This is a genomic window from Asaia astilbis JCM 15831 (genome assembly GCF_000613845.1).
Taxonomy (GTDB): domain Bacteria; phylum Pseudomonadota; class Alphaproteobacteria; order Acetobacterales; family Acetobacteraceae; genus Asaia; species Asaia astilbis.
The window spans coordinates 1-115343 of sequence record NZ_BAJT01000011.1; the positions used below are offsets into that span (position 1 = coordinate 1).

Consider the following 115343-nt stretch of genomic DNA (forward strand, 5'->3'; position numbering starts at 1 on the left):
ACAGAAGGATGTCTTTTTTCACTCAGCAGGATCAGGCCTGCAAAGAAGTGTCATAAATCGTGTGTTGTCGGCGTGCACTGGAAGTGACCAATTCAGGCATCGCCTGCGCGTGTCACGGAGCCGTGACCACATTAATGCCTGAATGTTCCGTGAAAGTGGCGGCAGTCATCATTGTAGAACACTGCAGAAGTGGATTCGATTGCAAAAAATTTAGCCCACCATTCATCACGTTTCCGACGCGCTCCCTTGTATCTTCAAGGATAAAGCACAAAAAACGGCGCCAGGATTCGAGATTACTCAATTGCGTTGATCGCCCTACATAGTTCGATTGGGTGACACTGAGAGAGACGAGGCAAAGGACGTGAACACATTCCTGGTGACGCATTCCGTTACCACGCAGCAGACGGATGGCTGATCCTAGATCATGATGAAGATAGCTTTTCCTTACATCGCGCAGCCGCATCAGACCCTGCATTCATTGCCTATCGCCATGGAAATTGCTTCGCGTCACACCGATACGGAGGTTCATGTCGCCTGCACGACTGAAGCCCATCTCGATTACGCAAAGACTCTGAGCGCCCTCTACCCTCAGGCCAGAGCACGCTTCGATCTGCTCAAAATGCCAGAGATTCTACGTCGTCGTATCGAGCACTCGGGGCCGGGCGTTCTTGGTAAACTGGCAAGCCTGTTCTTCAATCGCGATTATTTCTCGCGCTTTGAAGCGATCGTCGTTCCGGAAAGAACGTCTCTTTATTTACGCCGCATGGGTATCCACAAGCCAAGACTGATCTGGACGCGCCATGGCGCAGGGGATCGTGCGATCGGCTTTGCTCGCGACGTCAAGGAATTCGATTTCGTCCTCCTCTCGGGCAAAAAGATCGAAGAGCGTCTTCTCTCTCAAGGGGCGATCAGTCCCGGCCGTTATTACCGGGGCTCCTATGCTAAATTCGACATTGTCAGGCGTATGACGCGTACACGGTCCGCACTCTTCGACAACGACCGACCCATCGTCCTCTATAATCCCCATTTTTCGTCCAAACTGTCATCCTGGCCTTTGATGGGCGAACAGGTTCTTCAGTATTTTGCTAATCAGGACAGATACAACCTCATCTTCGCTCCACATTATCGGCTCTTCGACAAGCACCGCGTTGAGGGCGAGCAACTTGTCAGGCGCTTTGCTCATCTCGACCACATCCTGATCGATCCGGGCAGCCCTCGCAGCATAGACATGACTTACACCATGGCTGCGGATCTCTATCTGGGAGATGTCAGCTCTCAGGTTGCCGAGTTCCTCGTGCGCCCCCGGCCTTGCGTGTTCCTCAATGCGCACCATGTTACGTGGGAATCAGACCGGAATTACCACTTCTGGAACCTCGGTCAGGTGATCGACAATCCCGACGCCTTGACGCAGGTGCTCGAGACCGCCGTAACAAAACATGACGATTTTCTTGAGGCGCAGCGCCAATATATACTAGAGACCTTCGAATTCAGCGATGACGGCCCGACTGCACCAGGAGCAGCCGATGCGATCGTCGATTATCTTCGTAGCGCCGCCTAAACCCATACGCAGGGATCAGCTCGGGATTGCTCCGGTTTCCCCACCCTGCCAGATCGAAAAGCAGAGCAGACTCATCACTATGACGCCTCACGAAACGCCTGTTCCAACAGCATCGAACCAGAAGCGCCGCCATGGCGACTTCCCGACGTTCAGTGCTGCCCTCGATTATGCGGCTGAGGGAACGGCGGGGTTCAACATCTATAACGGCCGCGGACAGCTTCTCGAGGCTCTTCCTTACGCCGTTCTGCGTACGCAGGCACTGGACACCGCACATCGCCTCCTCTCCGCCGGACTTAAAGTGGGGGATCGCGTTGCAATCGTCGCCGAAAGCGACGGAGACTTTGCGCGCATCTTTTTTGGATGCCAGTACGCGGGTCTAGTCCCAGCTCCCCTGCCCCTCCCGATCGCGTTCGGCGGACGTGAAGCTTACACCGGGACACTTCGCGGCATGATTGAGGCGTCTGGCGCCCGCGCCGTGATCGTTCCTGAGCTGATCGGTTCCTGGACGGCTGAAATCGTCGAAGGGCTGGATCTCGCATTCGGCGGCTCTCCAGCCGAGCTTCTGGCGATCTCCCCAGGCGATCAGACGCTTCCGGTTATCAGTCCTGACGATCTTTCCTATCTTCAGTTCTCGTCCGGAAGCACACGTTTCCCGATGGGTGTTGCCGTTACACAGGCGGCTGGCATGGCCAATGCCCGCGCGATCGCGCGAGATGGACTGAAGGTCAGAGAAACGGGAGATCGTTGTGTCTCCTGGCTGCCGCTCTATCATGACATGGGGCTTGTCGGGTTCTTCCTGACGCCGTTGACCTGCCAGTTGACGGTCGATCTGCTGCCGACCCGAGAATTTGCGCGACGTCCTCATGTCTGGCTTGACCTGATCAGCCGAAACCGCGGAACAATCGCTTACAGCCCCTCTTTCGGCTATGAGCTCTGCGCACGCCGTCCGATCGCTGGCGACCTCGACCTCTCTCATTGGCGCATCGCTGGTATCGGCGGAGATATGATCCGCCACCATATTCTCGAAGCCTTTTCTGAGCGCTTCGCGGCCAATGGGTTTGACCGACGCGCTTTTGTCGCGAGTTACGGCATGGCTGAAGCCACACTCGCCATCAGCTTTGCCCCTCTCGACACGGGAATCGTGACGGACACGATCGATCTACGGGCCCTCGAGAAGGAGGGGGTTGCCCACCCCTCCAACGATCCCTCGCAGGCTCTGCGCACATTCGTCCTCTGCGGCGTGGCCCTGCCAGAACACGACGTGCAGGTACGGGACGCCGAAGGCGCTTTGAAAGCCAACCGCCATGTCGGCATGGTTTATGTCCGCGGCCCCAGCCTGATGCGCGGGTATTTTGGGCGCGATAGCGAGACAGCAGAGGTACTCGACGAGCAGGGTTGGCTGAATACCGGCGACCTTGGCTACATGCTTGACGGTCAGGTCGTCATCACGGGCCGCGCGAAAGACCTCATCATCATCAACGGTCGCAACATCTGGCCCCAGGATCTCGAATGGTCCGCTGAGCACGAAATTGCCTCGCTTCGTTCACGTGACGTGGCTGTGTTTGCCGTTGAGGAAGAAGCGGGCGAACGCGTTGTGGCTCTGGTCCAGTGCCGTGCGACGAATGAGGACGACCGAGCCACGCTGCGCGACGAGACCATGGGTCTTTTCCGCCGTCAGCATGGCGTTGACGTCGATGTCATTCTGGTGCCGCCTCACACCTTGCCACAAACCTCTTCTGGCAAACTGACACGCGCGAGGGCGAAGGCCATGCTTCTTGCGGGTCAGTTTGAAGCTTCATCGGATCACAGGGCGGCCTGACCCGCTCCTGAAAAAGGAGTTGCCGGTTCGGAAAACCCCCGACAGCGCGGTCTGGTCATAAGGAACGCGCTGTCGCATAAGTCCCTATCAGATGGCGTTCTGCGCCTGAATACATTGTCTCGGAGACCCAGCAATGACCGATACGGTCGCCTCCATCACCTCGATGATTATCGAAAAGCTGCTCGCCAATCCGAAAGTCCCCCGCGACATCACGGGCGATAGCAAGATTGTGGAAGATCTGGCTTTCGACTCCCTGGCAGTCATGAATTTCGTGATGGAGATTGAAGACGAACTCGACGTCTCCGTGCCTCTCGACAGACTCGCCGATATCCGGACGATCAGTGACCTTGCTGTTTGTCTTGCCGCACTCAAGGCGGATGGTCACACCTCGTGACCGATATCTTTGCTAAATATGCGGGGCTCAAGACAGCGGCTGCTGGTCTGACCGCCCACTCGCCTCGCAACCCTTTCGGGGTCGTGATCGATTACCCCGTTTCGGCAACGGTCGGTCTTATCGAGGGACGCGAGACCCTGCTCTTCGGCACCAACAACTATCTCGGGTTGAGCCAGTCGACAGCCGCTGCTGAGGCTGCCATCGAGACCGTGCGTCGCGAGGGTGTCGGCACGACCGGTTCGCGTATCGCCAATGGCACCTATTCGCTTCATCGCCGTCTGGAAGCGCGCCTGGCTGAAGTCTTCCGCCGCCGCCACTGCATGATCTTCTCGACCGGGTATCAGGCCAATCTCGGCGCCATTTCTGCGCTAGCGGGCAAGGATGACGTCCTCCTTCTCGATGCAGACAGTCATGCCAGCATCTATGACGCGAGCCGTCTGGGCTACGCTCAGGTCATCCGCTTTCGTCATAACGACCCTGCCGATCTCGATCGCCGTCTTTCGCGGCTGAAGGATCATCAGGGTGCCAAGCTGGTTGTCGTCGAGGGGATCTATTCCATGACCGGCAACGTCGCTCCCATGCGCGAATTTGCTGAAGTCAAAAAAAAGCACGGCGCCTATCTCCTTGCGGACGAAGCACATTCCTTCGGTGTCCTCGGCGAGAATGGCCGCGGCGTTGCCGAGCGTGACGGCTGTGAAGAAGACGTCGATTTTGTCGTCGGCACGTTCTCGAAGAGCCTGGGGACAGTCGGCGGTTACTGCGTCTCCAATCTCGACGGGCTCGAACTGATCCGCCTGTGCTCGCGGCCCTATATGTTCACCGCCTCACTGCCGCCCGAGATTATCGCATCGACCCTTGCGGCGCTCGATGAGATGCAGGCCCGCCCTGAACTGCGCAAGCAGCTCTACGCCAATGCCGAGCAGCTCAATCGTGGACTCCATGCCCTCGGCCTGAACACCAGTGCTCATGTGAGCCCTGTCGTGGCCGTCACGCTCGAAACCATCGAGCAGGCCCTCGCATTTTGGAACCGACTGCTCGATCTCGGGGTCTATGTAAACCTGTCTCTGCCCCCGGCGACGCCGGACCAGCGCCCCCTTTTGCGCTGCTCTGTAATGGCTGTGCATACATCAGAAGAAATAGACAAAACACTTGCAGTCTTCGCTCAGGCCAAACAGGAAATCCTCGGCTAAAGTCACCGAGGCAATCCAATAAAAAAGGCGACAGGTCTGCAAACCTGTCGCCTTTTTTGTTTCGTACCCTCTGATCCGTGACCCGTTAGCGTCGCATGCCGCGCAGGAAAATGACCCGTGCCCGCCAGAGGAGAACGGGCAGGCATATAAGCGGGTGACGCGCCTCAAAGGCGGAAAGATGGAGAGAAAAACCGCTATGACGCTCGATTTTCCAGGCAAGGTAGCGCGCGCCGTCGCGGAAGGTGAACGAGGCCTTGATGAGACGGGCAATATTACGCCACCGCCCCTGTCGCGCCATGCGATCCCAGCGTTTCTGCGCCCTTGAACGCTGTCTCTCGCTCAATCGCGGCGCAAGCAGTCCCTCGGTCTCGGTAAAGACAAGACCGGCACTCAGCCAGGCATCCGCCGTCAAGGCGGCATAGCGCGCCTCCTGACCTTGCATAATCACAGAACCACGCCCCGATCGCTCGACACGCAATTCGGCGCGATAGGTCCGCCGAAACAACGCCTGCCACCACTCGTCAGGCGTGTGGGCTCCGTTTTCCAGACGTGCAGCCCAGCCCGCTGCGGTCACGACACAACGCCGGATGACTTCCAGACAGGAATCAGCTGCGCCTGGGTCACGCACCCAGACAAGTCGCACCGGCTGGCAAAATCTTGCCCACAACGTTGTATCGTTCGAGCGAGGGGATGCAGCCGCTCTGAATTGCGCAAGTGTCAGCACGGCGATTTTGGCGCGCAGAGTTTGCCCTTCGACCTCTTCCTCAACGTAGTAAACATTCGGGGGAAGAAGACGATTGCCCAGCCTCAGCAAGGCCGGGCCGCGCCAGTCTGAGAGCGTGTCGAGAACAATGTAGAAATCGAAGAGACCTTCAGGGTCGAACTGCCGCAGCCCGGAACCGTAGAACAGCACCGCGAGAGGCTTTCCCCCCTCAATGATCTTCGCAACCAGCACATGGAGGCGATGATCGATCGGTGTGGTCAGTTCCGAGATCAGCAGGCCATCGAGCCGTTGCTCCGCCTCAATCATGAATGAACCCAAATTCCGGCCCTTCCGAAAGAAGAACACGATGGCTCGAACCAGGTGAAAAACACTCACCATCGAGTACGAAGTCGCCCTTGCATGTAAGCAAAATACTCTGCGCACGGCCACTCGTGTAAGTGGTGCTCTCTCGTATCCAGGCTGGAGCACGGCCACGGAGCAACGCCCATGTCGCCTGCAACAGACGCTCCGGATGATCGGCAACATGCAGATAATGCAATCCGACGTCTTTTGCCTTGCCCGTGTTCCAGAACGGCCAGCTACCAAGATTGAGCTTCAGCAAGGCCGTCGAGAGGAACATAAAGCTGCGGCCATCGACCACGGTTACGCCATCGGTCTCCAGCGTGAGTTCGTCGCCTGCCAGCCAGGTCTCTCGCTGACGACGCCAGAGCAGGCTCCCGAAAGCGCCGATCAATGTTGCCGCCACGGCAAGATTATGGGGTGCATAGCGCAAGACATGAGGAGAATGCGCTATGGCAATTGCCCGCGCATAGCCTGAGCTGCCTTGAAACATGCCCAGACGCGTCTCATGCCCACCATCTGGCCAGCTGACTTTCAGCGGCCGTCGGCGCGTACGTGGCAGGATCTCGCTATTACGCGCCAATTGCTGCAAAGCCTCGGTTCCACGGCGCGAGAAACCGAGATCCTGAGCAATCAGATTGGTATTTCCAGACGGGAAAATGGCGATATCGGGAAGCGCATCTGCCGGATAAGTACGGGCGATTGCCGTCATCACGTCACTTACCGTGCCATCCCCGCCATTGACGGCAATGACTCGCACGTCACGTCGCGCAAGCTCGGCCACCATCTCCTGCATTTCGTCATGCGACGAAGGGACCAGAAACCCGTCACCAAGCAGTTGGCTCGCCTGACGTGCGAATTTTTTACCATCCCGTCGGTTTCTGCGACTACGCGGGTTATGGATCAAGGCTAGGCGCACGGCAGTATCATTTATGTTACGGTTATCCCTTAAGCCCGACGGAACATCCGGGGTCCGCCTTGCGCGGCGCCATAGCATGACTTAGGCAGCGGGACCAGAAACCGATTGGTCATTTTTGGATTTTGCCCATGAGGTCTCCGAGTTTGCCGTAAGGAAGAGAGAGGTAAATGACCCTGACCGACACCGCGCCGGTGGTTCTCGCCCATCTTTCCGACGTGCATCTTGCTCTCCCTTCGCCCTTACCTTCGTGGCGGCATTTCCTGAACAAGCGAGCCTCAGCGTCGCTTCCTGGAAGCGTCACCGCGTTCATCATCATCTCCCTGCGCTTGCCGATGCGGTACGGGAGGATATTGCTCAGGACGGGCCGGATCTGATCCTCAATACCGGCGATCTCACCAATTTCGGTCTGCCCGCAGAATTTGCAAATGCAAAATCCTGGCTCGCAACCCTGACCCGCCCCTGTCTGGTCGTTCCGGGCAACCACGATGCCATGGTCCGCGAGTCCTGGGCTGAGACCGGTGCCCACTGGGCGCACTGGATGGAGGGCCGGAGAGACACGTCGTTCCCTTACTGTCGGACAGAGCGCGGTCTCGCATTTATCGGAGTCAACAGCGCCATCCCGACGCCGCCCTTCATGGCCTGTGGCCGCGTGGGGAAAGCCCAACGAGACTGTCTGGAAGAAATTCTCGACGCAACCCGCGACCACGCGCGGGTGATCATGATCCATCACCCTCCCCGGTCAGGACTCGTTCCCTGGCGAAAATCCCTCCTCGACCTGAAAGAAGTCGCCGCGATTATCGTTCGGCATGGCGCCGCATGGTGCTACACGGACACTCTCATGATGCCACGCTCTCGACTGTGCCGGGCAGTTCCATCCCGCTTATTGGCGTGCCATCAGCTTCCTTGCAGTCTTCCCGACCCTGGCGCCAGAGTGGCTGGAACCGGATCGCGATCACTCGTGAGAACTCGGGATGGGAGATCGACCTGAAAACGCGGCAGTTTACACAGGAACAGGGGTGGCGTTGCAGCCGCCATCGGCGTTGGCTTGTGCGCGACGGACAAAGCTGATGCGTCTTCCGCATTTTCCGACCCTCGATCGCTATCTACTCGCCCAGTTGCTTCCCCCGTTCTTCGTCTCTCTCGGCGCCGTGCTCGCCGCCCTGTTGCTGGAGCGCCTGCTCGTCCTGTTCGACGACCTTGCCGCGGAAGGCAGCTCGATTGCGACGCTCGTCTCCCTGTTGACGGATTTGCTGCCTCATTATCTCGGCCTTGCTCTACCCGCAGCCCTATGCGTCAGCGTGTTCCTGATCATCCGAAGAATGAGCGATAACAACGAAATCGACGCTCTCATGGCGAGCGGTGTCTCGCTCATGCGAATAGCACGGCCTTATATGTGGTCCGGCGTGCTCCTAGGCTTTGGCAGTATCCTCCTCTACGGCTACATCCAGCCCGTCGCGCGGTACGATTTCCGCTCCGGGTTCTATTATGCAGCGCATTCCGGCTGGGCTCCGCATCTTCAGGCGGGCATGTTCGCCACAACATCCGGAGACTCGATGCTTACCGCCGATCGGGTCAGCCGCAACGGCACGGTGCTCCATGAAGTTTTCATTCGGCAGCGCGAACCCAATGGGGCGGTCAGGATCATCACCGCACATCGCGGACTCGTCACATCCGTTCCCTCTCTGAAGCAGACGCGGCTCGATCTGTGGGACGGACTGATCGTGTATGATCCGCGTGACGACAGTCACAAGGCGACCCAGACGCGCTTTTCCCACAGCATGAGATCTTTCGATCAGAGCCACGACACTGCCGCCTTTCGAACGAGAGGGATCGATGAGCGCGAGCTGACCCTCGTCGAACTGGCGACCCGGCTCGATGCATCGCATCAGTCAGATACGGAGCATAACGACCATATGATCACCCGATCGAGTCTCAGGGCAGAGCTCGATTTTCGCCTGGCGCGCGCACTGGCCATCCCGTTTATCCCACCCCTGGCCGTTGCGCTCGCAATTGGTGCCAAGAGACGGCGGCCGATCATCGGACTGATCGCCCTCGCCATCATTCTGATCGGCTTCGATCACACACTTCAATTCGGCCATGGTCTCATCGCAACAGGACGCATGAAGGGATTTTACGCCATCTGGCTGCCTGAAATCCTCTTCTGCTCTCTCTGCCTCGGGTCAATTTTCAGACGCTCGCGTGGTTCCTGGCGGCGTCGCAAAGCGATCCCCCTCAACAGACCGGCACAAGCGTCATGACACAAGCCATGACGAGGCAGTCGGTCCTGCGAGGCTATCTCACACGATCCTTTCTGAGCCGTGCCCTGATATGCGGCGCAATACTTGTATCGATGCTCGAGATCCTCGGACTTCTGGAAATGACGACCCCGATCCTGGAGCGTCATCTTGGCGCTCTGGGTATCGTGCGATACGCGTGTCTGCGTCTTCCCAGCCTGATTGTTCAGACTCTTCCGCTCAGCACACTGATCGGCGCCCTCTTCCTGCTGATGCAGATGACACTCAGCAGCGAGATCGCCAGTCTGCGCGCAGCAGGTCTTTCAACACGGCGTCTGCTGGTCCTGTTGCTGCCCTCTATCGGGTTCATCAGTCTCGCCGGCATCGCGACCCAAGAGTTTGTGGCGCCACGCACCGAGCTCGCCCTGGCCAGATGGTGGAACGCCACCGATCCGCACTCGGCGGAAAAGGGTGACGGGTTCTGGTTCCATGCCGCTGGCAATGTCGTGCATATCGACAGCTTCAGCGATGGGGGACGACGCATTTCGAAATTGTCCCTGTATCATCGTGTTCCCGGAGGCGATCTCGTCGCAGCTGATACCGCACCCGAGCTGATCTACGACCCTGCGAAAGGATGGCAGGCTAAAGAAGTCCGTAGCCTCGCCCTCAAAAGCAACCGGGTCGAGATCGAGCATCTGGCAACGTCACGCTGCTCCCTGCAAGTGTGACGCCCGATACGCTCATTCAGCTCTCTCAAAGCTATCCCATGCTGTCATTTTGGTCTCTTCGGGCCATTTTGCATCACGGCGCCGCATCGAGCCTGCCAAAAGCGACTTATCGCATGGCGCTCTTTGCCCCGTTCACGCTTCCCATCTCGCTTTGTGCGATGCTGTTCCTTGCGCTGCCCGTCATCTATATTCCCCCCCGCACGGGTGCACGCAGTCTGCTACCTGTCGCGACGCTGGCTGCCGGTTTTGGTTTCATCATACTCCAAGGCCTGATACAGGCTCTGGGCAATGCTGGAACCTTGCCCGCATTAATTGCCGTCATGGCGCCCCCCGCTCTGGCATTCCTCCTCGGAGGGGCGTGGATAGTAAAAATGGAAGAGAGATGAGCGTGCCAGATTCTGATCAATCCGAAGGCTTCTGGAAAGCCTTCCGGAATGCCTGGAAGAACCAGGGCTCCCTCCGTACAGGTAGAAGCTTCGACCTCGGCAAGATGAGTCTTCCCCAACTCTGGATGGCTTTTCTTACCTACCCGACGATCCTGCTCTACTTTGCCCTGCTCATGATCGCCACCGGCTTTGCAATTGCCCTGAAGCCGGCCGTCGTCCCGACACTCATCACCATCGGCTCGTGGTCTTCGTCTACCCCTTCGCCTGGTACGCCATACACCGCTTCATTCTTCACGGACGCTGGCTGTACCGAAATCCGCTTACGGCTTCTCTCTGGAAGCGCGTCCATTTCGACCACCATCAGGACCCGCATCTCCTTGATGTGCTGTTCGGCTCCCCGCTCAATACGCTCCCGACGATCGCGATCATCGTCATGCCCATCGGCTGGGCGATCGGGGGCGCCAGCGCAGCCTTCACGGCGCTCTCGACCGGACTGGTCATGACGTGCATCTACGAGTTCTTTCACTGCATCCAGCATCTGGCCTACAAGCCGCGCTGGGCCTGGGTTGCCAAGATCAAGCAGCTGCATGTTCTGCATCACTTCCACGATGAAGACGGCAATTACGGCATCACCAACTACGCTGCCGACCGTCTTTTTGGCAGCTTCTACAAGGATGCGCGGGCACGCGTGCGAAGCGCGCATGTGTTCGATCTGGGTTACGATCTTGAAGAAGCAAAGCGCTATCCCTGGGTCATGAAATGCACGGGTGCGCCTCCGAAGCAGCGCCCTGATGGCGCAAGACCTGGCAGCCGCGCACGGTGAACCTTCCCGCTCTGGTTCTTGCCGGGTCGCGCGACGGCGCGCAGGATCCGCTTGCTGTGCTCGGTGGGGTCGCTCACAAGGCTCTACTTCCTGTCGCGGGACGCCCGATGATCGACCGCGTCCTCGAGACGCTCGCTCAGACATCCGGTATCGGTCCGGTCTATATCAGTATCGAAACTCCTGAAGCGCTCGATACTCTCGACCGGTCTTTCTCCTGCCTGCCAACAGCAAAAGGACCAAGTGGCAGCGTCGCCCTTGCTCTCGAGGCAGTTGGCACGCCTCTTCTGATCACAACCGCCGATCATCCGTTGCTGCAATCAGACTGGATCATCGACTTCGTGCGTGACGCCGAGGCAGCCGGTTGTGATCTTGCCGTCGGAATCGCCTCGCGCAGCGTGATCGAGCGCGACGTACCCGGCACAAAACGCACTTACATCCCGCTTGCCGATCTCGCTTTCTCGGGCTGCAATCTTTTCCTGCTTCGCTCACCCAGGGCGAAAGCAATCGTTACCCTTTGGCAGAACCTCGAGCGCGACCGCAAACACCCTCTCAGGATGGCGCGCACGCTGGGCTTTGGTATTCTTTTACGCGCGCTCTTCAAACGTCTGTCGAGCGAGGCCCTGACAGCTCGCATCCATAAATTGACCGGTGCCACCGTCAAACTGGTAGAGATCGAAAACGGACGTGCCGCCGTTGATGTGGACAAGCCAGCGGATCTGACCCTGGTAGAGACCCTTCTGGCGCAGCATCCATGAAAATTGCCTACGTCATCAACTCGGTGGAAGGTGGAGGGGCTGCCCTTCCTGTTCCTGCCATCACTCAGGTGATGCGGGAGAACGGTCATGAGGTGATCGTGCTCGCCCTCGCCCGACGCGACGGCCGGGCGATCAAGCCGATGATTCAGGCGGGGCTGACAGTGCATGTGCGCGAGGGAAACCGCAAAGATCATCTCTCGGCTCTCGCCTGGCTCAATCGCGAGATCGCCGAACAGAAACCGGACCTCATCTGGACGTCTCTGACGCGGGCCACGCTACTCGGACAGCTCGTCGGCCTTCGTCAGCGTCTTCCTGTCGTCAGCTGGCAACATTCCGCACGCCTCAAGCCAGCCAATGCCCGCCTGCTGCGTCTGATGCGGGGGAGGTCATGCCTCTGGATTGCTGACTCCAGCTGCGTCGAACTCGAAACGGAGCGCAAGCTCGGCCTGACACCGAAAAAACTGACCTGCTGGCCCATCTTTCGCGCCAGCGACAGCTTTCCTGTGGCCCTCCCCTGGTCAGAGGCCAGACCGATCCGCATCGGCAGCCTCGGCCGGCTTCACCCGGTCAAGGGCTATGACGTGCTTTGCGATGCCGTGCGTTTTCTGGGAAAAATTGACGGACTCCCGGAATACGAAATCCACATTGCTGGCGAGGGTGAGGAACGCGACCGCCTCGCAGCCATGATCACAAGGGATTCGCTACCGATCGTCCTTGATGGCTATAACGCCGACCCCAAGGAGTTTCTCTCCACTCTGCAGATCTATGTGCAGCCCTCGCATTGGGAGGGGCTCTGCCTTGCCGCCCATGAAGCGCTGCTTTGCGGGGTCCCCGTCATTGCGTCCGAGGCTGGAGAACTGCCCCATACGATCACGGATGCCTGTGGGAGGATTGTGCCCCCCAAGGACCCGGAAGCGCTGGCTCTGGCCCTGGCCGATCTGCTGCGCCAGCCTGAGCGTCTCGCTGCCATGGGAAATGTCGGGCGGGAACGGGTGCTGTCACGTTTCGACGCCGCGTCTTTCGATCGACGCGGCGCCGAGATTCTAGCGCGCCTCGAACGCATTCTCCGACCGCGCCTGCGTAAGATGGCCCGAAAGGCGAAAATCCATCTGGGCCAGAAAGACTGAGGCGACAAGCAGCAGGATCCAGACCATACGCGGCGCCGCATGTCGCTCAAGCAAGGCTGCTGCGCCAAAAGCAGCCAGCGTCAGAACATCGAGCCCGAACCGAAAACGTTCATCGAGATGACCGCAGATCACGCCCAGAATGAACAGTATTGCGCCCATTCCGGCGCAACTCAGGGCCTTCTCACGGCGCATCCAGATGAGGACACGCGTAACCCGGTCCGATGTATTGCGTTGAGCAGGCAAAAGGTTCTCCCGAATACAGAGGATAGTGTTTTGGCGATGAGTAACGGCAAGTGAGTGACCCGCAAAGTCCCGAACCGGTAAATCCTGACCTGGACACCGCAAAAACCGCCCTTTTAGGCCTTCCGGAAACGCAATTTGCCATCAGACGAGCCGTGCTCGGACTGGCCCGCAGCCTGAACTGGGCCTGTCTCAATGAGTTCTCCCTGCCTGCGGCAAGCCGGCGCGCGACATTATGGCTCTGACACCGGATGGACTGCTCCATTGCATCGAGATCAAGTCGGGCGTGCGCGATTTTCTGACTGACCGAAAATGGCCGGACTATCGCGCGTGGTGTGACCGCCTGTATTTTGCCGTCGATCAGAACTTTCCCCGAGACCTGATCCCCGAAGAATGCGGGCTCTTCATCGCACATGTGACAGAGGGACCCTCAACTATTGTGCCTGAATGTGCCATGATCCGTGAAAGCCCGCTTGCCAAACTGGCGGCGGCTCGTCGGAAGACCCTGGTGCAGCTTTTCGGGCATACTGCCGCTCTGCGCCTGATGGCACTCGAAGATCCCGCCATGACCGCATCCCTCCGAGCGGCTCGACGCGTCGAATAAGGAAGATCTCCATGACCGATCAACGCCTCATCGCCCAGCGCCTTGAAGTTGCCCGTGCCGTCGTCGCCGACGCTGCCGCCTTGGCCATGACCATGAGACCGCCGCCGGGGGGGCCTGTAGGAACCACCAAGGGCCTACAGGATTATGTGACCGAAGCGGACATGGCGGTTGAGACACTTGTCTCGAAACGCATCGAAGCCCTCTTTCCTGAAGATGGCTTCATGGGAGAGGAAGGCGGGCGTCAACGTGAGGGAGGCCTGACCTGGGTGATCGATCCAATCGATGGCACATCCAACTACGCGCGCGGCCGCGAACGCTGGTGCGTCTCCCTCGGATTGATGGATGGGGACGTCCCGGTTGCCGGCGTCATCAATGCCCCTGCCCTCGGTGAAATCTACACAGCTCAACGAGGCGTCGGTGCCTGGATGAACGGCAAAAAACTTACGGCCTCCCCCGTATCCGACCCGAAAAGTGCCATGGTCGAGATGGGCTGGAGTGCGAAGGTCTCGCCAGCTACCTATGCTCATTACGTCAAAGCCTTTCTGGAGCTCGGCATCGCTCCGCGCACAGGCGCTTGTGGTGCTCTAGCACTGGCTGATGTCGCGTCAGGACGCTCCGACGGGTATCTTGAGATCGCCATCAATCTCTGGGACGTTGCGGCCGCCCTGGTGATGATCGAAGAGAGCGGTGCCCGCGTCTCGCCCTTCCTCAAAGATGGGGGGCTCACTGGCGGTATCCGCATTCTGGCAGCAGCGCCCGGCGTGGCCGAGCAGATTGCCGAGGCATCCGGCATGTCTCTCACCTGACTTCGGCGACCAGCCTCTGTGAGGTAACGCCCTCATAACCATTGTCACGCCATAATCATCCATCAGAAGCGGAACGTCTTCCCTCCTGATGGTTCCAGCTACGAGGCCCTTAATCCATGGTTTCACTTTCGCGCCGACTTGCTGCCTCGACGCTCATCTCGACACTCTGTCTTGCGTCTGCACTGACGGTCTCCCCGGCTCAGGCTGGTTCAAAGCAGCAGACCCTCGTCGATAGGGCGACGCTCGCCGTGCAGGATATTTTTCAGGGCACAACACCGAGTTCCCGCGCGCAGCGCTATCTTGCCAACACGCGCGGTCATGGTCTGCCCCTCGGTCTTTCGCATGTCGATCGTCTTCGGCGGCGCTGGCGGAGGGTGTCTTCTTCTCTCGCGTGACGCCCGGGGATCGTGGTCCGATCCAGCATTCTACACGCTGAGCTCCGCCTCAATGGGATTGCAGCTCGGTGTCGAGAGCTCCGAACTGATGTTTTTCGTGATGTCGGATCGTGGCCTTCAGGCTCTGCTGGATAGCCAGTTCAAATTCGCTGCCGGCGCCTCTGCCTCGTTCGCCAATATGGGAAGCGGGATCGAAAGCGGTTCGGCAGGGGCGTCGAACACGGATATTCTTGCCCTGCAAAAATCCTCTGGTCTTTTTGCCGGAGCGGCTCTGGGCGGCTCCAAGCTCACAGTCGACAGCTCGGGCAATCGTGCTTTCTACAACCAGCCCGTCGGCCCAGAAGATATCGTCATCGCGATGCGGGTCAATAATACGGGCGCAGATCCACTTCGCCGCGTCCTGATGCAGGTCGTGCAGCAGCAGGGGAGCCCTTCGCAAGGCGTGACAACGGGAAGCACTGTCGGTGCGACATCAGGAGCTGCCGCACAAGGCGCCGATACTTCTGTCGGCAACAGCCCCTATCCCTCGAATTACGACAGCAGCAAGTCGTTCACAGGTCAGTCTCATGGCGCTGTGACAAGCGAGTCGCTCTCCGCACCCAGATAACCTCAGGCGCCGAATAGGGAGGCGACAGGTTTCCCTCTCTCTTAAGCGTATCAGTGGTTATGGTAGGCCGGGCCGCTTTTCTCTGAGCCAATAGGGGCGGCCTGAGCGGAATGAGAAGAGCGGAGAGCTCTGAGCGCAGCTACACTTCGATTATGCTCTCGAAGATCCTGCGTGAATTTGTGTCTGCCGGCGCCGTCAGCCACAAAATAGAGCATGTTCCCCGCAGCAGGATGGGCGACAGCCTTGAGCGAAGCCAGACCGGGCGAGCAGATCGGTCCCGGCGGCAAACCGTCAATCTCATAGGTATTATGCGGGCTGGACCTGTGCAGCTCGTCATGCGTCAGACTGTGATCCAGTATCCCCACCCCGTCGCTTAGATCGTAAATTGCTGTCGGATCGGATTGCAGCTTCATGCCTTGAGCGAGGCGATTGAGGAAGACACGAGCACTTCGGGCCGCTCCACATCATTGCCGGTTTCGCGCTCGACGATCGAAGCAAGGATCAGCATCTCTTTCGGGGATTTCAGAACTGAGTCCGGCTCCCGCTCTCCCCAAACCCTCGCAAGCGTCTCGTCCATGAGATGTTCAAGACGATGAACGATCTGGGCTCGAGGTGCTCCCCGTTCGAAAGAGAGGGTCTGAGGCAGCATGGCCCCCTCCTCTATTTTCGGTGTCGGGCCAGTCAGCAAAGGGTTCTGATTGAGGATCTCCGTCATCTGACGGGCGGTGAGACCCTCGGCAAGGGTCAAATGATGGCTGACGGGCACTCCATGACGCAGGATCGCCAGAACATCGAGAGGCGAACACTCCGCCGGAAAATGCAATTCCGCCGCATGGAGGAGGCCCTGAGAAGCCGTCAGTCTCGTTAGGAGCTGAAACTGCTTTTCTGCGAGAATTCCCTGAGGGAGGATCTTTGCAATGCCCAGATCATGCGAGATCCGAGCGGTACTGCCACGTGGCACGACATAATCGATGGAGGCGGCCAGCGGGCCGGGCCGGTGGGCAAACTGCCAGAAAGAGATACCGGCCCCAGCTGCAGCGAAGGCGCAAAGCAGAATCAGGGCAAGAATAAAGCGCTTCATGCCCCGATCCTGTCGATCAGATTCCCTTGACGATCAGGCTGGCATTAGTGCCACCGAAACCGAAGCTGTTCGACAGGGCGATATTGATCTTGCGCTGCTGGGCTTCATGAGCCACGCGATCGATAACGCTTTCGCGCGCGGGATTATCGAGATTGAGCGTCGGCGGGGCGACGTTATCGCGAATGGCAAGCATCGAGAACATTGCCTCGACCGAACCTGCGGCGCCGAGCAGATGACCCGTCGCCGATTTGGTGGACGACATCGCCACGCGTTTCGCGTCGTTCCCGAAGAAGCGCTCAACCGCATCGAGTTCGAGGTCATCGGCCATGGTCGACGTGCCATGCGCGTTGACGTAATCGATATCGGCGGGCGTGATCCCGGCTGAACGCAGGGCAGCGGTCATGGCCCGGAACGCACCTTCATGCCCCTCTGCAGGAGCCGTGATGTGATGCGCGTCTCCCGAAAGGCCATACCCGATGATTTCGCCGTAGATCTTGGCACCACGAGCCTTCGCATGCTCGTATTCCTCAAGAACGACAATGCCGGAGCCTTCGCCCATAACGAAGCCGTCACGGTCGCGATCCCAAGGCCGCGAGGCTTTCTCGGGTGTGTCGTTGAAGCTGGTGGAGAGCGCACGAGCCGAGGAGAACCCTGCGATACCCAGCGAGCAGACCGCTGCTTCGGCACCACCGGCAACCATCACATCGGCATCGCCGAGCATGATCAGGCGTGTCGCGTCACCGATCGCGTGCACACCGGTCGCACACGCCGTCACCGCAGAGTGGTTCGGGCCCTTGAAGCCGTAGCGAATGGAAACATGACCTGAGATCAGGTTGATCAGAGCCGAAGGAATGAAGAAGGGCGACAGGCGACGGGCCTTGCCGCTCGCAACCGTCAATGACGCTTCATAAATGGTCTGAAGACCGCCGATCCCGGATCCGATCATCACGCCGGTGGCGCAACGCTCTTCTTCGGTTTCAGGCTTCCAGCCCGAATCCTCGACGGCCTGAATGGCAGCCGCCATGCCGAGATGGATGAAACGATCCATCTTCTTCTGGTCCTTCGTCGGGACCCAGTCTGCAAGCGTCAGGCCGCCTTCTGCCGTCGGACCTTCCGGAACCTCACCCGCCACCTGGGCAGGGAGATCACTCGGATCGAAGCAGGAAATGCGACCGATGCCGGTCTGACCGGCGATCAAACGCTGCCAGGACTGTTCCACGCCCACCGCCAGTGGCGTGACAAGCCCCATACCGGTGACGACGACGCGTCTTTCTTTCATTGCCGATAGGTTTGCCATCATGGGCGGACGAAGCTCCAGTCATAAGGGCCAGCTCCCGGCGGGCTGCCATGAGGGAGCGGCTGTAAATCTCGTCGTAACTCCCGGCTCCGCCAACAGGGGAGCCGGAGAAAGATCAATGCATCGGGCCAGATTGCCCGATGCAGCCGGATCAGGCGGCCTTCTGCTTTTCGATGTAGTCGATAGCATCCTTGACGGTTGCGATCTTCTCAGCGGCGTCTTCAGGAATTTCAACGCTGAAAGCTTCTTCGAACGCCATGACCAGCTCAACGGTGTCGAGGCTGTCTGCGCCGAGGTCGTCGATGAAGGAAGCGTCAGGGGTTACCTTGCTCTCTTCAACGCCGAGATGCTCAACAACGATTTTCTTAACCTTATCGGCGATTTCGCTCATCTGTTCTGGCTTCCTGTCTGCCCGATATTCGGGCTGTTCGAATCTGTTTACCATCCGTCTGGTCGCCCATACGGTCCCCGTCTTTACTCCAGAGTCGACGATTGCCGCCAGATCTCTGAATCGCGGACCGAAGTTCGGGCCCCGGCGGGCCTAGACGCCCACGCTTCGGACGAAGCAGCGGGCGCTTAACATGATTTTACCCCACACGCCAAGCTTTGCGTTTTTCAGGGCAAAGCGCCCTTAGGGCATTGCCATGCCGCCATTGACGTTCATGGTCATCCCGGTCACCCATCCAGCCTCTTCAGAGGCAAGATAAACAACCGCTGAAGCGATGTCTTCCGGCTTGCCCATACGACCGAGCGGAATGGAGCCGAGAAGCTTTTCGCGCTGCGCGTCGGGCAGGACAGCGTCATGGCCGTCTCCACGAAACCGGGCGCAATGACGTTGACCGTCACACCGCGTGAGCCGACTTCCTGAGCGAGGGATTTGGTCATTCCGATCATTCCGGCCTTGGCGGCGGAGTAATTGGCCTGACCGCCATTTCCCGTCACACCGACGATCGAGGCGATATTGATCACGCGTCCGCTACGGCGGCGCAGCATGCCCTTCAGCGCGGCACGACAGAGACGGAAAGGCGATTCCAGATCCACCGTCATGACCTGTGACCAATCCTCATCCTTCATGCGGATAATCAGACCGTCGCGTGTCAGACCGGCGTTATTGACGAGAATATCCAGCGGCTTGCCCAGCAGGGCCTCGGCCTTGCCAACAAGAGCATCCGCTTCTTCAGCGCTCGACAGATTGGCGGCACAGACATGCACTCGTTCTCCAAGGGTCGCCGCCACCTCGACCAAAGCCGCTTCACGCGTGCCGGACAGAACGAGCTCGGCGCCCTGCGCATGGAGCGCGCGTGCAATCGCTGCCCCCAATCCGCCGGAAGCACCCGTTACCAGTGCCGTTTTGCCTTCAAGACTGAACATCGTTGTTTTCTCCACGCTTTCAGAGGTCACGCAGCAGCGCCTCAATTTCTTCGGGTGTGCCAGCATTGCGCGCCGTCATGTCAGGCACGATACGCCGCGCCAGCCCGGTCAGAACCTTGCCGGCACCCAGTTCGATCTGGGAGGTCACGCCCATGGCGGCCATGGCCTGCACACTCTCCCGCCAGCGGACCGACCCCGTCACCTGACGGACCAGCAAATCGGGAATACGCGTCGCGTCGGTATTCTTGGCTGCCGTGACATTGGCAATGACGGGGATCGCCGGTGTCGCGATCTCGGCCTTTGCAAGCGCTTCGGCCATGCGATCGGCTGCGGCCCCCATCAGAGACGAATGAAACGGTGCGGAAACGGGCAGCAGCACCGCGCGCTTGACGCCTTTTGTCTTGGCAAGAGCAATGGCGCGCTCAATCGCGGACAGGCGACCCGAAATCACGATCTGACCGCCACCGTTGTCATTGGCCAGCTCGATCGTCTCCTGGCGCTCGGCCTCACCCTCGATCGCGACGCGTGCCGCTTCGGTGCAGATTTCCTGAGCCAGATCGGCGTCGACACCCAAAAGCGCCGCCATGCCCCCCTCGCCTGCCGGGACAGCTTCCTGCATGGCAAGGCCGCGCAAACGCAACAGACGAGCCGTCTGAGCGATCCCAAGCGCACCCGCCGCCGCAAGTGCCGAATATTCGCCGAGCGAATGTCCCGCAACAACGGTCGCCTTGTCAGCGAGCTTGAACCCGCCTTCAGCTTCGAGCACACGCACCGTCGCCAGAGAGACGGCCATCAGCGCAGGCTGGGCGTTTTCGGTACGGGTCAGCTCTGCCGTGTCGCCGGTAAAGATCAGTTTCGACAGATGCTCTTCAAGCGCATCGTCGACCTCCTGAAACACCTCCCGCGCCACTGAAAACGCCTCGTAAAGGCCCAACCCCATGCCGACAGACTGGCTGCCCTGCCCTGGGAACACGAATGCATGCACTGACATCAGTTCTTTTCTCACCCCAACCTTGCGCAGATATGGGACGGGTGATGGCGGAGGCAACGCGCCGCTGTCAAATTGTTACTTGCGCCTGAGTGCCCCATGAAGCGGGAAAGGCAGATGCATCACGATCCGGACGAAAGGGGCACTGGCCCTGAAGACGGCATCCCGCCTGTAATCCTGAGGGCGAAACACAAAGCGGTATGGCGCTGTTCCCTGGTTATCGACCAGAAGATGCGACGCTCCATCCTGTACCACCTCGAAACGGCTACCCGGTGCGATATCCACAGCAAGCTTGTGCGTGTCTGGTAAAAGCAGGGCAATCAAATACCCGCCTTCATCCTCGATGCACCGGTCCAGCAACCCGAGCCAGTGACGCGCCTGCGCCTGCGTAAAAACCGCCTTGTCCTGAGGCGTCACCGAAAAGAAGAACCCGATACGGAGCGTTTCATCCGATTTCAGCCGCGCATAGAGCGTCGGATTTTCCATCCAGAGCCCCGCATCTCTCGGAAAAACGATATCGCTGCCCGGCTCCGGGATCAGACGGATGGTCTCATTCCCTCGCCGCATCATGAGCCCCGATCCAAAACCGGGGCGGTCGCCAGGCTCGATCTTTGCCGCCATGTGCAAAGTCAGCCCTTCCCGATCAGGGGCCGGGAACGAGTCAAAACGCCTAAAAACTCTCTCCAGCTGTTGATAACGGGCCGAGAGAGGCATCATCGCCTGACCCGCAACATCGATGGTTTCTGTCCTGGCCGTAAGAGAGGCTGAGCCCCAGCGCTGTCAGGCACGCCACTGACGAAGAACAGTAAAAGGCCAATCAGGTAACAGCTGCGCATCATCAATCCAGTTTTTGCAGAACGATGAAAACCTGCGGGACCCGCGATGGATCATCGAGAAATTCGATCATTCTGAAAAGATGCCCCCATTTCTGGGCGATATAGGCGCGCGGGATGATGGCTTCTCCGTAATGCGCCCCAGGATGAGGCCTTTTAACCGGCGTCGCATGCAGGAAACGCCCGGCATCGTAGCGGGCGTTGGCCCGAGCCTCATCGACAAAACTATCCGCGCAGATCTCGTGCCATCCATGATCGAGCCGGATGCCAGAAGCGCGACGCAGTCGCTGCTCGGCGCAAAAAGCAATAAAGCGACGACTTTGCGTCGTGATGATCGCCAATCCGCCCGGACGCAGCAGGCGATGAAACTCATGGATCCACAACCCGGCAATGAACTCATCGAGATGCGAGAAGACCGAAAAGGCGACAATCAGATCGAAATAGCCGGAGCCAACCACGACAGGAGGGGCCAGCCCGCCTGACAGAAACGTCAAGGCCGGATTACACCGCCGCGCCTCCATCAAAAAGCGGGACGTGGAATCGATGCCGAAAAGATGTTCGGGGCGAACGTCTTTCATGAAGAACCGCAGAATACGTCCCCAGCCGCATCCGAAATCCAGCACCTTCGTTTCGGCTGTGACGGGCCTGCCTGCATATCGGCAATAAGCCTTGATTTCACGAAAGAACATGAAGGCTTCGTGCAGCGAGACTTCACCAGAATGGCCGTGAATTTCGCTCTGGAGCGCAGGGTCAGGAAAACTCGGCATCCTGACCCGCTCGATCTCCGGCATCCGAAGGGACGCGACCAGTAACTGTAGCCACGCCTCGTCATCGAAGAGCTTGAACCTCTCATGGAGGTCAGAGGCATCTGGAAGAGAGGACATCACCCGCCTAATTCGAAACCGAAAAGGCGGTCTTTATAATATAGATGTCCTTATTTTGGAAATTTATAGACCTATACCAGAAATCCTTCAGAACTCATTCAGTCTATTCGAGAATCGAGTCGGTTTTTACATGATCTGAAGAGCAATTTCCGCATCATGCCCAAGCTGCGCTCAGCGAGAGACGAGACGCCCGCGCTGCCACGCTTCTGCGGCCTCCTCCGGATCCATGCCATCAACCTGAATGGCGTAGTCCAGTGCGCTCATCACCTTGTTGCCCAAAGTCATTTCGGACAGCTCATCGAGCATGTCCTGATCGGCACAGGCGGCGACCGCTTCACGGACCAGAAGAGAGGCTTCCATCTCTTCTGACAGACGCGGATCGATGACCGCCTGAAACGCGTCGTCATTAAAGAGCGCATGGGGCTGCGCCAGAAAAACAAGCGCGCGCTTTCCCACAGAACGGGCAGTCTGAACGGTTTCATAGAGCGCATCATCGTCGCACACGGTCTGGGCAAGACCAGAGATGCCCGGCAGATCGGCAAGCAAGGACTGTGCCTGCGCCGCATCGGAACGCCCGACAATCACTGTTTCAAGCCCATCGGCAGCCGAGATTTCCGCCAGAGGGGGAAGCGCGTCAAAACTCGCCCAGCCGTAGACGGGGCGATAAAGTGTACCCAGCACGCGCATGCCATGCTGCAGCAACTCTGCATCACGCGGAAGCCAGGCGGAAACCAGAAGGTCGATTGCGCCCTCTTCGAGCAGCCCGGTCACTTCGTCCGCATCGGCATCGACGAACTCTACCTCGACCTCATGCGCGTCAAGAACGCGGGCTACCGCGCTGGCACAGCCAGCATGCAGGGCGTTACGCAAATGGCCCAGAGAGATCGTGGTCATGGAGCATCCTTCAGAATACGAAGATCAGGCGAATGGCCTGTGTTCGATCACTTCAGCACCGGATTGGCAAGAGGATAGTCCGGGTTTCGCCGTTTCACCCTGCCAGACGGATCGGCCTGTCCGGCGATCAGTTATCCCGCGCCTGCTGCAAAGGAAGCGTAAAGACGGCATCACATCCCGTCTCGGGATAGCAGAGCGTGGCCGATCCCTGATGACCGAACCCGGCCTTGAGAAGACGCGTCCCAAATCCTGACTGATGCGGCGGTCCAATGACCGGCCCTCCCTTCTCCAGCCAGTGCAGGGAGAGCGTCTCACCCGCTCCATTGTCCACAATCCTCCAGACAAGACTGACCTCGCCGCCTTCGACGCTAAGCGCTCCATATTTGACCGCATTCGTGCCGAGCTCATGCAACATCAGACTCAGTGTCGTCGACGTGTTGGGCCCCAACGACACGCGAGGTCCCTCGAGACGACAGCGCCCGATCGGAGCGACACGCATCAGGACTTCCTGAGCCAGCGTCTCAAGGTCGCCACGTTGCCATTCCTGACGCATGAGCAGGTCATGAGCCGAAGCCAGCGCGATAAGTCGCTTTTCAAAAGCTTTTACGGCGTCACGGTTCTCGACCCCGCGCAAACTCTGATTGGCCAGAGCCTGAACAAGAGCCAATGTATTCTTGAGCCGATGGGCCAGCTCCTGATGCATCGTCTCCTGATGCGCCCGCGCCTCCAGCGACGCAGCGGCCGCCTGAGCGCGATCGGTTACGGCACGCAGAAATGCCAGTTCCTGGTCGGACCAGTCACGAGGCTTGCAGCACTGCACAAAAAGACAATGTGTCAGACGTCCCTGATGCAGGATCGGCATCAGGAGCTGTGCCCTGATCGCATCTGCCTCCGCACCCTCGTCCCTGACGCAATCGAGCCAGATGTTATCGCGCGCTGCACGCACAGCCAGCAATAACCCCTGCTCGAGTCCATTCAGCGCCGTCTTGTACTCTGCACGGTCATAAACACCCACCGAACTCGGCGTGACCGCTCCGTGCCAATCCTGCGAGACCCTGAATTGCGCCTCATCATTGCCTTCGAACTCGGCACGCCTGCACGATCAGCCCCCAGCGCGTCGCCCAAGGCACTCGCCGCTGCACGATAGGCGTCGAGTGGCGTTCCGACCTCACGCAGGGCGTCGCCGAGCATGACCATGGCTGACAGGCGGTTGGTGGCAATCCGATCCCGCGTCATGTCCTCCAATGTGCCGATCATCCGCCAGGCGTTACCCTGCTCATCAACCTCGACTTCCGCACGGCGCCGCACCCAGCGTCTCGTCCGGTCGGCAAGGTTTTCGACCGCGAAATCGGCCTCCTGCAATCGGATCTCGCTACTTGTACCTGCTGCGAAACGCATGAGGTCGGCGTCGGGCACGGGCATGCAGCGAAGAAAGGCGTCGATCGAGCACAGCTTACCCGAGGGTACGCCAGTCAGACGCACAAGCTCGGAGGAGAGGGAAATAAGATGACTGCCGTACCTGATCTCGAAAGTCCCGATACCGGCAGGTCATCGATCGACGGCAGAGCATCGGTGCCCGAAGCGCGTGACGGGGCCGCGCTATGTCTGGACGTCCCGGAACGCTCCAAAACCTGCCCGATCTGCCGGGTCAGCGCGTCCAGACCGTTTCTGAGAGACGGTGATCTCGGATCGAGACAATGGCAGGTCAGAATACAGAGCGTGCCGCGCTCTTCTTGTCCGGTCAGACTCAGGGGCAGGCGTATCTGAAAAGCGTAGCGCCAGGGTGCCTGCGCCAGCTCCCCCAGAGGAGGCAGCACCTCCATGAGGAACGGACGATCAGGCGGCGGCGCGGGAATAGCAAGGCGGTCTGGCAGCGGGCCGAAACGCGCCACTACTTCCAGCTCACCCCGATTGGGCCGGGCGATATAGGCAGCAGGGGCTCGCGCCATCGCCGCAGCAATGGACAGGAGGTCGGAGAGATCGCGCTGACGCATCATGATGCGCCAACACGGTCGGATGGAAGCGGATCGGTCGTCTCTTCTGCCGGAGACAATTCCCTTTCCGTTTTGTGAGCAACCATCGGGGAGTTATCACCTTCCCAAACTTCAACGCGCCACACCCCTCTCCTTTCACGAGATGAGAAGAAGAGGAGGCGACGCGACAGGATCACGATCTGGAAATCGTTTATTACCAGATCTTAACCCGATCCTGCGGGGAGAGATAGAGTTTCTCACCCGACTTCACACCGAAGGCCTCATACCATGCATCGATATTATGCATCGGGATGTTGACCCGAGCCTCCGGAGCCGAGTGAGGATCCGTTACGGCCCGGTTGCGGATCGAATCGTCGCGCAGCTTCTGACGCCAGACCTGCGCCCAGCCCAGAAACACGCGCTGATCACCTGTGAGACCATGGACGACCGGCGCCGGCTTGCCATGCAACGAGGCATGATAGGCGTCGAGTGCCAGAGTCAGACCGCCGAGATCGGCAATGTTCTCACCCATGGTCAGCTTGCCGTTGAGATGCACGCCAGGCAGCACTTCGAATGCGTCGTACTGTTTGCCGTATTTATCAGCCAGCGCCTGGAAGCGCTTGACGTCATCAGGCGTCCACCACTGATGGAGACGTCCATGCTCGTCATATTGGCGCCCTTCGTCATCGAAGGAATGGGTCATTTCATGACCGATCACCCCACCAATCGCACCATAATTGACCGCGGCATCACCTGTGGGATCGAAGAAGGGCGGTTGCAGAATGGCGGCCGGGAAAACGATCTCGACCTGGTTCGGGTCATTATAGGCATTGACCGTCTGCGGGGTCATGAACCACTCGTCGCGATCGACCTTCTTGTCGAGATGGCCGAGATTATACGCCCAGTCGAACGCAACTGCACGGGCCGCATTGCCGTATAGATCGCCCGGCTTGACGACCAGACCGGCATAATCGCGCCATTTATTGGGATAGCCGACCTGGATCTCGAAATTCTGCAGCTTGCGCCCTGCAGCCTCACGGGTCGCTGGTGCCATCCAGGCGTTATGCGCCAGACGATTGGCGAAAGCCGCCTTCACGTCACGCGTCAACTCGGTGATCCGCGCTTGGCAGCAGGCGGGAAATAGCGGGCGACATAAACCTTGCCGATTGCCCAGCCCATTGCATCTTCAGTATGGCTCACGGCCTGCTTCCAGCGGACGGGGAGCTGGGGCGAGCCTTCGAGTTCATGATCGTTGAAATCGAAAGAGGCCTGAACGAAAGGCTGGCTGAGATAGGGCGATGCGTTGCTGGCCAGATGGAAAGCAAGCCAGGACCGGATCGTCCCGTAATCGGTCGTCGTGAGAATCTTGGCCATCCCTGCGAGCGCCGTCGTCTCACCGACAACAAGACGACGCGCGTCCAGACCCTCAGCCGGGATTCCCGCCGACGTCAGAAACGCAGCCCAGTCGATCCCTGGCGCTTTTTTCGTCAGCTCGGCCACCGTCATGGGGTTGTACACCTTGACCGGATCGCGCTGCTCGATACGGGACCACTCAACCTTGGCCAGCTCTGTTTCAAGGGCCACGATCTTCGCTGCAGATCCCTGCGCCTCAGGCCAGTCGATCAGGCTCAGTGTCTTGGCAATATAAGCCTGATAAGCCTTCTTCTTCGAGGCGAAGTCGGACTTCAGATAATAGTCGCGATCAGGCAGACCCAGCCTGCCCTGACGCAGCAGCAGCGCATATTGGCCCGGGTCATTGTCATCCGCGTTGATCATAAGCCCGAACGGCGCGTACTGAAATCCGGATGCCGATTTGCCAAAGAGCACTGCGAGCGATTGAGGATCTTTGACAGCACGCACCGCGTCCAGATCCGCCTTTAGCGGGGTCGCTCCAAGCTTATCGACCTGAGCAGTGTCGAGAACAGCCGCGTAGAACGCGCCCAGTTTTTCTTCGGTCGTCTTGGGGTCAGCGGCCGGATGCTTGCCCGCCTCAGCCAGGATGGACTGAACACGCTCGCGCGCCGTGTCTGCAAGAATGACAAACGGCCCGAAAGACGAGCGATCCGCCGGGATCACGATATGCTTGAGGTAGGTCCCGTTCGCATATTGGAAGAAATTATCCCCGGGCCTGACGGCCTTGTCCATGCCGGACATATTGAAGCCCCAGCTCGGGTCATAGGGCTTGGCTTTGACAGGTTCAGAGGCGGCCTTGGACGCAGCCGTCTGTGCCTGAGCCGAAGAGAGGGTCGCAGAAGACACTGTCAGAGCAAGCATGCTGACAGCACCGAGCCAGAGCGAAGATGCGCGTTTCAATTTTCCGGTCACAAGTCAGCCTTTTCAACAAAACATCGTCATGTCCCTTCCCTCACGGGTCGGGACATCCTCAGCAACGTTATGACAGTTTTTGTTTAGCGGCGAGTCCGTGCAGCCGAGCTGTGCTGACAGAGCTTCTCCGCCGAACGATTGAGATCCGCCGAGGCCAGTACCCTGAAGTCGAACACAACAACCTTGTCGATCGCAGGCGCTGCAAAGCTCTTGAAAGCCTCATGCGCTGGATCGAACCAGGCGGGGTCTGTAATCACGGGCTTGCCCACATAAAAGTTGCGGTCGCCCTCGGAAGCGAAGGTCACGATGAAGGCCTGCTGCAAACCAGCATCGACCCCCTCACCACTATTTTGTAGACCCGTTTCGATCGTTTTTACGGGATGCGTTCCGTCAGGCCGACGTGAATCCTGTGCCAGTCTGAGGAAACGTGCCGTGATTTCGGCGCGCATCGCCGCGGTCACACCCGGCTTGTAGCGAAACATGACGACATGGCGCAGCAGACCAGGACGCCAGCTAGGCGACGTAAACGCAGGCAGACCGATTTGTGCGGCAAGCTGGCGGGCTGCAACTGTCCCGCTATCGACCACAGGAAGTGTGGCCATTGGCCCTGAAGAGGCAATCGGCAGGGAATAAGGGTCGGCTTTGGCTGGTGCTGCGGCGAGCATCAGAGCCGTGCCAGAGATAAAAACTCCCAGAAGGGAGAGGCGTCCAGAATGAAACATGACGGCTAACGCACTCCACGGTGATAGTCCTGTCTGATCCTAGAACAGGTTCTCACCGGGAGAGGGCTTAAATTCGCCGTAGGACAAAAAACGCTTTTGTTATGACGCCGTCAAAGACCGTCTGAAGCGTCGGGCCTTGATCTGGATGAGTTGGTACATCGCCTTTGCGACCAGAACCTGAATCCTCGAATGCGGCGTAAAGCCGATCGTCTTGAAAATCATGCTGGTGACACGATTGATGTGCTTGGGCTGATAGCAGTCCATCGCCCGGGCCATATAGGCAGCGATGCATTTCTTGTGGTCGTAAGGCGTGCTGGTCGACATGTTTGTCGTATAATAGGCCGTTGCAAGCTCATCGTCCTCGCTCTCGGTGACCCGCCCGAGAGCAATCTTCGTGCGTTGCCAGACACTCAGCTTCTCACGCTTGAGATAACGATTCATGTGATCGTAGAAGAGTTTGAAGTGACGATATTCATCTGCAGCGATCTGCTTGCAGATGGCCTTGAGCACCGGCTCTTCCGTTGCATCGGCCATCGCCGTGTAGAAAGACGACGTTCCCGTCTCGACCATACAGCGCGCAATCAGTTCGCCTGTGCGCGATCCGCGGATCGACGCATCGACATCCTGCTCGATATGATAGGTCGCGCGATAGCGCTCGAACGCCTTCATGTAATCCCAGCTCGGGTCCGCAAGCATCGCCCATTTACCGAGCGCATCGCCATGCTGAACCTCCTCGATGGCCCAGTTATCCGCCGCCTGACGGAAGTCCGGGTCGCCAACGAAGACGTTGCCGAGATAGACTGCGTAATCGAGCCCGTTGCGCTCGACGACCGCCGCAGCCTTGATGACCGGAATGATTTCCGGGTCCACACGGGATGCATCAAAAGCATCCCAGTCCATCTGATCGATGCGCCAATGTTTCATGACGCCCTGATGACATGCCCGGATCGTTTTGGGTAGACACTTCGCACAGGTGCGTGACAAGCGCACCCATACTGTGGCATCGCTGCCGGAAATTTCCGTTTTCAAATGCTTTGGAGCCATGCCCCGCATGTCCCTCGACACCCTGACCCGCGATCCGGTCCTTCCCCGCGAAACCCGAACCCAGGCGGTTGGCAGCCCGAGATCAGACATGACTGGACACGCGATGAAGTGGCGGCCCTCATCGACCTGCCCTTCCCCGAACTGATCTTCCGCGCCCAGCTGGCTCACCGCGCCTATTTCGACCCGACGCGCGTGCAGATCTCCACGCTGCTTTCGATCAAGACGGGCGGTTGCCCGGAAGATTGCGCCTATTGCCCGCAGAGCGCGCTGCACGAGAAGAGCGTCAAGGCCGAACGTCTGATGGCGCTCGAAAAGGTGCTGACCGAAGCGCGCGCCGCCAAGGCTGCCGGAGCCGGTCGTTTCTGCATGGGTGCCGCCTGGCGTTCGCCCAAGGAACGCGATCTCGATACCGTCTGCGCCATGATCAAAGGCGTGAAATCGCTCGGTCTTGAAACCTGCGTCACGCTCGGCATGCTCGATGGCGATCAGTCACGCCGCCTCAAGGAAGCGGGGCTCGACTATTACAATCACAATCTCGACACCTCACCTGAGTATTACGACAAGATCATCACCACCCGCACCTATCAGGACCGTCTCGACACGCTCTCGAACGTGCGCGATGCCGGGATCAATGTCTGCTGTGGCGGCATCGTCGGCATGGGTGAGGATGAGAGCGATCGAGCAGGGCTGATCGCGTCTCTGGCTTCCCTCCCCCAGCATCCCGAGAGCGTGCCGATCAACCTGCTCGTCCGCGTGGAAGGCACACCACTGGCAGAAGCCGAAGCGGTCGATCCGATCACCTTCGCGCGCGTCGTGGCCGCTGCACGGATCACCATGCCTGCCAGCCATGTGCGTCTCGCCGCCGGTCGTGAGCTCATGAGCGACGAAGCCCATGCTCTGGTCTTCCTTGCCGGTGCAAACTCGATTTTCTGCGGCGACAAACTATTGACCACGCCCAATCCTGCCGAACATCGTGACCGCAAGCTTTTGGCAAACCTCGGTATGAAGCCGATGACCGAAGGTCACTGAGGTTCAGCTCTCCTCGGGAGGGTTTCTGAAAACAAAAAGGCCAGTCCCTGTTACGGGGACTGGCCTTTTTGTTTGAACGGTTACCGGGGCTCTGCCCCACGCCCCGGAAAGGGGCAGAAGCCCCTTTCATCCCTGGATTTAGAAATCTGCTGTGATTGAGAACTTGAACGTACGCGGCAGACCCTGAAGCAAGTATCCCCCGAAGGCACTCTCCCAGTAACGGGAATTCGCAATGTTATCGACACCCAGACGGGTTGTGATCGCCTTGTGCTCGACCACAAAGCTATAGCGCGCCCCCAGATCGAAACGCGTCCAGTTCGGCACACGCAGCGTGTTAAGATTATCGACGTACTGATGTCCTGTGTGGATCACACGGCCTGTCACTGTCGCCCCACGGAGGAAAGGCAGATCGTATTCAAGGTTACCATTGATCGTATAGCCCGGCACCCCGATTGCACGATTGCCATTATAGAGACCACCCGACGTGCGACGCTGGTCTGCGTCGATAATCGACGTACCGCCATTGAAACGCAGCCCCTTGATGATTTCCCCGTTTACGGTGAATTCGATTCCACGGTTACGCTGCTGGCCATTCACCGCGTAGAGGAACTGTCCTGTATTGCCCAAAGGAACAGCGTACGCATTGGGTTTGTCGATCTGGAAAAGCGAGACCGTCGTGGAGAAACGGCCGATATCGTATTTCGCCCCGACCTCATACTGAACAGACTGATAGGGCGGGAACACCTGTCCAAGATTGACGACATTGCCACTCGCCGCCGGAACCTGAGAAAGCCCCTCGATCCGGTTGAAATAAATCGATGTCTGACGCGTCGGATGCACAACCAGCCCGACAACAGGGGTGAAAGCTCCCTTGTCATAGGACGTCGGATCGCCAACGCCGTAATTATATCCGACTGCCTTAATCGACTGATAGCGGAAGCCTGCAGTCAGTGCCACGCGATCATGGAACGCCGATACCGTGTCTGAGAAAAACAGGCTCCAGAGCCGGGTACGGCTGTTCAGTTTCGGATTATCGATGTTTCCGCCGATCCAGGTCTCTGGCTGCGCGGACCGGTAATAGGTCGGATGATACAGGTTCGTGCTCTGATTGGTCAGGGCAAAAGCATACGCCGTCGCCGCATCCTCCCACAGCCCCGATCCACCGGCATTGATCTCATGCTTCAGACCGACCGTATGGAAGTGGGCGCGCAGGCCTGCCTGCGTGCTCTTGTTTGTCTGGACGTAAGGGACGTACATCGCGCCATTATAGGCGGCGCCCGTCTGGCTGTTTGTAACGGTGACGCTTCCGTAATCGCCCTTTTCATTGCCTCCAAGACCACCGAATTGGGCGTAGCTTGTCAGGTAATCGGTAAAGTCATGCTCGATTTTGAGCTTACCGTAGATGTAGTTCAGCTCGGTATAGGTCCAGGGCTGCCCATAATTTGCGCCAGCACCCGGCACCTTGGGAACGCTTGTCACACCGCTCAGAAAGACGCCGCCACGTCCGCCGTTCACGCCCTGATTTTCATAGGCCATGTCGATCGTGACGCGTGTCCGCTTCGAACTGTCATGCCAATCGAACCCTCCACCAACTGCGACTTGGTGGCGCTTCTCGCGATCGATCGCGCTGACGCCACTGCGTCCGGCGACATTGATACGCACGCCGAACTGCTTGTCCCGTCCGAAGCGGCGTCCGACATCGATTGCCCCACCGCCCATTGAGGAGCTGGTGTAATCACCTGTGACACGCGTCAGCGGCGTGTCACCCGCATGCTTGAATTCGAGATTGACGTTACCGCCCTGAGCAGTACCGCCGGGAGCCGCGCCGTTCAGAAAGGCACTCGCGCCGTTCAGCACCTGCACCTGATCGTAGAGTTGGGGAGAGACGAGCTGGCGCGGCGTAATGCCATAAAGGCCATCGATGGAGACGTCATCGCCATAGACCGGAAAGCCGCGAATGACGAACTGCTCGGAGAAATTACCGTAGCCGTATGTGGTGCGCACGGTCGGGTCGTTCATCAGAACTTCACCCAGCGTCTGGGACTGCTGGTTCAGAATGAGGGCAGACGTATAACTGCGCACATTAAAGGGCACGTCGAGGCCCTTCTTGTTGCCCAATGCGCCGAGATTGCCGCCTGACTTGACCTCCATACGGTTCTGGCGCTGTGCCTTGACCTCGATCTGCTCATCATTCGTGAGGGCTTGCGCCTTCTCACTGCCACTCATGCGCGTGCCGGAGGCCGGAGCATCTTTACCTGATTTTGACTGAGGATGTGCTTGAACCTGCGTTTGAGCATGTCCCTGACCGTGACAAAGCACAGAGGTAGACAGCATGAGCAGGCTGGAGAGCGCGACATAACGTGAGCGCTGCCCAAGGAAATTGAGGTTAAGCAGGGTCTGGCTGTTCAACAGGGTGGTCTCATTGACAAGGGGTAAATGACGCGGTCAAATAGACGCGATTAAGAAACGCTCGCAACTAAACTTTGGCCCGGCTGGCGGTATGCTCGTCAGGATACAGGAGCCCTGTTGCACAGGAACCACATGAAAAAGAGTAGCACCAAGAAGGATGCGAGATGGCTTACTCGCGCCAGGACGCTCAGGCTCGTCTTTGGGCTCGCAGTTGTTTATCTTTCAGCCGTCGGCGCGATCTGGCTGTCTCGACATTTCGGTGGCGAATCGATGTTGATCATCGGGTTTCTCGGTGCTTTCATCCTGATGCCCGCACTGCTTTTGTTGATCTTCACGATCCCTATGCGCCGTCGCCGTGACGTCGTCCGGTGTCTCGCCTTTCTTACGCCCTGCCTCGGATGGTGCTTCTAATGCGTGATACACTTCGCGCCCGTATGGTCTGGCTCCACGGATGGGTCGGTTTTCTCGGCGGCCTGGTCTTGGTTGTTGTCTTTACCGGTGGATCTCTGGCTCTCTTCGACACCGAGCTGACACACTGGATGCAGCCGGAGCTCTCACGCAGTCTCGAACACCCTCTGAGCGATGACGCGCTCAATACGGTCGGCAAACTGGCGCAGGAGATGCGTCAACAGGGCGAAAATGCCTTCATCACCCTCCCCAGCGAACGTGATCCGATGCTTCGTATCTTGCATTTCACCGGCCACGCCTTTGTTGGCTCGGTCTATAACGCAGCAGATGGCTATCCCATTCTCACCCGCGAGACCGCAGGTGGGCAGCTTTTTTACGACCTGCATCACTCGCTCTATTACGGCCCTTTCTGGGGGAATATGGTCACCGAGATCGCCGCCGTGGGACTTCTGGTGGCTGTCGCCACAGGCATCATCATCCATTTCCGCAGCATTTTTGCCGATCTGCTGCTCTTTCGTCCTTTCGCCACCAAGGCGAGGGCCTGGATGGATGCGCATATCCTTGCTGGGCTGCTGTTTCTGCCTTTCATGGCCATGATGGCCTACACAGGCGCGGTCATTCATGCCCCGAGGCTTTTTCCCATGTTCGGTGGCGCCCATCATGGTCATGAGCGCCCGGCAAGACAGCATGCTGGTCAAGGCCAGGCCCTGACTCCTCCTTCGCTCGCCCCCCTGGCCCCGATGCTCCATAGGGCAGAAGACATCTTTGGCCCTGGCTCGATCGTTGATCCTTTTCGAGCGGGGCACAGTGTCAATGACAATGGCCGATTCAGCGACACTCGCCATGACGCGGGATCATGTGACGTTTTCCGAGCGCGACGGTAAGCAGATCAGCATCACACGCACACCGGACACACTGCACCGCATCACCGGAATCCTGCGTGGACTTCATTTCATCCGGTGGGCGCTCTCCCCTTGCGATGGCTCTATTTCATTTCAGGCCTTGTTGGCAGCGTCATGATGTCCGGTGGGCTGATTCTGTTTCTGATGAAGCACCGGGCCAAAAAGAGAAGAACATTCCTTTTTCGTCTGGCCGAAACGCTCACCATCGCCGTCACAACGGGACTGCCCCTCGCCTGCCTTGCCTATCTCTGGGCAAACCGGCTTTTCTGGTCCGACCTGCCTGATCGCAGTCTCTTCGAGATCAGATCCTTTTTCATCATCTGGGCTCTCTCGCTCATCCACGCGGCCGTCAGAAACTTCACGGGACGCCCGCAGAAGGGGTGGAACGAGCAATGCTGTGTCTTTGCGGCTTTTGCCCTCGCTCTCTGCCCGCTTGATTTCATCACCCGAAACGTCAACAGCTTTCTGAGCGGCTTTGATGTTTACAAAACGGTGGACCTCACCGCCTTGTGCCTCGGTGCAATCGCCCTCTTCATCCATCGCAGGCTTATCGCCTTATGATCATTATCGTTATTGCGATCTCATTCTGGTCCGTCGCCCTCTTCGCCCATGCCATGCTTCAGCCCAAGATGCTGCGCGTGCTGACGCTCACGCCGCCTCCCCGGCTGCCTCTGCAACTGAGCCGCATCGTCTTGCCTGTTCTGGCCGTGTTTCTATGTTGGCAGCTCCCGTTTCCTTACGGGGTTCTCGCATGGTTCGGGACAGCCTCTGTCGGAGGCATCCTTGCGAGCGGATTTCTGACCTATCTGTCGGCACGCAACATGAAGCGCCTTGGGCTTCTGGACAAACCCTCCCCCACCCCCTGAACGACAGTCATGCCGCGCACATGATGAAACCCACGGCTCAGGACTTGCTGTCAGCCTGAGCTCTGCTCTCCGAGGCCCGCCGGGCATATCCTGCCGCCCGTTCTGCCTGTCCCGCTCCTCGGGCGGCGCGAGCCGCGCAATCCAGCCCACGTGCCATTCCCCGATAATCGAGACTGTCACGCCGTGCCGTAACAGCCCTAAGTGCATCCGTTTCGGCTTTACCAAAAGCCCCCTGACTCATGGCCAAGCGTGAGTCGATTTCGGCACGATCCGCCTGTTCCAGCAAGGGCGGCTTTGCAGAATGCGGGAAGGCTTTCGCCACTGCCGCAAGGGTCGCAACATCCTTCAAACCATCGGCAGCCAGGCCCGTCAGAAAAAGATGTCGCTCTTTCAGCGCAGGATCGCTGGTCGTGATCTTACGGCCCGTTTCCAAGGCTTGCTGATACGCCTCAAGGCGACAATACGACGCCATGGCGACGAGCTCCAGCTCCACGCCCGGTTGATCGCCCCGCAGTGCCAGATCCCCTCGCACGCGGGCCACCGTTGCGAGGCTGCACGCGCATCGTTCATCCCGAGCTGGGCAACGCCTAGATTATACCTGCGTCACTGAGGGCTTTGGCATCGTCACGCAAGAGCGCCCGTCCATAGGCAGCCTCGAATTGCGTTTTCGCCTGACTGGCACGTGTCATGTCGAACGCTTCACGCCCGACATCCATGGCATTGGCATAATCCTGATCGGGACGCGCTGCATTCTGGTCGACAGCACCGGAACAAGCCGTCAGCGCCAATGCGAACATTGCACTCGAAGAGAGAAGCCTCTTCATGGCTTGATATCTCCTGCACGCAGTTTCTTCGGCGTGTCCTTGCTGCCACTCCCCCCCAAAATCCAGAGGCTGCGCAACTGATCGGTCAGTTGCTTGAGGCTGTTTGCTGTCGCCTGAGCCTGGGTCAGCAGAGCGGGCAGTTGAGCACTCGTTTCATCCAGATGGGACATCGTTTCCTTGAGCTGAGGCGTCGCCTTTTTAACATCAGCGCTGCTCGACCTCAGATTACTCATCGTCCCTTCGGTCTGTTTGAGAACGCCCGACACCTGTGCCTCGATCGGTTTCAGACGCTCGATCGAGTCCTGAAGTGACTTCACAACAGCATCCGCATGGCTGAGCAGCCCGTCATCCATGACCAGCCCGCCGATCGAGCCTTTTCCGGAGCGAATGGCTGCTGTCACCGCAGCAAGATCGGCCATGATCTTGTCCGCATTCTGCAGGCTCGGCATGATGCCAGCACGAATATCGCTGATGGTCTTGGTGATCATGTCAGCGGGGTTGGGTTCGACTGTCGCTTCGAGCTCGGCGAAGCCCCAATCCATTTCCGGCCCCTTACTCCGCTCAAGCTCGATATAGCTCGCGCCAGCGACGACAAAGCGGTGCCGAATGATCGCGCGGCTATCCTTGCGGATATAGGGTTCGAACTGGGGGTCGATATCCGCAATCGCATACATATTGCCATGGGGGTTGATCTTCACGGCGCGGATCGACCCGATACGGATGCCCATGAGCTCGATGTCATTACCGACGGCAAGACCTGCAATGCCGCTCTCTGGCAGATTGAAATGCAGCTTGCCCGAGGGGGTCAGCCAGTCACGCAGAACGCCCGCCTCGATGATCGCAAAAATGAAGAGGCCAAAGGTCGCGACCACGAGAATACCAACCCACTCATCGGCATAACGAACGCGCATGAGCGGGCGGGAAGATCCTGCGTTGCCTGAATTGGAGCGAACTCGAAACATCACATCACCTTCTTCATCGGGAGCAGCCCCTCGTCGAGCAGCCTGAATCGCTGCGTCCCTTCCGCATTATATCCGCGCCACATATCCGGCTCGCGCGAGAACCAGATCACACCACAGCCTCGCTCACGCGCTGCCGTAAGCTCAGCAAGAAAAGCGGTCATCATATCGGCGGTATCCTGTTCCACAGGGTCCTCGAGCAGGAGCAAGCGGGGCTCTCCCATGAAAGCGCGTACACAGGCAGCCTTGGCCCGATCGGCTGTGCTGAGCCGGCTCGGAGGCAGGCTCGGGAGCCCCGGCAACCCGAAACGACGCGACAGGGCAATGGCTTCGTCGACAAGGTCCTGAGTCGGCGTGCGGGTATGGTGCAGCTGCTGCAGGAGAATATTGAGATCGGCTCCGAAGAGATCGATCCAGGCTCCTTGCTGCATCACCCGTCCGATCCTGCCCCGTAACGCCCAGGCCCGTCTTTCGGCGAGAGCCTGCCAATCGAGCCCGAGACAGAGAGCCTGCCCTGAAGCCAAGGGCGTCAGGCCGGAGCAGAGATCAGCAAAGCGCGAAGCGCGTCGTGGATCCCGACAGGCAATCAACATGCAATCGCCCGGCATCAGACGCAGCGAATAAGGAATGGCTGTCAGGCCGCTTTCACCGAAAAACGGTTGGGCCTCGCGGAGTTCCAGAACGGCAGAGAGATCGTCGTTCATGCGACAGTCACCCCGAGAATAACATTGACGACCATGATGACGAGAATGCCGCGCGCAAACCCGCGTGGAAGCAGCGTCGCCAAGGTGTCCGACCGCGTGGCGTCGAGCGCTGTGAGCTGGGTCGCAAGGCTGAGAAGGAAACCGCTGATAATCAGTTTGAGAGGAATACCGAGATAATCGATCGGGCGCATGGCACCGACGATATTATAGAGGAAAGTCCAGAGCGGCATCGTCAGGATGGAGTTGAAACGACACACGCCATAACCGACTGACAGCGCGATCACGCTGAACACGACGCCGAGCGTGAACGAACTCAGCATCATGGCGAGCGTCCGCGGCACGACGAGGGTCATGAAGGGGTCGATCCCCTGAGCCTGAAGCGCCCGCAATTCTCCCCCAATGGTGAGCTGCCCGATCTGTGTCAGGCTCAACATCGCGCTTCTGCCCAGCAAAATAACGCCCACCAGCACAGGCGCAATCTCGCGCACCAGAACGGTCGCGAGCAGCGAGTCAGTGGTGTCCGCCATCCCCGCAATGCCAAGCCAGTAAATTGCCTGAGCCACGATTCCGAACCCTGTCAGGGCCGCGGTGAACAGGGTGCTGAACAATCCCCCACCGGCAGCCTGACGAAGGGTCGTCTTGAACTCGTGCAAAACGGTCCGCCGCCAGGATGTCGGACGACACGCCTCGCTGACGACGCCCCAGCTTGCGCCGATCAGCATCAAAGGAAAGCGGACCTGCCGTCTCGTTAGCCCGCCCAGACCACCGAGGAAGCGCCGGTATAAAGGAAGATCGTCGCTCACCGCCGGGCCGCCAGCACATAGGTGTTCGTGATCCCAAGAGCCGGGAGGAAGAACATTCCGCGCGGTCTGAAGAGATAATAGTCGCGCAACAGGGCCCAGGCGGACTCAGACACCTGTATCGTGCCGGAATCCGGTGCGCTGATCGCGAGCAGTTCGGACGTCTGCGCCGCCTCACCCCAGACATTGAACACGCCAGGATCATCACCCAGAACCGCCCCGAAGGCACGGCCGACATCGAGACCAATTCTGAAGCTCGGCGTCAGATCCGCATCGGCGAGCGTAATCAGCGCGAGCTCACGCAAGGCCAGCACGGCATCGGCCACATGGCGCGCGGCCTCGCGATCCGGCCGCTGGGAGCAGCCTCCAATCAGCACAAGTCTGTTCCCCAGGATCTGCGCGGAAAAAAGCGTTTCGCGCTGAATGACTTCCTGAAATTTCTGCATCAGATCCTGCACCACAGGAATCAGATCCACTTCAGAATGAGACGTGGTGTCCTGAAAAAGGATCGTGGCAATCGGCACCATGCCATATTCGCCTGCAACAAGCGCATTGGTGGCGTCCTGTCCCGGAGCCGCGATAAATCCTTCGCTGAGCCTCGTTGCAATGGCCGAGGCTTCGTCTCGGAACGCCTCTTGCGGTTTTTTCGACCTTGTCTCGTCCGTGCGCATTGCCGCAAAGCGGATGGCGGCAATTTCAGCGACGATAGCGATGATATGCGACACAGCATGAGGTCTCACCGCGTCTTCGAGCACCACCATCCCGATCACCACGCCTCGCGCGAGGATCGGTTGGATATAGACGGATTTCGATCCGATTTGCGTCATGACCATACGCTGGAAGGTCCTGAGTCCTTCCTGAGAGGCGGCGTGATCGCTTTCGATCACATCACCTTCCATCAGCAACGCGAAGAAATTTCTCAGATCGTCATGGGATAATTCCATCCCGGCACTGTGTGCATCGCTAGAGCGGTCATAACTGTCCTCGCAGAGAAGCCGTTCGTCTTCACCGACCGAACGCCACAAGCCGACACGTCTTGCCTTGGCAAGCTCAGCGAGACGTTGCGTGAGCAAAGGCGCGTCCTGCGCAGGGTTGAGCAGATTGGGAGTACCAGCCAGCGCATTGAGAGCCTGACTTTCGGCCTTGACCTGTGCCCGCTCGAATCCGATCTGCCTCTGTAACCGCTCTGTCCTGCGATTCTGGCGCACCAAAAAGCCCGCAAGCAAGGCGGCGAGCACAACGATCACCAGAGAGAAAAGCAGGCCCTGGCGCCCGGCAGCCGCCGCAAATGCGGCGAAATCGTCTTCGGGCGCATTAAGCATCAAAATCCAGCCGGGGCGCGTGCGGTTCAGCGAGGCTGTGATGGCGACATATTTCTTGTCACGTGCGTCGATGAGACGAACACCGGCACCGTAGATGTGAAACAGCGAAAGCGCTCTGGTGAAAACCGGCTGCGTCTTCGGGTCCAGAAGCATCTTGTCGAACTGCCAGTCGGCCTTTCTCGCAACGTCGAGCAGATGACTACCCGCCACCAGCCGACCCTGCTTATCGACCACAACAGCCAACCCGCTTTTGCCGATTTTGATGGCCTGCAAAAAATCGGTGAGGCGATTGAGCGAGATATTGATCGCAAACACCGCCTGATGTCCGTCCGATGTGTGGAGCATGCTCGCCGCTGTCACGATCAGCTGCTCGGTGGTGGCGGTCGGATAGGGGTCGGACCAGTTCAGATCCGGATGCTCGAACGCGCCCTTGTACCAGGCACGCTTTCTGGGATCGTAGTTTTTTGCAGGGGTATCGGTTGTACGAACGAGCTTGCCGCTTTTGTCGTAATACCAATGACGAAAGACATTCTGGTCGCGCTGCAAATGGACCCATTCCATCCCGTCCGAGATGTTTTCGGGCGCGCGGTCAATGAACCAGAAAGATCCCCGATCGTCAGCGAGATAGAAACTCTCGACCTGCGTCACGTTACGCAGCATTGATGCCCCATAGGCCAAGAAGACTTCAGGAGGCGCATCGGTCACGGGATCGGCCAGAAGATCGCGCGCGACGACCGCCGTGGCTGAAGCCGGCGCAAGATAGTCTGTCACCTGCTGCGTCAGGTTTTTCTGTTGTTCCCGCAGAAGATCCTGAGAAAGCGCGATCACACCGCTACGTGTGGTCCGGTAGGAGTGCAGCGTGATGATGACGATGACAATGATGACAAGCACGACACCAAGAATGGGGCCGAAAAGCTCGATCAACCGACGCTTTCTCGTCTCTGCTTCAGGGTCCGCCGGATCGATAATCTCGGAAACAGACAAAAATCACGCCCCCCAGGATGTCCCCTCCCGAGGGGAATAACTTGTGTTGACCAGATAACGCGCCAAAATCGTTCACGTCGCTCGAATATATTCTCTCTTGTTTCCCGAGCCCGCAACCCGCATCTCCTTTCAATACTGTCCGAATTGGAGAACGATAATGGCAAGAGCGTGGCTCACAGACCGCACGGTCCTCCGTGCAAGCGGGCAGGACAGGGTCACTTTCTTACAGGGTCTTGTATCCAACGATGTCGCCGCAGCATCACCCGACAGGCTGGTCTGGGCGGGTTTTCTGACGCCGCAGGGACGCTATCTGTCGGATTTCTTTATCCGGCATGACGCTGACAGCCTTCTTCTGGATGTGCCCGCAGAGCATGCCGATTTTCTTCGGACCCGGCTCTCCCGGTTCCGTCTGAGGGCGGATGTACAGATCGAAGCGACAGATCTCACGGTGGAAGCGCTTTGGGACGGTGAGACAGTGCCGGACGCCCTCCCCGACCCTCGGCTCGAAGAAGCGGGACTACGCCGCCTCGTGCCGCGCCCTTCCGTCACGCCTGAACCCTCGATCGAGTCCTATCACGCTCATCGCATCGGGCTGGGTCTGCCCGACCCCAGCGACTGCGAAAGCGAAAAGACGTTGTTGATCGAAGCCAATTTCGACTGGCTGAACGGCATTTCTTTTCAGAAGGGCTGCTATATGGGGCAGGAACTGACAGCCCGCACCCATTATCGTGGGCTGGTCAAAAAACGCCTCGTGCCCGTTCGTGGCGATGCTGGATTACCACCCTCGGGGACGATCCTGAAAATAGACGGGCGCGACATCGGACAGATGTGCAGCAGCGCGGGCACCCGGGGGCTCGCCTTTCTTCGCCGCGAGGTCTGGTCAACGACAATCTCTCACGAAGAGCTGACCCTCACTCCCCTTCTCCCCGACTGGTTCAGAGACGAGACATCATGAGCTACCTTCCCCCCGATCGCGAGACCATCGAAAAGCTTCTCGATACGGTCCATTTCAATGAGAGCGGCCTGATCACAGCCATGGCACAGGCTGCCGAAGCGCCTCATGACCTGCTGATGCTGGCCTGGATGAATCGCGAGGCACTCGCAGAAACCCTGACAACCGGTCGGGTCTGCTATTTTTCACGCAGCCGCAATCAGCTGTGGCGCAAGGGGGAGAGCTCAGGTCAGACGCAGGCTCTCGTTTCCGCTCGGCTGGACTGTGACCGCGACGCCGTGCTGCTGCTCGTCCATCAGGAGGGCGTTGCCTGCCATACGGGACGCCGCAGCTGCTTCTATCATGAGATAACCCCACAGGGATTGCGCGACACGACAGCCCCGGAGATCCCGGCTGACCAGCTTTATGGCACCCAACCCTGAACGGGCGTCCTTTTCTGCCTGAATCAGGTTTGGGTTTTCGGGCCTGACGTTTTCTCGTCGAGAATACGCAGCACGGCCTCTGCTGCGGCGTCAGAAGGCGTGCCGTTATGGGCGTCTGACGCTGCGGGCTTCAGCTGCGCCATGATGAGATCGAACTCAGCCCTCTGGGCCTGACAAAGATCAGAATCCGTCAACAAGGCATAGGCAGACTGGGCAAGCTGCTCGGGCGTGCATCGTTCCTGAAGTAATTCAGGCACGACTTCGCGCCCGGCGAGCAGATTGACCATGGCGACGTATTTCACCTTGATCATCCGACGCGCCATGAACGCCGTGACCGGATTGACCCGATAGGCAACCGCCATCGGAACCCGCGCCAGAGCCAGTTCGAGAGTCGATGTTCCCGACTTGGTCAAAGCCGCCCCAGCTGCGGCAAAGGCATCATGCTTGTCATGAAGCTCTGTCACAATGATCGGCTTGACCGGCCATTTTGCGACCGCAGCCCGCACGGTCTGCGCGACCAGCGGCGACAGAGGGAGAACCGGACAGATATCGGGCAAACGTTTTTTGAGGAGGCTCAGCATCTTGCCATAGACCGGCAACAGGCGGGGCACCTCGGATCGACGGCTCCCGGGCATCAGGATCAGGATCGGAGCCTCGTCACTCAGCCCATGACGCAGGCGAAAACGCTTTGCGTCACCTTGATCGGCACCCGACTGCAAAACCGGATGGCCGACGAAATCGACTGCCACCCCCCGCTTGGCAAACCACTCAACCTCAAAAGGCAACAAGCAAAGCAGTCTGTCCCACAGTTCGGGAAACGTATGAACGCGCTTCTCGTGCCAGGCCCAGACTTGAGGGCCGACATAATGGATTTTCGGGACGTTCTGGTCGCGCAGTCGCTTGAGAAAACGCAACGCAAAGCCCGGAGAGTCGATTGTCACAATCAGATCCGGCTGGCGCAGAACCACATCATTGATCGCTTCATTGAGCCGTTGGGAAAGCTGACGGATGCGTGGAAGCACCTCGACCAGCCCCATCACGGCAAGGTCGCTCATCGGAAACAGGCTGGTCAGGCCCAGCGCCTCCATGCGTGGTCCGCCAATTCCGACAAAAATCAGATGCGGATCGCGCGCATAGAGCGCCTGCATGAGATGCGCACCGAGCACATCACCGCTGGCCTCACCTGCGAGAAGCCAGATGACACGAGGGGTGATGGCTGAGTGGGGCATGAAAACTCAGCGTCTCAGCGTCGCGCCGGTTGCTTGCAACTGCCGCAATGATCTTTTCGGAGACGGCGTCGATCTCCTCATCGGTCAGGCTGGCCTTGATCGGCTGAAGCGTGACCTCGATCCCGAGAGAACGATGCCCGGCTTCGAGCGATGCCCCTTCATAGACGTCGAACAACCGGACATCGCTGATCAGTGCCCGTTCCGCACCCCGAGCTGCCTTGAGCACAGCCTGGGCCTCGACTTGCGGCGCGACGATGAACGCAAAATCGCGACTGACCGGCTGGAAGGCGGAGAGCGTCGGCACCTGACGGCGCTTGACCTTGGGCAGAGGCACTGCGTCGAGACAGATTTCAAAAACGACCAGCGTGCCATCGATCCCCATGGCGCGGGTCACTTTCGGATGCAGCTCCCCAAAATAGCCGAGCACTGTCTTGGGTCCCTGACGGACGACACCAGATCGACCAGGATGGTAGTGACCCGGCGCATCCGCAGTGACGCTCAGTGCCTCAGCGGGCAGCTTCAGCACATCGAGAGCCGCCACAAGATCGGCCTTGGCATCCCAGAGCGACATCGCGCGTGCGCGCTCGCCCGGACGTCGAGGCGTCTCGCCCCCTCGCAGCCCTGCCAGAACGAGCTTCTGACCGTCTGCATGGAAGGATGGCCCGATCTCAAACAATGCCGCGTCGGAAAGACCACGGGCGGCATTACGCTGCCAGGCACGTACCAGATTGATGAGCGGCGTCGGGCGCATCTGGTTCAGGTCGGACGCAATCGGATTCAACAAGCGCAGAGCTTCCGGCGCACCACCAAAGAGCGAGGCATCTTCATGCGAGACGAAGGAAAACCCGACTGTCTCGACGAGACCACGCAGCGCACAGAGGCGTCGCAGCTCCCCAAGTCTTTTTTGGGCCGGAGTCAACGCCGGGGCCGCAATAGCGGTCTTCTGAGGCAGCGCGACAGAAGGAATGGAGTCGAGCCCGTGGATGCGGAGTACTTCCTCGATCAGATCATTTTCATCTTCGATGGCCTGAACCGAAGCTGCCGCTTTCTGCGCCTGATCGGCATCGAGATGAGCGGCCTGATCGAGCAAAACCCCGGTCGCAATATCGTTGCGCCATGACGGCACTGCGAAACAGGCGCGGGTTTCGTCGGCTTCCTTCACCGCAAAGCCCAGATGCTCCAGGATACGGGTCGCCTCTTCCGAAGCGATCTGCGCGCCTCCAAGGCTGGAGAGACGCTCAAAGCGCAGCCAGGCATCCCGCTGCCAGGAAGGAATGGCACCCGCGCTCGTCACATCACTGGCCTCACCCCCACAAAGGGACAAAATGAGGCGGGTCGCCGCTTCGAGGCCCGACAGCACCAGCGCCGGATCGACACCGCGCTCGAAGCGCTGGCGCGCATCGGTATGGACGGCCAGACGACGCCCCGTCAGTGCGAGGCGTACCGGATCGAAAAGGGCCGCTTCGATAAAGACATCGCATGTCTCATCGGACACCCCGGTAGCCTCGCCGCCGATCAACCCGGCAAGAGACTGCACCCCAGCCTTATCGACGATGACAAGGTCATCGGTTCCGAGAATAAGATCGCGCCCATCGAGCGCCCGAAACGTCTCACGCGCTGCACGGGTCAGCGAAAGCGTCGAACCGCTAATCTTTTCTGCGTCGAAGACATGGAGAGGGCGACCAAGATCGAAAGTCAGGAAATTGGTGATATCGACCAGCGCACTGATTGGCTTGAGGCCGATCGACTCCAGACGCTGACGCAGCCACTCAGGACTTGGTCCGTTCTTGACGCCCCGAACAAGACGCCCGGCAACGAACGGGCATGCCGCCTCGTACTGGATATCCCATGAAATCGGTGACGGGAATTTTCCCTCAACCGTATCGACCAGCCAAGGCTTCAGATGGCCGATTCCGGCTGCTGCCAGATCACGGGCGATGCCACGGACGCTCAGCGCATCTCCGCGGTTGGGCGTGATCGAAATGTCGATGACCGGATCGTCGAGATGCGCATAATCGCTATAGGCCTGACCGAGCACGACCGTCTCGGGCAGCTCTGCAATTCCGTCGGATTCGGCGCCGAGTCCCAGTTCGCGCAGGGAGCACAGCATGCCGCCGCTCTCCTGCCCTCTGATCTTTCCGGCCTTGATGGTAATATCGCTACCGGGAACATAGGTGCCGGGCGGCGCGAAAATGACATAGAGACCAGCGCGGGCGTTGGGCGCCCCGCAAACCACCTGCACTTTTTCATACCCGCCACCCGCAGCCACGACACAGACCTGCAAACGATCCGCATCAGGGTGGCGGTGTGCCTCGACGATTTTCGCAACGCGGAACCCCCGCAGTGTCCGCAGGATTTTCGACGCTCTCGACCTCAAGACCAATCGTATTGAGCGTGCTCACAATCTCATCGAGTGACACCGTGAAATCGAGATGCTCGCGCAGCCAGGACAGAGTGAATTTCATGGTCTCAGACTCCTTCTGCGAGGCTGGCGGAGGAGAGGGCGGAGAAGCCGTAATGGCGCAACCATCTCAGATCGCTCTCATAGAAGGACCGTAGATCGGGAATGCCGTTCTTGAGCATCGTCAGACGCTCGACCCCCATGCCGAAAGCAAATCCCTGCCAGACGGCAGGATCGAGGCCGCAATTGGCGAGGACGCGCGGGTGAACCATCCCCGAGCCGAGCACTTCCAGCCAGTCCGTACCGCCACCGATTTCACCTGTCTGGCGCGACCAGCCGATATCGACCTCCATCGAAGGCTCGGTGAACGGGAAATAGGAGGCGCGAAACCGCACGGGCAGATCAGGCTTGTCGAAGAACACCCGCAGGAATTCAATCAGACAGCCTTTGAGATGCCCGAGTGTAATGCCCTTATCGATGACCAGCCTTCGCATTGATGAAACATCGGCGAATGGGTGGCATCATGATCGGCGCGATAGGTCCGACCCGGAGCGATCACGCGGATGGGAGGCTCTTCATTCAGCATGGTGCGAATCTGCACACCCGATGTCTGGGTGCGAAGCACACGTGCAGGCGAGTCTTCTTCCGCTGACGGCAGATAGAATGTGTCGTGTTCGGTACGGGCCGGGTGATGGTCGGGCGTGTTGAGCGCCGAGAAATTATGCCATTGCGACTCGATATCAGGGCCTTCGGCAACGCTGAAACCCATGGCACCGAAAATCGCCGTCATCTCTTCGATCGTCCGGCTGATCGGATGCACAAGACCGAACGAGGTCGCTGGTGCCGGCATAGTCACATCGACCTGCTCAGACTTCAGACGCGCTTCCAGAGCGGCTTCTGCAATTTCCTGACCGCGTGTCTCGACGGCGCTGTTCAACGCATCGCGCAGACGATTCAGAGCCTGACCACGCTCCTTGCGCTCTTCCGGGCTCATCTTGCCCAGCTCCTTGAGCAGGCGCGTGAGACGACCGGACTTGCCCAGCACGCCAACACGGATGGCGTCCCATGCAGCGTGATCCTGCGCTTGCGCCAACGCTTCGAGAGTTTCGCTTCTCAGCGTTTCAAGATCATCGCCCATTATCGCCTGTCCCATCGTTCGTCCGGTACCGTTAAAAAAGAAAACGGGCCGTCCTGATACAGGACGACCCGTTTTCTATCAAATCCGAAAAGGGACAGATCAGGCCTGAGCCGTCTGCTCCTGAGCGGGCAGATCGAGAGCCATCTGCGCCAGCTTCACGATTTCGGCGAAGGTGGCTGCGTCATCGAATGCGATGGCGGCCAGAACCTTACGATCGATTTCGATACCAGCCTTGGCAAGTCCGTTGATGAACTTGCTGTAGGTCAGACCCTGCTCACGAACCGCAGCGTTGATACGCTGGATCCAGAGTGCGCGGAAATCGCGCTTCTTGTTGCGACGGTCGCGATAGGCATAACGAAGAGCCTTCTCGACGCGCTCAAGAGCAATACGGTAGTTCGTGGAAGACCGGCCGCGGTAACCCTTGGCAAGATCCAGAACCTTCTTATGACGGGCGTGCGTCGTTACGCCGCGCTTAACACGTGCCATTTATCTTGCTCCTCAAGCCAGTCCGTAGGGGGCCCACTGCTTCACGGTCTTCGCATCCATGTCCGTCATGGTCTGCGGGCCGCGATTCGTGCGCTTCATTTTCTGCGGACGGTTGATGAGGCCGTGGCGCTTGTTGCCGGGACCGCACATCACCTTGCCGGTCGCGGTGATCTTGAACCGCTTCTTGACCGACGATTTGGTCTTCATCTTGGGCATTTCGTTCTCCTCTCGACTTATAAGATGGCACATCGCAAAGACTTGCGATCACCATCAAGCGGCCAGGCATGCCCTACCATCGCCTGGACGCGCGTTCGATTGGGGGCACCTATAGGATATCTTTGCCCTGCACAACCTGTTTTAACGCGCCAAAGCATTTAGTTTGGGTTAGACAAGACCCGGATCAACATGTGGGACGTTCTTGACGCAGGCCCACATTTGCGCCTTTTTTCACGCGGTCTCTTTCGATAACGTTTTCGACCACGAACATCATATAGGACGACGCATGAACACGGTTTCCCGGCCGCGGTTCTGGGCTGCCCTCACCGCCGTCATATTCGCCCTTTGTGGCTTATATCTGACAATCGGCGGTGTCTGGCTCCTGAGCTACGGCGACACCCCTTATTATGCAGTCTGCGGTATTGCGCTTCTCGCCACCGCTTTCCTCGCCTGGAAAGGCGCCCGGCGGCTTTCTGGCTCTACACTCTGGTCATTCTGGGCTCGCTGGCCTGGGCGATTGGCGAAGTCGGTATCGATTTCTGGTCGCTTGTCCCTCGCGGTGACGTTGTCGTTATCCTGGGCATCTGGCTGCTTCTTCCTTTCGTCAGCCGTCAGATCACCACGAGCCGCATCGCGAAGCTCCCCCTCGTTGGCAGCGTTGCGCTCGCTCTCATCGTTGTGGTTGTGGCTTTCGTGCAGGATCCGGGCGATCAGGCTGGCAATCTGCCAACCGCCAAGATTGCCGCTGCCGGCAGCGACGCCGGGCAGATGCCTGACGGTGACTGGCAGGCCTATGGCCGCACGCAGTATGGCGACCGCTTCTCCCCGCTCACGCAGATCACTTCTGACAATGTCAGCAAGCTGAAGGTCGCGTGGACGATGCGCACAGGTGATTTCCAGGGACCGAACGATCCCGGTGAAGCCACCAACGAAGCCACCCCGCTTGCAGTCGACGGCACGCTTTATTTCTGCTCGCTGCATCAGAAGCTCTGGGCTGTCGATGGTGCAACCGGCAAGACGAAGTGGGTGTTCGACCCCCATCTTTACGTCAATCCGGGCTATCAGCATCTTACCTGCCGTGGCGTGACCTATCACAAGTCGGATGCCAGCGCCGTGACCTCCGATGGCACGCCTGCGCCAGACGAGTGCCATGAACGTCTGTTCCTGCCCGTCAATGACGGCCGTCTGTTCGCCGTTGACGCCAAGACCGGCAAGGCCTGCCCGAGCTTTGGCAAGAATGGTGAAATCGACCTGCGTACGCCGTTCATGCCGTACGATCATGCAGGTGGGTATGAGCCGACCTCACCGCCGGTTGTGACCGACAAGGTCGTGATCATTTCTGGCGCCGTGACCGACAACAACTCCACCAAGGAGCCGTCGGGCGTCACGCGTGCCTTCGATCTGTTCACGGGCAAGCTGGTCTGGGTGTTCGACCCGTCCAACCCTGATCCGAACGAAATGCCGGGTCCTGACCATAAATACGTCGCGAACTCGCCCAACTCGTGGATTACCGCGTCTTACGACGCCAATCTTGGCCTGATCTACATCCCGACGGGCGTTCAGACACCTGACCAGTGGGGTGGAAACCGCACGGCAGATGCAGAGCGTTATGCTTCGGCAGTTCTCGCCCTGCACGCCGATACCGGCAAGCTGGCCTGGAGCTATCAGACCGTTCACCACGATCTGTGGGACATGGATCTGCCGGCACAGATGAGCCTGATCGATATCACGCAGAAGGACGGAACCGTCGTTCCTGCCATCTACGCACCGGCCAAGACGGGCAATGTGTTCGTTCTCGACCGTCGTGACGGCAAGCTGATCGTTCCTGCACCGGAGCTTCCGGTTCCCCAGGAGGTGGTCAAGGGCGATCACGTCACACCGACACAGCCTTTCTCCGACCTGACGCTGCGCCCCAAGGCGTTGCTCACCGGTAAGGATATGTGGGGTGGCTCGGTCTTCGATCAGCTGATCTGCCGCGTGGCGTTCCATCAGCTCGACTACAAGGGCACGTTCACAGCGCCGTCCGAGCGTGGTTCGCTGATCTTCCCGGGCAATCTCGGTGTCTTCGAATGGGGCGGCCTCGCCGTCGATCCGCAGCGCCAGATCGCAATCTCGAACCCGATCGGCCTGCCTTTCGTGTCGAGACTGGTTCCCCGTGGTCCCGGCAACCCGCTCTGGCCTGAAGAAGGCGCCCGTCGCGGTTCGGGGGGTGAGACCGGCCTGCAGCACAACTATGGCGCTCCTTACGCCATCATGCTCAGCCCGTTCCTGAACCCGATCACGACCAAGCTCGGTCTGCCGATCCCCTGCAAAAGCCCGCCCTGGGGCTACATGGCCGGTATCGATCTGCGGACGAACAAGGTTATCTGGAAGCATCGCAACGGTACCCTGCGCGACAGCCTCTATAACAGCTCGCTGCCGATCCAGCTTCCGCCGCTCAAGATCGGTGTCCCGAGCCTTGGTGGCCCTCTGACGACGGCTGGTAATGTCGCGTTCCTGACCTCGACGCTGGATTTCTACATCCGCGCCTATGACGTCACGACCGGCAAGACACTGTGGCAGGATCGCCTTCCTGCTGGTGGCCAGTCCACCCCGATGACCTACTCTGCCAATGGCAAGCAGTACATCGTGACCTATGCGGGCGGTCATGGTTCCTTCGGGACCAAGATGGGCGATTACGTCATCGCCTACGCCCTGCCGAACTGATCCCGATCAGCTCTGCAACGGAAAAACCCGCCTTACGGCGGGTTTTTTTGTGTCTATGCCCGTTGTCGGAATGCAACCCTTAGGCATTCCGGCGGTTTTCTGAAAGCCGGAGTCCGGCACGGTATAGACCTTACGCTCCTGCACAATTGCCAGGGCGTTTTCATCTCTTCATCTCTGAGGAATAAGAGCCATGCTCCGCGGTTTTCTTGCCCTGACCCTTCTTCTTGGTGCCACGGCGGCGCCAGCCGCTTACGCCAAGTCCTGTCGCGATACGACAACCGGCAAGTTCACAAAATGTGAGAAGCCCAAGCCTGTGAGATGCCGCGACGAAAAAGGCAAGTTCACGAAGTGCAAGGCTGATGTCGCTGCAAAAGCAGAGAACAAGACAGCTCCAGCCGCAACACCGTCAGACGGCGCTCCCGGCAAGAACTGAGTGATAGATATGATCTGACCCGGTAAAGTCGGGTCAGATCACACCATCTCAGGCGCGCGCGCGGGCACGGATAGCCTGCGCCATCGCCTCGACACCGTTGCCGCGATTGGTCGACAGCGCCTTGACCAGACCGAGTTCGTGCAAAAACCCCGGATCTGTGTTCTCGATCTCTGCCTTGCTTCGCCCTGAATAGACCCGCATCAAAAGAGCGACGAGGCCGTTGACGATCGTGGCATCCGACGCGCCCGCAAAGAAGAGGTTACCCTCTTCCTCATGGGCTTCCAGCCAGACCTGGCTCTGACATCCCGGCACACGATGGGCGTCGTTTTGCCATTTGGCGGGAAAGGATGGCAGGCTTCGTCCCATCTCGATGATGTACTCGTACCGATCCATCCAGTCATCGAACATGGCCAGCTCGTCACTGATCGCTGCAATCGCCTCTGAGGCCGATGCGTCGACCGGCTGTACCCACGGGCCGCTCACAGGATGAACCTGCTGAGGTCGCCCTTGTTGGCCAGGGGCGCGACACGCTCCTGGACATCCTGAGCGGTCACCGTGATCGTCTCCCCCCCTCGGTCGGACGCACGGAACGAGATTTCCTCAAGCAGACGCTCCAGAACCGTTGCCAGCCGGCGGGCGCCGATATTCTCCACCCGTTCGTTGATGTCCGATGCCAGCTCTGCCAGCGCGTCGACCGCACTATCCTCGAAAATGAGCGTGACGTTTTCGGTGCCGAGCAACGAGACATATTGCTTCAGCAGGGAGTGCTCAGGCTCGAGCAGAATGCGCTTGAGATCGTCCCGGTTCAAACCGGCAAGTTCGACACGGATCGGCAAACGTCCCTGCAGTTCGGGCAGCAGATCCGATGGCTTGGCCAGATGAAACGCGCCAGAGGCGATAAAGAGGATATGATCCGTCTTGATCGGTCCATATTTTGTCGTGACCGTCGTGCCCTCGATCAGGGGCAGCAGGTCGCGCTGAACGCCTTCACGGGATATGTCTCCCCCGCGGCTCCCGCCCTCACCGGAACGCGCGCAAACCTTGTCGATTTCGTCGAGAAAGACGATTCCGTGATCCTGCGTGTGACGCACCGCGTCCTGAGTCAGGGCATCGTTATCGACGAGCCGGTCGGCCTCCTCCCGGATCAGCAACTGACGCGCCGTCGCGATGCTGAGACGACGACGCTGCGGCGACTTGTTCATGAGATTCTTCATCAGATCGCCGAAAGCTGCCGCATTCATCACGGTGCCCCCTGCGAGATCGGGCATCTCGCCCTGTGGACCGCCTTCACGCCCCACCTGAATCTCGATTTCCTTTTCTTCGAGCTCGCCATTGCGAAGCATCTGGCGAAATTTGGTCTTGGTATCGGCAGAGGCTGACTCACCGACCAGCGCGTCCACCAGACGGGCTTCGGCGGCGAGTTCAGCCTTGGCATTCACGTCCTTGCGACGGGCCTCGCGCAGCATCGTCAGCGAGACCTCCACGAGATCGCGCACGATCGATTCCACATCGCGGCCGACATAACCAACTTCGGTGAACTTCGTCGCCTCGACCTTAAGGAAGGGAGATTGAGCCAGACGGGCCAGCCGACGCGCGATTTCGGTCTTGCCGCACCCTGTCGGGCCGATCATGAGAATGTTCTTGGGCACCACTTCCTCACGCAGCCCCTCTGGGAGCTGCGCGCGGCGCCAACGATTACGCATGGCGATCGCCACGGCACGCTTGGCTTCGTTCTGACCGATGATGAAGCGATCGAGTTCGGAGACGATCTCACGCGGAGAATAATTGGGAATTTCCATCAGAGTGCCTCCCCTCCGAGCACTTCGACCCGGACAGAATGGTTCGTGTAAACGCAGATATCACCGGCAATCTTCATCGCTTTGCGGGCCACATCTTCCGCCGTCATGCCGTCAACATCGATCAGGGCCCGCGCCGCTGAGAGCGCATAATTGCCTCCCGATCCGATCGCGATGATCCCGTCTTCGGGCTCCAGCACATCGCCATTGCCCGTAAGGGTGAAGGAGCGCTGGCCATCCGCCACTGCCATCATCGCCTCGAGCGACGCAGATAGCGATCCGTCCGCCAGTCCTTGGCAAGATCGACGCAGGCGCGCTCCAGCTGATCCGGATAGCGCTCCAGCTTGGCCTCAAGCCGTTCGAGCAGCGTAAACGCATCGGCGGTCGCGCCCGCAAATCCAGCGAGGATGGAGTTCTTGGGGCCGATACGACGCACCTTGCGCGCATTACCTTTGATGACCGTCTGGCCAAGTGTCACCTGCCCATCACCGGCCATGGCCACCTGACCATCGCGACGAACGCAAAGGATGGTAGTGCCATGCCAGCCGACAGGATCATGGGGGGAAGAAGAACTTATCTGCATAGCTGTTCACATAAGCGGTGCGCGCAGGCTGACAAGTCCGGATCGGGCGCTTCGCATCGCTTTGATGTCCTCGACCACACTCCTCGCCTTCCCTCGTTGCCGACTGCGCCATCGCTCCGGACAAAGGCCCAATCAGTCTTTCGACGCATGGTGCGGGTAATTGCGTCACGCAGATCCTGCGGCGTGAACGGCTTACCGAGCACAAAAGCCTGGGCTGGAAGGTTTTCCGGGTCCGCATAACCACTGACATAGAGTACCGGCAGTGCCGGATAGCGCTCAGCGAGAATCTGCCCGCATTCGCGTCCCCCCATCACCGGCATCAGCAGATCGAGGACCACAAGATCGAACTGCTCCCCCTTATCGAGATGGATAATCACATCCGAGCCATCCGGGACACTGGAGACCTGATGCCCGTCCTGAGTCAGAAACTGCTCTGTGACCAGTCGAACCCCAGCTTCGTCATCAGCCAGCAGAATGCGTAGCGGCCTGAAACTGCCCTCTCCGGACAGGTCGGATGTCTCTTCTTCCTCAGGCTCAGCCGCGCAAAGAGGCAGAATGACAGTCATGTTCGTGCCCTGGCCCGGCACGGATTTGACGCGAATATCGCCGCCACTCCGCTGAAGAAATCCATAGATCGTCGACAGGCCCAGCCCGGTCCCGCTTCCAAGACCCTTGGTCGTGAAAAAAGGTTCGAAGATACGCCTGATGATTTCCGGCGGCATACCGCAGCCCTGATCCTCGACCGTCAGGCTCACACAGGGGGCTCCGGTAGCATCTTGATCATTTGCCAGGCGGATACTGATAATCCCACCATCAGGCATCGCATCACGCGCATTGATGCAAAGATTGAGCAGAGCCATTTCAAGCTGACCCGGATCGCTCAGCACGCAAGGGACGACCAGATCCTGAGGTACGGCAGAGAGGTCCAGCGCACATCGCCCTGTCTCTCCACGCAGATCGCTGGCTCTGCTGAGACTTTGCACGATCAGATCCCGCATGCTCCAAACCAGATCGACCAGGTTCACGGAGCGTAACGCCACAGGCTTGGGCCTGCCGAATTCGAGCAGCCGCCGGGTGAGCACCGTGCCTCTCCGCGCGGAATCCAGCGCGTTGTCGAACAGTTTGGTCACCATCGGAGCATCTGAAGGACTCAGATCCTGCAGCAGCTCGAGAGAGCCCAGCATGGCCGTTAACAGATTATTGAAATCGTGAGCAATGCCGCCAGCCAGTGTGCCAAGCGCATGCATCTTGTCGTCCTGACGCAGACGCTCTTCCATGGCGAGACGCTCGGTGACATCCCGGCCAAGGTTGAATTGCCATCTCTCCTCGCTCGGACAGGGCACACCCGCTGCGTTCCGTGGCCAAGGGAGGGTCTGACGTGTGATCTCGTACCAGCGCACGCCGCGATCCGTCACTTCAGAGACGAGCCTTACGAGATTACCGCGCTCCCTTGTCTCCTCGCGCATCGCCGTGATTTCAGGACGCAGAGACTCACTGAACAGCATCTCCTCCGTGAGATCCTCTTTTGCATCGAGAGCAGGATCCACATCGAAATTGTGCCGCAATACCGTGCCGTCCGCTGTGGTGAAGACACCATCCATCGGCACCGATTCCATGGCACCATGCAACAGAACGCGCTCTGTCATCAGCGCGCGCTCGAGCCGATGATGAGCAGACACCTCGCGCACCATGGCCCGCAGCGTCCGACTCCCAAGGCTTGTGGGCGTAAAACTGAATACGGCCCTGGTTGAGGGCAGCCACGACCGCAGCGAGATCGGCGTAACCTGTCAGAAGAATACCGCGCGCATCGGAAAACTCGCGTGCTTTGCTGAGAAGCACGTCGCCTGTCATGTTCGGCATACGCTGGTCAGAGACGATCACCGCGATATCGGGAGATTTTTTCAGATACGCCAACGCTTCGAGCGGGTCGGTGCAGGAGAGGATATCGAACTCGTCTTCAAGCAGGTCGGTCAAGGCAACGAGAATTTCTGCCTCATCGTCAACAAGCAAGATACGGCTACGACCGTAAGGAACAGACATTTCGGTTCGTCTCATGCGCTGCGTCCTATCGTAACCGGTCCTGTCGGCGTCAAGCGGACAGGCACTGAAAGCGTGAAGCACGCCCCCACTCCATGACCGCCACTGAGATTGGCATCTTCGATATCGATCGAGCCACCATGAGCTTCGATCACGCCATAAGCGATGGCAAGTCCCAAGCCTGTGCCTGTTCCTACCGGCTTGGTCGTAAAGAAAGGCTCAAAAACGCGAGCTCGCAATGCGGGAGGCACTCCGGGGCCGTCATCAGAAACGCTGATGACATATTGCGCGCCTTGCTCGTTCTGCTCCAGGACAGTCTCGATGACGATCTTCCCATCATAGATCCCGGGCTCACCTCCCTCGGCAGCCGCACGCGAGCGAATGGCATCAGCCGCATTGCTGACAATGTTCATGACCACCTGATGCAGCAAGGCCGGCTGACAGACGAGCATTCGCGGCGCGGCCAGACGGCGCTCGACCTCAATCTCACGGCCGAATTTATGGGCCAGAAGCGCCAGGGCGGTATCGATTGCCTCGATCACATCCGTGTCCTGAAAGGCACTCTCATCGAGGCGTGAGAACCTGCGCAGGCTCAGAACGAGATTTTGTATGCGCTGCAATCCCAGACGCATGGCGCCGATCCGGTTCGAGCATTTCTCGAGCAGAGTGAGTTGCTCGGGCTTCAAAGAACTGTCGCAGTCGACCAGCTTTTGCAGCGCACGCGCAATCGTCTCCTCATGCGCCAGTGTGAAAGCCAGAGGATTATTGATCTCATGGGCGATGCCAGCAACCAGCTCACCGAGAGAGGCCATTTTGGCGGTTTGCACGAGCTTCGCCTGCGTTTCGATCAGGCGGGCATTCGCATCGGCGAGTTCCGCATTGGCATGAGCGAGAGCTTCCGCCATCGCGGCTTTGGCAGCAATGGCTCGGGCTTCGCTCTGCGCCGTCTGCAGGGCGACTTCACGCACCTGCCGCTTGATTTCCAGCTGCCGGATCTCATCCTGCGCCAGCTTGCGGCGCACCAGAACACGGATTCGCAGGGCGAGCACATCCGGAGCAATATCGCTCGGTACCAGATCGTCCAGCCCGGCATCGAACAGATCGGCAGCGGAATGCCGGCGAAACCGATCGGCCGCGACGATTCCGAGAATACGAAACGACGTGCCTCCCGCCTCGAGCACATCCTGTCGCCGCGCATCGAGACGACGGCAGAAATTGACACCGTCGAGCAGACGAGAGGTCAGATCGAGGACGAGGCAGTCAGGCCCCTCTTCCCCGCCAAGCCAGGCGCCGTTCACCAGCTCGCTCGAGGCTGTCACCGTGGTTACGGTATGCCCGTCACGCCAGAGCAGCTCGCCTAATGAGGCACCCGACGCATCGCGCTCCCAACTGGCGTTTTCTCCTCCTGCGGCCTCGTGCTCTTCCGTCCTGGGAGAGGTCACGATCACAATGCGTGCCCGCCTGAAGCGACCGGCCTCTTCTGCCTGCAGAAAATCCGAGCCCTCCCGCAAAAGCGCCCTGATCCTCAGAACGAGTAGATCGGGATGGGCAGATTTCGAGATATAGGCGTCTGCCCCGCTTTCCAGCCCCTCGCGTTCCAGACCGGGACCGATATCCTCGGTCAACATCAGGATCGGAATCGAGCGGGTCTGGGCATTCATGCGGAATTGCCGGGCCATCTGCCCACCATTCATGCCCGGCAGGTGATAATCGGACACGACGAGATCGGGCAGGTTATCATCGAGGCAGGAGAGGGCCTCCTCACCGCTAGCGACACGGCGCACTGTAAAACCGGCCGTATCCAGGAGCGCGACGAGCGCCTTGGCCTGGGTGTCGGATTCCTCAACGACGAGGATGAAGGGAAGCGGAGTGTCGGCAATAGTCATGGGGTGTAGGGGTCCATAATGCACGCGTCGTCTGGGGACGATAAAAACTGACGGTCTCAAATGGATGAATATCAAGGCGGCAACGCGGCAATCATTGCATTTCGTCGCGCCCGCAGCTACCTCAACCACAGACAATGTGGCCAGTCTGGACTGGACGCCTATTCATACGTACCCGTTACGACAAGCTGAAAGCGCCCCATGGAAGCTCCCTCCCGCCCTTCCCTGTCACGTATGGCTCAGGCGAGCGAAGACCGTGCTCCGCGGCGTCATTCATCAGGACTCGGCTTCATCCGGACAACGTTCTGGGCAGTCTGCTACTTCGCTTTCTATTTTGCGCAGCAGGTTGCCGAGGTGCTTGCCCCGCTTTGCCTCGTCATCGGCATCGGCTGGATGGCCCTGCCGCACGCGCTCTCCTCCATCACCACCAGCAATGCCTCAGCAGATATCCAGGCGCAGGATGTCATGAACCATGTCGTGGGCAGCATCCCGACGCATCTGACCATCGGTCACCAGGTCATGACCCCGGGCGTGCTGATCTTTGACGGCTTTCTGCTGATGGCCATCGCAGCGCTCGGCGCGACAATTTCTGCGGTAGCTGCCCGCAATATGTGATCCCCGTCTGGGCATCCATGATCCGGTTTCGCAAGGTCAGTCATCGTCATAGCAGGAACCGCAAGGCTCTCGAACGCCCGGTTCTAGATAAGATCGACCTGACGATCCCCCAGGGCGCCTTCTACTGGCTGACAGGACCTTCGGGGGCGGGGAAATCGACCTCTTGAGCCTGATGCATCTGGAAGTGCTGCCGGATGAGGGACAGGTCGAGATCCTGGGCGTCGATGTCGCCTCGGCAAAACGCCGCCAGCGGTCGCTGCTCAGACAAAGAATCGGGTTCATCCCCCAGGATCTGCGCCTTTTATCCGAACTGGATGTCTTCGATAACATTGCGCTGCCTCCCCGCCTCTCAGGCACGGGAGCAGAGACGATCGATCTTGAAATCAGGTCCATTCTTGAATGGCTGGGCCTCAGCCACAAGAAACACGCGCGTCCCGAAGAGCTGTCTGGAGGGGAGCGACAGCGCGTGGCAATCGCACGGGCACTCGTGATGCGACCTGCCCTTCTCCTCGCCGACGAGCCCACTAATGCCCTGGCTGAACGGCAGGGCTGGCAGCTCGTCGACGCCTTGCAGGCGCTCAGCCGCGCAGGAACGACCGTGATCGTTGCCACCCATAATGAGGCTCTGATGAGAGCGGCGCCCTACCCCGCGATTGCCCTCGAAAACGGGCGCCTAACGGTCGTTGCTCCCGCCGCGCAGGGAGAAGGAGAGACGCAATGAGCCGCTCCCTGTCTGATGGCCTGCATCTCGGGAGGCGCGATCATGGCCTCGTACCGGTCATTGCTGCGGTCGCCGCAATCGCCGCTCTGGCCCTCGGTGGCTGGAGCGCGGCTCACAGCCTGTCTCGAGAATGGGAAAATGGCGCGGCCCAGCGCGTCACACTTGAAATTCCCGACGTCGACGGGAACGCCAGAGAGACAGCAGGCCGCCTCAAAGCCGTGCTGCAAAGCGATCCGGGAATCGCATCGATCGAGATCATGCCCGAAGAGCGATTACGGGAACTCCTCCAACCCTGGCTCGGCTCAGCAGGTAAAACACTCACGGATCTTCCAGTCGTTCTGACGCTTGCGCGGAAATCCAACGCACCGACAACAGATCTCCCGCTCATTCTCGATACGGTTGCTCCATCGACCATCGTGGAGGAAAACGCGCGCTGGGGGGCACAACTCCTGCTCCTGGGGCGGAGTCTGCAGGCATGTGCCTGGCTGGCCTTGCTTCTCGCAGGTTTTGCCACTGCGGGGGTCACGACGCTCTCCGTCAGAATGACGCTCCATGCGAGACGACGGACAATTGAAATTCTGCATGGCTTTGGTGCCACTGACAGCCTCGTCGCCCAGCGCATCGCCTGGCGAAGCGCGACTTTAGGACTTTCAGGCGGGATTATCGGCACGCTATTGGGGGGCGCTACGCTGGCGATCGTGCATCGGCTCATCCAGCCTTTCCTGGATCATCAGGAAGCCTCACTCCCACTCTGGCCTCATAACATGTCCGGATGGCTCTCCGTCTTGACCGCGCTCCCGTCAGGCTTTTTCGAATCGCTCTTCTGCGTTCCACTGCTGGTCGCGGCTCTTAGTTTTGTCGTCGCCCTGACCACGGTGCATTTGTGGCTGCGGAGGCTGGCTTGAAGCTCCTGTCTGCCACGACAACCCTGCTCCTCATTCTCGCACTAAGCTGGTGCGTGGGCTTTGTGTGGTTCTGTGCCGATGCCCTGCGCCCGGTGCCCGATCCAGCGCATTGCGACGGAATCGTTGCCCTGACAGGCGGTCGGGACAGGGTCGAGGCCTCGCTCCTGCTCCTGAGCAAGGGAGTCGGCAAAAAACTTCTAATCTCAGGCGTCGGACCGCATGCAACACTCTCCCAGCTCAGTGAACGTGCACCGGTCAGGCTGAGCCCCGAACTGGCAAACCGCATCACCCTTGGCCGACGAGCCGTCTCAACCATCGGTAACGGCACCGAGACTGCCGAGTGGGCGGCAAAACAGGGAATCCACTCGCTTCTGGTCGTCACCGCAGGATACCACATACGCCGGGCCATGCTCGAACTGCATCGCGCCGCCCCTGACCTGAGTCTCTCCCCTTATCCGATCCGCCCGCCAGCTCTCCGCCATCGCCCCGATCGTGCCACCCTGGCTCTGCTTTTGCGCGAATATACAAAATTGATCGGTTCTCATCTGGGGCTGTCACGCGGAGTAAATCTGACGCCGCGAGCGTAATCTCCCCTGAACACGAGGCGGACTCGCCCTTTCTACGGCACACAGGACTGGTTTGCTTTCGCATCTTTCTCGCGACGGATAATTCCATCGTAACACTTGATGCTCTAGAGGATCATCCGGTCGGCTGACTCCAGCTGGCCCAAAAAGAGGCTCTCATAGCGCGCCGAGAGAGAGCCGGACCTGGGGGAGTGCATGAACCGGATACGCGCCTGTGTCTTCATCATCTATTTCGTCGTCCTGACCCTGTTCATGGGTCTGGGAGCTTTGCCGATCCGCGTGCTCAAGCGCCGCAGCATGGCGTTGAGCTACGCTCAACTCTGGTCATCGCTGACGCTCTGGGGGCTGAAAACGCTTTGCCGCATCCGTATCCGCGTGACCGGAGCGGAAAATCTTCCCGACGGGGCCTGCCTGATCGCTTCCCAGCATCAGGCCTATTTCGATGGTTTCATCTGGATGACACTGGCGCCGAAGCCTGCCTATGTCATCAAGCAGGAACTCACCCGTATCCCCTTCGTCGGGCCGATGCTCCTGCTCTCGGGAATGGTCCCAGTCGAGCGTGCTGCAGGAGCAAAAGCGTTGCGCATGCTCATGAAGGAAACGCAGGAGCGCTTCGACGAGGGCAGACAGATCATCATCTTCCCCGAAGGCACACGCACCGCGCCCGGCGAGCGCGTCCCCCTTCAGCCCGGCGTAATCGCTCTGGCGAAACAGGCTGCCGCGCCCATTATCCCTGTTGCCACAAATTCCGGTCTGCACTGGCCCCGACGCGGCTGGATGATGACCCCAGGCGAGATCGTCATTGCAATCGGCGAGCCGCTTCCTGCCAAAGCCGACCGCCGTTCGCTGATCGACTCCATCTACACTTCATGGAACGCGCTATGCGATGCGAACGCCATGCCACGCCCTGTGGACAACTCTGTGGACTCACCCAAGTGACCGGGGGATGACCTGTGCAAAATTGTCGTGTCGTTCGGCAGGCGAGCAGGTCTACGCTTGGGAGTGCTGAGCAAAAGCACAAAGGGAGCGAGTCAAGTGACAATCGCCTTGAATGCTACGTTTTCTCGGAAAACAAACCCCGAAGACACGGCGGTCGCGGCGTCTAACACAGGCGTTCACGGTTTCATAGCCCTAGCGGCCACACTCTTTTCTCCTTCGGGAAAAACGGGTTCCCAGCTCTGGGGATAATTTGTGCTGTTTCCCTTTGCTCATGTGAAATCGAACTGCGGAGACGACCCCTTGCCCAACCCCAAAGGTGAGTTTTCCCCCGTAAAGAAGGGGGTTCTTGGCCTCCTGCTCGGTGTGATATTCCTGTTAATCATCTCCTGGAGCTTCTCGGCGACACGCCTCTATCGGCTGGAGCGAGAGATCCCGCGACTGACCACGCAGCTTTCTGCTCAGGGCTGGCATCTCACCTGGCAGAAAAAAACGCCTACCTTATATCCCTGGGCAGGGTCTCTCCTCTTCAACCACCCCTCGCTTACAGGGCCGAAGGGGATACTCTACGTGGGTGAGACCCTCTCAATCAGTGGCGGGCTCCTTCACCCCTTCTCCTTCACTCTGAAGTTCCAGGGCACACAGATCCTTCGGCTGAATGAGAACCTCTCGTTAAGCGGGGGAAATCTGACTGGGCATCTCGATCCTGCCTCGAAGGAGATGACCTTCGCTGCGCCGAGCCTTAGCGCAACGGTGCTCCCGTTCAGAGGTGTCAAAAGCCTGACTCTTATGGATGTTAAGGCCCGCCTCATCCCCGGTGGCGAAGCCGGACCCGAGTCCTCTGCGTGGGCTATGGATCTTCACGCTGCCGCGGCCCTACCAGAATTCGATCCTCAAGAGCGCGCGTCGCATGGAAGCGGAAGCCAGGTCACCGACCTCTTTTCGCTGCTCCCTCCCCCGAGTCATCTCCATCTGATTCTCACTGCCCTACGCGCCAAAAGCGCCAAATCAGGTCAAAGTGAGGCAGGTGGACGGTTTTTAATTCAGACCGCCTCGTTCGATCTGGGGCCGCTTTCCTGCACCATGAGTGGCAGTTTGACACATGACGGAGCGGGTACGCTTTGGGCACATTTGTCAGGCCTGCAGGGCTTTGTCCGTTACTGGATCGCTAATGCTCCTGCCGCGTTAAGAACCAGTCGCGATTACGTCACACTGCTTTCGCGCCTCAATGAACAATCGGCAAGGATCCCGGACAGGCTTGACCTGCCGGTACCCACCCGCGGCAGCGAGATCTTATTGCAGAATCACATCTTCGCGATAATAACAGGGCATCTTGATGAACCGAAGGGGAAGCTGACGCCTTAGGCGTCTGGCTTTATTCAACCCCCTTCACGACTGGCCCTTCTGGCCGCGGATATCTGCAATGCCCGATTTGAGTGCTCTGTTCCTCGCACGATTGCAATTCGCGTTTACCGTCGGATTTCATATCGTCTTTCCAGCTTTCTCCATCGGCCTGGCCGCCTTCCTGGCGGTACTCGAAGGCCTTTGGCTCAAGACAGACAAACCCGTCTATCTTGACCTTTTCAAATACTGGCTGCGCGTCTTTTCGGTCGTGTTCGCCATGGGCGTCGTCTCAGGGCTGGTCATGTCCTACGAGTTCGGCACCAACTGGTCTCAGTTCTCGCAGAAGGCTGGCCCCGTTCTCGGCCCGATGCTTGCCTATGAGGTCATGACAGCGTTCTTCCTTGAAGCTGGCTTCCTCGGCGTCATGATGTTCGGCCTCAACCGGGTCGGCAAGCGCCTGCATTTTGCTGCAACGAGCATGGTGTCGATCGGCACGCTCATTTCCATGAGCTGGATCCTTGCGTCCAACTCGTGGATGCAGACGCCGCAAGGCTACAAGATCGACGCTGCAACAGGTCGCTTCCTGCCGGCCGACTGGCTGGCGATCATCTTCAACCCGTCCTTCCCGTACCGTCTCGTTCACATGGCGCTGGCAGCGTTCCTCTGCGTCGCCTTCATCGTCGGTGGCGTCGGTGCGTGGCATCTCCTGAAGGCAAAGCGCCAGAAGCGGCAGCCGACGGAAGCTGTGAAGGTGATGTTCTCAATGGCCATGTGGATGGCCGCTATCGTCGCACCTCTGCAGATTCTTGCCGGTGACGCCCATGGCCTGAACACACTGAAATATCAGCCGGCAAAAATTGCCGCCATGGAAGGCGACTGGGAGTCCGAGAGCCGTGCACCCGAACTTCTCTTCGGCATTCCGGACATGGAAAACGAGGTGACGCGCTACAAGGTCGGCATTCCGCTCATCGGTTCGCTGATCCTGACCCACAGCCTCGACGGCAAGGTTCCGGGCCTGAAAGACTTCCCCAAAGACCAGCGTGCCCCGATGTATGTGGTCTTCTACACATTCCGCGTAATGGTCGCTCTGGGTAGCCTCATGGCCCTGATCGGTGTGTTCTCGCTTTTCCTCCGCTGGAAGGGCAGCTTCTACACCAACCCGATCCTGCTCAGGGGCGCTCTGCTCATGACGCCAGCGGGCTTTATCGCCCTGCTCTGCGGTTGGGTCACAACTGAAGTCGGACGCCAGCCTTACACAATTTATGGGCTGCTCCGTACCGTCGACAGCGTCTCTCCGGTCGTGACACTGCCGAACATGGAAACCTCCATGATCGCTTTCGTCATCGTCTATTTCGTCGTCTTCACTGCCGGGATCGGTATCCTCCTGCACGATTTTGCCCAGGAGCCGAGCACGAACGAAGCCGAGCTTGAACGCGATCAGCCGCATCGCGCCGCTGGCATTACCCAAATCTCTCATCACCCGGCGGAGTAAGCGTCTCGATGAATACCCTCGTCTATTGGCTGCCCATTCTATGGGCAGTCCTCGCGGCCCTGGCCATCTTCATCTATGTCTGTCTCGACGGCTTCGATCTGGGTATCGGCATCCTGTTCCTCGGTGAGCACCGCAAGGAACATCGCGATGTGATGGTCAACACCATCGCGCCGGTATGGGATGGCAATGAGACCTGGATGATCTTCGGCGGCGCGACGCTTTACGGCGTCTTTCCGGTGGCCTACGGCACGATCCTTCCTGCCCTCTATCTGCCCATTCTGTTCATGCTGCTTGCGCTCATTTTGCGTGGCGTTGCTTTCGAGTTTCGCGTCAAGGCCAATGGCTTCTTCGGCATGACCTTCTGGGATCGCTCCTTCTGCCTGGGTTCGCTCGTCGCCTCGATCATGCAGGGCATCATTCTGGGTCAGTTGATCACGGGGATTGATGTCAAGAACAACACCTTCGTCGGCAGCGCCTGGGATTGGGTTGCTCCCTTCCCGATCTTCTGCGGCTTCGCTGTCGCCGTTGGATACACGCTGCTTGGAGCTACCTGGCTTGTCTGGCGCACAGAAACCGATCTGAAGGCTGTGATGCAGCGCGCCTCTGCACCGCTTGGTGTAGCGATGCTGGTCCTGATCGCCATCGTGTCCATCTGGACGCCGCTTCTGCGCTCGACCTACATGCATCGCTGGACGGATTTCCCCGAGATCGTCTGGGTTGCGCCTGTGCCTGTCGCCGTCCTTGCTCTGGCGGCTCTGTTCTTCCTGTCACTCCGCAAGGACAGCACGCGCCTGACACCGTTCCTCTGCGCACTCGGCTGGTTCTTCCTGTGCTTCTCCGGACTGGGCATCAATGTCTGGCCTTACATCGTGCCGCCTTCGATCACGATCTGGGATGCGTCGTCACCGCCAGAAAGCCAGCTCTTCCTGCTTGCCGGAGCGTCGATCCTGTTGCCGATCATTCTGGCCTACACGATCTACTCGTACTGGGTCTTCCGCGGCACCGTGACCGCTGACCAGCATTATCACTGACGGAGCTCGACCATGCCTGCCTCACCCGCACCTTCTTCTTTCCTGGCCCGTCTCGGCTGGTTTGTCGGGCTCTGGGCAGGTGGGGTTGTGACCCTCGGTGTGGTCGCAACCCTGCTTCGAATGGTTATCTATCACCAATGGTGAACGGACGGACGTCATAGGCGTCCATCCCGGCGGCGCGAGCCGCCTCAAGCCCCTCAACGGTGTCTTCGAAAACAAGACATCTTTCGGGGGCCACACCAAGCTTTTCAGCCGCCAAAAGATATAGATCCGGGGCTGGCTTGGGACGTTTCACATCCTCGACAGTCACGACATGCTCGAAGAGTTTGAGCAGATCGAGCGTCTTCAAAGTCGCCGTCACGACGGATTTGAGACCCGCTGACGCCACTGCCATCGGCACCTGACCGAACTGATCCCGGGCGATATCTGCGGCAAAACTGTGCTCCTGCAGCTTGTCGAGATGCGTTTCGTAGAGAGCCCGGCATCGTGAGAGCAGCGCCTCCCGATCAAGCGTCACATCATGAAACTGCTCATACGCTGCAAAAAGCTTCCCGCTCGAGAGCCCGGTACGTTCATGATACCAAGCCTCTGTCAGAGTATGACCCTGCTCGGCCAACGCTTCCTTGAACGTGAGGAAGTGCACGGGAAGTGTATCGGCGATGGTGCCGTCGCAATCAAAAATGATCGCGTCGAAATCATGGTCGCTCAGTCTGAAGTCAGTCATGCTTATCGGTCCTTTTCAGAAAACGTCCTTGGCTTGACGCAAAGACGCCAGTTCCGCCACATCACGCGCCTTCAAAAAAGGGTTTGTCTGACGCTCGAGACCGAGCAAGACCGGTACCGTGGGCTTGCCTTCCCCGCGCAGCTCTCGAATGCGGGCGGCATGCTCCTGAAGCACAGCGTCATCCGGGGCTTTCGACAGAGCAAACGCTGCATTCCCTTCGCTGTATTCATGACCGCAGCAGACCATTGTTTCGTCAGGAAGCCCCGCAAAGCGCTGCAAGCTTTCGAACATCTGTTCTGCAGTCCCTTCGAGTAACCGTCCGCAGCCAAGGCTGAAAAGTGTATCGCCGGAGAAAAGCGCCGGAGCGGAGGCAAAGTAGAACGACAGGTGGCCACGGGCATGGCCCGGCGTAGAAATGACCTCACCGAGTTCACGGCCGACCGCAATGCGGTCTCCGTCATGCAAGAGCAGATCCGGTTTCGGAAGCCGCGCGGCGTCGGAGTCAGCACCCGCAATCCGTGCGCCATATTTCTGACGAAGCGCCTCGGCGCCCCCGGTATGATCGGCATGATGATGTGTCAGCAGGATCAGATCGAGCCGTCCGTCCCCGATTACTGACATGACCGGTTCCGCCTCCCCCGGATCGACGACAGCGACGACCCCTGTCTGAGGATCGGTGAGTAGCCAGGCGTAGTTGTCCCTCGAAAAGGGAATTGCCCTGATATCGAGACCCATGGGGCATGCTCCTTCTTATCTGTCGCAGCGTGCGTAACGCTCTCACCTTGGGCGAAGTTACCCGCCCTCACGATGAAGCGCATCTTCACTTCTCTTACAGGCGAGATCCTCGTCCCTTCATGCTCCCCCATTTACCCCGGCCACGCATCTCCTCTGGCACAGGCCAGAGCTTCGGTTTAGCCTGATGTCATGCAAAAGCGTCCTTCCCAGCCCGTGCCGCCCGACGCTGCCGGGTTCTACGCCAGCCGGCGCGGAGAACAGGTTACATCGCTTTTGATGTCCCGACTCGCGCCGCTTCTGCCCGACCCCAAAGGGTTGCGCGTGCTGGGCCTCGGCTACGCGCAGCCCCTTCTCGCGCAATGGCAGGCCCTGAATGAGGCGCGCTGGGTTGCTTCGGCCCAGCTCGATACACAGCTCACCCGTCGATGTCCGCCCATCGCCCCAAAGTCGCGCGAGACCGGCAGCGAGACCACGATCGGTCCTGATCGCGCCATTTGCGTCGTCGCCCCTGATTGCCTGCCTTTTGACGATCTTAGCGTCGATCTCGTCGTGCTGGTGCATGGTCTTGAACTCGTCGACCCGCACCCTCTGCTCCGTGCCGTCTGGAAAGTGCTTGCCGATCACGGTCGGTTGATCCTGATCGCGCCTAATCGCACCGGACTGGCCGCCAAAGACGACACCCTGCCGTTCGGGCACGGAAGCCCTTTCTCGACGAGCCAGCTCGACCAGGTTCTGCACCGCGGATTGTTCAGGGCTGAGAGCGCCTCAACAGCATTGAGCGCACCGCTTGGGCTCCTTGCGCTAGGCGAGCGCGCTGCAACAATTGGCGACAAAGCGTTCAATCTTCTGGGCCGAAGGCTGGGTGGGGTTCACCTCGTTACGGCTTGCAAGGATCTCTATTCGGGCATGCCGGTCGAGACCGAGCACGCGACGCTCTCTTTCGCCCGTCGTGTGACGACACTGGCAGGATCTGCCAGTAGCTATCCCAAGCTTCCTGACGACCCCAAAAACTGAGCCTCGACCGCGCGAACGGTAGACATCAGACGCCCAAAAGCTTGACCGGAAACCACGGTGTCGTAAGACTGCGGCCATGTCCCTGATTCAATCGATCAAAACCGTTCTGGCTCCGCCTCACCGCGCAGCCCTCCCCTTTCTCGCGCTGACAGGCGGTCTGACCGTCCTCGGTCGGGCGACGCCCTGGCGTGCGACACGGCTGCTCGGCAATGTGGCACTGGGCGGATTTGGCTTTTGCCTCTACTTCTTCCGCGATCCGAAGCGGTTCCCCCCGGCACGTACGGACCTCGCTCTGGCTCCTGCCGATGGACGCGTGGTTTCGGTTGAACTGGCGACGCCGCCTGCGGCACTCGGCATGGGCAGTGATCCGGTATGGCGCGTTGCCACCTTCCTGTCGGTTCTGAACGTGCATATCAATCGCATGCCCGCCGCTGGTACCGTGACGAAAATCGCCTACCACGCAGGGCAGTTCCTCAATGCCAGCCTCGATAAGGCATCTGATCTGAACGAACGCAACGAGGTCCGCCTGACCCTGAATGACGGACGCCACATGGCCGTTGTTCAGATCGCTGGTCTGATTGCACGACGCATTGTCTGCTACGTGGAAGAGGGCAGCGCCGTTGAACCGGGCGATCGTTTCGGGCTCATCCGCTTCGGCTCCCGCACCGATCTGTATCTCCCCCCCGGCGTCACACCTCTGGTCAGCACCGGGCAGATCATGGTCGGTGGCGAAACCGTCATTGCCCAGCTCTGAGCTTCGCCCGTCTGTGTCGGAAACGCTTCCCCCTCCTGAACCCGGTCTGCCGGTAATGTCTTCCGAGCAACCGGAAGGGGCTCGCCGTCTTGGACGTAAGCGCCGTCGCCTGCGGCGCATTCGTCCCAAGCGCGTGCGCGTACGCGGGCCGTCGTTCAACCGACTGATCCCCAATCTCCTGACCATGCTCGGACTCTGCGCCGGGTTGAGCAGTCTGCGTTACGGTCTGGAGCATCAGTTCTCCTACGCGGCGATCGCTCTGGTCATTGCGGCCTGTATCGATGGCCTGGACGGGCGCATCGCCCGGCTTTTGCACGGAACGTCCCGTTTCGGGGCGGAATTCGACTCCCTGTCGGATTTCGTCTGTTTCGGCGTCGCGCCGCCTTTTCTTCTCTATCTATGGACGCTGCATGAAGAAGGCGGACGTTACGGCTTTGTGCCATGCATCCTGTTCACGGTCTGCATGGCGCTTCGTCTGGCGCGCTTTAACGCGAGCCTCGATGACGAAGACAAGCCGGAATATTCCTACAACTTCTTCACCGGGGTCCCCGCTCCGGCTGGTGCTGGCGTCGTGCTCTTCCCGATCTTTCTCGGCCTTGAAGCCGAGAAGATGCATTGGCCTTTGCTCGACGACATCGCGCGCTCGCCCATTCTGGCAGCAGGCGCTCTGATCCTGACGGCAGCACTGCTGGTGTCGACCTTGCCGGTGTGGTCGTTCAAGAATTTCAAGATCGCGACGCGCTACGTGCTGCCTCTGATGCTTGGCACCCTGCTCTACGCGGCGATCCTTCTTGCTGACCCCTGGCTCGCCCTGGCCGCAGCGGGATTGATCTATCTGCTCATGCTTCCCTTCAGCCGGCGCAGTTTTCATCGGTTGAAGGCCCAGGCTGAGGCACTTTCGGAAGATGTGCCCGAAAGCTGAGTCCATTGTAGCAAGAAGCAAGGCCTGTTCGCGTTTGAACAGGCTCTTGTTGCTCCGGCTTTCAACGACACCGTAGTTATTACCCCCGCCCGCCAAGGGCAGCGCTCTCCCCGCTGCTGACCGACTGCCGATATCTCCGATGCCTGATCCGATAAACGATTAACCGTTCATCAGGTCCTCGTTTCGCGAACGATTGAGGCATGTCACTTAGTGCCTCTCTCGCACCGTACGCACTGAGCAACCCGGCTGGCTCGGACAAAGGTGACGAGCCGCATGCGGTAACAGGGTGAGAAGCCCTCAACGGAGAGTGCCTCTGCTATCCGGATCTCACACAGGAAGAAAGAGCTCTGACGTAGCTCAGGTCCGGGGTGACCCCTTCTTGCGGCGAGAACTCAGAACGAATGGTCAAGCGACCGGCATGGGCCGGAGCGATCTCGGCAGAGAACACGGTAAATCTCCCCCACAGACTGACAACATGCGCGGACAGCTGCCTGTCAGAGGAGCACCAATTCAAGAGTGGCTAATGCTCTCGCCGCTGAAAGTGGGATCCTTTTAGCCCTAACCGCTCGGAAGCGAGGCCGACATCGTCATGCAGATGCAAGGTTCGAATGATATAAATCCACCACCACTTCCCCGCCTGAGTGCCTGTTTTCTAAGGCTGCCCGACATAAGCTCACGAGACGAGCCATCCTCCGACCCGGAGCCATGAGCATCGGACGTCAGACCCACCACTTATTGTCAGATCCGGCAAAAAGGGCGCCCTGCTTATCGCAAGGCGCCCTCTTTGCAGAAAACGATCCAGGGATCGACAACTCTTGATTGCCGACCCTTTCGCAATTCGTCCTCAGCAGGTTCAGAATGCCAGCTCAACCTGTCCGCCAAACTGGCGCGGTTCGTTGAAGTAGCTTTGCAGACCGGTCGTGACCCCGAGCGTTTTGTAATAGGCATGCTGCTCGGCAAACAGGTTACGTGACCAGAGCGAGAAGGTCGCCTTCGTCCCGGTATTGCCCAGCCGAACATCTGAAATGGCAATGCGACCATTGACGATCAGCCCGCTCGCGCCTTTCGGCTGGTAAACGTTTTTTGCATTGCCGACGCCAAGATAAACGGGGTCGGTTGTGCTGGCATAATACCCGCTGTCGATATTGCCATCGAGATGCGCCAGAAGCGTAAAGCCGTGGAAGGGCCGCGTATAATCGACCTGAAAACTGCCCGAATGAGCCGGGGTATAGTTCTGGTAGATCGGCACGAGGATGTTGCTGATGATGCCGCTTGAGTTCTGATACGGGTTCGCTGTCGGCGGGATATGCACGTAGTTATAGGCGTAGGAGAGACCCACTGTCAGGTATCTCATCGGCGAGACGGTCAGATCGGCCTCGACACCGCTGAGATCGCCGCGTCCCGGTGCATTCAGCGTCGAGGTGGTCGTCCGCGTCGTCAGCTGATTACCGATCTGGTAGGGCTTGCTGAAATCGACCTGGATGTCCTTGTAGTCACCCCAGTAACCGGCAACGTTGAAGCGCACGCGCTGATCGAAAAACTCCGTCTTGGATCCGACTTCAAACATCGAGACGGATTCCGGACCGAATGCCTCGTAATCCTGAGCGCGTGAGTTGGCGCCACCTGGCTTGTAGCCCGTACTCCACTTTCCATAGAGCATGACCCGCTTTGTCAGATCGCCACTGATCTCCAGTAGCGGATCGACACGCGACCAGCCTGCGTCGAAATCGATTGGACCGGAGACACCCGCCGAGTTGATTGGAGCCTGGTTATTGACGGTCGTCAGGGTGCCCCGCTTGCCATCATGCGACCAGCGCAGACCCGCTGTCAGATGCAGTGCATCATGCAGGACCGGTGGCGTGTAAACGGCATTGCCATAAACGCCCCAGCTCTTCGACGTGACACGGCTGGCACGATCGATGGGTTGCAGAGCCCAGTTATCGTAAGCCGGGCCGGAAATCAGTTTATACGCGCTGCCCGCAGCGTTGGTGAACTGATTGGTGTAGAAAGCCTGAGCGTTATCCGATGCATGCTCGCGGAAATAGATGAAGCCTGCCTGATATTTGAGGCGTTTCGTATGGCCGAACGCCTGAATTTCCTGACTGATCTGATTCTGCCAGAACCCGGCGAGCGAATTACGGGCAAAGCTGACATTCGTAAAATTGCCCGACGTATTGGACATGCTGCTTGCAGCCATGCCGTTATCGAACTGGCTCTGGCTCAGCTCGCGATAGGCTGTGATCGAGCGGAAAGAGAGATATTGCGGGATCGCCTTGTAATCGAGCGTCATGCGATGACCGCTGGTCTTACCGATGCTCGGCTCTTCAGGCACACCTACATTGGCGCGCTTGGCACGGGTCGTTTGCAGTGTTGCGACCTGTGCCAGCTTGTTGGTGCCGGGCTTCAGCAGCTGCAGCCACAACGTGGTCGTGCTGTCATAGGCATTGTCATAGGCGTAATCGGCGGTGAAATTATCGACCGGGTGATACATCGCCTCAACATGCACGCCATGCTTGTCGTATTGATTGAACCTGCTGAGTCGGGCATCGGGTTATCGATGAGCGGTGCACGATGGGCGGTGACGGCGTCGATCTTGATGGCAAGATCATGGAAGGCCGGCAGATCGAGATGCAGCTCACCCTTGTTGCTGTTGTAATTGCCGAACCCACCGAGCAGGCGCATCCCGAACTTGCCTGTCGGACGACGGGTAATGATATTAAGGGCGCCCGCTTCGGTATTCCGTCCGAACAACGTGCCTTGCGGACCTTTGAGCACTTCCATGCTCTCGACATCGAATAGCGCCGTACCCAGGGACTGGGGGCGCGCCATATAAACGCCGTCGATATAGACGCCGACGCCTGATCGCGCGCAGGCTGGTTGCTGTCGCCAAGCACACCGACACCGCGAATATTGACGACCAGCGCGGAATTACGACCTGAGAACTGGGCGATACGCAAAGAGGGGATCGAGCCATCTCCAAGATCGGTCAGCGAAACGACGTGGCGATTGGCGAGCTGCTTGGCCGTGAATACCGTCGCCGAGCTCGGATCTTTCTGAAAGCTGCGCACATTTCTTTGCGCCGTCACATTGATGCTTTCCGGCGCGCTCTTATGCACCTTGGGATGCCTGGTTTTTGAGGACGACTGCGCGCGTCCGGCAGACCGTGAAGCCGCTGGTGATGCCTTATTCGGCTTCGAAACGTCGTTCGCGGCAGGAATTACAGGCTTGGCGGATGTCGTGTTCTGATCTCGCGTGGCCGAATAAGCCGAGCCGGTGCAGCAGAGAAATGTAAATACCAGGCATACTCGTTTACCCTTCAACACAAACTTTTCTCCCCGCCCACGCCCGACTACCTGTTTATTCATCGAAACGTCCGGCTTCATTTGATCTGCACGGATGCCGGGAGGCGCTCGATGTGCCTGCTCACCCGACGCGTCTGGATTAATCTGCTTTGGGAAAAGTTTTGTGTCGAACCATGTATAAATCGTGAATTAAATGTTTAACCGACATATAAATTTCATAATCATTTCGTCATTTATAAATATTCAAACTATTTTACAAGAATTTGTTTTTGGTCATTGACTAAAATGATAATTAGTACAAATAAGTAACGATCTCTGTCCTGAGCTACCGATGGAGGGAACATCTCTCTCGAAGCCTCATCCAGTCGTTTCCTAGCCGCGCACGGCAATCTTCTCAGAGACGATCATCCTCGTCAGTCACCGTGCCTGTCCGACCGAGAACAGGGCGGATTTTTCAAAGACACGGCCCGTCATCACCCACCTCTCCCGCACGCCTAGAAACCAGCTTCGAGGTAAAAGCCTTCTGGCTAAAAAATTTCTGGGCTGGGGAGAGACCGGGAGACGCGCAGCATGAAAGCGGAACAGTCTGCTGCTCTAGGCTGACGCCGCTATGAGGTGAAGCCCTTGTGACCGCACTCGATACGCGAAACCGTCACGGGCTGGCGACCGGGGAAAAGCCGCAGGCTCGCAAATATCAGACCCAATAAAAAACCGATGGCGCCGCTCTCAGCCCCATCGGTTTTTCAATGTCGCAACGAGTATTCTGCTTCCCGGATCAGGTCAGGGCAGCCTCCTGCAAGCGCTGCACAACGCGCTCGCGTCCCATGAGCGGCAGCAGAGCGTGAAGCTCAGGGCCTGCCTCCTCGCCTGTCAAAGCGACGCGAAGGGGATGGAAGAGTGCCTTGCCCTTGCGGCCTGAGACTTCCTTGAGGGCCGTGGTCCAGAGCTTCCAGCTCTGGCCATCCAGAGGAGCTGCTGGAAGCGCCTGCTCGGCCTGGGCAAGAAACTCTGCCTCATCGCGAAGGGCTGGAGGCGCAATGTCGCCCTGCACAACATCCCACCAGAAGGCGATCTCTCCTGTGAGGTCGACATTCCCCTGAATAGCCTGCCAGAACGCCTCGCTGGCGCCCTCTGGCAAGTGGGCCTTCACGTCGTCGAAACTCATGCCATGCAGCAGACGACGATTAAGGCCCAGAAGATGCTGCATGTCGAAACGCGCAGCCGATTTCGACACGTGCGAGAGATCGAAATTGGCGATCGACTCCTCAAGCGTCATCGGCACCGGATCATCCGAGCTCCCGATTTTCGACAGATAGGAGACAACCGATTGCGGCTCCATGCCATCGTGACGCAGCGCACGCAGCGACAGCGCGTCAAAACGCTTGGAGAGCTTGCCACCGCCCTCATCGAGCAGAAGCGGCAAATGGGCAAAGGTGAAGCGCGTCGGCCGACCACCCAGCGCCTCGATGATATCGAGCTGAACACCGGTATTGGTGATGTGATCTTCGCCACGGATGATGTGGGTCACCCCCAGCTCCATGTCATCGACGACGGAGGCCAGCGTGTAGAGTACTGTACCGTCCGCCCGCACCAGAACCGGATCGGAAATAGCTGTCAGCTTGACCGACAGATCATCCATGACCAGGTCACGCCAGCTTTTGTGGCCGTCCGAGAGCTTGAAGCGCCAGTACGGCACTTTGCCGTTGGCTTCTGCCCGCTCACGCTGCTCAGGAGTCAGGCGCAGCATGGCACGATCATAAATGGGTGGCTTGCGTGCCTTCAGACGGGCTTCGCGCTTTGCGGCAAGCTCCTGCTCACTCTCGAAGCAAGGGTAGAGACGTCCTGAGGCCTTGAGGGCCTCAATGGCCAAAGCGTAGCGGTCGAGCCGCTGCGACTGGTGTGCAATTTCGTCCCAGCTCAGGCCCAGCCATTCGAGGTCGGTCTTGATGCCTTGCTCGTACTCCGTCTTCGAACGCTCGATATCGGTGTCATCGATGCGAAGCAGGAATTTGCCGCCGTGATTGCGGGCGTACAGGGCATTGGCGATCGCCAGACGGGCATTGCCAACATGAAGATAGCCGGTCGGGCTTGGAGCGAAGCGCAGTTTCATGCTGCATCTATGCCAAGCGCGCGGGCAATTTGCCAGAGCCCACGCGTGACCCGCGCTTCAGAAAATGAGGCGCGATCAGAAAATGCGGGAGAAGCCACTTCCCTGCAACTCAGCCATAGCCCCGAGCGCACTCGGCGTGACGATTGCCCGCGGGTTGATGTGATTGGTCAGCTCGGCAGCAATCTGCTCCTGACTTCCCCCTACCGATCCGCCCCCGAGAGCCAGAATCCTGCCCGCGTGACTCCAGATCGCATTATGGCAGGCGAGAAAGACCACACCCCGCGCCTGAAGCGCCGGAATGCCTCGCCCTGCGATGCCATAAGCCCCCTGCTCATCCTGATGATGGCGGGAACTCCCCGTCGAGGCTGCTGCAAGGCAGAAACCGTCTCGCCAGCCGGAACCAGACGCGCAAGATCGAAACGAGTCCAGGCTGCTGCATCATAGAGCGCAAGCTGCGCCTCACCCCAGAGTGCCATGACCAGCAAAGCATCGGGATGACCGAACGAGAAAACCTCGCTGTTGATCAGGTTCTGCGCCTCGACCGGCCAGTGACCGGAGAGATCGGCACCAGCGCCAAGCATTTTGCGCCTCCCGCGAAACCCGACAAGGGCTTCGAAAGCGGCATCGTCCCATAAATCAGGATGATCGAGAACGCGCGGTATCGTGGCAAACTGACGTCGACGTGGCAGGGCCGCCAGTTGGCGGCTCAGCTCAGGTAGATTATCCTGAGGTTCTGGTGGCGGGGGCAGAAGAGCCGAGCGCGCCAGGGCGTGGAACGGAGCAGCCGCGCCAAGCGACGCTGCCGCGACAAGAAGTCTGCGCCGGTCGATGGTCATCAGAGCTCGACCTGCTCATCGTCTTCAACAAGGCGGCGGGGATCGAGCGTGCGCCAGTCCCGCTCCATCGGGGTTGCTGGCGATGCTGCAAAATCTTCAAGCTCGGACGCCGATTTCCAGCCGTCATCACCGGCTTCGACAACCATCGCGTCCTCTCCGAACGAGAACCAGGCTTCCAGAACCTCACGCCCGACAGCACCGCCTCTGCGGCAGCGCTCAATGCTGTCGCGCACATAGGCGCGCGCATAGGCATTGGCATGGGCGAGATCCTGAAAGTCCTTGACCTCTTCCACGATTCCTTCTTCCGCCCCGCCCGAATTGTCGAGAATGCGGACAAACCAGCCGCGATCGGGCTCAGCTTCGGAACTGCTCATGCTTCGTCTTCCTTCAGTTTCGACGGGATCTTGTGAAGCAGGAATTCCCGCCCCACCTTCACCCGCTTTTCACCGTCATAGGCAACGATATCGGCGGTCGCATAGGTTTCGTTCCATTTTGCAGGAATGAAAGACCCTGTGCCGACGACATCGAGAGGGGCGTGAGAATCACGCATCGCCATACATTTCTCAAGGCCGAAACCCGAGGATACGATAATCTTGACCTCGGTGAACCCTGCCTCGTTGAGCGTCTCGCGCATCCACCAGATCGAAGCCGCCGACACACCGGTCCCGACAAGGTCCTTCAATTCGTGGTCGGAGCGATAGCGCCTGATCGTGCCCGGCGTGTGACGCTCCAGCACGGCGTAGGAGGATTGCGGGTCCAGCCCTTCGATAAAGCGCCCGCCATGCGTGTCGAGGCGCACACTGATGCGACCCTGCGCCGCCAGCTCGGGAAAGCGGCGGCAGACCGCGAGTGCATCGGTAATCTCCTGACCGAAATAATCGACCAGGACCACGAGGGGATCATCGGGAAACACCTCGCGGTACATTTCCGCCGCGCGCAATGTCGATCCGGCATAACCGATCAGGGCATGGGGCATCGTGCCCAGCCCGTGCGCCTGATCGAAAAATCCGGCCGTGACATCATTGGCGCACCCGATAAAGCCCTTGGCCCCCTCGCGCCGGGCCGCACGAGAGCCAACAGCAGCAGCGTATCCCATAATCTCCTGCATTTCGAAGCCCGCGCAGTGGCGGGCTTCCATCGCCATGAAGGCGGCATCCGGCAGGGCCAGAGCCATCTGATAGGCATTATGGGCAGCAACGCAAGCCGAGCCGAGCTTTTGCAAAAGCAGGGTCTCAAGGGGCGCCATACGCGTGAAAGGCCCCGTCAGATAGAGCAGCGGCTCGCCTGCCCCTACCCAGCTCCCTTCCGGATAAACAGTCTCGATCTGAACGGAAAAGCCCTGCTCGCGGGACACGTTTTCCAGCCACGCGATCATCAGACCATGGGCTGCAATCACCGGGCGTCGGATAAACAGGGCATAAGTGACCTGACACTCGCCGAAGCGGGAGACGATGGCCTGCGTACGATTGAAATACGCATCCGTCCGCGCCCCGATCTCGCTCTGGCTCAGAGCGAGGCGGGGGCTTTGCGCAGCGGCAAGGGCTGCACGTCCCTCCTCGGCTTTAGGCAGGGTCATTTTCCTAGGGCTCCATGATCACGGAAATGCCCTGTCAATTCCTCAGCAAGGAGGAAGGCCATTTCCAGGGATTGCTCTGCATTCAGGCGCGGATCGCAGAACGTCTCGTAACGACCAGCCAGATCGGCTTCGGTCAAGCACTGGGCCCCACCGACGCATTCCGTCACATCCTGCCCGGTCATTTCGATATGAATACCGCCCGGACGAAGCCCAGCCTGCTGGAAGACCGAGAAAAAGCCCTTCACTTCGCCCAGAATTGAGTCAAAGGAGCGCGTCTTGATCTTGTCTGCCGTGCTGATCGTGTTGCCGTGCATCGGATCGCACAGCCAGGTCACGGTACGCCCGCTGCCGCGAACCTTGTCGAGCAGAGGCGGCAGGAACTCGCTCACCTTGTTCACGCCCATACGCGAAATCAGGGTGATCCGTCCGGCTTCATCCTTCGGGTTCAGGATATCGAGCAGCTTTTCCAGATCGTCGAGCGTCGTAGTCGGCCCGACCTTGATCCCGATCGGATTGCCGACACCGCGCAGGAATTCGACATGCGCGCCATCGGGCTGACGCGTACGATCGCCAATCCACAGGAAATGAGCCGAACAGTCGTACCAGTTCTCGCTCAGACTATCGATACGCGTGAGCGCCTGCTCATAAGGCAGAAGCAGCGCCTCATGAGACGTGTAAAACTCGGTCTCATTGATCTGCGGAGCGCTCTGATTGAAGCCACAGGCCCCCATGAAAGACAGGGTCTCGTCGATACGCTGGGCCAGGTCCTGATACCGTTCGGCCAGCGGCGAGCGCTTGACGAAGCCCAGATTCCAGCGATGCACTTCGTGGAGATTGGCATACCCGCCAGACGCGAACGCCCGCAGCAGGTTCATCACGCCAACAGACTGGAAATAGCCGGTTTCCATGCGTCCCGGATCGGGGAGACGCGCAGCTTCGGTAAATTCCGGACCATTGATGATATCACCGCGATAACAGGGCAGCGTCACCCCATTCTGGGTCTCGGTGTCAGACGACCGTGGCTTGGCATACTGCCCGGCCATGCGCCCGATCTTGATGACAGGCACTTTGGCACCGAAGGTCAGAACCACGGCCATCTGCAACAGGACACGAAACGTGTCGCGCACGATGTCAGCCGTAAACTCATTGAAGCTTTCGGCACATGCACCGCCCTGAAGCACGAAGGCCTCGCCACGCGCTGCCTTGGCGAGCTGGCTCTTCAGGCGCCGCGTCTCACCGGCAAACACCAGGGGCGGATATCGACGCAGGCGTGCTTCAACGGAGTCGAGCGCGGCTGCATCAAGATAGTGCGGTGCCTGGCGAATGGAGTGCGACCGCCAGCTCGACGGCGTCCAGCCGGCGTGCTGGGCGGGTTCGCGGTTCGGGTGCATGACTACAATCTTCCTTCGGGTCAAAAAGAGGGGTTTTACTATGGAGCGGAATGTCTCTGACGCCTAGGGGCTATCCTCGGCAGTCACGCGGCGGAACGTCAGATTCCAACGATACGCTCCCGTCAAAGGATGCATGTCGACACCGAGTGGCGCGACCCCGTGATAGTTGAAACGCGAAGCTCCCCCCCAGACCACAACATCACCACTCAACAGCGATACTTTTCTCACGCGCTTCGTTCGCGACGTGCCACCAAACAGAAATTGCGCAGCGACACCCAAAGAGACCGAGACGATCGGACTTTCAGGGGCATCCTCGTCGCTATCCTGATGCAGACCCATCCGGGCCCCCGGCGCATAGCAGTTGATCAGACAGGCCTGAGGCAAAAAGTCTCAAATCCAGCTTGTGCAGCGCATTCTTGCGCAAAAGTGATCCACTCTTCTGGCATGGGAGGCCAGGCCTTTCCGCTGAGCGGGTCGCAGGACTCGTATCGATAGCCTGCGGCATCGGAATGCCAGCCGAGGGCGCCACAATTTGTCATTCGGACAGAAAAACGACGCCCACCCGGCGTCATCAGCTGCCTCAAGGGAGCCTGAGCGAGCACCGCCTCTACCTGCGTCATCAATTTTTCCTGCAGCGCGGCTGCACCACCTGGCAGGAACAACGCACCCGGACCAAGCTTTTCTGGCACCCTGGCAGCACTGAACAGGTCATCCATCACAATAGGCACTTGCCGCCTCCGGTCACACCACTTACTTGGCATTATCATCAGCGCCAGAGATCGGGGTTATTTCCGAATTGGCAACCACCGTCCCCGTACGGCATTCGAAACGGGACGAAACTGCAAGGGAATGCTTCGATGGCAAAATTCCAACGCGGCGCTTTTCTGGCCGCCACTCTGTTTGTCCTGCCTGCGGGCACCGCCTGGGCTCAGTTCACGGGAGAGAATGCCCCAAGTGATGCGCACGCTCCGCAGAAGGCCAGCCCGGATGGTGGCGTGGAATATCGCGGAAAAGGCGAGCACCTGACAGCCAAGGGCCGCCATTCCCTTCCGCCGGGCTATCAGGAAACCCCCAGCTCCGAATTCAACCACGGACCAGACCCCGATCACGCAGATAACGTGCAGCGCGACGCCGTTACCGGCGCCGATCTGAGCAAGTTCGGCTCCGCTTATTCAAATAGCAGCCCGGTTCAGAGCGGTCAGCTCGGCGATGCCTCGGGTAATGGCTGGGTCGCACCGCGCTAAAGAAGACTGTCTCCCGGGGGCAAGCCTACCGGGAGACAATCGAGACTCCACTCCCCTCCGCCAAAGGGTGAAAACGCAGGGTTTTACGCCTCCGCTCGCTGGCCTGCCGCTTTTTGCCACAGCCGCATTAATCACTTCAGAATGACAACGTGAACTGCCCCTGTAACGTAAGGGCATCTGCGTAGAGCCGCGACACCACAGGATGTGTCGTATAGCTCGTCGTCCCGACAAAATAGATACCTCGATGAACATGAGCGGCGTAGGCCACCGACGTTGTCGTACTGTGATCGAATTTGCGAGGCGCAAATTGTTGCAGGTTCCGCTGCGCCGCCGCACCGATCTTGTTGTAGGTGAAGCCGATCGACAGCATGTCTTTCTCATGTCCCGGAAACGGACCGAGTGAATAAAGCGTCGCTGCATAATCATCGGTGAACACGTTTTTGGTACGATCTGCATGATCGGTTTTCAGATCGATATACCATCCGAGATAGGGGATCTCTGGATTGGTCTGGATGAGCTGCTGATCGAACACGACATAGAACGCAGAATTGGAATGGCTGTAAGCCCGCGTCCGATAATCGTAATAGGACGAGCTGTTATAGATCCCTCCGGCACGGAACCATGTCATCAGCCTGCCTTTGGAAGGTCGCTGCCGGAACCCGATCTCGTCCACATAGATCGGTTTGGCACCGTTAACGCGAAAATTGACGCCCGAAGGATTGGCTCGTGAATCGACAGCGAAACCGTCCGGACTCTGGCTGCGCGCAAAGCCGAAATGGTTATAAAAACGCCGGTCATGGGCGTACATGCGAATATCGAGCCCAGGTGTTGGCATATACATCGACATACCGACCTGGTTGGGAATGATGCTGGTCGGACCCAAAGCGCTCGAGGCCGTACTCGTCCCGAGGAAAAGGCCGTAGAACTGGCCCAACATACCGTAATATCCGTACTGTGCGGTGATGCGGCCGTTGAAGAATGTCTGAAAGATCGTCGCCTGGCTTAGAGCTGTGCCCCTCACCCCGGCATTGGGATAAGCCGTCTGCCAGTTATTCATGGACAAGGTCAGCTGCGAGCCCTTGTTGAGCCCGACCCGCTCCATATCATAGGTCATATTGAGCCAGAGATTGCCCGAGAAATTGGGACTCTGCCCGTTATAGGCCTGCGGTTTACCCTGATGTCCGAGAACGTCATAGATCTCGCCGAAAGAGTAATACCCCTCGAAAAGGAAGCCCTTACGCGCAAGTGCATCGCGCAATCCGAACTGATCGGGAAAGAGCGTGTCGCATGTGGTAATGATGGGTGATTCAGACCCTTTGGTGATCATGTCATCGTATTTATGACAGCTCTCATCCGCTTTTACCGTGGTACGCTGCTCCTCAAGCGGAGGCAGATTGGTGTAATTCGTCTCCTGCGCCATCAGCGGCTCAACACTGCCAGCGACAATGACCGTTAGCAGCACGGATCGCAGGATCGACCGCCTTTCGGCGGTCGGCTCCCTTCTGCCCTGAGAGAGTGAAGTGGGCATCAGCTCTCACCCCTCACTGAGCGTCGATCTGGATACTGGCCGAAGGGCCAGTCTGATCGGCTGCATTCTGAGCCAGAACGAAGCGATAGCTGCCAGCGGGCTGTTTCCAGTCCTTCTGCGCCAGATCATAGCGTGACGTCGCATAAGGAGAGAGCGGCACGTCAACAACGCGGCTCTCACCCGGAGAGAGCGTCACACGTGCATAACCTGCGAGACGCAGCGGTGTTCCATCAGGAGCATGGGCGTAAATCTGCACCACATCATCGCCGACGCGCTTGCCTTTATTCGTCACTGTTGCGCGTGCCATGATCGTCTCGCCGTTCTTCGAGACGGTGAGCGCGTCATGAGAGAACTGCGTGTAGCTCAGACCGAAGCCAAAGGGGAAAGCAGGGGTAATCTTGCGATCGGCAAACCAGCGATAGCCGACATTGGCACCCTCGATATTCAGGTTGTAATTCTTGAGATAGGCAACCTGGACCTTTTCGAAAGGAACAGCGCCCGCATGGTGCCCTGCGCCGGGCAGTTCCGGACGGGGAAGATCAGAAAGCGCTTTCGGCCATGTGGTTGTCAGGCGGCCGGACGGCGCCACCTTGCCGGTCAGAAGATTGGCAATGGCATCGCCGCCAGACGAACCGGGATACCAGGCCTCCAGCACCGCGCCGACCTTTCCAAACCACGGCATAACGACGGGATTGCCGGTCTCGAGCACGACCACACTCTTCTTGTTGACCCGAGCCACCGCCTCGATCAGGGCGTTATCGGAATCCTCCAGGGCCAGATCTGGCGCGTCGAGGGTTTCACCCTGCCATTTGGTCGCAAAGACAATGACAGCGTCCGCTTTCCCGGCAAGATCGGCGACCTGAGCGAGATCGGTGCCTTCATTATAGACAATCTTCGCTCCGGGCATCGCCGCCCGCAACGCATCGACCGGTGCATTCGGATTATAAATGATCGGGTGGGGCGCCGTCTCCAGGCTGGCCTGAATAGGATCGACGACAGCACTTCCGCCCCGTGGAAGAACAGCCGAACTCCCTCCTCCAGCAATCACACCCTTATCTGCATGTCCGCCGATCACGAGGATTGTCCCCGACGAGGCAAGCGGCAAAGTCTCATGCTCATTGCGCATGAGGACGGCACCTGCCTCTTCGATACGACGCGCCACCGCCATATGAGCCGCAATCTCCGCGGCGCCTTCAGCCGGTCGCTCCTGATCATCAAACAAACCGTTGGCAATCATGGCCGTCAGAATATGACGAACCTTCATGTCAAGAAGCGCAGCTCCCTCGGGCTTGTCGGCCATTTTGCGCATGTGGTCGATAAATTTGGGATCGCTGTCGAAGGTCGGCGCCGAGTCCTGATCGAGCCCGGCCTTGACCGCCGCAGCACTATCGACGAGCGCGCCCCAATCGCTCATGACGAAGCCTTCGTAACCCCATTCGCTGCGAAGCACGTCGGTCAGGAGATAGGGGCTCTGACAGGCGTAAAGATCATTGACCCGGTTATAGGAACACATGATGCTACCGGGCTTCGCCTCCTGAACGGCAATCCTGAAGGCCAGGAGGTCTGACTCATTGAGAGCTGGAAGAGCCAGATCGAGACTGCTCTTCATACGCCCGGTCTCATAAGAATTGACCGCGTAATGCTTGACCGTCGAAATCACATGCTGGCTTTGCACCCCTTCGACCTGAGCGGCGGCAATGGCGCCTGCCAGAATGGGATCCTCGCCCATATATTCAAAATTTCGACCAGCACGAGGATCACGCACCAAGGTGACGGCTCCGGCCAGCAGCACATTAAAGCCGCGATGTCTGGCCTCGGTGCCAATCATCGCCCCCCCTTCCCTTGTAAGAGCGGGATCGAACGATCCTGACATCGCCTGTCCAGCGGGCAGCACCGTTGCACCGTCGCCGGGGCGCACATTGAGCGGGTTCGTCACACCGAGACCGGCATCGCTGATCTGAAGGGCGGGCACACCCAAACGCCCGATCGGCGCAACATAAGCTGCCGAGCCGGCAGCACCTGCAGGTTTTTTGTAGGAACCGTATCCATATCCCAGCTCACTTGTGACGAGATGAAGCTTCTCGGCTTTCGTCATCGCCTTCATCAGCGTCGCAACGCGATCCTGGGTCGAAGCTGATTTGTCCTGCCAGGGAGCGGGCGCGGCCATGGCGAGAGAACCTGTCAGAAAAGCCGTCATGCCAACGGCAAGAGCGAGACGCTTCTTCAGTGGGAAAGAATTGGAGGACATCTTCCATTTTCCTTTGTTCAAGTAATCGCAAATTGGTTGATTGCGGGGCCTAGCGCCCGATCTCTCGCAGCCTTGCGCCGCTATTGAGCCTCTGCTCGATGGCCTCGAGCGACACCCCGCGCGTTTCGGGTACGAAAAGAAGAGTAAAAGCGATGAAGAGGACATTGAGGGCGGCGTAGAGCCAGAAGGTGTGCGACGCGCCGAAACTGCCCAGAAGCGTCAGGAAGGTCGCACCCACCGCCATATTCGCGATCCAGTTCGTGAAGGTGGAGCACGTCACGCCAAAGTCGCGCCCCTCAAGAGGCTGCACTTCTGCACACAAAATCCAGATGAGCGGGCCTGCGGAAAAGGCAAAACCAGTAATGAACAAGAGCAGCACTGCGACCGCCAGGTAATGCATGATGGAGCTCGATCCTGCTCCGTATGAAAGCAGAACAGCCAGAGCCCCCATGCCCACCGCCATGATCGAAAAACCGGCAAACAACATCGGGCGTCGGCCCCAGCGATCGACGAAGCTGATGGCAATGAAGGTCGCGAGCATGTTGACCAGCCCGACGATTGCCGTGCCCCACATCTGACCGTCCTGACCGAAACCGGCCACTTCGAAAATGCGCGGCGCGTAATACATGACGACATTGATACCGGTCAGCTGCTGAACGATTTGCAGCCCGATCCCGAGAAAAACCGACCGCCGAAAATTGGGATTTTCCAGAAAAAGGGACAGGCCGCGCTGCTTCTCCTGCAGCCTGTTTTGAATCTCCCAGATTTCCTTTTCTGCTTCTTCTCGCGACGGACGCAGGCTTGTGAGCGTTTCTAGCGCCTCGTTACGACGACCACGCAGCATCAGCCAACGCGGACTATCGGGCAGAAAGAGCGAGCCGAACATGAAGACAGCCCCCGGAAGGGCGACAATCCCGAGCATCCAGCGCCAGGCTCCGTAATACGAAAAGATCGCATCGGAAACGAAGGCGAGCAGAATGCCGAGCGTGATCATAAGCTGATAGACCGAGATCAGGCTGCCACGGTGCTGCTCGTCTGCAACCTCCGAAATATAGAGGGGGGCTACAAAGCTCGCGATACCGATCGCAAGTCCCAGAAGGGCACGCGCAATGATGAGAGCAGTAATTCCTTGAGCAACAACGCTCAACAATGCGCCGAACATAAAAAGAAAGGCGCTCAGTACAAGCGCCTTTTTACGTCCGAAACGATATGAAAGCTGTCCGGCAAAAACGGCACCGACCGCAGCGCCGAACATCATGGATGAAACAATCCACTCCTGCGCCACATCGCCCGCATGGAATTCCTTGGCAATGAAACCGAGCGCGCCGGATATCACGCCAATATCCAGGCCGAACATGAGCCCGGCTATGGCTGCGAGTATGGCCGCCAATAACATTTTGCCGACCAGAGGTATTTTCTCCCCCACCCGGGCCTGATGTTGCGAATAGCCCATAGCACTCCCCATCGTTTCATCAGTGGCGACAACAGAACACGAGTCGCGTGATGTTTAACTATTTTTATGGGATAGTTTACTAATCATACATTGTTTAATCACATAGCCGCGACGGCATTCACCTTTATTTGTTTCGATCTACGATTTAATCACTTGAGTCATTACTAGTCGTGGAAAACGAGTTCATGATTTCATCATAAAAACGAAATAAAACCGTGGTTTGAAGAAAAAGAAACGTTTTGACATCGTCCCGTTCACATAGGGCGGCGCAATCATGTGGCGGCCCTGGGATGATCAGGATCAGGCCATGTCGTTTTCGCGTTTCGCCTGTAAACGGGCTTTTCTCCCGGTCGGCACCTTCTGCCTCGTCACCGTCGCCTCGCTCGGTACCGATCACCCGGCGATGGCCAAATCCCATCACAGGCAACCCTCAGCCGTTAAAGGCAAGGCGCCGATAACTCCCTCGAAAACGCCGGAGAGGAAACCGCATGCGCTGATGACGTCACACGACGAAAATGTCAGCGTTTCGGCCCGTCGTGTCGTGCAGGGGGGCGGCATGATGGCACGTCAGACCGAGGCGAAAACAATCAGCATGGTCACGCAGGATTACATCGCCAAACAATCCCCACTCGTTAATCCCGGTGTGCTCGTTTCGAGCCTGCCGGGTGTGCAGGGGACGAATGAAGGCCCCCTCAGCACCACGTCGGAGACGGTCCATATTCGTGGGCTCGACCAGACCCAGATCGGCATGGTGTACGAGGGAATGCCTCTTGCCGATCCCTTCTCGTACGGCGCCTACACTTCGGCCATGGTCGATAACGAAGACCTTGCCAATGTGTCCGTGAGCCAAGGGTCGTCGGATCTGACCGCCCCCACCTATAATGCCGATGGCGCACAGATGACCATGACCCTGCGCCACCCCGGAACTCACTTCGCAGCCTATGCGGAGGGGTCTGGCGGCACGCATAGTTCAAACAAGGAGTTTGTCCGGATCGATACGGGCGAGATCGGCCATAGCGGCGTCACCAGCTTCGTTTCCGGATCCTATTCGAGCGGCAATCTCTGGCGTGGGCCGGGCAGCCTTTACCGCTGGCATCTGGACGCCGCCGTTGAAAAACACTGGACGCCCAAAAGCAGTTCCGAGCTAATTTTTGGCTATAATTACGCCAACCAGACGGAATGGGTTTATCCAAACCTTGCCCAGTGGCGCCAATATGGCACGAGCTACAATACGCACGCTCAGTATAAGCCGGGCGACACACTCTATTATAAACTCAATACCAAGGCGACGAACGCCGTCGTGGGTACATTGAAAAATCATTTCGATCTGGGCGACGGCTTTGCTCTCGATGCTCAACCTTATGCTGTCGAAACCTATGGCCCGAATAATTACGGCGCCAATATTCCCGTCACCAACGGGTATCGCGGCACACAGTCCTATGCCGTGCTGGACGGGTATACGCCTGCGAAAGGATCGATCACCGCGATCAGCATCCATCCCTGGGTGCAAACATCGAGCGGGCTCAATCTGATCGGTTCATGGCATCGCGGCATCAATACCGTCAAATTTTCATACTGGTACAGCTACGCCGTCCATACGGAATTTCAGAACCATTACCCGGTCAACGCGCAAGGACAATATACGCAAAACAATGGCTATCTCACCGCTGGGGGGAAAGCCGTCACCCAATATGACATCAACGGCTTTCAGCAGCTCAATGCACTTGGGCTTGAGGACCAGCTCAAGCTCTTTCACGATCGGCTCACCCTCGATGCCGGGCTTCGTGCGAATATGATCTCACGTAGCTTCACCGAAGATCTGCCCGGCTCGCAGCCTTATAAATCCGTGAAGAACATGTTCATCCCGGCGCCGCAGATTCTGATCTCCTATCAGCTCACCCCGGAAGACCAGATCTACGTCAATGGCACGACCGGATATCGCGCACCCTCGTCGTTTCAGGCACAGGTGCCTGTCTACACGTTCACCTCCCCTGTCCCTGTCACACAGCCTCTGGCCAATTTCACCCCCGAATACATGATCGGAGAAGAAATCGGCTTCCGTCATTATGGGCCGGTGATGGCCACGATATCCGGGTTCAACTACAATCTGACCCATCATCAGATTAGCAGTGTCTCGTATATTCCGGGCACGAGCATCCTGTCGTCGCAGCCCATCGATGCGGGTGGCGAGTCCGCCATGGGCATCCAGGCCGAGCTTTCAACGCACCCTTGGCACCACTTCAGCGCCTACGCCTCAGGCCAGTATATGCATACGAAAATCGGCAATAATATTGCCTATATGGGCGATGTCCTGCCAACCAGAGGCAAGCAGGAAGTGGCCTCACCTAAGTTTCTGGGTGCGCTGGGGCTAACCTATGACGACGGCACCACCTTCGGTAATTTCAACTTCCGTTACTCGGACTCTCAATATTCCACGCTTATGAACGATCAAAGCATTCCAGCCTATTTCACGGCAGATGCTCCATCGGTCGCTGGCTGCCACGCTTTGGACGGGTTCACCCCAAGGCCATGGTGAGCCTCATGAATATCGGCGACGTGCATTACCTTTCATCCGTCACGGGTTTTACGCCAACGGCCGCCGTAGCCATCAAAGGCATCGGGGGCAAGACTTTGGTCGGTTCGCAGCCCTCCTATGCCGTCGGGACCGGTTTCGCCGCGATCGCGACCGTCTCTGCGAGTTTCGAATGATCACACTCACGTCGCCTCGGGAACTCAGGTGCTGAAGGCCAGTTCTTGCCTTCGACCCTCTCTGAACCGCTCGAAAAGGATGCGATCATGCCCTCGCTGAAACTGCGTGATGGAAACAGCCTCCACTACAAGGATATGGGCGCGGGTCGTCCGGTTCTTCTGGTCCATGGATGGCCGCTGACCGGCGATATGTGGGAGTTTCAGACCTTGGCGCTGCTCGAAGCTGGCTATCGTGTCATCACCTATGACCGTCGTGGTTTCGGACAGTCCAGCCACCCTTACGGCGGTTATGACTACGAAACCCTGACGACGGATCTTGCTGAACTCATCGAGCACCTCAACTTGACCGATCTGAGCCTCGTGGGCTTTTCAATGGGCGGAGGGGAAGTAACCCGCTATGCCAGTCGCTATGGCACCTCGCGACTGGCTGGGGTCGGCTTGATTGCATCCGTCGTGCCTTTCCTGCTCCAGACATCCGATAATCCTGACGGCGTGCCCGTCGATGTCTTCGCAGATTTCAAGGCGCAGATCCGCCGCGATCGCTTTCACTTCCTCGCCGAATTTCTCAAAGGGTTCTATGGCGTCAGCTTGATCCGTAAACCTGTCAGTCAGGCGCTGATCGACTGGAGCTTTACGCTCGGCATCATGGCGAGCCCAAATGCAACACTCGACTGCATCGACAGCTTCAGCCGGACCGATTTCCGCCTCGATCTCGCAGCTCTGACCGTGCCTGTTCTGGTTGTGCATGGCACGGGTGACAAAACGGTGCCTTACGAGCTGACAGGTAAACGCGTCAGCGAACTCGTGCCGCACGCCCGCTATGTTGAATATGACAGCGCACCGCACGGTCTCTTTGCGACCGACGCCGAAGCCCTGAACCGAGATCTTCTTGGCTTTCTGGCCAGCACGCAGGCTTAAAGTCCAACTGAACACCCGGCCCGATTACGGGCCGGGTGCACTCTGGATCAGGCCGTCTTACTGACCTGACGCGTCGGGCTGCGCATCGTGACGAATTCCTCTGCTGTCGTCGGATGGATGCCGATCGTACGATCGAAATCACGCTTGGTGAGCCCACCGGTGACGGCAATAGCAACACCCTGCATCAGCTCCGCAGCCGCCTCGCCCATCATATGTGCGCCGACGACTTTCTGGCTCTCACGCTCGACCACGAGCTTCATAAAAGCTTTGCGATCGCGTCCGATAAGAGTCTGGCGCAAAGGACGAAATGACGCCGTAAAGACCTCGAGATCGGCCTGCCTGGCGGCCTCTTCCTCAGTCAGCCCGACGCTTGCGAGTGTCTCGGAGAAGAACACCGCTTTGGGTGTCGTCTCGTAAGACCAGTCACGCGGCGGGTGCTTGGAGAACAGACGCTCTGCCAGCGTATGCCCCTCACCGATCGCAACCGGCGTGAGATTGATCCGGTCGGTTACGTCACCAATGGCGTAGATATTTGGCACCGAGCTGGTCGACTGGGCATCGACCACGATCGCGCCCTTTTCGGTCTTCACCCCGACCGCATCCAGCCCCAACCCGTCGACATTCGGCTTGCGCCCCGTCGCGAAGAACACACAATCCGTCTCGATCTTCTCGCCGTTCGAGAGGCTCACCCGGCGCGTTTCGTTTTCGAGAGCCTCGATTTTCTCAGGAGAGATGCCTGCATGAACGGTAATGCCATGTTTCGGCAATGCCTCAAGCAGCTGCTCGCGCAGTTCCTGATCGAAGCCACGCAAGGCAGATCCTGACGGAAAATCAGATCGACCTTCGAGCCCAGCCCTGCAAAGATTCCGGCAAACTCGATCCCGATATAGCCACCGCCGATGATGCAGACCCGCTCGGGGCGCTGCGGCAGATGAAACGCCTCATCGGAGATGATGCCCAGCTCTGCGCCTTCAATCGGTGCGCGCACAGGGCGCCCCCCCGTGGCAATCACGATCTTCGACGCTGTCACACGCTTGCTCAGCATTCTCATCCAGAGGCCCCGGACCGATCTCAACCGTATTGGCATCGATCAGACGTGCCCGCCCCACGAAGAGCTCGACATTCGCCTTGCCCAGCATGGATTTGTAGATGCCATCGAGGCGCTCGATTTCCTTGTCCTTGGCGGCGATGAAGCGCGGCCAGTCATGCTTCCCAAGCTGAACATCCCACCCATAGGCACGGGCATCATCCGCTGCTTCGACAGCTTCGGAGGCGTATACCATCAGTTTTTTGGGGACGCAGCCGAGATTAACGCAGGTGCCGCCCCAATGGCGGCTCTCGGCAATGGCGACACGCGCACCGTTCTGGGCAGCGATACGCGCACAGCGCACGCCGCCGGATCCGGCACCTATCACAAAAAGATCGAAATCCGGCATGAGGCTTCTCTCCAATATAAAACGCGGCCGGGAGAGCTCCCGACCGCGCACAAGATCATCATCGCTCTTTGTTGCGCCCGTTCAGAACGGGCCAAAAGGGCTCAGCGTTCCGCAAAAGCCTTTTCGACAACATAAGAGCCCTGATTGCTCATATTGCCCTCATCGAACCCCATGGCGAGCAGAAGCTTTTCGGTGTCGGCCAGCATCTCGGGCGACCCGCAGATCATCACGCGATCATGCTCGGGATCGAGCTTGGGCAGGCCCAGATCTTCGAAGATCTTGCCGTTTTCGATCAACGTGGTGATGCGATCCGTCACGGCGTAGTCTTCACGCGTGACAGCCGGATAGTATTTGAGCTGCTTGGAGACGAACTCGCCGAGAAATTCATGCTTCGGCAGGTCGTGGCGGATATGGTTCAGATAAGCCAGCTCGCCCGAAACGCGCACCGTATGGCTAAGCACCACATTCTCGTAGCGCTCGTAGCATTCCGGATCTTCGATCAGGCTCATGAACGGCGCCAGACCCGTTCCGGTCGAGAGGAAATACAGGTTCCGGCCCGGACGAAGATTGTCGAGCAGCAACGTCCCGACAGGCTTGCGCCCGACGAGCACGGTATCGCCCACCTTCACATGGCGCAGACGTGACGTCAGCGGGCCGTCTTCCACTGCGATGGAGAGGAATTCGAGCTCTTCCTCATAATTGGCCGAGGCGATGGAATAGGCGCGCAGGAGCGGCTTGCCCTCAACCTCGATGCCTATCATCGTGAACTGACCGTTTTCAAAACGCAGGCCGGGGTCACGGGTGCAGGTGAAGGTGAAGAGGCGGTCTGTCCAGTGATGAACGCTCAGCACTTCGCATGCCTGAAGGTGACCGTATTCCTTGCTGGGCGGTGCCAGACGATACTGACCCGGATGCCCTTCAACAGGCAGAAGCCCGGTCAGAGGCTCGGAGATGGTCGGCATGGGAAGCGAGACGGGCGCGTTCATCGGAAGTCTTTCGCAAACAAACAGGGGGCGGGCGGTCTGACACCGCCCAAAGTGGCGAAATTTCTAAAGCATCCTTTCGCCCTTTGAAAACCCCACAGTCACGCCTGTTTTAAATTATTACGACGATTTTGGATGCGTCCTTGCAATAAACTGCGAAACGTTATCGTGCATTTCATGCAGCGCAGGCAGATGCGCGTAGACCATATGGCCCGACGCATATTGCTTGATCTCGATATTTTTCGCGAGCGCACGCGGGATCGGTAGATGACGCATTTCATACACACCCTCGAAATAGGGCGTCCCGAGGTCGTAAAAGCCTGGTTCAACATCACCTGCAGCGCCGGGTTTGCCTTCATCGCAGCTGCCAGATCGGGCAGCACGTTGGGTTCACCGCGCGCCTGACCGCGTTGGCCCGGCTGCTTATGCGTGAAGCTCCATTTTCCGATGCTATGGGCGCTGACGCGGTATTCCATATACCCATCGCCAAAAGACGGGTCGGCGCCGTAATGCAGCGTCGTATGAGCGTAGTCATTGAACGCCGCCACATAGGCGGACTCCATCGCCGCCGATTGCGGATCGTACTCGGGGGTCTGACCTAACGGATCCATGCTCGGGCCAGAGAACCGGCTGTCGAGACGGCCCGTATCGATGCCCTGATCGCCGAGCAGGGTCTTGGCAAACTCACCCCCATTGACGCGCAGATTGGCCTTGATGATGTAGTCGACCGGCAGACCCGTATAGTGATGGAGCTTCTCTGCGGTCGCCTTCAGCTTTTCGTCGCTGATCCCCGTCCCGTCCTGCAGTGCCGAAGCGTACTCGGTGAGCGCAAAATGTTCGACCTCGGTCAGGAACGCTTTCAGATCACCGGGCTGATTGGGGAGTTTGTGGTGATACCATGCCGTCGCGGCAAAGCTTGGCAGACCGAGCACATAAGGCTGATCGTTGCTCGGATTGCTCTGCGCCCGATCGATGGAATTGCCGTAATTCAGGATCTGCGAGAGCAGAATGACGCCATTGAGGTCGATGCCCTTATCTTCACGCAGGGCATTCGCAATGATCGCCGAGCGCGTTGTGCCGTAGCTCTCCCCGAAAAGATATTTGGGCGAATTGAAGCGCCCGTGGCGCGACAGGAACTGCGCGATGAAATCGGTAAAGGCGGCCGCATCGGGATCGGTGCCGTAGAAAGCCTTGTCGCGATCCTTGCCGATGACGCGGCCATAGCCGGTGCCGGGTGCATCGATAAAGACGAGATCGGTCGCATCCAGAAGGGAATCGTCGTTATTGACCACCTTGTAAGGCGCCGCCGGTGTGGGCTGGTCATCCACTGTCACAACGCGCTTGGGACCAGTGCGCCCATGTGCAGCCAGACTGTGGATGAGCCCGGACCGCCATTATACACGAAGGTAATCGGACGGTTTCCAGGATGCGCGCCCTTCTTGAAATAGGCGACGTAGAAAACGGACGCGACAGCCTGAGGCGCCTTGGGGTCAGGATTGGCATCATCCCATCCTTCAGGATGGATGATGAGCGTGCCAGATTCCGTCTGATAGGGAATCGCCTGCCCGCGTATCGTCACGCTCCCGTCGCTCAGCACATGCTGTGGCTTCATCAGAAAAGCCGGGCCCTGCACACCGCCGGGGCCGCCATCGGGACCGGGCGGAGGTGGCGGCGGTCCCATATGCGGTTCCGCAAGGGCTGTGCCCGCAAGAAGGGTCGTCAGACCGAGTAGGACAGTCAGTTTCGGGGCTTGCTTGAACCGCACCGCGGGCTCCTTCAGATCGTTTCGTTTTCGTATAGGAGAACGAAACGCGCGCTCGGACAAGCCCGCCAACTCATCACCGCCCCCCTTGCGACACCGAGGCAGGAGCACGCTGTTCTTATTGATGCCTACATGTTGAACTCGGAAACGAGCTGCGTCAGGGAATCCGATGTTTCCACCAGTTTCCTCGCCGAGGAGGCGCTCTCTTCTGCGGCTGAGGCATTTTTCTGGGTGGTCAGCTCCAGCTCTCCCATGGCGTTGCTCAGTTCGGTGATGCTGACCGACTGACCGTGGGTGGACGTGGCGATACTCGCCACGGTGTTATTAATCTCATGAATCTGGGTCACGATGCGGCGCAACGCCGCGCCCGCATCATTCACGTGAACGGATCCAGATTTAACATTGCTCCCCGACAGCCCGATCAATGACGAGATTTCCGTCGCCGCATCGGCCGAACGCTGCGCCAGCGCTCTGACCTCATTCGCGACGACAGCAAAGCCGCGCCCGACATCTCCGGCTCGAGCCGCCTCGACGCCCGCATTAAGCGCCAGAATATTGGTCTGGACCGAAATCTCATTGATGATCGAGATGATCCCGGCAATTTCAGCAGAGGAAGTCTCTATTCGCGACATGGCATCGACCGCGTCCTGCACGACCTTGCCCGCCTGCTCGGCATCCGTACGCACCATATCGGCCATATGATTTGCTTTCTGCGTCTCATCGGCTGTCTTACCGACGCCTGAGTGATCTGAAGCAGCGCGGCTGACATTTCCTCCTGGGTTGCGGCCTGCTGCTCGCTCCGCTGCGAAAGATATTCAGCGCTTTGTCTGATCCCTTCGGCATTCAGGGCGACATCGCTGGCATTCGACGAGATCTTCTGAAGGCTTTGCTCCAGCTTCTCGGCAGTTCTGTTGAAGTGCTGCCTGAGGGCATCCAGCCTGTCCGGGATCCTGTCCTTGTCGATACGGCAGACAAGATCACCATTGGCGAGCGCCGTCAGAGCCTTGCCGAGAACATCGATCACATAGCGATCCTCCTCGGCCCTGCGCTCCTGCTCCGCCTGCAACTCCAGCCGCTTCTGCTCGATTTTGTCCAGATAGCAGGACACTGTCAGGTCGATCTCGATCAGCACAGCCTTGGACAGGGCACTGACTGAATCGGCCACCTGGCCCGCCTGACGCCCCGTGATGCGCGATAGCAGACCACCCCGTTTCAAACCGTCATCGATCACGGCCCGCAGGAGATGATCGAGGATAACCCCATATCCACCGATATAGAGGCTGGGCTCCAGTCCAATCCGGGCGTGGGCTGCACCGATCCCCTGCACTTTTCTAACGTAATCCGGGCCGAAATCAGCCGCTGCGATGCGCTGCCAATGGGCTTGCTGTGCTCGATGGGCTTGAGAGATATGGCTTTCGGAGGAGAAAAATGCCCGGGCCTGCGGCGTTCTGCGAATCTGAGTGTAGAGTTTCTCGAGAGATTTCGGCAGATCCTGATCGATCAGTGCCTGGATGGATCGAAGAGAACGAAAATCGCTCTCGTTCATGCCCATGAAATCCTGACGAGCTTTAATGTCAGGCAGTTCCTGTTCGCTCATTTCGACTCTTTCTCGATCTACAATCGCGGCTGTCATTGCTTGTTTTTTTGCCCAACGCGTGGCTGACCGCGTTGCCGATCACCATCTAACGATCGGAATGATTTGCAAAAAATTAACGGTGGGCATTTCGGGAGAAAAAGACACGCGCGCCTCCATTATCGGCAGCGCCAATCCTTGCGTCTTGCGAGGTAAATACTTACGGGATCGATGCGGATTCTAGGACTAATGCAGTCCCGATTTGGAGCATTACCCTTTGGAGCCTACAGGTCGCAAAGTAACGCGACGGGCGCCACTTCGCCCTCCGGGTCGAACGGAACACAATCCCGGAGCGAAACATCGACTTCAGCAAGTCTGACGTTGCAGCAAGCCGCGCCATAACGCACAAACGGAGTCATGGATTCTGCACACTCCCCCGCCGATCACGCTCTCGCTTTGGCCGTCGAGGATACGGGCCTTTCTCCAACGCCGAAGGAGGAGCCGCGCCTTCTCAAACTGATCGCGCGCAGCCTGACGCCCGGTGCCGAACGGATCCTGCCTTCAGAGTATGAGCGTCTGCTCTGCGATGTCCGACGCAAGGACTGGGCCGCACAGCTGATGAATGCCACCCGTCGCGCGGGTGAACTCTGGATCGGCAAGCCCGATATTCTCGATGCCGTCAGCCGCGTCCATGATCCGCGAGCCGACATGACGCTGCTGCGCAGCACACTCGACGATACTCTTGCTACGCGCTTGCGCGAGATGGGCCACACACCGCGAGATGTGCTCGAAGCCGTTCAGGCCGATCTGAGCGATGCGGGAACCTTCCTTTCGGGCGGACAAATCGACCGTCTGGCTCAGGTCGTGGCCTCTGCCTTCGGTGTCGAAGATACCGGGTTCGAAGCCGAGCTGATCGCCAGCGAGAAAGCCCGACGAGAGGAAGAAGAGCGGATCGAGGCCCGTGCCGAGGCCCGTCGCAAGCGTGAAAACGAGCGTCTCAAGGCGTGGGAAGAAAGCCTCGTCGAGTTCGATCAGGTGCCCGCTATCCTGCATTGTACGCCCCGTGAGGCCCTGCGCTGGATTGCTGAGAATCGCCTGCCCGTTACACGGCGTACGCCTCAGCCTGACGGCACCGAAAAATTCGAGTTCGATCCTGAAATTCTGAAGCGTCTTCGCTCGCAACTTGCCGAGTGGCGCGGAGGAGAACGCGGCACACCGGCGCTCGCGGGGCGGAAAGTCGGCAACGCCGTCATTGCCCGTGTTGCAGCCCTTGATCGTTACGTGGCGCATTTTCGCACCGCGCGCTCACTCAAGCGACGCATCACGCTCGTCACCGGTCCGACCAATTCGGGAAAATCCTATACTGCGCTCAATGCGCTGGCCAATGCCGAGAGCGGACTGGCTCTGGCGCCCCTGCGTCTTCTGGCCCACGAATTTCGGGAATCCCTCCTGTCTCGCGGTGTCCCCGCCTCGCTCGCAACGGGTGAAGAGCGCATCGAATTCCCCGGTGCACGCCATCTGGCCGCAACGGTGGAAATGTGTCCGTTCAACAACCCGGTCGATGTTGCCCTGATCGACGAAGCGCAGATGCTGATGGACCCCGATCGGGGCGCTGCCTGGACAGCCGCGATCATGGGCGTTCCTGCACGACATCTTTATATCCTTGGCGCACCTGACTGCATTCCGCTCATCAGACGCATCGCAGAGCTTTGCGACGATCCGCTCGATGAAATCACTCTGGAACGCAAATCGCCCCTGCGTGCGGCAAGCGCCCCGCTCAGGCTCCGCGATCTGGAGGCCGGTGACGCGCTGATCGCCTTCTCACGGCGTGAAGTGCTGGATCTGCGCGCCGAGCTGCTCACGCTCGGCAAGAGAGTGGCCGTCGTCTATGGCGCGCTCAGCCCGGAAGTCCGCCGTGCAGAAGCCGCACGCTTCAATAATGGCGAGGCTGAAATTCTGGTGGCCACCGATGCCATCGGCATGGGCCTGAATCTCTCGATCAAGCGGGTGGTCTTCAGCGCGCTGCGTAAATATGACGGCAAGCAGACACGCGATCTGACTGCGCAGGAAATCAAGCAGATTGGCGGGCGCGCCGGGCGCTATGGCCATCATGAGAACGGCATCGTTGCCGTTCTGGGTGAAGCCGGGACGCCTGCCCATATCCGCAAGATGCTGATCGCCCCACCCGAGCCAATCACGGAGTTGCGTCCGCTCGTCCAGCCTGACGCAGACATTGTTCGAGCCGTGGCCGAGGAAATCGAGACGGATAGTCTCTACGGCGTTCTGGTGCGCATCAAACGCGCCGTTCTGCGTGCGGATGACCCGAATTACCGCCTTGCGGACATGGATCAGGCTTTCGAAATCGCCTCCGCGCTTGAAGGTGTCGAAGGACTGAGCCTGATCCAGCGCTGGGTCTACGCCATGTGTCCGATCGACGAGCGCGATAATGGCATTACGCGCCTGGTCGGCTGGGCCAGCGATCACGCTGCGGGCCGGCGCGTCCCGCCGCCCGGCACAGGTCGTCTCGTGCAGCCCTCCCAGGCTGGGCGCGAAGAACTGGAGCGCGCAGAAAAGAGGCATAAGCGCCTCGTCGCCTGGCGCTGGCTCGCCCTGCGCTTTGCCGACGCCTACACGGATAAGCAGGCCGCAGAAGACAACACGACAGCGCTCAATGACTGGATCGAAGCCGTCCTGCGCCAGCAGAGCCGTGAACGTGAACACCAGAAGCGGGGCGCTCCGGGCCAGAGGCCCGGCGGCAAGCGTCCCTTCGGCAAGCCTCCGGCCCCTCGCGACGCACGCCCAACCGCAGCCGGACGAGGACCCAAAGACAAGAAAAGCGGCAAGAAACAGGGACGAGGACGCGGCTAAGACTGCGTCACCTCAGCCGCACCAGACTCCACGCTGGAATAAGATAGCGCTCCCGGCTCCTCACAGAGGGCCGGAAGCCGATCTCCCGTTCCTCCGTGCTGTCGCGACCGACATGCGACCGGCGGTCGCCCCATAGCTCCCTCACAGAGTGATCGAAGGCTGCCTGCCCACCGCGCGACTCGCTTTAACGAGACTTCTCGGTCCCGGCTTTGCCCTCAAAAGCCTTATGCCGCCTTGAGATTGCGATCACTCGAGTCGAAGCGATAAATTTTTTCTCGGAATCGACGCAGAAAGTTCTTCCATTCGTCATAAAAACCGCGCTAGCGTTTCTTTGCGGCAACCGAAGTTGCTTCAAATAATTCTTCGAAAATCACTTCGAAGAGTGAAGTAAAATACGGCCAACGCGAAATAGTGCGCATCCCGCGCCATGTGAAGAAGGAATACAGATATGTCGTCTGGTTTTTCCGTAAGCACATTATCGCCGAAAACTATGACCTCGGTCCGGGTTTTCTTCGCACACGCCAAGTATAACGGGGTGGGTCCGCCTTAAACCGGATCTGCGGCTCTCGGCCTCCCTCATCGGTTAGGGAGCTCGAGGCGCCACCCTTTTCTCCAAAGACTAATTCTGCTCTCGGATACTCTCTGCTTTCCAATTTCTTAGCTTTGTCGACCTTCCAATACCGGGATTGAGACAGTTGCACGGATCAAGATCCCGGTAGTGGTCCAGTATTTTGGATCCAGCCTCGTAGAGATGACCCAAATTATGTTCAGCTGGGTAACGAGCGCCTCGTTTATCGAGCAATCTCAGCATCTCGTGCTCCACCGCCTCGGCTGACTCACCGGGCTTGAGAACATAATCCTGATGCAGGACATGGCACAGAAAATGCCCGTAATAGAGCGCGTGCTCGACACGTTGACCGAGTGCGTCCGGAAGCGCTTCAAACCAGTCACGATCGTTACGACGTAGTGCGATATCGAGGGCAACGATCTCCCTCTTTTTTCCGTTCTGCACGTTTCGAAGACGCAATGCAGCGCCCGCTGCAGCGAAACGATGAAGGAAGGCAAGCTTCCCTTCCTCTTCCGTGCAGGCGAACCAGTCCCCCTCACCGCCTGCCCCTGAAGCAAATATCTGATGAAGATGCTCGCTGATGCTTCCCGCAAAGCGGCGTGACACGCGAAGCATCAAATGATGCTCGAAGCGTACCTCGAAATCACGCATGCGATGCGGCACCTGCACGGGCAGTAAACGCCCCAGGCGCTGCATGACTTTATCGGTCAGATGCGAAGGGAGCCAGGAAAAGCCGGAAAAGAAGTCATCGAGCCACGCCTTGGCCGCAAAAAGCCGGGGGATGTTCCGCGTTCCCGCGTGCCGGATCAATGCAACTGTGTCGCGTCCATAGGCTTCGGCAATGCGGAAAGCATCCCGATGCATATATTCTCCTGCGATGGGGAGTTCGTGATAGGCGGTCAGAAGATGGCGCCGCAAATCCTCCAGCACCGCCGTGCTATTGGTGCCCACATAAAAGACGCGACTGCCTTTTCCGCCGGAAAGCTGTCGACACGCACGGCGAAAACCACAAGCTTGCCCGCGCAGCCCGACGCGTCGTACCAGCGCGATGGATCCTGATTGAAACGGGCGGGTGTGTCAGCCGTGACATCACGCACATGGTCGACATACCGATCATCATGCCCCTTGGCATCGGGCCATTCGATCTCTTCGGCACTGAAGGCCCCACTCTCGAGACGCGCCAGCGCCTTGATCGGGTCCGGATCGAGCTTGATCCCCAGACGATTGACGAGCTCGAGTCGTCCTTCTTCCGTCACACGCCCGAAGAGCGCCATCTCGGTATAGGCCGGGCCGCGCTGGACGAGCGCGCCTCCCGAATTATTGCTGATCCCGCCCAGTACCGATGCCCCGATGCAGGAGGAGCCAATCACCGAGTGAGGCTCGCGTCCGTGACGCGCCAGGGTTGTCTCCAGCTTGTGCAGGGTCGTGCCCGGCAGGCAGATCACCTGCTCGCCACCGCAGAGCAGATGCATCCCACGCAAACGGCGCGTATTGATCAGGATAATCGGGCGATCATAGGTATCGCCGTCAGGGGTCGAGCCTCCCGTCAGACCTGTATTCGCCGCCTGCACGATCATGATCTGATTGGCCGCCACGCATGTCTCGGCAACACGCCAGAGCTCCACCAGCGTGCGAGGCCGCACGACAGCGCGCACCTTGCCTGAACCGAAGCGATACCCTTTGGTGTAAGGCGCCGTGGCGTGAGGGGCGACCAGAACATGAGGTGTTCCGACAATCTGACGCAGCAGCACCAACACGCGGTCTGCACGGGATGTCGGTTCAGTCAGATGCATGGTCGTCTTCCTTAACTCTGCAATACCTTCGCAAAGGCAGGGCGCTTCGATATCTTCGGGGGCGGACGGAGAGCGGCACCCTTCCAATCAGGTGCCATCCTCCCACAAACCATCACGACAGCCCCGATGATCTGTACGCCGGGGATGTGCAATCCGTCCTCAACCCAGTCGGGATCAGCCGATCCGGGTCGAGCCCCCCATATAGCTGAAGCACCGCAGGGATTTCGATGGCGCCCTCGGCCGTCTGGCCATTTTCGAGCACGGCGATCAGCGTACGGCCAACCGCGAGCCCGGACCCATTCAGCGTATGCACAAAGGCCGGACCGTTTTCGGCGCGGTAACGCGCATTCATCCGGCGTGCCTGAAAATCGCGGGTATTGGAGCAGGACGAGATTTCACGCCAGGCTTTCTGACCCGGCAGCCAGCCTTCGAGGTCGAAGGTCTTGACCGCGCCAAAGCCCGTATCACCGGCGCAAAGCAGCATACGACGGTAGGGAATATTGAGGCGCTCAAGAATGCTCTCGGCGCAGCGTGTCATGCGCTCGTGCTCATCGGCACTGGCCTCTGGCGTCGTAACCGAGACGAGTTCGACCTTGCTGAACTGATGCTGACGCAACATGCCGCGCACATCGCGCCCCGCAGACCCCGCCTCGGATCGGAAGCAGCTGGAGAGCGCCGTCATCCTTATGGGCAGCGCTTGGCATCGAGGATATCTCCTGCCACGCTGGCCGTCAGAGGCACTTCTGCCGTCGGGATCAGCCAGCGGCCATCCGTGGTCTGAAACGAATCTTCTGCAAATTTCGGTAGTTTGTCCGTGCCATACATTGCCGCGTCATTGACGAGCAGCGGCACAATCGTCTCGCTGTAACCGAATTCCTGCGTATGCACATCGAGCATGAATTGCCCCAGCGCGCGCTCCAGACGGGCCAACGCACCGCGCAACACCGTGAAACGGGCTCCGGAAAGCTTTGCCGCCGTCGGGAAATCCATCAGCCCGAGCTGCTCGCCCAGCTCGAAATGCTGCTTGGGCTCGAAATCGAATTCCGGCAGATCACCCCATTGATGCACCACCTGATTGGCGGCCTCATCGCGCCTTCGGGCACGCTGGCATCCAGCCGGTTGGGCAGACTGGCCAACACAGCTGAAATGGCGCCATCAATCTCGTTGGCCTTCGTCTCGAGCCCTGCGATTTCATCACGCAGCTCGACCGCTTTTTGCTCCAGCGCACTCGTATCCGCCCCGGTCCGCTTACCCTGCCCGATCTCTTTTGCCAGAGTCTTTCGCTGGGCCTGCTGTTCCTGAAGGGCGGCCAGAGCGGCGCGACGCTCTTCGTCGCGACGTACCAGATCATCAGCCACGGGCGACAGGCCACGGCGCGCCAAAGCTGCATCAAAAGCTGCCGGGTCGGCGCGAAGAGCGCGCAAATCATGCATGTCAGTCAGTTCCCATGTCGATCAGTCGAGTGTCGCCGGACGGGGCTCGGCAAACCGAGCCGTGACGATCGAAATTTCATACAGAAAGATCAAAGGCACTGCGAGAGCCACCTGAGTAATCATATCAGGCGGAGCCAGAATAGCGGCGACCACGAACGCCCCCACAATGGCATAGCGACGGAATTTCTTAAGGCCCGCCGAAGTCAGAATACCCACGCGCGCCAGAAGCGTCAGAACGACCGGAAGCTCGAACGCGACACCGAAAGCCAGAATCAGCTTCATGACGAGAGAGAGATAATCCGAAACCTTGGCCTGCAGCTCGATATGCATGCCATGCGATCCTGCCGGAGCCGTCTGAAACGACAGAAAGAAACGCCAGGCAATCGGAAAGACGAAATAGTAAGCCAGCGTCGCCCCCACCAGAAACAGCACAGGCGTTGCGATCAGAAAGGGCAGGAAAGCCCGCTTTTCATTGCGGTACAGCCCCGGTGCGATGAAGATCCACGCCTGAATCGCGATGATCGGAAAGGACAGGAAGGCCGCTCCAAAGAAAGCGACGCGGACATAGGTGAAGAACGCCTCTGACAACGCCGTATAGATCAGATGCGGCTGCTCGCCCTGCTGACGCATGACCTTGGCCAAAGGCTCGGCCAGAAACAGGTAGATCTGTTCGGAGAATGATAGCAGAGCAGAAAGGCGATGATAAACGCCGCCCCGGCCCAGATCAGCCGCTTGCGCAACTCGACCAGATGCTCAAGGAGCGGCATCGCCTTGTCGTCGATTGAATTTTGATTGGTCATGGCGCGATCGGTCAGACTGTCTGATGAAGGGTTACGGCTGCAGGCGGCAGAGTCGACGGAGCCTGTGACGGCACGCCATCAAGCGCAACACGACGCCCGTTATGGATGACACGCAGAGGCGGGATGACCGACGGCGCCTGCCACAGCTTTTTCTCGTGCCGCAGACGTTTGGCCGTTGCAGGCGGCAATATGGCAGGAGCCTGCACCGTGTCCTCTTCCTGCGTCTGGGTCTCGGTCGTTGTCACACCGGGCCCGGTCAGGGGAAGGACAGAGGGCGATCCGACATAAGGAGCCGTGCTGGGCGAAGACAGGGAGGGCGGTGGGGTGAAATCGAGGCTCTTGCTGATGGTCTGGTCAGCATCGAGCGTGCGCGCAATCCGGTCACGAAAATCGAAACGCTTGAGATCGCGCAGATGATCACGGGCTTCCCCCAGATCGGCTTCGCGCACCATCTCATCCACGTGCCCCTGGAATTCGGACGCCATGCGGCGCACCGCCTTGATCCCCCGGCTGACGGCGCGAATGGCCGTCGGCATATCCTTGGGGCCGATGAAAACCAGCGCAACGACAACGATCAGCGCTATTTCCGACCAGCTAAAATCGAACATCTTCCCCACTCATCCCAAAAGCGCGATCCAAACTCGCCCTATCTTATGCCTTGCTGGGTAACGACGCGACCCTCCTGCCCCGACGCATCCGGGTCAAGCAGAAGCTCCTCACGTCGCGGCAACGCACCGAGGTCACTCAACCCGAAACTGCTGAGAAAATGCGCCGAAGTACCCCATAAAATGGGCCTTCCCGGTACTTCCTTGCGCCCTTTCGGCATAATGAGTCCATCCTCGATCAGCGTATCGAGGACGGTCTGGCTCAGCGAAACGCCGCGTATGCCCTCGACATCGGCCCGTGTGCAGCTGATGATAGGCGATGATCGCCAGCGTTTCCATTGCGGAACGGCTGAGGCGGCGCGGTTTCTCGATAATGCGCGTCAGGGCAGGAGCAAGCTCGGGACGCGTGCGGAACTGCCAGCCTTTCGCCACAGCCACCAGCTCGACAGCATGATCTTCATAGCGCGCCATGACGGTCTGCAGCACGGGACCGAGCTGCGTCTCTTCGGCCCCTTGCGCGACCAGAAACTGCCTGAGCGCGCCCTCGGAGACCGGCTCGGCACTGGCGAAGATCAGCCCCTCCACCAGACGGGACAGGGTTATCAGCGCGTCCATTACTCTTCTTCCCGTTGGGGTGCCCGGAGCATGATTTCCGAAAAGACACCGTCCTGCTTCAATTCAACCTGACCGCTCTTGGCCATTTCCAGACCTGCAACCAATGCGCTTGCCAAAGCAGCAGCCCTGGCTCTGGGGGCGGCAAGATCCTGCGTCGGGAGCAAAGCCGTCAGTTTTTGCCAGCCCGCTACCTCGCTCGCATTCAACAGACGCTGCAAGGCAGAAACCGCCTCGGTCACAGTCCAGTAGCGCGGGCGGGGCGGAGCATAAAAGCGCTTGCGTCCCCGGCGCCGCGTCATGGCCAGATAAGCCCCGATCAACGAGACCATATCCACGCGCAGGCCAGACCGATCGATCCGTGTCATGTCCTCCCCAGATCCGCGGGCAAAGACATGTTCACCCAGACGCGGGCGGTCATCGATCCACAAGGCCAGACTGCGGATGACCTCCAGCTCCTGCAGGCGCCCCTGCAGCAATCCGGCGGCTTCTTCCGCTTCGCCATCAGGCTCGTTTTCAACTGGGAGGAGGAGACGCGACTTAAGCCAGGTAAGCCACGCCGCCATGACCAGCCAGTCCGCCGCGAGTTCGAGGCGGATCTCACGCGCGTCTTCAACGAAGGAGAGATACTGCTCGACCAGCTGCAAAATGGAAATCTGCGCCAGATCGACCTTCTGCGCTCTGGCAAGATCCAGAAGCAGATCGAGCGGCCCCTCAAACCCCGTCAGAGAGAGATGGGGCGCGGAGTCCTGCTCCGCATCCGCCCGGCTCACCATAGCCCCTCACCCATTCCGATCAGAAAACCGCCGGAGTGCAGGCGATGGAGCGTGCATGCAGCCGCACACAGAAAGCGCGTGCCGCCTGAGACGTCTCGAACCCGCCAAGGCGCAGACGATAGAACACATGCCCGTTGATGGTCTTCTGCTCGATCGTCGGTTCGCGATCCGAGAGCAGATCGCTCGCCTGCTTTGACAGCTTGGACCATGTCGCCTTCGCGTCGGCATCGCTCCCAAGAGCCGCAAGCTGCACCATAAATTGCCCGGCGCTCGCGTTTTTCGCAGCGGGAGCCGGCTCTGGCGCTGGAGCGGCCACCGGTTTTTGCGGAACCGGCGTCACGACAGGCGGCTTTTCCGGCGCGGCCTTCGCAGGCACGGCCGGAGACTGCACAGCGCTCTGATCGCTATGAGCCGTGTCACCAGCGGGCGCAGCCGGTGCCGAAGGCTGAGAATCGCTCGCCACCGAACTCTCCGATGGGACGGTACTCCCGGCACCATCCGTCTTTGCAGCTGCGGCCGGTGCCGGTGCCTCGGGGGCTGATCTGGCAGCCAGCGCTTCAGGCGCGGCTGTTCGGGTTCAGGAGCGAGATGCGCCTCCCCCTTGCCCGTCACATCGAGATCGGCACCACCGGACATGATCTGCATCCCACCCGGATCGGCGGGGCGATCACGCACGGGCCCCGGCGGCGGACCAATGACCGGAATGCCGCCAGAGTGACCACCCAGAAGCGACCAGCCCCCAACGCCCACGACCAGCAACGCACCCAGCCCCGCAGCGCCATAGACGAGCCTGCGTGTCATGACGTCAGAACCCAGCACCGCTGACAGCCCGCCCCCGGCGGATCGGCGACGAAACACAGGTTCGTCGTCGTAATCGGCGCTCAAACGTTCGCGTGCAGAAGAAGACCGGGCTCCTTCACGAGAGGCCGACACTGAGTCGGACCCGTAAGACGGCGGTCGTGTATCGGTAAAGCGCGGATCGCTAGAGCGTCGCTCGCCGCCCCCTGTGGAGCGGGGACGATCGTAACCATCCCCCTCTCCTGTCTTCTCATCGCGCCAGTCAGGCTTTTCGTCGTTCATCGCATCTCCTCAACCGGCTCGACACCGAGAATGGCCAGACCGCAGCGCAGGACGCTCGCAACGGACGCAACAAGAGCAAGCTTGGCAAGACTTGCCGCCTGATCCTGCTCATGCAGGAAGCGCAATGTCGTGTCCTCGCGCCCCTTGTTCCACAGGGCATGGAACTCGGCTGCCAGCTCACCGCAATAATAAGCAATGCGATGCGGCTCGCGCGTCTGAGCCGCGCCCTCGACCACACGCGGGAAGGTGGAGAGGCGGCGCAGCACGGCAAGCTCGACGTCAGAGTCGAGACGCGCCAGATCAGCTCCGAGGAGCGACGCATCACTGGTGACGTCGGCTCCGAACATCGTTTCCGCGCTTCTCATGACTGAGCGGCAGCGCGCATGGGCATATTGAACATAGAACACCGGATTATCGCGTGTCTGCGCAACGACCGCATCCAGATCGAAATCCATCTGCGCGTCGGCCTTGCGCGTCAGCATGGTGAACCGCACGGCGTCACGCCCGACTTCCTCGAGAAGATCGCGCAAAGTCACGAAGGTACCGGCGCGCTTGGACATACGCACAGGCTCGCCGCCCTTCATGATGCGCACGATCTGGCACATCACGACCTCGAAGCCCGTCTCGCCTTCGGTCAAGGCGCTGACAGCAGCCCGCATACGCGAGACATAGCCACCATGATCGGCACCGAGCACGTCGATCAGCTCATCGGCAGCCTGTGCCTTCTGCGCGTGATACCCGATATCATTGGCAAAATAGGTGTTGCTGCCATCGGATTTACGCAAAGCGCGATCGACATCGTCCCCGAACTGGGTTGAGCGGAACAACGTCTGGGGGCGTGGCTCCCAATCTTCCGGCGTCTTGCCTTTGGGGGGCTCGAGCACGCCTTCGTAAAGCAGTCCCTTGGTATCGAGGGCGTTGATCGCGTCATCGACGCGTCCACTGGCAAGGGTCTCGGCTTCCGAGGAAAACACGTCGTGATGGATGCCTAGCAGGCCGAGATCGGTACGGATCTCTTCCATCATCACCTTGAGCGTGGCCGCGCGGACAATCTCGAACCAGACAGACGGATCGGCTGCCTGCCCCGAAGAATCGGCGAGGCTCTTGCCATGCTCTTCTGCCAGCGACTGTCCGATCGGGATCAGATACTCACCCTGATATTGCAGGCCGGTCGGCGTAAGCGCGGAGTAGGTCTCCACATCGACCTGCGTGCCGATCGCCTGAAGATAGCGCCAATACGCCGCCCAGGTCAGCGCGATGACCTGCGCCCCGGCATCGTTGATATAATATTCCTTGGTGATGACATGCCCGGTCTTGGCCAGAAGATTGGCAAGCGCATCGCCAACGACAGCGCCGCGGCAATGACCGACATGCATCGGGCCGGTCGGATTGGCCGAGACATATTCCACATTCACGCGCTTGCCAGCACCCAGACGCGACTCACCAAAACGTGCTCCTGCCTCAATCACCGAACGGGCAACCGATTGCAGCACGTCAGGGCTCAGGGTCAGATTCACAAAGCCCGGCCCTGCGGCTTCAGCCTTTGCAACACCCGGCAAGGCGCAGAGCAGCGGCACAAGATCGGCGGCGATATCGGCAGGGCGGCGACGGGCGAATTTCGATGCCAGCAGCGCAGCATTGGTCGCCATGTCTCCATGCGCCGCATCGCGGGCCGGTGTCAGCTCGACACGCGCGGCAATGTCGTCTGGCAGATCGGCCACGACAGAACGCAGCGCCTCACGCACCTGTCCCTGATACCGGGCGAAAAGACAATCTGTGGTGGGCGCTTGTGTGTCTGACATGAAAGGCCTTGCGTTCCTGACGTGAGTTCTTGCTGCCTGTATCAACCCAGCATGGAGAGTTCCGTCAACCGTCGATGTTCATCCATCGCAAAACGATCGGTCATTCCAGCGATGTAATCGGCCACAACGCGACGGCGACCGAACGCGTCTGCCGCCTTCGCATGCTCGCGCCACCCATCGGGCAACAGGCTCGGATCTTCGGCCAGGATCTCAAAAACCTCTGTCGTCGCCAAGCGCGCCTTGCGCGTCATGCGGTTCACCTTCCAGTGACGATACATGCGCGCATACAGAAATTTGCGAATTTCCTTGTTTTCATGCGCGATGGTTTCGCTGAACGCCACTACCGGGAACGGCGCATTGCGGATGTCATCCGATGTCTGCGGTTTGAGGGCCGCAATATTAGCCCGTGTCTGCTGGGTCAGATCTGTCGCAAGCACATTAATGACCTGACGGATCGTCTCATGGCGAATGCGGCGCTCGCGCTCATAACGGTCATCCGCCCGGGCCCCCGCCAAAGCACGTTCGAGCGCTGGCCCGACAATCGGCAGACCGGCGACATCGTCCATCGCCAGAAGCCCGGCGCGCAGGCCGTCTTCCAGATCGTGGCCGTGATAAGCAATATCGTCCGAAAGCGCTGCAACCTGTGCTTCCGCCGAAGCATAGCTGGAAAGGTCGAGATGATGCCGGGCGTCGTACTCGGTGAGATAGGGCGTCGGGCGCTTGACCGGCCCGTTATGTTTGGCAAGCCCTTCCAGCGTCTCCCAGGTAAGGTTGAGCCCGTCAAAGGCGTGATAGCGCCCTTCCAGATGCGTTACGAGGCGAAGGGACTGCGTGTTGTGGTCAAACCCGCCCCAGTCTTTCATGCAGAGCTTGAGAGCATCCTCACCCGCATGACCGAAAGGCGTGTGACCGAGATCATGCGCCAGCGCCAGGGCTTCGGTCAGATCTTCGTCCAGCTGCAGCTGTCGGGCAATAGACCGGGCAATCTGCGCGACCTCAAGCGAGTGCGTGAGGCGCGTGCGAAAAAAATCGCCCTCATGATTGATGAAAACCTGCGTCTTATATTGCAGGGTTCGAAACCCCGCCGAGTGGATGACACGGTCCCGATCACGCTGCCATGCCGAGCGCGTTGGCGCGTCATCCTCGGCATAGAGACGGCCTCGCGCGGTCTCTCGACGCACGGCATAGGGGGCGACATCCTGGCTGATCATACGCTTTCTCCACATCGCACGCTTTGAGAGCGCGAGTGGGCGCATTATATGGGAAAAAATGAGCCAGACCACGCCCCCCTCCGCAGCGCCCGTTTCGGGCCGCTTTTCGGTCTCCCCCGGTGCCGCAGCGCGGATCACGGAGATCATCTCGCAGCAGCCGGACCCGACGGGGCTTGCCTTGCGTGTGGCGGTTCTCGCCGGGGGATGTAACGGTTTTCAATATCAGTTCAAACTCGATACCGACCGTGCTGCGGATGATGTGGTGATCGAGCAGGACGGTGCCACCGTGCTTGTCGATCCGGTCAGCCTCGATCTGCTCGATGGCGCGCAGCTCGACTTTATCGACAAGCTGATGGGCGCGCATTTTGCGGTCACCAATCCCAATGCCGCCTCGTCCTGCGGTTGCGGCACCAGCTTTTCGCTCGCGTGATCCGGCCAGTATGAGCTTCACTTTCGCGAGCTGGAACGTCAATTCCATCCGTCAGCGCGAGCGCCATGTCCTGGACTGGCTCGACCGCGTCAAACCCGATCTGCTCTGCCTTCAGGAACTGAAATGCGAAACGCATCTCTTTCCGGCCAGCTTTGCAGAGGCAGGATATCATCCGGTCGTTGTCGGGCAAAAAGCCTATAATGGCGTGGCCATGCTCTCGCGAGAGCCTGCGGAAGTGACGCATCTAAGCCTGCCCGGCTTCGAGAACGATGCCTCACGCTATGTCGAGATACGTCTTGCTGGCATGGTGATCGGCAATCTTTATCTGCCGAATGGCAATTCGGGCGGCACGGCCGGGTTCGACACCAAGCTGCAGTTCCTCGATGCGCTTGCAGCGCGCGGCAAGGCGCTTCTGGATGCGGAAGAAGATTTCCTGTTTACCGGTGACTTCAATGTCTGCCCCACAGACGAGGATTACGCTCCCGGCGCCCTGAGCCCGGATGACGCCCTGCTTCGCCCCGAAAGCCGCGCCGGATGGCATCGCCTGCTTTGGTTGGGCCTGACCGATGCGCTACGCGCAGTTTCACCCACCGGGCGGCACTACACATTCTACGACTATCAGAATGCCGCGTTTCAGCGGAACTCAGGGCTCCGCATCGACCACGCGCTGCTCTCTCCCCGCCTGACCGAACGCCTCGTTTCCGTCACACCGGATCGGGACGAGCGTGCGAAAGAACAACCTTCCGACCATGTCCCGCTCATCGTCACGCTGAGCTGAAAAGCTCTCAGTGCCGCAGTCTTCGTGGAGCGTGATTGCAATCGCCTCGGCGGCGAGGCAGGCAGGAATCCTGCTCCGGCGCGACGTCGCCAGTGGTGAGCCGCATGGAAAACTGTAGCGAATGAGTCGCGCTCTGATGCGGGCAGGTTCTTTGTCCCGTGTCAGGCGTAGCCACGCTCCATCCTAGTAGCTGAGAAGCCTCAGTGACATGGTGACCGCGGCAAGTCCTTGAGCGACGCGAGCGTGCCGGAAAGAACGTAATCGCCGAAGTCGATCAGAAGATGATCTTCCACGCCGTTGCTCCATAGCACATCGCTATAAGCTGAGTCGGGCAGCAAAGCGCTGGCACCCGCGCCGAAGCTCGCAATCGAGATTGGCACAGCCTGGTGTCCTTGCAGAAGCGGGCTCGCCAGGCTGGCGTCTCGCGTCGCAAAGACACCGAGCGTGATATAGGTCGGAATACTTCCTGCTTCGGAGCTGCCATCGAAAAGATCGAGGGCAAGATGCAGGGATTTTTTATGCGCAGCAGTCAGCAGAGCCTGAGTCTGCTGGAGCGGGAACAGGGTTCGAGCAGGCAAGGTGATACGCCTGACTTGAGGCTTGGTGTAGCGCACAACGATCTCGCCATGACGCTGGCGTGTGGCCTCACCCGCCGTTTCGCCCGTCACCTGCCCGTCCTGGCTCTGGATCGTATGGAAAACGAGCTTGTGGGCGTCTTTGTCTTCGAGCGTTGCTGCCTGATAGCTGATCGAACTCGAGCTACCATCCCCATTGACGACCTCGATATCGAGCTTCTGACTGGCAGACCAGACCGAGCAGAGGTCGCGTAGCTGATAGGTCGCAGACCCGCTCGCCCCGGCCAGCGCTCCCGCCTTCAGACGGGAAAGCGCCAGATCGTAGACGGCCTTATGCGGTTGCAGGGCCTCCGCCCGCGCCGAAAGCGGTAGAGCGAAAAGCCCTGCAAGACACCCGAATAAGAGCCGTTTCACGCGTAATCGCCTTTCCGGCTCAGTCCTTCTGGACGGTGGCCTTCGGCTTGGGCGGCAGAACAGCCAGAGAAAGCTCCTTGAGACGGGCGGGCTCGACCGGTGCCGGTGCTTCCATCATCAGGTCTTCACCGCTCTGATTGAGCGGGAAGAGGATGACTTCGCGGATATTCGGCTCATCTGCGAGCAGCATCACGATACGATCGACACCCGGTGCCGAACCCCCATGCGGCGGAGCGCCATAGCGGAAGGCGTTGAGCATGCCACCGAAGCGGGCCTCAACCACATCCTCGCCATAACCGGCAATCGCAAAGGCACGGATCATGACTTCTGGCAGATGGTTACGGATCGCGCCCGATGACAGTTCGATGCCGTTACAGACGATATCGTACTGATACGCCTTGATGGTCAGCGGATCCTGCGAATTCAGTGCCTCAAGCCCGCCCTGCGGCATGGAGAACGGATTATGCGAGAAATCGACCTGACCCGTTTCTTCATTCCGCTCGAACATCGGGAAGTCCACAATCCAGCAGAAGCGGAAAGCGTCCTGCTCGATCAGATCGAGTTCCTGCGCGATGCGCGTGCGCACCTGACCCGAGAACTTGGCAACAGCATCGCCCTCGCCTGCGGCAAAGAAGACGGCATCGCCAGCCTTGAGGCCGCACGCCTCACGGATTGCCTCGACACGATCGGCTTCAAGATTTTTGGCAATCGGTCCCTTTCCGCCATCTTCCTCGAAGATGATGTAGCCAAGCCCGCCTGCACCGGCGTCACGCGCCCAGCTATTGAGCTTGTCGAAGAAGCCGCGCGGACGCGTGCCTGCACCCGGTGCCGGAATAGCGCGCACTTCACCGCCATTGGCCGCAATGCGGGCGAAAAGACCAAAACCGGACTCTGCAAAAGCTTCGGTAACCGTGCTGATCAGAAGCGGGTTACGCAGATCGGGCTTGTCCGACCCATAAAGGCGCATGGCCTCATCATAAGGAATGCGGCGGAACGGTGCCGTATCGACCTTACGACCCTTGCCGAACTCGGCGAACAGACCGCTCAGCACATCTTCAAGCACCGCGAAGACGTCTTCCTGCGTTGCGAAGGCCATTTCGAAATCGAGCTGGTAGAACTCACCGGGGCTACGATCGGCGCGTGAGGCCTCGTCGCGGAAGCAGGGAGCGATCTGGAAGTAACGGTCGAACCCCGCCACCATCGCCAGCTGCTTGAACTGCTGCGGCGCCTGCGGAAGGGCATAGAACTTGCCGGGATGCAGTCGTGCAGGAACCAGAAAGTCGCGTGCGCCTTCAGGTGACGACGCCGTCAGGATCGGTGTCTGGAATTCGGTAAAGCCGTGACCGATCATGCGGCTGCGCATGCTGGCGATCACCGCCGAACGCAGACGGATATTGGCCGTCATCTTCTCCCGACGCAGGTCGAGATAACGATATTTGAGGCGAAGATCCTCGGGGTAGTTCTCGCTGCCTGCAACCTGGAAAGGCAGCACCGCAGCATGCGACCGCACCTCGATCTCGCGTGCGCGGAGCTCGATCGCGCCGGTCGGGAGATGCGGGTTACGCTGCCCTTCCTCACGCGCGACGACCTCGCCCGTGACGGTGATCACGCTCTCGACACGCAGGCGCTCGACGGTGTCGAGCAGCTCAGTGCCCGAGGGAATGACAATCTGCGTCATGCCTGTCTGATCGCGCAGATCGATAAACAGAAGTCCGCCATGATCGCGCTTGCTGTGGACCCAACCGGACAGACGCACGGTCTGACCGGCGTCACTCTCGCGCAGGGCGCTACAGCTGTGCGTGCGATAAAGGTGCATGGGCGTCTTCCTGATTCGTATCATCCGGGGGTGCGGGGGCTGCCCGCGAATGACGCGCAGGAAGCCGCTCCGCCCCCGCTCTGTCAAGCATCGTCGAAGGTTACAGCGGCCTCGCACATCTCTTTTGGTCGCCCGGCGGCTGCGATCCCCACGATTTTACCGTCTTCGGCAAGATATCGGGCAGTGAAATCGAAACGCTTGGGGTCACCATCAATGTTGACCTGCGCAAATTTGCGAGGCCAGCCGAGATGCTCGATCTTGCGATCATATTGCTGGGTCCAGAACCACGGTGTCGACAAGGTGCCCGGCGTCAGACCGAGCATGGCACGAGCAGCGATGCAGGCTTGGCTTTGCGCCGTGCGCCAGTGCTCGATGCGATAGCGCTCACCATCGTGCAGAACGCTCGCAATATCCCCCGCAGCATAGATCTGCGGTGCAACCCGCATGGCGTCATCGACCTCGACCCCGCCATTTTCGCTCACCAGATGCCCGGGCAGGTAATCGACAACAGGCTGCGCGCCGATACCGATCAGAACAAGGTCTGCCTTGATCTCGCTTCCATCATCGAGCGTAACGGATTCGACGCGCTCGGCGCCCTTGATGGCCTTGGCGCTGCAAAACGGGACAAAGGCCACGCCCTTGCTCTCATGCAGGCTGCGCATCTCAACACCGACATCGCGCCCGAGCTGGGCCTGAAACGGCAGCTCGCTCTTGGACAGAACGGTCACGCCAGCCCCCCGCTTGCGCAGGGCCGCAGCCGCTTCCATGCCGATGAACCCGGCACCGATCACGACCACGCTCGTATTTTCCGAGACTGTCGCAATGATGGCCCTTGCATCTTCAGCACTCCGCAAAGTGTGCACCCCTGACAGTTCCACACCCGGAATATCGATGCTTCTGGCGCCGGCCCCGGTCGCGAGGAGCACATGATCCGGGTTCAGCTCAGAGCCGCTCTCGAGCGTCAGCTTACGGGTTTCCACATCCAGTTTGACGACGCGATCGATCACGCGCTCGATACGCTGCTCGCGGTACCATGCCTCTGGTCGCAACGCCGGCGGTGTCGCGCCGGGATCGGGATTCCCCAGCGTCATCTTGCTCAGCGCCGTGCGATCATAAGGCAGTTCTTTTTCTGGACCGATCAGAAGAATACGCCCGGCATAGCCCTCCTCACGCAGCGTCACAGCGGCAGCAATCGCGGCTGCCCCTGCCCCGATCAGGGCCACAGTCTGATCTGCCTGTTTGGGCTCTGGCGCGTCGCGCTTGATCGCGACCTTGCCGACCAGAACGCGCCCGTCATGAATCTCCACCGGATAACGGGCGAGAGGGTCGAGCGCGGGTGGCTCGATCAGGCGTCCGGTTTCAGCCGAAAAGCTGGCCTTGTGCCAAGGGCAGACCAGCTGCACGTCGCCTGATGCGATTTGCACGCCACGCCCTGCTCCATCGGTGCGCCCTTATGGGGGCATTTACCGTCGAAGGCTCTGACCTCATCGCCGGAGCGATAAAGAACGAGCGCCTTCTCGCCGATGGAAACAGGGGTGATCGCCTCGTTCTCAAGGTCGCTCAGGGCGAACACATCGGTCCAGTCCAGCAGGTCAGCGCTCATGTCACATCCAGTTCGCTCAGAGATTTCGGTAGCGGTGCTGAGTGCAACGTGAGCAAACCGATCCGGTTGAGCCCACGGCTTATTTTAAGCGCGGCCGAGCCTTTGAATGAGCATGGAAGACAGCCCTCTAGCTGCCGCTTCCCACCCCTTCGCTTAGGAGCCATTCCTGAACCGTGCGATTGGTGCGCCCGAAGGAGAGCGGCGTCACGCTGACATGATGGGCGGCAATCGCGGCGGTTTCACTGCCTTGGGCATCCCCTTCATGATCGCGCTTGAGCTGCAACCAGTGATATGGAAGGCGGCGCATGTCGTCGCGCGTCACCACCTCGATGTCACGCAGAAAACCCTGACCCTGAGTGGTCACCTGCAGAGGTTTAGCTTCCTCCGGCGCGCAGGCAGGAAAATTGACGTTGAGGCAGGCCGGCTCGGGCAAAGGCTGACGCGCCAAAGCCGAAATCACGCCAGGGGCCAGCGCACGGGCCGTCTCCCACGGAACCGCGTGCCCGCGGCTGAATGTCTGACTCAGCGCGATGGCAGGCAGACCGAGCAACATCGCTGTCATGGCTGCGCCGACCGTGCCTGAGAACACGGTCTCCACCCCCAGATTGGCCCCTCGATTGATCCCGGAAAGAACAAGACTCGGCGGAGCATCTTGAAGGATACGTCTTAGGGCAATCGCCACGCAGTCCCCCGGTGTGCCGGTGACAGCGAAACGCTTCGGTCCATGCTCATGGATACGCAGCGGGTCATGCAGGCTGAGCGCATGGGAGATACCACTCTGATCCTTGCTGGGTGCCACGACCCAGACATCGTCGCTCAATTGGGATGCGACATCGATCAGCACGGCAAGACCCGGTGCGTCGATTCCATCGTCATTGGTCAGTAACACGCGCTCAAACATGGACCTGCTCATCCCGAACTCCCTCTCCGTCCCCACAACAAGGACCAGTCAAACACAGAAAAACCCGGCACAAAGGCCGGGTTTTCCACAATCGATGTCACAAAGGCGACAGGCAGTCTCGCGTGTCGGGACTGCGATCAGAACGAGTCATCGCCCCAACCGCCACCGCTATCGCCACCACCCCAGCCGCCGGCGTCATAATCCTGCCCGGCATCCTGGCCACCGCCAGCAAACGGGTCGTTGCTGCCGGAGTCACCGTAGTTATTGTTGATGATTGTCTCACCGCCGCCACCAAAACCACCAGCATCCGCGCCGTGATGACCCGAGAACAGGCCCTCAATGGCGTTTGCTGCGAGCATACCGCCAGCGACACCCGTCGCCGTCGTCAGGGCGGAACCGAGGAAGCCAGAACCACGCTGCTGGAACATACCGGCCGAATAACCCGGCGGCATGGAAGCCTGCTGGGCCGGACCATAGCCGTAACCAGGCTGACCGCCCTGCTGGGGCTGACCACCCCAGCCCGGAGGCGGGCCAGCCTGCTGCTGGCGATTGCCGCCGCCACCGAAAAGTCCACCGAACAGGCCACCACCGCCCTGCGGGCGCTGCTGCTGCGCCTGCTGGAGCTGGGACTGAGCCTGCTGCAGCTGGAATTCGAGCTGACGAATGCGGTTCTGCGCTTCGGCAAGAGCCACTTCCTGCACAACGGCCATCTGCGTCACGCGGTAGCGCGCCTCAGGATATTTCTGGAAATTGTCCGCAATCCAGCGATCCGCTTCGGGATCGACGGGCGGCAGATTGGCCGGGGCCTGAGAGCCACCAAACCCGCTATTCGGCGCACCGCCGACGCGGGCAACGAATTGCGAAATAAGATCACGCTCTTGCTGGTTCATGGGGATGACTCTCCATCCGGTCAAAATGGTTACGGCGTACAATGTGGTCGGAGGCCGAAAGAGTTGCAAGAGGGCCATGACGGGAGGCGACACGCCGTTACCTTGCACGGAAAGCTCCCGGCAGGCTCGCGCCGTCCTGCCCCGGTACGCTCGGAATGGCCATGAATGCACACCGAACTCTGCTAGGACCCAGGCTGGCCGGGCAAAGGAAACAGGTCTACAGCCAGTCTCCATGACGGGAGTTCATGGATCATGATCGACATCCAGCCTTTGGCGATATTGCGAGAAATTCATCGCACAGGAAGTGTGACGCAAGCTGCCGAGCAGCTTTGCCTGACACAATCCGCCGTCAGCCATGCCATTCGCCGGTTCGAGACCCGCCATGCGGTCAAGCTGCTCGAGCGTGAGGGAAACAAGCTGCGCTTCACTCTGGCTGGTGAGTATCTTCTCGGGCTCGCACAGCGTGTTCTGCCCCAGCTCGAACATGGCGCCCACGTGCTGGAGGATTATGCGCGCGGGCGACGCGGCTCGATCCGGATCGGGATGGAATGTCACCCCTGTCAGGATTGGCTGATGCAGGTGTCGATCCTTTTCTTGCGGCCTGGCCAGATGTCGATCTCGACGTGACGACGGCCTTTCAGTTCGGCGGGCTGAGCGCCTTTTAGGGCATGAAATCGACATTCTCGTCACGCCGGACCCGATCGAGCGCCCGGAGCTCACCTTCACGCCTGTGTTCGATTATGAGCTCGTTCTCGCCGTTGCCGACACACATCCTCTGGCGCAAAAACATCATGTCGACGCGAAAGATCTCACAACCGAGACCCTGATTACCTACCCGTTTCTCGCGAGCGGCTGGATATCTACACCCGGTTTCTCGTGCCCGCCCATGCCCAACCACAGCGCCACCAGACCGTCGAGACAACCGACCTCATGCTGCGCCTCGTCGCATCCGGACGCGCCGTCAGCGCAACACCGGATTGGCTGCTTCGCAAA

General features: G+C 59.2%; 99 protein-coding genes and 17 pseudogenes (1 of these 116 running past the window's edge). 45 read left to right on the forward strand and 71 right to left on the reverse strand.

What is annotated here, in order from left to right; all coding sequences use genetic code 11:
• Positions 1–427: 427 nt before the first annotated feature.
• The 4 genes from JCM15831_RS09150 to spt all read left to right on the forward strand — a co-directional run bounded on the left by JCM15831_RS09150 (position 428) and on the right by spt (position 4961).
• Positions 428–1558, forward strand: coding sequence for a CDP-glycerol glycerophosphotransferase family protein (locus JCM15831_RS09150; RefSeq protein WP_025824042.1), 1131 nt, complete (start codon positions 428–430; stop codon positions 1556–1558).
• 79 nt (positions 1559–1637) lie between these two features.
• Positions 1638–3377, forward strand: coding sequence for a fatty acyl-AMP ligase (locus JCM15831_RS09155; protein ID WP_025824043.1), 1740 nt, complete (start codon positions 1638–1640; stop codon positions 3375–3377).
• 133 nt (positions 3378–3510) lie between these two features.
• On the forward strand, positions 3511–3771 hold the full coding sequence (locus JCM15831_RS09160) for an acyl carrier protein (protein WP_025824044.1): 261 nt from the start codon (positions 3511–3513) through the stop codon (positions 3769–3771).
• Entirely contained in the window at positions 3768–4961 is a 1194-nt protein-coding gene (spt, locus tag JCM15831_RS09165) for a serine palmitoyltransferase (RefSeq protein ID WP_025824045.1), read from the forward strand. The genes JCM15831_RS09160 and spt overlap by 4 nt, the downstream gene beginning before the upstream one ends.
• 85 nt (positions 4962–5046) lie before the next feature.
• Here spt and JCM15831_RS09170 read toward each other — a convergent pair whose 3' ends face one another.
• Together JCM15831_RS09170 and JCM15831_RS09175 are read right to left on the reverse strand one after the other, a co-directional pair.
• Positions 5047–5991, reverse strand: coding sequence for a hypothetical protein (locus tag JCM15831_RS09170; protein WP_025824046.1), 945 nt, complete (start codon positions 5989–5991; stop codon positions 5047–5049).
• Positions 5984–6943, reverse strand: a complete 960-nt coding sequence (locus tag JCM15831_RS09175; protein ID WP_025824047.1) for a diacylglycerol/lipid kinase family protein — start codon at positions 6941–6943, stop codon at positions 5984–5986. The genes JCM15831_RS09170 and JCM15831_RS09175 overlap by 8 nt, the downstream gene beginning before the upstream one ends.
• Before the next feature lie 247 nt (positions 6944–7190).
• On the opposite strand from JCM15831_RS09175, the gene JCM15831_RS21020 reads away from it, so the two are divergent.
• The 7 genes and pseudogenes from JCM15831_RS21020 to JCM15831_RS09205 all read left to right on the forward strand — a co-directional run bounded on the left by JCM15831_RS21020 (position 7191) and on the right by JCM15831_RS09205 (position 12996).
• Positions 7191–7931, forward strand: a complete 741-nt coding sequence (locus tag JCM15831_RS21020; RefSeq protein WP_198024289.1) for a metallophosphoesterase family protein — start codon at positions 7191–7193, stop codon at positions 7929–7931.
• A 79-nt stretch (positions 7932–8010) separates the two neighbouring features.
• Positions 8011–9201: an LptF/LptG family permease gene (locus tag JCM15831_RS09185; protein ID WP_051528441.1), complete on the forward strand. Its 1191-nt coding sequence runs from the start codon at positions 8011–8013 to the stop codon at positions 9199–9201.
• A complete protein-coding gene (locus JCM15831_RS23355) occupies positions 9198–9905 on the forward strand; it encodes an LptF/LptG family permease (RefSeq protein ID WP_051528420.1) in 708 nt (235 codons plus the stop codon). Before JCM15831_RS09185 ends, JCM15831_RS23355 begins: the two co-directional genes overlap by 4 nt.
• 38 nt (positions 9906–9943) lie before the next feature.
• Positions 9944–10291, forward strand: a complete 348-nt coding sequence (locus JCM15831_RS23360) for an LptF/LptG family permease (RefSeq protein WP_156938809.1) — start codon at positions 9944–9946, stop codon at positions 10289–10291.
• Between the two features lie 104 nt (positions 10292–10395).
• Positions 10396–11114, forward strand: a pseudogene (locus JCM15831_RS17930) (sterol desaturase family protein).
• Positions 11111–11869: a nucleotidyltransferase family protein gene (locus JCM15831_RS09200; protein ID WP_025824050.1), complete on the forward strand. Its 759-nt coding sequence runs from the start codon at positions 11111–11113 to the stop codon at positions 11867–11869. The pseudogene JCM15831_RS17930 and the gene JCM15831_RS09200 overlap by 4 nt, the downstream one beginning before the upstream one ends.
• A complete protein-coding gene (locus tag JCM15831_RS09205; RefSeq protein ID WP_025824051.1) occupies positions 11866–12996 on the forward strand; it encodes a glycosyltransferase family 4 protein in 1131 nt (376 codons plus the stop codon). Before JCM15831_RS09200 ends, JCM15831_RS09205 begins: the two co-directional genes overlap by 4 nt.
• Here JCM15831_RS09205 and JCM15831_RS21495 read toward each other — a convergent pair.
• Positions 12913–13239 (reverse strand): hypothetical protein, encoded by a 327-nt coding sequence (locus tag JCM15831_RS21495; RefSeq protein WP_156938810.1) that lies wholly within the window; start codon positions 13237–13239, stop codon positions 12913–12915. The genes JCM15831_RS09205 and JCM15831_RS21495 overlap by 84 nt on opposite strands.
• A gap of 152 nt (positions 13240–13391) precedes the next feature.
• Between JCM15831_RS21495 and JCM15831_RS17935 the strand changes: the two are divergent.
• The 3 genes and pseudogenes from JCM15831_RS17935 (at position 13392) to JCM15831_RS17940 (ending at position 15648) form a co-directional block, all read left to right on the forward strand.
• A pseudogene (locus JCM15831_RS17935) lies at positions 13392–13840 on the forward strand (MmcB family DNA repair protein).
• Positions 13841–13851: 11 nt separating this feature from the next.
• Positions 13852–14646 carry an inositol monophosphatase family protein gene (locus JCM15831_RS09220; protein ID WP_025824053.1) on the forward strand — a complete coding sequence of 265 codons (795 nt, stop codon included), beginning with the start codon at positions 13852–13854 and terminating at the stop codon, positions 14644–14646.
• A gap of 116 nt (positions 14647–14762) precedes the next feature.
• A pseudogene (locus tag JCM15831_RS17940) lies at positions 14763–15648 on the forward strand (lipid-binding SYLF domain-containing protein).
• Positions 15649–15698: 50 nt separating this feature from the next.
• Here the strand turns inward: JCM15831_RS17940 and mltG are convergent.
• From mltG to JCM15831_RS09295, 14 genes and pseudogenes are all read right to left on the reverse strand, one after another.
• Positions 15699–16729, reverse strand: a pseudogene (mltG, locus tag JCM15831_RS17945) (endolytic transglycosylase MltG).
• A 16-nt stretch (positions 16730–16745) separates the two neighbouring features.
• Complete coding sequence (gene fabF / locus JCM15831_RS09235) at positions 16746–18008, reverse strand: beta-ketoacyl-ACP synthase II (protein WP_373277630.1); 1263 nt, start codon at positions 18006–18008, stop codon at positions 16746–16748.
• Positions 18009–18177: 169 nt separating this feature from the next.
• Positions 18178–18417: an acyl carrier protein gene (locus JCM15831_RS21025; RefSeq protein WP_023978090.1), complete on the reverse strand. Its 240-nt coding sequence runs from the start codon at positions 18415–18417 to the stop codon at positions 18178–18180.
• Between the two features lie 240 nt (positions 18418–18657).
• Positions 18658–19397, reverse strand: a pseudogene (gene fabG / locus JCM15831_RS17950) (3-oxoacyl-[acyl-carrier-protein] reductase).
• Between the two features lie 19 nt (positions 19398–19416).
• Entirely contained in the window at positions 19417–20388 is a 972-nt protein-coding gene (fabD, locus tag JCM15831_RS09250; RefSeq protein ID WP_025824055.1) for an ACP S-malonyltransferase, read from the reverse strand.
• Positions 20389–20463: 75 nt separating this feature from the next.
• Positions 20464–21006: a hypothetical protein gene (locus JCM15831_RS09255; RefSeq protein ID WP_156938811.1), complete on the reverse strand. Its 543-nt coding sequence runs from the start codon at positions 21004–21006 to the stop codon at positions 20464–20466.
• Positions 21007–21223: 217 nt separating this feature from the next.
• On the reverse strand, positions 21224–22102 hold the full coding sequence (locus tag JCM15831_RS09260) for a class I SAM-dependent methyltransferase (RefSeq protein WP_025824057.1): 879 nt from the start codon (positions 22100–22102) through the stop codon (positions 21224–21226).
• A 171-nt stretch (positions 22103–22273) separates the two neighbouring features.
• Positions 22274–22996: a glycine betaine ABC transporter substrate-binding protein gene (locus tag JCM15831_RS09265; protein WP_025824058.1), complete on the reverse strand. Its 723-nt coding sequence runs from the start codon at positions 22994–22996 to the stop codon at positions 22274–22276.
• 127 nt (positions 22997–23123) lie between these two features.
• Positions 23124–24011: an HWE histidine kinase domain-containing protein gene (locus JCM15831_RS09270; protein WP_025824059.1), complete on the reverse strand. Its 888-nt coding sequence runs from the start codon at positions 24009–24011 to the stop codon at positions 23124–23126.
• The gene (locus JCM15831_RS09275) at positions 23972–24478 is read right to left on the reverse strand and encodes a hypothetical protein (protein ID WP_025824060.1); all 507 of its coding nucleotides are present in this window, start codon (positions 24476–24478) and stop codon (positions 23972–23974) included. Before JCM15831_RS09275 ends, JCM15831_RS09270 begins: the two co-directional genes overlap by 40 nt.
• Positions 24469–24993 (reverse strand): hypothetical protein, encoded by a 525-nt coding sequence (locus JCM15831_RS09280; protein WP_035774210.1) that lies wholly within the window; start codon positions 24991–24993, stop codon positions 24469–24471. Before JCM15831_RS09280 ends, JCM15831_RS09275 begins: the two co-directional genes overlap by 10 nt.
• A 190-nt stretch (positions 24994–25183) precedes the next feature.
• Positions 25184–27243 (reverse strand): annotated as a pseudogene (locus tag JCM15831_RS17955) (M13 family metallopeptidase).
• A gap of 134 nt (positions 27244–27377) precedes the next feature.
• Complete coding sequence (locus tag JCM15831_RS09290) at positions 27378–28016, reverse strand: Dabb family protein (protein ID WP_025824062.1); 639 nt, start codon at positions 28014–28016, stop codon at positions 27378–27380.
• Between the two features lie 99 nt (positions 28017–28115).
• Positions 28116–28940, reverse strand: coding sequence for an acyl-ACP desaturase (locus JCM15831_RS09295; RefSeq protein WP_025824063.1), 825 nt, complete (start codon positions 28938–28940; stop codon positions 28116–28118).
• Between the two features lie 105 nt (positions 28941–29045).
• On the opposite strand from JCM15831_RS09295, the gene bioB reads away from it, so the two are divergent.
• A complete protein-coding gene (gene bioB / locus JCM15831_RS09300) occupies positions 29046–30089 on the forward strand; it encodes a biotin synthase BioB (protein WP_084490636.1) in 1044 nt (347 codons plus the stop codon).
• 138 nt (positions 30090–30227) lie between these two features.
• Here bioB and JCM15831_RS09305 read toward each other — a convergent pair whose 3' ends face one another.
• The gene (locus tag JCM15831_RS09305) at positions 30228–32423 is read right to left on the reverse strand and encodes a TonB-dependent receptor (RefSeq protein ID WP_084490643.1); all 2196 of its coding nucleotides are present in this window, start codon (positions 32421–32423) and stop codon (positions 30228–30230) included.
• A gap of 207 nt (positions 32424–32630) precedes the next feature.
• On the opposite strand from JCM15831_RS09305, the gene JCM15831_RS09310 reads away from it, so the two are divergent.
• The 4 genes from JCM15831_RS09310 (at position 32631) to JCM15831_RS09320 (ending at position 34674) form a co-directional block, all read left to right on the forward strand.
• Positions 32631–32909 carry a hypothetical protein gene (locus JCM15831_RS09310; protein WP_025824066.1) on the forward strand — a complete coding sequence of 93 codons (279 nt, stop codon included), beginning with the start codon at positions 32631–32633 and terminating at the stop codon, positions 32907–32909.
• Complete coding sequence (locus JCM15831_RS20230) at positions 32909–33790, forward strand: PepSY-associated TM helix domain-containing protein (protein ID WP_051528426.1); 882 nt, start codon at positions 32909–32911, stop codon at positions 33788–33790. The genes JCM15831_RS09310 and JCM15831_RS20230 overlap by 1 nt, the downstream gene beginning before the upstream one ends.
• A 90-nt stretch (positions 33791–33880) precedes the next feature.
• Positions 33881–34369, forward strand: a complete 489-nt coding sequence (locus JCM15831_RS20235) for a hypothetical protein (RefSeq protein WP_198024291.1) — start codon at positions 33881–33883, stop codon at positions 34367–34369.
• Positions 34366–34674, forward strand: coding sequence for a hypothetical protein (locus tag JCM15831_RS09320; protein WP_025824067.1), 309 nt, complete (start codon positions 34366–34368; stop codon positions 34672–34674). Before JCM15831_RS20235 ends, JCM15831_RS09320 begins: the two co-directional genes overlap by 4 nt.
• Positions 34675–34711: 37 nt before the next feature.
• Here the strand turns inward: JCM15831_RS09320 and JCM15831_RS09325 are convergent, their stop codons facing one another.
• From JCM15831_RS09325 to JCM15831_RS09350, 6 genes are read right to left on the reverse strand one after another with little or no spacing between them, the layout of a single operon-like run.
• The gene (locus JCM15831_RS09325) at positions 34712–35206 is read right to left on the reverse strand and encodes a hypothetical protein (protein WP_156938813.1); all 495 of its coding nucleotides are present in this window, start codon (positions 35204–35206) and stop codon (positions 34712–34714) included.
• Between the two features lie 55 nt (positions 35207–35261).
• The gene (locus JCM15831_RS09330) at positions 35262–35498 is read right to left on the reverse strand and encodes a hypothetical protein (protein ID WP_025824069.1); all 237 of its coding nucleotides are present in this window, start codon (positions 35496–35498) and stop codon (positions 35262–35264) included.
• Positions 35495–36409, reverse strand: a complete 915-nt coding sequence (locus tag JCM15831_RS09335; RefSeq protein ID WP_232228094.1) for an MlaD family protein — start codon at positions 36407–36409, stop codon at positions 35495–35497. The genes JCM15831_RS09330 and JCM15831_RS09335 overlap by 4 nt, the downstream gene beginning before the upstream one ends.
• A gap of 50 nt (positions 36410–36459) precedes the next feature.
• Complete coding sequence (locus tag JCM15831_RS09340) at positions 36460–37161, reverse strand: P-loop NTPase family protein (RefSeq protein WP_025824071.1); 702 nt, start codon at positions 37159–37161, stop codon at positions 36460–36462.
• Complete coding sequence (locus JCM15831_RS09345) at positions 37158–37964, reverse strand: MlaE family ABC transporter permease (RefSeq protein WP_025824072.1); 807 nt, start codon at positions 37962–37964, stop codon at positions 37158–37160. Before JCM15831_RS09345 ends, JCM15831_RS09340 begins: the two co-directional genes overlap by 4 nt.
• Entirely contained in the window at positions 37961–40267 is a 2307-nt protein-coding gene (locus JCM15831_RS09350) for a cache domain-containing protein (RefSeq protein ID WP_025824073.1), read from the reverse strand. The genes JCM15831_RS09345 and JCM15831_RS09350 overlap by 4 nt, the downstream gene beginning before the upstream one ends.
• Before the next feature lie 157 nt (positions 40268–40424).
• Here JCM15831_RS09350 and ygfZ point away from each other — a divergent pair, with 157 nt between their 5' ends.
• Positions 40425–41222 carry a CAF17-like 4Fe-4S cluster assembly/insertion protein YgfZ gene (gene ygfZ, locus JCM15831_RS09355; protein ID WP_035774211.1) on the forward strand — a complete coding sequence of 266 codons (798 nt, stop codon included), beginning with the start codon at positions 40425–40427 and terminating at the stop codon, positions 41220–41222.
• Positions 41219–41641 (forward strand): phosphoribosyl-AMP cyclohydrolase, encoded by a 423-nt coding sequence (gene hisI / locus JCM15831_RS09360; RefSeq protein ID WP_025824075.1) that lies wholly within the window; start codon positions 41219–41221, stop codon positions 41639–41641. The genes ygfZ and hisI overlap by 4 nt, the downstream gene beginning before the upstream one ends.
• A gap of 23 nt (positions 41642–41664) precedes the next feature.
• Here the strand turns inward: hisI and lpxB are convergent, their stop codons facing one another.
• From lpxB to rpmI, 5 genes and pseudogenes are all read right to left on the reverse strand, one after another.
• A complete protein-coding gene (gene lpxB, locus JCM15831_RS09365) occupies positions 41665–42870 on the reverse strand; it encodes a lipid-A-disaccharide synthase (RefSeq protein ID WP_025824076.1) in 1206 nt (401 codons plus the stop codon).
• A 6-nt stretch (positions 42871–42876) separates the two neighbouring features.
• Positions 42877–45335, reverse strand: a pseudogene (gene pheT / locus JCM15831_RS17965) (phenylalanine--tRNA ligase subunit beta).
• A 4-nt stretch (positions 45336–45339) separates the two neighbouring features.
• Positions 45340–46409, reverse strand: a pseudogene (pheS, locus tag JCM15831_RS17970) (phenylalanine--tRNA ligase subunit alpha).
• Between the two features lie 99 nt (positions 46410–46508).
• Positions 46509–46895, reverse strand: a complete 387-nt coding sequence (gene rplT / locus JCM15831_RS09380) for a 50S ribosomal protein L20 (RefSeq protein WP_025824077.1) — start codon at positions 46893–46895, stop codon at positions 46509–46511.
• Positions 46896–46907: 12 nt separating this feature from the next.
• Positions 46908–47111 (reverse strand): 50S ribosomal protein L35, encoded by a 204-nt coding sequence (gene rpmI, locus JCM15831_RS09385; protein ID WP_023978115.1) that lies wholly within the window; start codon positions 47109–47111, stop codon positions 46908–46910.
• A gap of 286 nt (positions 47112–47397) precedes the next feature.
• Here rpmI and JCM15831_RS17975 point away from each other — a divergent pair.
• Positions 47398–49817 (forward strand): annotated as a pseudogene (locus tag JCM15831_RS17975) (glucose/quinate/shikimate family membrane-bound PQQ-dependent dehydrogenase).
• A gap of 190 nt (positions 49818–50007) precedes the next feature.
• The gene (locus JCM15831_RS17980) at positions 50008–50250 is read left to right on the forward strand and encodes a hypothetical protein (protein WP_025824078.1); all 243 of its coding nucleotides are present in this window, start codon (positions 50008–50010) and stop codon (positions 50248–50250) included.
• A 48-nt stretch (positions 50251–50298) separates the two neighbouring features.
• Here the strand turns inward: JCM15831_RS17980 and JCM15831_RS09400 are convergent, their stop codons facing one another.
• From JCM15831_RS09400 to JCM15831_RS09420, 6 genes and pseudogenes are all read right to left on the reverse strand, one after another.
• Entirely contained in the window at positions 50299–50733 is a 435-nt protein-coding gene (locus tag JCM15831_RS09400) for a SufE family protein (RefSeq protein WP_025824079.1), read from the reverse strand.
• Positions 50730–52049, reverse strand: a complete 1320-nt coding sequence (hslU, locus tag JCM15831_RS09405; protein WP_025824080.1) for an ATP-dependent protease ATPase subunit HslU — start codon at positions 52047–52049, stop codon at positions 50730–50732. The genes JCM15831_RS09400 and hslU overlap by 4 nt, the downstream gene beginning before the upstream one ends.
• Positions 52049–52629: pseudogene (gene hslV / locus JCM15831_RS17985) on the reverse strand (ATP-dependent protease subunit HslV). The gene hslU and the pseudogene hslV overlap by 1 nt, the downstream one beginning before the upstream one ends.
• A complete protein-coding gene (locus tag JCM15831_RS22685) occupies positions 52620–54230 on the reverse strand; it encodes an ATP-binding protein (protein WP_306301834.1) in 1611 nt (536 codons plus the stop codon). The pseudogene hslV and the gene JCM15831_RS22685 overlap by 10 nt, the downstream one beginning before the upstream one ends.
• The gene (locus JCM15831_RS22690) at positions 54121–54684 is read right to left on the reverse strand and encodes a response regulator (protein ID WP_232228095.1); all 564 of its coding nucleotides are present in this window, start codon (positions 54682–54684) and stop codon (positions 54121–54123) included. The genes JCM15831_RS22685 and JCM15831_RS22690 overlap by 110 nt, the downstream gene beginning before the upstream one ends.
• A complete protein-coding gene (locus JCM15831_RS09420; protein WP_025824081.1) occupies positions 54681–56552 on the reverse strand; it encodes a response regulator in 1872 nt (623 codons plus the stop codon). Before JCM15831_RS09420 ends, JCM15831_RS22690 begins: the two co-directional genes overlap by 4 nt.
• Positions 56553–56750: 198 nt before the next feature.
• Here JCM15831_RS09420 and JCM15831_RS09425 point away from each other — a divergent pair, with 198 nt between their 5' ends.
• From JCM15831_RS09425 to JCM15831_RS21030, 9 genes are all read left to right on the forward strand, one after another.
• Positions 56751–57164 (forward strand): hypothetical protein, encoded by a 414-nt coding sequence (locus tag JCM15831_RS09425; protein ID WP_025824082.1) that lies wholly within the window; start codon positions 56751–56753, stop codon positions 57162–57164.
• 172 nt (positions 57165–57336) lie between these two features.
• Positions 57337–57885 carry a cell division ATP-binding protein FtsE gene (locus JCM15831_RS17995; RefSeq protein WP_232228108.1) on the forward strand — a complete coding sequence of 183 codons (549 nt, stop codon included), beginning with the start codon at positions 57337–57339 and terminating at the stop codon, positions 57883–57885.
• Positions 57882–58790 carry a cell division protein FtsX gene (locus JCM15831_RS09435; RefSeq protein ID WP_025824083.1) on the forward strand — a complete coding sequence of 303 codons (909 nt, stop codon included), beginning with the start codon at positions 57882–57884 and terminating at the stop codon, positions 58788–58790. The genes JCM15831_RS17995 and JCM15831_RS09435 overlap by 4 nt, the downstream gene beginning before the upstream one ends.
• Positions 58787–59377 carry a YdcF family protein gene (locus JCM15831_RS09440; RefSeq protein ID WP_232228096.1) on the forward strand — a complete coding sequence of 197 codons (591 nt, stop codon included), beginning with the start codon at positions 58787–58789 and terminating at the stop codon, positions 59375–59377. The genes JCM15831_RS09435 and JCM15831_RS09440 overlap by 4 nt, the downstream gene beginning before the upstream one ends.
• Positions 59378–59569: 192 nt before the next feature.
• Entirely contained in the window at positions 59570–60313 is a 744-nt protein-coding gene (locus tag JCM15831_RS09450) for a lysophospholipid acyltransferase family protein (RefSeq protein ID WP_025824085.1), read from the forward strand.
• Between the two features lie 300 nt (positions 60314–60613).
• Positions 60614–61675: a DUF2125 domain-containing protein gene (locus JCM15831_RS20245; RefSeq protein ID WP_198024292.1), complete on the forward strand. Its 1062-nt coding sequence runs from the start codon at positions 60614–60616 to the stop codon at positions 61673–61675.
• 58 nt (positions 61676–61733) lie between these two features.
• On the forward strand, positions 61734–63146 hold the full coding sequence (locus tag JCM15831_RS09460) for a cytochrome ubiquinol oxidase subunit I (protein ID WP_025824087.1): 1413 nt from the start codon (positions 61734–61736) through the stop codon (positions 63144–63146).
• 8 nt (positions 63147–63154) lie between these two features.
• On the forward strand, positions 63155–64177 hold the full coding sequence (cydB, locus tag JCM15831_RS09465) for a cytochrome d ubiquinol oxidase subunit II (protein WP_025824088.1): 1023 nt from the start codon (positions 63155–63157) through the stop codon (positions 64175–64177).
• Between the two features lie 12 nt (positions 64178–64189).
• Positions 64190–64321 carry a DUF2474 family protein gene (locus JCM15831_RS21030; protein ID WP_084490638.1) on the forward strand — a complete coding sequence of 44 codons (132 nt, stop codon included), beginning with the start codon at positions 64190–64192 and terminating at the stop codon, positions 64319–64321.
• On the opposite strand, the gene JCM15831_RS09470 is transcribed toward JCM15831_RS21030, so the two are convergent.
• A complete protein-coding gene (locus JCM15831_RS09470; protein WP_025824089.1) occupies positions 64302–64901 on the reverse strand; it encodes an HAD family hydrolase in 600 nt (199 codons plus the stop codon). The genes JCM15831_RS21030 and JCM15831_RS09470 overlap by 20 nt on opposite strands.
• A 15-nt stretch (positions 64902–64916) precedes the next feature.
• Positions 64917–65636 carry a hydroxyacylglutathione hydrolase gene (gloB, locus tag JCM15831_RS09475; RefSeq protein ID WP_025824090.1) on the reverse strand — a complete coding sequence of 240 codons (720 nt, stop codon included), beginning with the start codon at positions 65634–65636 and terminating at the stop codon, positions 64917–64919.
• A 189-nt stretch (positions 65637–65825) separates the two neighbouring features.
• On the opposite strand from gloB, the gene JCM15831_RS09480 reads away from it, so the two are divergent.
• From JCM15831_RS09480 to JCM15831_RS09490, 3 genes are all read left to right on the forward strand, one after another.
• Positions 65826–66650 (forward strand): class I SAM-dependent methyltransferase, encoded by an 825-nt coding sequence (locus JCM15831_RS09480; RefSeq protein WP_051528430.1) that lies wholly within the window; start codon positions 65826–65828, stop codon positions 66648–66650.
• A gap of 76 nt (positions 66651–66726) precedes the next feature.
• Positions 66727–67404: a phosphatidylserine decarboxylase gene (locus JCM15831_RS09485; protein WP_025824092.1), complete on the forward strand. Its 678-nt coding sequence runs from the start codon at positions 66727–66729 to the stop codon at positions 67402–67404.
• A 55-nt stretch (positions 67405–67459) separates the two neighbouring features.
• Positions 67460–68326, forward strand: a complete 867-nt coding sequence (locus JCM15831_RS09490) for a CDP-alcohol phosphatidyltransferase family protein (RefSeq protein ID WP_025824093.1) — start codon at positions 67460–67462, stop codon at positions 68324–68326.
• 853 nt (positions 68327–69179) lie between these two features.
• On the opposite strand, the gene JCM15831_RS18000 is transcribed toward JCM15831_RS09490, so the two are convergent.
• From JCM15831_RS18000 to JCM15831_RS23370, 9 genes and pseudogenes are all read right to left on the reverse strand, one after another.
• Positions 69180–70832 carry a TonB-dependent receptor gene (locus tag JCM15831_RS18000; RefSeq protein WP_051528431.1) on the reverse strand — a complete coding sequence of 551 codons (1653 nt, stop codon included), beginning with the start codon at positions 70830–70832 and terminating at the stop codon, positions 69180–69182.
• Positions 70730–71176, reverse strand: a pseudogene (locus JCM15831_RS21920) (TonB-dependent receptor plug domain-containing protein); the annotation flags it as partial. The pseudogene JCM15831_RS21920 and the gene JCM15831_RS18000, both read right to left, overlap by 103 nt.
• Positions 71177–72403: 1227 nt before the next feature.
• The gene (gene gltX, locus JCM15831_RS09500) at positions 72404–73738 is read right to left on the reverse strand and encodes a glutamate--tRNA ligase (protein WP_025824094.1); all 1335 of its coding nucleotides are present in this window, start codon (positions 73736–73738) and stop codon (positions 72404–72406) included.
• Positions 73739–73938: 200 nt separating this feature from the next.
• The gene (locus JCM15831_RS18005; RefSeq protein WP_051528433.1) at positions 73939–74574 is read right to left on the reverse strand and encodes a hypothetical protein; all 636 of its coding nucleotides are present in this window, start codon (positions 74572–74574) and stop codon (positions 73939–73941) included.
• Positions 74574–74948, reverse strand: coding sequence for a hypothetical protein (locus tag JCM15831_RS09510; protein WP_025824095.1), 375 nt, complete (start codon positions 74946–74948; stop codon positions 74574–74576). Before JCM15831_RS09510 ends, JCM15831_RS18005 begins: the two co-directional genes overlap by 1 nt.
• On the reverse strand, positions 74945–76150 hold the full coding sequence (locus tag JCM15831_RS09515; protein ID WP_373277633.1) for a nicotinate phosphoribosyltransferase: 1206 nt from the start codon (positions 76148–76150) through the stop codon (positions 74945–74947). Before JCM15831_RS09515 ends, JCM15831_RS09510 begins: the two co-directional genes overlap by 4 nt.
• Positions 76147–77541: a class II 3-deoxy-7-phosphoheptulonate synthase gene (locus tag JCM15831_RS09520; RefSeq protein WP_025824097.1), complete on the reverse strand. Its 1395-nt coding sequence runs from the start codon at positions 77539–77541 to the stop codon at positions 76147–76149. The genes JCM15831_RS09515 and JCM15831_RS09520 overlap by 4 nt, the downstream gene beginning before the upstream one ends.
• 63 nt (positions 77542–77604) lie before the next feature.
• The gene (locus JCM15831_RS23365; protein WP_269530426.1) at positions 77605–77880 is read right to left on the reverse strand and encodes an alpha-ketoglutarate-dependent dioxygenase AlkB; all 276 of its coding nucleotides are present in this window, start codon (positions 77878–77880) and stop codon (positions 77605–77607) included.
• Between the two features lie 26 nt (positions 77881–77906).
• Positions 77907–78269, reverse strand: coding sequence for an alpha-ketoglutarate-dependent dioxygenase AlkB (locus JCM15831_RS23370; RefSeq protein WP_269530429.1), 363 nt, complete (start codon positions 78267–78269; stop codon positions 77907–77909).
• A 129-nt stretch (positions 78270–78398) separates the two neighbouring features.
• Here JCM15831_RS23370 and JCM15831_RS09530 point away from each other — a divergent pair, with 129 nt between their 5' ends.
• Positions 78399–78785, forward strand: a complete 387-nt coding sequence (locus JCM15831_RS09530; RefSeq protein ID WP_025824098.1) for a hypothetical protein — start codon at positions 78399–78401, stop codon at positions 78783–78785.
• Positions 78786–78921: 136 nt separating this feature from the next.
• Here the strand turns inward: JCM15831_RS09530 and JCM15831_RS09535 are convergent, their stop codons facing one another.
• Genes JCM15831_RS09535 through JCM15831_RS09545 form a run of 3 tightly spaced genes read right to left on the reverse strand, consistent with a single transcriptional unit; the run spans position 78922 to position 84014 of the window.
• Positions 78922–80313, reverse strand: a complete 1392-nt coding sequence (locus JCM15831_RS09535; protein ID WP_051528434.1) for a carbohydrate porin — start codon at positions 80311–80313, stop codon at positions 78922–78924.
• Between the two features lie 13 nt (positions 80314–80326).
• Positions 80327–82561 carry a beta-glucosidase gene (locus JCM15831_RS09540; RefSeq protein ID WP_025824100.1) on the reverse strand — a complete coding sequence of 745 codons (2235 nt, stop codon included), beginning with the start codon at positions 82559–82561 and terminating at the stop codon, positions 80327–80329.
• A gap of 49 nt (positions 82562–82610) precedes the next feature.
• Positions 82611–84014: a sugar porter family MFS transporter gene (locus JCM15831_RS09545; protein WP_156938817.1), complete on the reverse strand. Its 1404-nt coding sequence runs from the start codon at positions 84012–84014 to the stop codon at positions 82611–82613.
• Between the two features lie 307 nt (positions 84015–84321).
• On the opposite strand from JCM15831_RS09545, the gene JCM15831_RS18015 reads away from it, so the two are divergent.
• From JCM15831_RS18015 to JCM15831_RS09560, 3 genes are all read left to right on the forward strand, one after another.
• Positions 84322–86550: a TonB-dependent receptor gene (locus JCM15831_RS18015; protein ID WP_232228097.1), complete on the forward strand. Its 2229-nt coding sequence runs from the start codon at positions 84322–84324 to the stop codon at positions 86548–86550.
• Positions 86551–86555: 5 nt separating this feature from the next.
• The gene (locus JCM15831_RS22695; protein WP_232228098.1) at positions 86556–86723 is read left to right on the forward strand and encodes a hypothetical protein; all 168 of its coding nucleotides are present in this window, start codon (positions 86556–86558) and stop codon (positions 86721–86723) included.
• A gap of 87 nt (positions 86724–86810) precedes the next feature.
• On the forward strand, positions 86811–87641 hold the full coding sequence (locus JCM15831_RS09560) for an alpha/beta fold hydrolase (protein WP_025824102.1): 831 nt from the start codon (positions 86811–86813) through the stop codon (positions 87639–87641).
• Positions 87642–87688: 47 nt separating this feature from the next.
• Here JCM15831_RS09560 and gorA read toward each other — a convergent pair.
• From gorA to JCM15831_RS18030, 6 genes and pseudogenes are all read right to left on the reverse strand, one after another.
• Positions 87689–89077: pseudogene (gene gorA, locus JCM15831_RS18020) on the reverse strand (glutathione-disulfide reductase).
• Between the two features lie 101 nt (positions 89078–89178).
• On the reverse strand, positions 89179–90063 hold the full coding sequence (locus tag JCM15831_RS09570; protein ID WP_025824103.1) for a ferredoxin--NADP reductase: 885 nt from the start codon (positions 90061–90063) through the stop codon (positions 89179–89181).
• A 98-nt stretch (positions 90064–90161) separates the two neighbouring features.
• Positions 90162–91388 (reverse strand): S10 family peptidase, encoded by a 1227-nt coding sequence (locus JCM15831_RS18025; RefSeq protein ID WP_232228099.1) that lies wholly within the window; start codon positions 91386–91388, stop codon positions 90162–90164.
• Between the two features lie 2 nt (positions 91389–91390).
• Positions 91391–91825: a hypothetical protein gene (locus JCM15831_RS24145; RefSeq protein ID WP_232228100.1), complete on the reverse strand. Its 435-nt coding sequence runs from the start codon at positions 91823–91825 to the stop codon at positions 91391–91393.
• Positions 91826–91950: 125 nt separating this feature from the next.
• Complete coding sequence (locus JCM15831_RS20255) at positions 91951–92520, reverse strand: methyl-accepting chemotaxis protein (RefSeq protein ID WP_051528435.1); 570 nt, start codon at positions 92518–92520, stop codon at positions 91951–91953.
• A complete protein-coding gene (locus tag JCM15831_RS18030; protein ID WP_198024293.1) occupies positions 92442–93419 on the reverse strand; it encodes a protoglobin domain-containing protein in 978 nt (325 codons plus the stop codon). The genes JCM15831_RS20255 and JCM15831_RS18030 overlap by 79 nt, the downstream gene beginning before the upstream one ends.
• Positions 93420–93812: 393 nt before the next feature.
• Here JCM15831_RS18030 and JCM15831_RS09585 point away from each other — a divergent pair, with 393 nt between their 5' ends.
• Positions 93813–96263, forward strand: a complete 2451-nt coding sequence (locus tag JCM15831_RS09585; protein ID WP_025824104.1) for a DEAD/DEAH box helicase — start codon at positions 93813–93815, stop codon at positions 96261–96263.
• A 619-nt stretch (positions 96264–96882) separates the two neighbouring features.
• On the opposite strand, the pseudogene dld reads toward JCM15831_RS09585, so the two are convergent.
• From dld to JCM15831_RS09630, 10 genes and pseudogenes are all read right to left on the reverse strand, one after another.
• Positions 96883–98624, reverse strand: a pseudogene (dld, locus tag JCM15831_RS18035) (D-lactate dehydrogenase).
• Positions 98625–98736: 112 nt separating this feature from the next.
• Positions 98737–100057 (reverse strand): annotated as a pseudogene (serS, locus tag JCM15831_RS18040) (serine--tRNA ligase).
• Positions 100058–100078: 21 nt separating this feature from the next.
• A pseudogene (gene tatC, locus JCM15831_RS18045) lies at positions 100079–100857 on the reverse strand (twin-arginine translocase subunit TatC).
• An 11-nt stretch (positions 100858–100868) separates the two neighbouring features.
• Positions 100869–101465, reverse strand: coding sequence for a Sec-independent protein translocase protein TatB (gene tatB / locus JCM15831_RS09605; protein WP_025824105.1), 597 nt, complete (start codon positions 101463–101465; stop codon positions 100869–100871).
• Positions 101466–101503: 38 nt separating this feature from the next.
• A pseudogene (scpB, locus tag JCM15831_RS18050) lies at positions 101504–102077 on the reverse strand (SMC-Scp complex subunit ScpB).
• On the reverse strand, positions 102077–102850 hold the full coding sequence (locus JCM15831_RS09615; protein ID WP_025824106.1) for a segregation and condensation protein A: 774 nt from the start codon (positions 102848–102850) through the stop codon (positions 102077–102079). The pseudogene scpB and the gene JCM15831_RS09615 overlap by 1 nt, the downstream one beginning before the upstream one ends.
• A gap of 19 nt (positions 102851–102869) precedes the next feature.
• Positions 102870–103226, reverse strand: coding sequence for an SPOR domain-containing protein (locus JCM15831_RS22705; RefSeq protein WP_232228101.1), 357 nt, complete (start codon positions 103224–103226; stop codon positions 102870–102872).
• Positions 103187–103930: a hypothetical protein gene (locus tag JCM15831_RS18055; RefSeq protein ID WP_051528438.1), complete on the reverse strand. Its 744-nt coding sequence runs from the start codon at positions 103928–103930 to the stop codon at positions 103187–103189. Before JCM15831_RS18055 ends, JCM15831_RS22705 begins: the two co-directional genes overlap by 40 nt.
• A complete protein-coding gene (argS, locus tag JCM15831_RS09625; RefSeq protein WP_025824107.1) occupies positions 103927–105732 on the reverse strand; it encodes an arginine--tRNA ligase in 1806 nt (601 codons plus the stop codon). Before argS ends, JCM15831_RS18055 begins: the two co-directional genes overlap by 4 nt.
• Positions 105733–105773: 41 nt before the next feature.
• The gene (locus JCM15831_RS09630; RefSeq protein ID WP_025824108.1) at positions 105774–106943 is read right to left on the reverse strand and encodes a deoxyguanosinetriphosphate triphosphohydrolase; all 1170 of its coding nucleotides are present in this window, start codon (positions 106941–106943) and stop codon (positions 105774–105776) included.
• Positions 106944–107001: 58 nt separating this feature from the next.
• Here JCM15831_RS09630 and erpA point away from each other — a divergent pair, with 58 nt between their 5' ends.
• Complete coding sequence (gene erpA / locus JCM15831_RS09635; RefSeq protein ID WP_025824109.1) at positions 107002–107373, forward strand: iron-sulfur cluster insertion protein ErpA; 372 nt, start codon at positions 107002–107004, stop codon at positions 107371–107373.
• A 10-nt stretch (positions 107374–107383) separates the two neighbouring features.
• Entirely contained in the window at positions 107384–108151 is a 768-nt protein-coding gene (gene xth / locus JCM15831_RS09640) for an exodeoxyribonuclease III (protein ID WP_025824110.1), read from the forward strand.
• Between the two features lie 200 nt (positions 108152–108351).
• Here xth and JCM15831_RS09645 read toward each other — a convergent pair whose 3' ends face one another.
• From JCM15831_RS09645 to JCM15831_RS09665, 6 genes are all read right to left on the reverse strand, one after another.
• Entirely contained in the window at positions 108352–109140 is a 789-nt protein-coding gene (locus JCM15831_RS09645; RefSeq protein WP_025824111.1) for an EipB family protein, read from the reverse strand.
• A gap of 19 nt (positions 109141–109159) precedes the next feature.
• On the reverse strand, positions 109160–110956 hold the full coding sequence (aspS, locus tag JCM15831_RS09650) for an aspartate--tRNA ligase (protein WP_025824112.1): 1797 nt from the start codon (positions 110954–110956) through the stop codon (positions 109160–109162).
• A gap of 83 nt (positions 110957–111039) precedes the next feature.
• Positions 111040–112380, reverse strand: a complete 1341-nt coding sequence (locus tag JCM15831_RS18060) for an FAD-dependent oxidoreductase (protein ID WP_084490642.1) — start codon at positions 112378–112380, stop codon at positions 111040–111042.
• Positions 112302–112559 carry a Rieske 2Fe-2S domain-containing protein gene (locus JCM15831_RS20265; protein ID WP_051528440.1) on the reverse strand — a complete coding sequence of 86 codons (258 nt, stop codon included), beginning with the start codon at positions 112557–112559 and terminating at the stop codon, positions 112302–112304. The genes JCM15831_RS18060 and JCM15831_RS20265 overlap by 79 nt, the downstream gene beginning before the upstream one ends.
• A gap of 127 nt (positions 112560–112686) precedes the next feature.
• Positions 112687–113472 (reverse strand): 5'/3'-nucleotidase SurE, encoded by a 786-nt coding sequence (surE, locus tag JCM15831_RS09660; protein WP_025824113.1) that lies wholly within the window; start codon positions 113470–113472, stop codon positions 112687–112689.
• 125 nt (positions 113473–113597) lie between these two features.
• Entirely contained in the window at positions 113598–114350 is a 753-nt protein-coding gene (locus JCM15831_RS09665; protein ID WP_025824114.1) for a DUF2076 domain-containing protein, read from the reverse strand.
• A gap of 252 nt (positions 114351–114602) precedes the next feature.
• Here JCM15831_RS09665 and JCM15831_RS22710 point away from each other — a divergent pair, with 252 nt between their 5' ends.
• From JCM15831_RS22710 to JCM15831_RS22720, 3 genes and pseudogenes are all read left to right on the forward strand, one after another.
• Entirely contained in the window at positions 114603–114977 is a 375-nt protein-coding gene (locus JCM15831_RS22710) for a LysR family transcriptional regulator (protein WP_232228102.1), read from the forward strand.
• A 73-nt stretch (positions 114978–115050) separates the two neighbouring features.
• A pseudogene (locus JCM15831_RS22715) lies at positions 115051–115128 on the forward strand (hypothetical protein); the annotation flags it as partial.
• A gap of 98 nt (positions 115129–115226) precedes the next feature.
• Positions 115227–115343 carry the start of a type 2 periplasmic-binding domain-containing protein gene (locus JCM15831_RS22720; protein ID WP_232228103.1) on the forward strand. 129 nt of this gene lie beyond the right edge of the window, so the window shows 117 of its 246 coding nt (coding positions 1–117); its start codon is at positions 115227–115229; its stop codon lies off the right edge, out of view.

What these genes read in the sequence shown, in the direction of transcription:
- fabD (WP_025824055.1), bottom strand. Translation starts at nt 20,388, where the DNA reads ATGTCAGTGCATGCATTCGTGTTCCCAGGGCAGGGCAGCCAGTCTGTC.
- JCM15831_RS09515 (WP_373277633.1), bottom strand. Translation starts at nt 76,150, where the DNA reads ATGACCCTGCCTAAAGCCGAGGAGGGACGTGCAGCCCTTGCCGCTGCG.
- JCM15831_RS17980 (WP_025824078.1), top strand. Translation starts at nt 50,008, where the DNA reads ATGCTCCGCGGTTTTCTTGCCCTGACCCTTCTTCTTGGTGCCACGGCG.
- ygfZ (WP_035774211.1), top strand. Translation starts at nt 40,425, where the DNA reads ATGGCAAGAGCGTGGCTCACAGACCGCACGGTCCTCCGTGCAAGCGGG.
- JCM15831_RS09540 (WP_025824100.1), bottom strand. Translation starts at nt 82,561, where the DNA reads ATGTCCTCCAATTCTTTCCCACTGAAGAAGCGTCTCGCTCTTGCCGTT.
- JCM15831_RS09435 (WP_025824083.1), top strand. Translation starts at nt 57,882, where the DNA reads ATGAGCCGCTCCCTGTCTGATGGCCTGCATCTCGGGAGGCGCGATCAT.
- lpxB (WP_025824076.1), bottom strand. Translation starts at nt 42,870, where the DNA reads ATGCCCCACTCAGCCATCACCCCTCGTGTCATCTGGCTTCTCGCAGGT.
- fabF (WP_373277630.1), bottom strand. Translation starts at nt 18,008, where the DNA reads ATGAAAGAAAGACGCGTCGTCGTCACCGGTATGGGGCTTGTCACGCCA.
- cydB (WP_025824088.1), top strand. Translation starts at nt 63,155, where the DNA reads ATGAATACCCTCGTCTATTGGCTGCCCATTCTATGGGCAGTCCTCGCG.
- JCM15831_RS09630 (WP_025824108.1), bottom strand. Translation starts at nt 106,943, where the DNA reads ATGATCAGCCAGGATGTCGCCCCCTATGCCGTGCGTCGAGAGACCGCG.
- JCM15831_RS09185 (WP_051528441.1), top strand. Translation starts at nt 8,011, where the DNA reads ATGCGTCTTCCGCATTTTCCGACCCTCGATCGCTATCTACTCGCCCAG.
- JCM15831_RS09470 (WP_025824089.1), bottom strand. Translation starts at nt 64,901, where the DNA reads ATGACTGACTTCAGACTGAGCGACCATGATTTCGACGCGATCATTTTT.
- JCM15831_RS09480 (WP_051528430.1), top strand. Translation starts at nt 65,826, where the DNA reads ATGCAAAAGCGTCCTTCCCAGCCCGTGCCGCCCGACGCTGCCGGGTTC.
- JCM15831_RS20255 (WP_051528435.1), bottom strand. Translation starts at nt 92,520, where the DNA reads ATGGCCGATATGGTGCGTACGGATGCCGAGCAGGCGGGCAAGGTCGTG.
- JCM15831_RS09485 (WP_025824092.1), top strand. Translation starts at nt 66,727, where the DNA reads ATGTCCCTGATTCAATCGATCAAAACCGTTCTGGCTCCGCCTCACCGC.
- JCM15831_RS09520 (WP_025824097.1), bottom strand. Translation starts at nt 77,541, where the DNA reads ATGCACCCGAACCGCGAACCCGCCCAGCACGCCGGCTGGACGCCGTCG.
- JCM15831_RS18015 (WP_232228097.1), top strand. Translation starts at nt 84,322, where the DNA reads ATGTCGTTTTCGCGTTTCGCCTGTAAACGGGCTTTTCTCCCGGTCGGC.
- JCM15831_RS22690 (WP_232228095.1), bottom strand. Translation starts at nt 54,684, where the DNA reads ATGAGACGAACCGAAATGTCTGTTCCTTACGGTCGTAGCCGTATCTTG.
- hisI (WP_025824075.1), top strand. Translation starts at nt 41,219, where the DNA reads ATGAGCTACCTTCCCCCCGATCGCGAGACCATCGAAAAGCTTCTCGAT.
- JCM15831_RS18030 (WP_198024293.1), bottom strand. Translation starts at nt 93,419, where the DNA reads ATGAGCGAACAGGAACTGCCTGACATTAAAGCTCGTCAGGATTTCATG.
- JCM15831_RS22685 (WP_306301834.1), bottom strand. Translation starts at nt 54,230, where the DNA reads ATGGATGGTGTCTTCACCACAGCGGACGGCACGGTATTGCGGCACAAT.
- JCM15831_RS09665 (WP_025824114.1), bottom strand. Translation starts at nt 114,350, where the DNA reads ATGAACCAGCAAGAGCGTGATCTTATTTCGCAATTCGTTGCCCGCGTC.
- JCM15831_RS23365 (WP_269530426.1), bottom strand. Translation starts at nt 77,880, where the DNA reads ATGGGTCTGCATCAGGATAGCGACGAGGATGCCCCTGAAAGTCCGATC.
- JCM15831_RS09150 (WP_025824042.1), top strand. Translation starts at nt 428, where the DNA reads ATGAAGATAGCTTTTCCTTACATCGCGCAGCCGCATCAGACCCTGCAT.
- JCM15831_RS09335 (WP_232228094.1), bottom strand. Translation starts at nt 36,409, where the DNA reads ATGCGCGTTCGTTATGCCGATGAGTGGGTTGGTATTCTCGTGGTCGCG.
- erpA (WP_025824109.1), top strand. Translation starts at nt 107,002, where the DNA reads ATGAGCCAGACCACGCCCCCCTCCGCAGCGCCCGTTTCGGGCCGCTTT.
- JCM15831_RS09490 (WP_025824093.1), top strand. Translation starts at nt 67,460, where the DNA reads ATGTCTTCCGAGCAACCGGAAGGGGCTCGCCGTCTTGGACGTAAGCGC.
- bioB (WP_084490636.1), top strand. Translation starts at nt 29,046, where the DNA reads ATGCTTTGGAGCCATGCCCCGCATGTCCCTCGACACCCTGACCCGCGA.
- JCM15831_RS23360 (WP_156938809.1), top strand. Translation starts at nt 9,944, where the DNA reads ATGCTGTCATTTTGGTCTCTTCGGGCCATTTTGCATCACGGCGCCGCA.
- JCM15831_RS09510 (WP_025824095.1), bottom strand. Translation starts at nt 74,948, where the DNA reads ATGAGCAGTTCCGAAGCTGAGCCCGATCGCGGCTGGTTTGTCCGCATT.
- JCM15831_RS09560 (WP_025824102.1), top strand. Translation starts at nt 86,811, where the DNA reads ATGCCCTCGCTGAAACTGCGTGATGGAAACAGCCTCCACTACAAGGAT.
- JCM15831_RS09160 (WP_025824044.1), top strand. Translation starts at nt 3,511, where the DNA reads ATGACCGATACGGTCGCCTCCATCACCTCGATGATTATCGAAAAGCTG.
- JCM15831_RS17995 (WP_232228108.1), top strand. Translation starts at nt 57,337, where the DNA reads ATGCATCTGGAAGTGCTGCCGGATGAGGGACAGGTCGAGATCCTGGGC.
- aspS (WP_025824112.1), bottom strand. Translation starts at nt 110,956, where the DNA reads ATGCACCTTTATCGCACGCACAGCTGTAGCGCCCTGCGCGAGAGTGAC.
- JCM15831_RS09260 (WP_025824057.1), bottom strand. Translation starts at nt 22,102, where the DNA reads ATGTCCTCTCTTCCAGATGCCTCTGACCTCCATGAGAGGTTCAAGCTC.
- JCM15831_RS20265 (WP_051528440.1), bottom strand. Translation starts at nt 112,559, where the DNA reads ATGAGCGCTGACCTGCTGGACTGGACCGATGTGTTCGCCCTGAGCGAC.
- JCM15831_RS09310 (WP_025824066.1), top strand. Translation starts at nt 32,631, where the DNA reads ATGAAAAAGAGTAGCACCAAGAAGGATGCGAGATGGCTTACTCGCGCC.
- JCM15831_RS09220 (WP_025824053.1), top strand. Translation starts at nt 13,852, where the DNA reads ATGACCGATCAACGCCTCATCGCCCAGCGCCTTGAAGTTGCCCGTGCC.
- JCM15831_RS20230 (WP_051528426.1), top strand. Translation starts at nt 32,909, where the DNA reads ATGCGTGATACACTTCGCGCCCGTATGGTCTGGCTCCACGGATGGGTC.
- JCM15831_RS18055 (WP_051528438.1), bottom strand. Translation starts at nt 103,930, where the DNA reads ATGAACGACGAAAAGCCTGACTGGCGCGATGAGAAGACAGGAGAGGGG.
- JCM15831_RS09615 (WP_025824106.1), bottom strand. Translation starts at nt 102,850, where the DNA reads ATGGTGAGCCGGGCGGATGCGGAGCAGGACTCCGCGCCCCATCTCTCT.
- JCM15831_RS09265 (WP_025824058.1), bottom strand. Translation starts at nt 22,996, where the DNA reads ATGACCACGATCTCTCTGGGCCATTTGCGTAACGCCCTGCATGCTGGC.
- JCM15831_RS09170 (WP_025824046.1), bottom strand. Translation starts at nt 5,991, where the DNA reads ATGATTGAGGCGGAGCAACGGCTCGATGGCCTGCTGATCTCGGAACTG.
- JCM15831_RS09425 (WP_025824082.1), top strand. Translation starts at nt 56,751, where the DNA reads ATGGAAGCTCCCTCCCGCCCTTCCCTGTCACGTATGGCTCAGGCGAGC.
- rplT (WP_025824077.1), bottom strand. Translation starts at nt 46,895, where the DNA reads ATGGCACGTGTTAAGCGCGGCGTAACGACGCACGCCCGTCATAAGAAG.
- JCM15831_RS23355 (WP_051528420.1), top strand. Translation starts at nt 9,198, where the DNA reads ATGACACAAGCCATGACGAGGCAGTCGGTCCTGCGAGGCTATCTCACA.
- argS (WP_025824107.1), bottom strand. Translation starts at nt 105,732, where the DNA reads ATGTCAGACACACAAGCGCCCACCACAGATTGTCTTTTCGCCCGGTAT.
- JCM15831_RS09280 (WP_035774210.1), bottom strand. Translation starts at nt 24,993, where the DNA reads ATGATGCGTCAGCGCGATCTCTCCGACCTCCTGTCCATTGCTGCGGCG.
- tatB (WP_025824105.1), bottom strand. Translation starts at nt 101,465, where the DNA reads ATGTTCGATTTTAGCTGGTCGGAAATAGCGCTGATCGTTGTCGTTGCG.
- JCM15831_RS09255 (WP_156938811.1), bottom strand. Translation starts at nt 21,006, where the DNA reads ATGGCGGCAAAGATCGAGCCTGGCGACCGCCCCGGTTTTGGATCGGGG.
- JCM15831_RS18005 (WP_051528433.1), bottom strand. Translation starts at nt 74,574, where the DNA reads ATGACCATCGACCGGCGCAGACTTCTTGTCGCGGCAGCGTCGCTTGGC.
- JCM15831_RS22710 (WP_232228102.1), top strand. Translation starts at nt 114,603, where the DNA reads ATGATCGACATCCAGCCTTTGGCGATATTGCGAGAAATTCATCGCACA.
- JCM15831_RS22695 (WP_232228098.1), top strand. Translation starts at nt 86,556, where the DNA reads ATGAATATCGGCGACGTGCATTACCTTTCATCCGTCACGGGTTTTACG.
- JCM15831_RS21025 (WP_023978090.1), bottom strand. Translation starts at nt 18,417, where the DNA reads ATGAGCGAAATCGCCGATAAGGTTAAGAAAATCGTTGTTGAGCATCTC.
- JCM15831_RS09305 (WP_084490643.1), bottom strand. Translation starts at nt 32,423, where the DNA reads ATGCTGTCTACCTCTGTGCTTTGTCACGGTCAGGGACATGCTCAAACG.
- rpmI (WP_023978115.1), bottom strand. Translation starts at nt 47,111, where the DNA reads ATGCCCAAGATGAAGACCAAATCGTCGGTCAAGAAGCGGTTCAAGATC.
- JCM15831_RS09320 (WP_025824067.1), top strand. Translation starts at nt 34,366, where the DNA reads ATGATCATTATCGTTATTGCGATCTCATTCTGGTCCGTCGCCCTCTTC.
- JCM15831_RS09535 (WP_051528434.1), bottom strand. Translation starts at nt 80,313, where the DNA reads ATGCCCACTTCACTCTCTCAGGGCAGAAGGGAGCCGACCGCCGAAAGG.
- hslU (WP_025824080.1), bottom strand. Translation starts at nt 52,049, where the DNA reads ATGGAAATTCCCAATTATTCTCCGCGTGAGATCGTCTCCGAACTCGAT.
- JCM15831_RS09585 (WP_025824104.1), top strand. Translation starts at nt 93,813, where the DNA reads ATGGATTCTGCACACTCCCCCGCCGATCACGCTCTCGCTTTGGCCGTC.
- JCM15831_RS09420 (WP_025824081.1), bottom strand. Translation starts at nt 56,552, where the DNA reads ATGACTATTGCCGACACTCCGCTTCCCTTCATCCTCGTCGTTGAGGAA.
- JCM15831_RS09295 (WP_025824063.1), bottom strand. Translation starts at nt 28,940, where the DNA reads ATGAAACATTGGCGCATCGATCAGATGGACTGGGATGCTTTTGATGCA.
- gloB (WP_025824090.1), bottom strand. Translation starts at nt 65,636, where the DNA reads ATGGGTCTCGATATCAGGGCAATTCCCTTTTCGAGGGACAACTACGCC.
- JCM15831_RS09545 (WP_156938817.1), bottom strand. Translation starts at nt 84,014, where the DNA reads ATGGGCTATTCGCAACATCAGGCCCGGGTGGGGGAGAAAATACCTCTG.
- JCM15831_RS09450 (WP_025824085.1), top strand. Translation starts at nt 59,570, where the DNA reads ATGAACCGGATACGCGCCTGTGTCTTCATCATCTATTTCGTCGTCCTG.
- JCM15831_RS09330 (WP_025824069.1), bottom strand. Translation starts at nt 35,498, where the DNA reads ATGAAGAGGCTTCTCTCTTCGAGTGCAATGTTCGCATTGGCGCTGACG.
- JCM15831_RS09570 (WP_025824103.1), bottom strand. Translation starts at nt 90,063, where the DNA reads ATGAACGCGCCCGTCTCGCTTCCCATGCCGACCATCTCCGAGCCTCTG.
- JCM15831_RS09340 (WP_025824071.1), bottom strand. Translation starts at nt 37,161, where the DNA reads ATGAACGACGATCTCTCTGCCGTTCTGGAACTCCGCGAGGCCCAACCG.
- JCM15831_RS09205 (WP_025824051.1), top strand. Translation starts at nt 11,866, where the DNA reads ATGAAAATTGCCTACGTCATCAACTCGGTGGAAGGTGGAGGGGCTGCC.
- JCM15831_RS09460 (WP_025824087.1), top strand. Translation starts at nt 61,734, where the DNA reads ATGCCCGATTTGAGTGCTCTGTTCCTCGCACGATTGCAATTCGCGTTT.
- JCM15831_RS09155 (WP_025824043.1), top strand. Translation starts at nt 1,638, where the DNA reads ATGACGCCTCACGAAACGCCTGTTCCAACAGCATCGAACCAGAAGCGC.
- surE (WP_025824113.1), bottom strand. Translation starts at nt 113,472, where the DNA reads ATGAGCAGGTCCATGTTTGAGCGCGTGTTACTGACCAATGACGATGGA.
- xth (WP_025824110.1), top strand. Translation starts at nt 107,384, where the DNA reads ATGAGCTTCACTTTCGCGAGCTGGAACGTCAATTCCATCCGTCAGCGC.
- gltX (WP_025824094.1), bottom strand. Translation starts at nt 73,738, where the DNA reads ATGAAACTGCGCTTCGCTCCAAGCCCGACCGGCTATCTTCATGTTGGC.
- JCM15831_RS21030 (WP_084490638.1), top strand. Translation starts at nt 64,190, where the DNA reads ATGCCTGCCTCACCCGCACCTTCTTCTTTCCTGGCCCGTCTCGGCTGG.
- JCM15831_RS09530 (WP_025824098.1), top strand. Translation starts at nt 78,399, where the DNA reads ATGGCAAAATTCCAACGCGGCGCTTTTCTGGCCGCCACTCTGTTTGTC.
- JCM15831_RS09290 (WP_025824062.1), bottom strand. Translation starts at nt 28,016, where the DNA reads ATGTTTCATTCTGGACGCCTCTCCCTTCTGGGAGTTTTTATCTCTGGC.